This is a genomic window from Desulfomicrobium salsuginis, assembly GCF_054657795.1.
Genome location: NZ_BAAHYA010000002.1, coordinates 165,255 through 280,597 on the forward strand (window position 1 = coordinate 165,255; position 115,343 = coordinate 280,597).

General features: G+C 59.6%; 91 protein-coding genes, 3 tRNA genes, 1 pseudogene and 1 riboswitch. Of the genes and pseudogenes, 50 read left to right on the forward strand and 45 right to left on the reverse strand.

Annotated elements, in window-relative coordinates; translation table 11 throughout:
* Positions 1-55: 55 nt before the first annotated feature.
* The 3 genes from ACYQ3G_RS08035 to ribB all read right to left on the reverse strand — a co-directional run bounded on the left by ACYQ3G_RS08035 (position 56) and on the right by ribB (position 3,160).
* Complete coding sequence (locus tag ACYQ3G_RS08035; protein ID WP_459824568.1) at positions 56-1,654, reverse strand: nuclease-related domain-containing protein; 1,599 nt, start codon at positions 1,652-1,654, stop codon at positions 56-58.
* Positions 1,655-1,951: 297 nt separating this feature from the next.
* Complete coding sequence (ybaK, locus tag ACYQ3G_RS08040) at positions 1,952-2,416, reverse strand: Cys-tRNA(Pro) deacylase (RefSeq protein WP_459824571.1); 465 nt, start codon at positions 2,414-2,416, stop codon at positions 1,952-1,954.
* A gap of 87 nt (positions 2,417-2,503) precedes the next feature.
* Complete coding sequence (gene ribB / locus ACYQ3G_RS08045; protein ID WP_459824574.1) at positions 2,504-3,160, reverse strand: 3,4-dihydroxy-2-butanone-4-phosphate synthase; 657 nt, start codon at positions 3,158-3,160, stop codon at positions 2,504-2,506.
* A 73-nt stretch (positions 3,161-3,233) separates the two neighbouring features.
* A riboswitch (FMN riboswitch) is annotated at positions 3,234-3,382 on the reverse strand.
* 170 nt (positions 3,383-3,552) lie between these two features.
* On the opposite strand from ribB, the gene ACYQ3G_RS08050 reads away from it, so the two are divergent.
* From ACYQ3G_RS08050 to ACYQ3G_RS08115, 14 genes are all read left to right on the forward strand, one after another.
* Positions 3,553-4,050 (forward strand): hypothetical protein, encoded by a 498-nt coding sequence (locus tag ACYQ3G_RS08050; RefSeq protein ID WP_028577371.1) that lies wholly within the window; start codon positions 3,553-3,555, stop codon positions 4,048-4,050.
* A gap of 194 nt (positions 4,051-4,244) precedes the next feature.
* Positions 4,245-6,086, forward strand: a complete 1,842-nt coding sequence (gene typA, locus ACYQ3G_RS08055) for a translational GTPase TypA (protein ID WP_459824577.1) — start codon at positions 4,245-4,247, stop codon at positions 6,084-6,086.
* 2 nt (positions 6,087-6,088) lie between these two features.
* Positions 6,089-7,471, forward strand: coding sequence for an NAD(P)/FAD-dependent oxidoreductase (locus ACYQ3G_RS08060; RefSeq protein WP_459824579.1), 1,383 nt, complete (start codon positions 6,089-6,091; stop codon positions 7,469-7,471).
* A gap of 331 nt (positions 7,472-7,802) precedes the next feature.
* Positions 7,803-8,105, forward strand: coding sequence for an STAS domain-containing protein (locus ACYQ3G_RS08065; protein ID WP_028577368.1), 303 nt, complete (start codon positions 7,803-7,805; stop codon positions 8,103-8,105).
* 185 nt (positions 8,106-8,290) lie between these two features.
* Positions 8,291-11,449 carry a hybrid sensor histidine kinase/response regulator gene (locus ACYQ3G_RS08070; protein ID WP_459824583.1) on the forward strand — a complete coding sequence of 1,053 codons (3,159 nt, stop codon included), beginning with the start codon at positions 8,291-8,293 and terminating at the stop codon, positions 11,447-11,449.
* Between the two features lie 39 nt (positions 11,450-11,488).
* Entirely contained in the window at positions 11,489-13,564 is a 2,076-nt protein-coding gene (locus ACYQ3G_RS08075; protein ID WP_459824586.1) for a methyl-accepting chemotaxis protein, read from the forward strand.
* 21 nt (positions 13,565-13,585) lie between these two features.
* A complete protein-coding gene (locus tag ACYQ3G_RS08080; protein WP_028577366.1) occupies positions 13,586-14,038 on the forward strand; it encodes a chemotaxis protein CheW in 453 nt (150 codons plus the stop codon).
* Positions 14,039-14,056: 18 nt separating this feature from the next.
* Entirely contained in the window at positions 14,057-15,136 is a 1,080-nt protein-coding gene (locus tag ACYQ3G_RS08085) for a protein-glutamate methylesterase/protein-glutamine glutaminase (protein WP_459824590.1), read from the forward strand.
* A 28-nt stretch (positions 15,137-15,164) separates the two neighbouring features.
* Positions 15,165-16,424, forward strand: a complete 1,260-nt coding sequence (locus ACYQ3G_RS08090; RefSeq protein WP_459824593.1) for a CheR family methyltransferase — start codon at positions 15,165-15,167, stop codon at positions 16,422-16,424.
* Between the two features lie 15 nt (positions 16,425-16,439).
* Positions 16,440-17,270: a biotin--[acetyl-CoA-carboxylase] ligase gene (locus ACYQ3G_RS08095; RefSeq protein ID WP_459824596.1), complete on the forward strand. Its 831-nt coding sequence runs from the start codon at positions 16,440-16,442 to the stop codon at positions 17,268-17,270.
* A gap of 36 nt (positions 17,271-17,306) precedes the next feature.
* Entirely contained in the window at positions 17,307-20,996 is a 3,690-nt protein-coding gene (locus tag ACYQ3G_RS08100; RefSeq protein WP_459824599.1) for a pyruvate carboxylase, read from the forward strand.
* Between the two features lie 163 nt (positions 20,997-21,159).
* Positions 21,160-24,753, forward strand: a complete 3,594-nt coding sequence (locus ACYQ3G_RS08105) for a PEP/pyruvate-binding domain-containing protein (RefSeq protein WP_459824602.1) — start codon at positions 21,160-21,162, stop codon at positions 24,751-24,753.
* Positions 24,754-24,785: 32 nt separating this feature from the next.
* Positions 24,786-25,508 (forward strand): M48 family metallopeptidase, encoded by a 723-nt coding sequence (locus tag ACYQ3G_RS08110; RefSeq protein WP_459824604.1) that lies wholly within the window; start codon positions 24,786-24,788, stop codon positions 25,506-25,508.
* Positions 25,509-25,539: 31 nt separating this feature from the next.
* Positions 25,540-25,866 (forward strand): hypothetical protein, encoded by a 327-nt coding sequence (locus tag ACYQ3G_RS08115; RefSeq protein ID WP_028577362.1) that lies wholly within the window; start codon positions 25,540-25,542, stop codon positions 25,864-25,866.
* 411 nt (positions 25,867-26,277) lie between these two features.
* On the opposite strand, the gene ACYQ3G_RS08120 is transcribed toward ACYQ3G_RS08115, so the two are convergent.
* Together ACYQ3G_RS08120 and ACYQ3G_RS08125 are read right to left on the reverse strand one after the other, a co-directional pair.
* Positions 26,278-27,459: a M20 metallopeptidase family protein gene (locus ACYQ3G_RS08120; RefSeq protein WP_459824608.1), complete on the reverse strand. Its 1,182-nt coding sequence runs from the start codon at positions 27,457-27,459 to the stop codon at positions 26,278-26,280.
* Positions 27,456-27,893, reverse strand: a complete 438-nt coding sequence (locus ACYQ3G_RS08125; protein ID WP_459824611.1) for a GNAT family N-acetyltransferase — start codon at positions 27,891-27,893, stop codon at positions 27,456-27,458. Before ACYQ3G_RS08125 ends, ACYQ3G_RS08120 begins: the two co-directional genes overlap by 4 nt.
* A 199-nt stretch (positions 27,894-28,092) precedes the next feature.
* Between ACYQ3G_RS08125 and ACYQ3G_RS08130 the strand changes: the two genes are divergently transcribed.
* The 5 genes from ACYQ3G_RS08130 to ACYQ3G_RS08150 all read left to right on the forward strand — a co-directional run bounded on the left by ACYQ3G_RS08130 (position 28,093) and on the right by ACYQ3G_RS08150 (position 31,487).
* On the forward strand, positions 28,093-29,274 hold the full coding sequence (locus ACYQ3G_RS08130) for a phosphoglycerate kinase (RefSeq protein WP_459824614.1): 1,182 nt from the start codon (positions 28,093-28,095) through the stop codon (positions 29,272-29,274).
* Positions 29,271-30,026 (forward strand): triose-phosphate isomerase, encoded by a 756-nt coding sequence (tpiA, locus tag ACYQ3G_RS08135; protein WP_459824617.1) that lies wholly within the window; start codon positions 29,271-29,273, stop codon positions 30,024-30,026. Before ACYQ3G_RS08130 ends, tpiA begins: the two co-directional genes overlap by 4 nt.
* An 18-nt stretch (positions 30,027-30,044) precedes the next feature.
* Positions 30,045-30,359: a preprotein translocase subunit SecG gene (gene secG, locus ACYQ3G_RS08140; protein ID WP_459824619.1), complete on the forward strand. Its 315-nt coding sequence runs from the start codon at positions 30,045-30,047 to the stop codon at positions 30,357-30,359.
* Positions 30,360-30,447: 88 nt separating this feature from the next.
* Positions 30,448-30,532, forward strand: a tRNA-Leu gene (locus ACYQ3G_RS08145).
* 208 nt (positions 30,533-30,740) lie between these two features.
* On the forward strand, positions 30,741-31,487 hold the full coding sequence (locus tag ACYQ3G_RS08150) for a Fic family protein (RefSeq protein ID WP_459824621.1): 747 nt from the start codon (positions 30,741-30,743) through the stop codon (positions 31,485-31,487).
* 252 nt (positions 31,488-31,739) lie between these two features.
* Here the strand turns inward: ACYQ3G_RS08150 and ACYQ3G_RS08155 are convergent, their stop codons facing one another.
* Together ACYQ3G_RS08155 and ACYQ3G_RS08160 are read right to left on the reverse strand one after the other, a co-directional pair.
* Positions 31,740-32,648 (reverse strand): Tim44 domain-containing protein, encoded by a 909-nt coding sequence (locus ACYQ3G_RS08155; protein ID WP_459824623.1) that lies wholly within the window; start codon positions 32,646-32,648, stop codon positions 31,740-31,742.
* 378 nt (positions 32,649-33,026) lie between these two features.
* Positions 33,027-35,069: a sensor domain-containing diguanylate cyclase gene (locus ACYQ3G_RS08160; RefSeq protein WP_459824625.1), complete on the reverse strand. Its 2,043-nt coding sequence runs from the start codon at positions 35,067-35,069 to the stop codon at positions 33,027-33,029.
* A 285-nt stretch (positions 35,070-35,354) separates the two neighbouring features.
* On the opposite strand from ACYQ3G_RS08160, the gene ACYQ3G_RS08165 reads away from it, so the two are divergent.
* Positions 35,355-36,515, forward strand: coding sequence for a sensor domain-containing diguanylate cyclase (locus ACYQ3G_RS08165; protein ID WP_459824629.1), 1,161 nt, complete (start codon positions 35,355-35,357; stop codon positions 36,513-36,515).
* A gap of 411 nt (positions 36,516-36,926) precedes the next feature.
* Positions 36,927-37,901, forward strand: a complete 975-nt coding sequence (locus tag ACYQ3G_RS08170) for a calcium/sodium antiporter (protein WP_459824632.1) — start codon at positions 36,927-36,929, stop codon at positions 37,899-37,901.
* An 86-nt stretch (positions 37,902-37,987) separates the two neighbouring features.
* On the opposite strand, the gene lplA is transcribed toward ACYQ3G_RS08170, so the two are convergent.
* From lplA to ACYQ3G_RS08190, 4 genes are all read right to left on the reverse strand, one after another.
* Positions 37,988-38,965, reverse strand: a complete 978-nt coding sequence (gene lplA / locus ACYQ3G_RS08175; RefSeq protein ID WP_459824634.1) for a lipoate--protein ligase — start codon at positions 38,963-38,965, stop codon at positions 37,988-37,990.
* 216 nt (positions 38,966-39,181) lie between these two features.
* Positions 39,182-40,159 carry an alpha-ketoacid dehydrogenase subunit beta gene (locus tag ACYQ3G_RS08180; protein WP_459824637.1) on the reverse strand — a complete coding sequence of 326 codons (978 nt, stop codon included), beginning with the start codon at positions 40,157-40,159 and terminating at the stop codon, positions 39,182-39,184.
* A gap of 29 nt (positions 40,160-40,188) precedes the next feature.
* Positions 40,189-41,151: a thiamine pyrophosphate-dependent dehydrogenase E1 component subunit alpha gene (locus tag ACYQ3G_RS08185; RefSeq protein ID WP_459824640.1), complete on the reverse strand. Its 963-nt coding sequence runs from the start codon at positions 41,149-41,151 to the stop codon at positions 40,189-40,191.
* A gap of 94 nt (positions 41,152-41,245) precedes the next feature.
* Positions 41,246-41,560 carry a BON domain-containing protein gene (locus ACYQ3G_RS08190; RefSeq protein WP_028577351.1) on the reverse strand — a complete coding sequence of 105 codons (315 nt, stop codon included), beginning with the start codon at positions 41,558-41,560 and terminating at the stop codon, positions 41,246-41,248.
* A gap of 778 nt (positions 41,561-42,338) precedes the next feature.
* Here ACYQ3G_RS08190 and ACYQ3G_RS08195 point away from each other — a divergent pair.
* Genes ACYQ3G_RS08195 through ACYQ3G_RS08205 form a run of 3 tightly spaced genes read left to right on the forward strand, consistent with a single transcriptional unit; the run spans position 42,339 to position 44,092 of the window.
* On the forward strand, positions 42,339-42,584 hold the full coding sequence (locus ACYQ3G_RS08195) for an AAA family ATPase (protein ID WP_459824644.1): 246 nt from the start codon (positions 42,339-42,341) through the stop codon (positions 42,582-42,584).
* Between the two features lie 6 nt (positions 42,585-42,590).
* On the forward strand, positions 42,591-43,523 hold the full coding sequence (locus ACYQ3G_RS08200) for an AAA family ATPase (protein WP_459824646.1): 933 nt from the start codon (positions 42,591-42,593) through the stop codon (positions 43,521-43,523).
* Positions 43,520-44,092, forward strand: a complete 573-nt coding sequence (locus ACYQ3G_RS08205; RefSeq protein ID WP_459824648.1) for a DUF4276 family protein — start codon at positions 43,520-43,522, stop codon at positions 44,090-44,092. Before ACYQ3G_RS08200 ends, ACYQ3G_RS08205 begins: the two co-directional genes overlap by 4 nt.
* Positions 44,093-44,123: 31 nt before the next feature.
* On the opposite strand, the gene ACYQ3G_RS08210 is transcribed toward ACYQ3G_RS08205, so the two are convergent.
* The gene (locus ACYQ3G_RS08210) at positions 44,124-45,548 is read right to left on the reverse strand and encodes an SEC-C metal-binding domain-containing protein (protein ID WP_459824651.1); all 1,425 of its coding nucleotides are present in this window, start codon (positions 45,546-45,548) and stop codon (positions 44,124-44,126) included.
* 271 nt (positions 45,549-45,819) lie between these two features.
* On the opposite strand from ACYQ3G_RS08210, the gene ACYQ3G_RS08215 reads away from it, so the two are divergent.
* The 4 genes from ACYQ3G_RS08215 (at position 45,820) to ACYQ3G_RS08230 (ending at position 49,918) form a co-directional block, all read left to right on the forward strand.
* Positions 45,820-46,281 (forward strand): DUF3795 domain-containing protein, encoded by a 462-nt coding sequence (locus ACYQ3G_RS08215; RefSeq protein WP_459824653.1) that lies wholly within the window; start codon positions 45,820-45,822, stop codon positions 46,279-46,281.
* A 316-nt stretch (positions 46,282-46,597) separates the two neighbouring features.
* Positions 46,598-47,797, forward strand: coding sequence for an IS256 family transposase (locus ACYQ3G_RS08220; protein ID WP_459824655.1), 1,200 nt, complete (start codon positions 46,598-46,600; stop codon positions 47,795-47,797).
* Between the two features lie 263 nt (positions 47,798-48,060).
* Positions 48,061-48,693 carry a flavodoxin family protein gene (locus tag ACYQ3G_RS08225; protein WP_459824657.1) on the forward strand — a complete coding sequence of 211 codons (633 nt, stop codon included), beginning with the start codon at positions 48,061-48,063 and terminating at the stop codon, positions 48,691-48,693.
* Positions 48,694-48,784: 91 nt separating this feature from the next.
* A complete protein-coding gene (locus ACYQ3G_RS08230; protein ID WP_459824659.1) occupies positions 48,785-49,918 on the forward strand; it encodes a DUF362 domain-containing protein in 1,134 nt (377 codons plus the stop codon).
* 110 nt (positions 49,919-50,028) lie between these two features.
* Here ACYQ3G_RS08230 and ACYQ3G_RS08235 read toward each other — a convergent pair whose 3' ends face one another.
* From ACYQ3G_RS08235 to ACYQ3G_RS08270, 8 genes are all read right to left on the reverse strand, one after another.
* Complete coding sequence (locus ACYQ3G_RS08235; protein ID WP_459824661.1) at positions 50,029-50,448, reverse strand: arsenate reductase ArsC; 420 nt, start codon at positions 50,446-50,448, stop codon at positions 50,029-50,031.
* A complete protein-coding gene (locus tag ACYQ3G_RS08240) occupies positions 50,445-50,921 on the reverse strand; it encodes an arsenate reductase ArsC (protein WP_459824663.1) in 477 nt (158 codons plus the stop codon). The genes ACYQ3G_RS08235 and ACYQ3G_RS08240 overlap by 4 nt, the downstream gene beginning before the upstream one ends.
* A gap of 7 nt (positions 50,922-50,928) precedes the next feature.
* Entirely contained in the window at positions 50,929-52,026 is a 1,098-nt protein-coding gene (gene arsB / locus ACYQ3G_RS08245) for an ACR3 family arsenite efflux transporter (RefSeq protein WP_459824666.1), read from the reverse strand.
* Positions 52,027-52,046: 20 nt separating this feature from the next.
* On the reverse strand, positions 52,047-52,394 hold the full coding sequence (locus ACYQ3G_RS08250) for an ArsR/SmtB family transcription factor (protein ID WP_459824669.1): 348 nt from the start codon (positions 52,392-52,394) through the stop codon (positions 52,047-52,049).
* 86 nt (positions 52,395-52,480) lie between these two features.
* A complete protein-coding gene (locus ACYQ3G_RS08255; RefSeq protein WP_459824672.1) occupies positions 52,481-53,185 on the reverse strand; it encodes a cytochrome c biogenesis CcdA family protein in 705 nt (234 codons plus the stop codon).
* Positions 53,185-53,571, reverse strand: coding sequence for a thioredoxin family protein (locus tag ACYQ3G_RS08260; RefSeq protein ID WP_459824675.1), 387 nt, complete (start codon positions 53,569-53,571; stop codon positions 53,185-53,187). Before ACYQ3G_RS08260 ends, ACYQ3G_RS08255 begins: the two co-directional genes overlap by 1 nt.
* A 131-nt stretch (positions 53,572-53,702) precedes the next feature.
* Positions 53,703-53,939: a thioredoxin family protein gene (locus ACYQ3G_RS08265; protein ID WP_459824677.1), complete on the reverse strand. Its 237-nt coding sequence runs from the start codon at positions 53,937-53,939 to the stop codon at positions 53,703-53,705.
* A 48-nt stretch (positions 53,940-53,987) separates the two neighbouring features.
* Positions 53,988-54,302, reverse strand: a complete 315-nt coding sequence (locus ACYQ3G_RS08270; protein WP_459824680.1) for an ArsR/SmtB family transcription factor — start codon at positions 54,300-54,302, stop codon at positions 53,988-53,990.
* 171 nt (positions 54,303-54,473) lie between these two features.
* On the opposite strand from ACYQ3G_RS08270, the gene ACYQ3G_RS08275 reads away from it, so the two are divergent.
* The 4 genes from ACYQ3G_RS08275 to ACYQ3G_RS08290 are packed head-to-tail and all read left to right on the forward strand — an operon-like array spanning position 54,474 to position 56,792.
* Entirely contained in the window at positions 54,474-54,818 is a 345-nt protein-coding gene (locus ACYQ3G_RS08275; RefSeq protein ID WP_459824683.1) for an ArsR/SmtB family transcription factor, read from the forward strand.
* A gap of 9 nt (positions 54,819-54,827) precedes the next feature.
* Positions 54,828-56,129: a permease gene (locus ACYQ3G_RS08280; protein ID WP_459824686.1), complete on the forward strand. Its 1,302-nt coding sequence runs from the start codon at positions 54,828-54,830 to the stop codon at positions 56,127-56,129.
* Positions 56,130-56,158: 29 nt separating this feature from the next.
* Positions 56,159-56,398 (forward strand): thioredoxin family protein, encoded by a 240-nt coding sequence (locus ACYQ3G_RS08285; protein ID WP_459824688.1) that lies wholly within the window; start codon positions 56,159-56,161, stop codon positions 56,396-56,398.
* Between the two features lie 10 nt (positions 56,399-56,408).
* On the forward strand, positions 56,409-56,792 hold the full coding sequence (locus tag ACYQ3G_RS08290; protein ID WP_459824691.1) for a putative zinc-binding protein: 384 nt from the start codon (positions 56,409-56,411) through the stop codon (positions 56,790-56,792).
* A 59-nt stretch (positions 56,793-56,851) separates the two neighbouring features.
* On the opposite strand, the gene ACYQ3G_RS08295 is transcribed toward ACYQ3G_RS08290, so the two are convergent.
* The 3 genes from ACYQ3G_RS08295 to ACYQ3G_RS08305 form a co-directional block, all read right to left on the reverse strand.
* On the reverse strand, positions 56,852-57,766 hold the full coding sequence (locus ACYQ3G_RS08295; RefSeq protein ID WP_459824694.1) for a GGDEF domain-containing response regulator: 915 nt from the start codon (positions 57,764-57,766) through the stop codon (positions 56,852-56,854).
* Complete coding sequence (locus tag ACYQ3G_RS08300; protein WP_459824697.1) at positions 57,756-61,217, reverse strand: response regulator; 3,462 nt, start codon at positions 61,215-61,217, stop codon at positions 57,756-57,758. Before ACYQ3G_RS08300 ends, ACYQ3G_RS08295 begins: the two co-directional genes overlap by 11 nt.
* A gap of 154 nt (positions 61,218-61,371) precedes the next feature.
* On the reverse strand, positions 61,372-63,543 hold the full coding sequence (locus tag ACYQ3G_RS08305; protein ID WP_459824700.1) for a methyl-accepting chemotaxis protein: 2,172 nt from the start codon (positions 63,541-63,543) through the stop codon (positions 61,372-61,374).
* A gap of 755 nt (positions 63,544-64,298) precedes the next feature.
* Between ACYQ3G_RS08305 and ACYQ3G_RS08310 the strand changes: the two genes are divergently transcribed.
* On the forward strand, positions 64,299-66,800 hold the full coding sequence (locus ACYQ3G_RS08310) for a PAS domain S-box protein (protein WP_459824703.1): 2,502 nt from the start codon (positions 64,299-64,301) through the stop codon (positions 66,798-66,800).
* Between the two features lie 84 nt (positions 66,801-66,884).
* Here ACYQ3G_RS08310 and ACYQ3G_RS08315 read toward each other — a convergent pair whose 3' ends face one another.
* Positions 66,885-67,346, reverse strand: coding sequence for a hypothetical protein (locus ACYQ3G_RS08315; RefSeq protein ID WP_459824705.1), 462 nt, complete (start codon positions 67,344-67,346; stop codon positions 66,885-66,887).
* A gap of 958 nt (positions 67,347-68,304) precedes the next feature.
* Here ACYQ3G_RS08315 and ACYQ3G_RS08320 point away from each other — a divergent pair.
* From ACYQ3G_RS08320 to ACYQ3G_RS08330, 3 genes are all read left to right on the forward strand, one after another.
* On the forward strand, positions 68,305-68,538 hold the full coding sequence (locus ACYQ3G_RS08320; RefSeq protein ID WP_084435484.1) for a hypothetical protein: 234 nt from the start codon (positions 68,305-68,307) through the stop codon (positions 68,536-68,538).
* Positions 68,539-68,546: 8 nt separating this feature from the next.
* Complete coding sequence (locus tag ACYQ3G_RS08325; RefSeq protein ID WP_459824708.1) at positions 68,547-69,542, forward strand: DUF6976 family protein; 996 nt, start codon at positions 68,547-68,549, stop codon at positions 69,540-69,542.
* Positions 69,543-69,917: 375 nt separating this feature from the next.
* On the forward strand, positions 69,918-70,880 hold the full coding sequence (locus ACYQ3G_RS08330) for a radical SAM protein (protein ID WP_459824711.1): 963 nt from the start codon (positions 69,918-69,920) through the stop codon (positions 70,878-70,880).
* Between the two features lie 159 nt (positions 70,881-71,039).
* Here ACYQ3G_RS08330 and ACYQ3G_RS08335 read toward each other — a convergent pair whose 3' ends face one another.
* The 7 genes from ACYQ3G_RS08335 to ACYQ3G_RS08365 form a co-directional block, all read right to left on the reverse strand.
* Positions 71,040-72,722, reverse strand: a complete 1,683-nt coding sequence (locus ACYQ3G_RS08335) for a methyl-accepting chemotaxis protein (RefSeq protein WP_459824714.1) — start codon at positions 72,720-72,722, stop codon at positions 71,040-71,042.
* A 243-nt stretch (positions 72,723-72,965) separates the two neighbouring features.
* Positions 72,966-74,918 carry a methyl-accepting chemotaxis protein gene (locus ACYQ3G_RS08340; protein ID WP_459824717.1) on the reverse strand — a complete coding sequence of 651 codons (1,953 nt, stop codon included), beginning with the start codon at positions 74,916-74,918 and terminating at the stop codon, positions 72,966-72,968.
* Positions 74,919-75,288: 370 nt separating this feature from the next.
* A complete protein-coding gene (locus ACYQ3G_RS08345; protein WP_459824720.1) occupies positions 75,289-76,065 on the reverse strand; it encodes a dimethyl sulfoxide reductase anchor subunit family protein in 777 nt (258 codons plus the stop codon).
* 11 nt (positions 76,066-76,076) lie between these two features.
* Entirely contained in the window at positions 76,077-76,637 is a 561-nt protein-coding gene (locus ACYQ3G_RS08350; protein WP_459824722.1) for a 4Fe-4S dicluster domain-containing protein, read from the reverse strand.
* A 12-nt stretch (positions 76,638-76,649) separates the two neighbouring features.
* Complete coding sequence (locus tag ACYQ3G_RS08355; RefSeq protein ID WP_459824725.1) at positions 76,650-78,902, reverse strand: molybdopterin-dependent oxidoreductase; 2,253 nt, start codon at positions 78,900-78,902, stop codon at positions 76,650-76,652.
* A 26-nt stretch (positions 78,903-78,928) separates the two neighbouring features.
* Positions 78,929-79,501, reverse strand: a complete 573-nt coding sequence (locus ACYQ3G_RS08360) for a TorD/DmsD family molecular chaperone (RefSeq protein WP_459824728.1) — start codon at positions 79,499-79,501, stop codon at positions 78,929-78,931.
* Between the two features lie 105 nt (positions 79,502-79,606).
* Positions 79,607-80,947: a helix-turn-helix transcriptional regulator gene (locus tag ACYQ3G_RS08365; protein WP_459824731.1), complete on the reverse strand. Its 1,341-nt coding sequence runs from the start codon at positions 80,945-80,947 to the stop codon at positions 79,607-79,609.
* A gap of 108 nt (positions 80,948-81,055) precedes the next feature.
* Here ACYQ3G_RS08365 and ACYQ3G_RS08370 point away from each other — a divergent pair, with 108 nt between their 5' ends.
* A complete protein-coding gene (locus ACYQ3G_RS08370) occupies positions 81,056-81,448 on the forward strand; it encodes a hypothetical protein (protein ID WP_459824734.1) in 393 nt (130 codons plus the stop codon).
* 214 nt (positions 81,449-81,662) lie between these two features.
* Here the strand turns inward: ACYQ3G_RS08370 and ACYQ3G_RS08375 are convergent, their stop codons facing one another.
* Complete coding sequence (locus ACYQ3G_RS08375) at positions 81,663-82,010, reverse strand: helix-turn-helix transcriptional regulator (protein ID WP_459824737.1); 348 nt, start codon at positions 82,008-82,010, stop codon at positions 81,663-81,665.
* 66 nt (positions 82,011-82,076) lie between these two features.
* Positions 82,077-82,235, reverse strand: coding sequence for a hypothetical protein (locus ACYQ3G_RS08380; protein ID WP_459824740.1), 159 nt, complete (start codon positions 82,233-82,235; stop codon positions 82,077-82,079).
* A 399-nt stretch (positions 82,236-82,634) separates the two neighbouring features.
* Here ACYQ3G_RS08380 and ACYQ3G_RS08385 point away from each other — a divergent pair, with 399 nt between their 5' ends.
* From ACYQ3G_RS08385 to ACYQ3G_RS08410, 6 genes are all read left to right on the forward strand, one after another.
* A complete protein-coding gene (locus ACYQ3G_RS08385; protein ID WP_459824743.1) occupies positions 82,635-84,587 on the forward strand; it encodes a methyl-accepting chemotaxis protein in 1,953 nt (650 codons plus the stop codon).
* 833 nt (positions 84,588-85,420) lie between these two features.
* Positions 85,421-87,490 (forward strand): methyl-accepting chemotaxis protein, encoded by a 2,070-nt coding sequence (locus tag ACYQ3G_RS08390; RefSeq protein ID WP_459824745.1) that lies wholly within the window; start codon positions 85,421-85,423, stop codon positions 87,488-87,490.
* A gap of 329 nt (positions 87,491-87,819) precedes the next feature.
* On the forward strand, positions 87,820-89,211 hold the full coding sequence (locus ACYQ3G_RS08395; RefSeq protein WP_459824747.1) for an IS4 family transposase: 1,392 nt from the start codon (positions 87,820-87,822) through the stop codon (positions 89,209-89,211).
* A 245-nt stretch (positions 89,212-89,456) separates the two neighbouring features.
* Positions 89,457-89,774: a PilZ domain-containing protein gene (locus tag ACYQ3G_RS08400; protein WP_459824750.1), complete on the forward strand. Its 318-nt coding sequence runs from the start codon at positions 89,457-89,459 to the stop codon at positions 89,772-89,774.
* Between the two features lie 201 nt (positions 89,775-89,975).
* Positions 89,976-90,212, forward strand: a complete 237-nt coding sequence (tnpA, locus tag ACYQ3G_RS08405; RefSeq protein ID WP_459824752.1) for an IS66 family insertion sequence element accessory protein TnpA — start codon at positions 89,976-89,978, stop codon at positions 90,210-90,212.
* A 248-nt stretch (positions 90,213-90,460) separates the two neighbouring features.
* Positions 90,461-92,506, forward strand: coding sequence for a hypothetical protein (locus ACYQ3G_RS08410; protein ID WP_459824755.1), 2,046 nt, complete (start codon positions 90,461-90,463; stop codon positions 92,504-92,506).
* A gap of 158 nt (positions 92,507-92,664) precedes the next feature.
* On the opposite strand, the gene ACYQ3G_RS08415 is transcribed toward ACYQ3G_RS08410, so the two are convergent.
* Positions 92,665-92,904, reverse strand: a complete 240-nt coding sequence (locus ACYQ3G_RS08415) for a hypothetical protein (protein WP_459824758.1) — start codon at positions 92,902-92,904, stop codon at positions 92,665-92,667.
* Between the two features lie 415 nt (positions 92,905-93,319).
* Here ACYQ3G_RS08415 and ACYQ3G_RS08420 point away from each other — a divergent pair, with 415 nt between their 5' ends.
* From ACYQ3G_RS08420 to ACYQ3G_RS08430, 3 genes are all read left to right on the forward strand, one after another.
* Positions 93,320-98,200, forward strand: coding sequence for a response regulator (locus tag ACYQ3G_RS08420; RefSeq protein ID WP_459824760.1), 4,881 nt, complete (start codon positions 93,320-93,322; stop codon positions 98,198-98,200).
* A 4-nt stretch (positions 98,201-98,204) separates the two neighbouring features.
* Positions 98,205-99,275 (forward strand): response regulator, encoded by a 1,071-nt coding sequence (locus ACYQ3G_RS08425; RefSeq protein ID WP_459824763.1) that lies wholly within the window; start codon positions 98,205-98,207, stop codon positions 99,273-99,275.
* Between the two features lie 99 nt (positions 99,276-99,374).
* Complete coding sequence (locus ACYQ3G_RS08430) at positions 99,375-99,863, forward strand: hypothetical protein (protein ID WP_459824766.1); 489 nt, start codon at positions 99,375-99,377, stop codon at positions 99,861-99,863.
* A 537-nt stretch (positions 99,864-100,400) separates the two neighbouring features.
* On the opposite strand, the pseudogene ACYQ3G_RS08435 reads toward ACYQ3G_RS08430, so the two are convergent.
* Positions 100,401-101,512, reverse strand: a pseudogene (locus tag ACYQ3G_RS08435) (IS3 family transposase).
* Positions 101,513-102,669: 1,157 nt separating this feature from the next.
* Between ACYQ3G_RS08435 and ACYQ3G_RS08440 the strand changes: the two are divergent.
* Positions 102,670-104,253 (forward strand): sensor domain-containing diguanylate cyclase, encoded by a 1,584-nt coding sequence (locus ACYQ3G_RS08440; protein WP_459824768.1) that lies wholly within the window; start codon positions 102,670-102,672, stop codon positions 104,251-104,253.
* 418 nt (positions 104,254-104,671) lie between these two features.
* Here the strand turns inward: ACYQ3G_RS08440 and ACYQ3G_RS08445 are convergent.
* From ACYQ3G_RS08445 to ACYQ3G_RS08475, 7 genes are all read right to left on the reverse strand, one after another.
* Positions 104,672-104,747 (reverse strand) — tRNA-Ile (locus ACYQ3G_RS08445).
* Positions 104,748-104,784: 37 nt separating this feature from the next.
* Positions 104,785-105,693 carry an NAD(P)/FAD-dependent oxidoreductase gene (locus ACYQ3G_RS08450; RefSeq protein WP_459824770.1) on the reverse strand — a complete coding sequence of 303 codons (909 nt, stop codon included), beginning with the start codon at positions 105,691-105,693 and terminating at the stop codon, positions 104,785-104,787.
* Positions 105,694-105,762: 69 nt separating this feature from the next.
* Positions 105,763-107,388: a hybrid sensor histidine kinase/response regulator gene (locus ACYQ3G_RS08455; RefSeq protein WP_459824774.1), complete on the reverse strand. Its 1,626-nt coding sequence runs from the start codon at positions 107,386-107,388 to the stop codon at positions 105,763-105,765.
* Between the two features lies 1 nt (position 107,389).
* Positions 107,390-107,872 carry an adenosine-specific kinase gene (locus ACYQ3G_RS08460; protein ID WP_459824776.1) on the reverse strand — a complete coding sequence of 161 codons (483 nt, stop codon included), beginning with the start codon at positions 107,870-107,872 and terminating at the stop codon, positions 107,390-107,392.
* A 25-nt stretch (positions 107,873-107,897) separates the two neighbouring features.
* Entirely contained in the window at positions 107,898-108,368 is a 471-nt protein-coding gene (locus tag ACYQ3G_RS08465; protein WP_245578365.1) for an outer membrane lipoprotein, read from the reverse strand.
* Positions 108,369-108,497: 129 nt separating this feature from the next.
* Positions 108,498-109,436: a hypothetical protein gene (locus ACYQ3G_RS08470; protein ID WP_459824780.1), complete on the reverse strand. Its 939-nt coding sequence runs from the start codon at positions 109,434-109,436 to the stop codon at positions 108,498-108,500.
* A complete protein-coding gene (locus ACYQ3G_RS08475) occupies positions 109,433-110,647 on the reverse strand; it encodes an L-serine ammonia-lyase (RefSeq protein WP_459824782.1) in 1,215 nt (404 codons plus the stop codon). Before ACYQ3G_RS08475 ends, ACYQ3G_RS08470 begins: the two co-directional genes overlap by 4 nt.
* A 132-nt stretch (positions 110,648-110,779) precedes the next feature.
* On the opposite strand from ACYQ3G_RS08475, the gene ACYQ3G_RS08480 reads away from it, so the two are divergent.
* A complete protein-coding gene (locus ACYQ3G_RS08480) occupies positions 110,780-111,034 on the forward strand; it encodes an HP0495 family protein (RefSeq protein ID WP_459824785.1) in 255 nt (84 codons plus the stop codon).
* A 154-nt stretch (positions 111,035-111,188) separates the two neighbouring features.
* Positions 111,189-111,264, forward strand: a tRNA-Lys gene (locus tag ACYQ3G_RS08485).
* A gap of 126 nt (positions 111,265-111,390) precedes the next feature.
* On the opposite strand, the gene ACYQ3G_RS08490 is transcribed toward ACYQ3G_RS08485, so the two are convergent.
* Both ACYQ3G_RS08490 and ACYQ3G_RS08495 read right to left on the reverse strand, forming a co-directional pair.
* The gene (locus ACYQ3G_RS08490; protein ID WP_459824787.1) at positions 111,391-112,074 is read right to left on the reverse strand and encodes a PEP-CTERM sorting domain-containing protein; all 684 of its coding nucleotides are present in this window, start codon (positions 112,072-112,074) and stop codon (positions 111,391-111,393) included.
* A gap of 410 nt (positions 112,075-112,484) precedes the next feature.
* A complete protein-coding gene (locus ACYQ3G_RS08495) occupies positions 112,485-113,660 on the reverse strand; it encodes a multidrug effflux MFS transporter (protein ID WP_459824790.1) in 1,176 nt (391 codons plus the stop codon).
* 146 nt (positions 113,661-113,806) lie between these two features.
* Here ACYQ3G_RS08495 and ACYQ3G_RS08500 point away from each other — a divergent pair, with 146 nt between their 5' ends.
* Positions 113,807-114,277, forward strand: a complete 471-nt coding sequence (locus ACYQ3G_RS08500) for a hypothetical protein (protein WP_459824792.1) — start codon at positions 113,807-113,809, stop codon at positions 114,275-114,277.
* 18 nt (positions 114,278-114,295) lie between these two features.
* Here the strand turns inward: ACYQ3G_RS08500 and ACYQ3G_RS08505 are convergent, their stop codons facing one another.
* Positions 114,296-115,264: a bile acid:sodium symporter family protein gene (locus ACYQ3G_RS08505; RefSeq protein ID WP_459824795.1), complete on the reverse strand. Its 969-nt coding sequence runs from the start codon at positions 115,262-115,264 to the stop codon at positions 114,296-114,298.
* Between the last annotated feature and the right edge of the window lie 79 nt (positions 115,265-115,343).

A 115,343-nucleotide genomic window follows, 5' to 3' on the forward strand; every position in this document is an offset into this window, starting at 1 on the left:
GTGCGCACGGTGAGGACCCGGCGTATCTGGACAAGGTCGCGGCGATGCGGCCCTGCTAGAATTCGAGCCGGCCCGTGTCGCCGAGGAAGCTCACGGTGGTCTGCCTGCGCCGTCCGCTGTCCACGAGGACCACGGAGTAGCAGCCTTTGGGCAGGACGATGTCGAGGGCCTTGCGGGGTCTGGTTTCGTAGGGGCCGAAACGCTTCGAGGTCTGGTCGTTGGTCAGCACCAGGGTCGTGGGCCTGGCGGTGACGATGGTCAGAATTCCTTCGGCTGGGGTGAGGTTCTTTGGTTCGGCGGGCGCGGGCTGGGTTTGCGTCCCGGCTGTGGCGTTCACGTCGCCGACCGGGGCGTTGGCGGCGGATTCGCGGGCGGGTTCGGATGGCGATGGCGATGCGTGGGATTCCCGGTCATCGGCGTTGACGCTCTGCACGCTGTCGGATGCGTCCGGGGTCTGGTTTTCCGGTTCCAGGACGTCAGCTTCGGCGGGGCCGGCGGTTTTTTCTGCGACCTGCGTCGCTGACGATGGCCGCGTCGTCAGGGGGGGAGTCGCGGTCGGCGCGGCAGGGGCCAGGGCGACCTCAGCGGCCTGCTGTGAGGCGTTGTCCGCGTCCGCCGCGGCCTGGATGGTGACGGGACTGCCCTGGTCGAACAGGCCGGCCTGATAGGCCAGCAGGGCGGAGCCGGCGGCGACGATCAGGCAGGTGGCCGCCACGGCCGCGGTGGACGTGCGGGGCGACGCGAGGGCGGTCGGTTCCTCTGCGTGTCCGTGAGCGTACAGGCGGCCGCATCGTGGGCATTCGTTGGGGAACAGGTGGGCTTCCAGGTCGCTCGGCGTATGCCGGCATTTGCTGCAGGCCGGTCGCTGGGCCGTGGCGCCGAAGAGTCCGTCGTCCATGCCGCCGAGCGCGTCGCGGTGCGTGGCCTCGGGTTCCGTCGTCCCGTCGCGCACGAGGGGCGCGAGCTTGTCGGTGAGCTGCAGGACCTTTTCGCTCGACAACGGGCTTTCGTGTTCGAGGATCATGCGCACGAGGGTCGAGGCCTGGGCGACCATCACGCCGCGCACGAGACGTCCCGTCTCGACGCTTCCCCGGCTGAAGCACAGCACGGGGCAGACCTGCACGGCACCGGAATTCTCCAGGTCCAGACGGCGCAGCAGCGCGCGGGATTGGCGCCAGCTTCTGCCGATGAGGTCCCCCAGGAACGGCCATCCGTTCAGCCGCAGCGATTCGCGGGCCTCCGTGATCCTGCCGATGTTCGATTGGACCGCGATGAGGAAGAAGCCGCCCGGGCCGACAACGGCGTGGTCGATGCGCACGCCGTCGAACTCCAGGCCGTGGAAGACATGGTACCCTTCGGGCAGGAGGCGCAGCGTCCTGGCCACGATGCCGTTGGCGCGGGCCGCGGCGTCGGCTCCCGAGAGACGCAGGGCCAGCGTCAGGCCGAGTTCTTCGAAGCGAAGCAGCAGGAAAACGAAGAAAATAGCGAAGAGCGCCGTGATGACGTAGCCGCCATGCAGAAAGGCATGCAAGCCCGCCGACGCGAGGGCGAAAAGGAAAAGCAGGGGCAGGGCGATGCGCAGAAGGATATCCGTGCGCCCTGCACAGGGAGGGGCGATGCCGTCTCGTCCATGGCTACCGTAGATGTATGCCATCGCGTCCTGGGAAGTCGTGCGTGTTTATGAGTATGACTTGTTTGCTTAAGCATTGGTGGAGGAAAAAAGTCAAGGGAAATGCGTGTCAGACAATTCGCGCCGTTTCGTCATGCCGCATCGTGCATGGCGTGGCTCTGTCGGACATGATGATGGTGGAGTCCGTACGGGTGTGGCGGTTCGGCCGATCAGGCCTGATCGGCGTAATGCGGGCCGCGGCCGGTCCATGGCGGTGCGAGACGGCGCGGTTTCGCGCAAATTGGTGTGTGGTACGGCGCCGAAGGCTGAACGCCGTTGGGGTTACTGGCGCAGGTCGGCGAAGGTCCCGCCTGTCAGCCGCGTTAGGTCGGCCGGGGCGAGCTCGATCTCCAGGCCGCGGCGACCGGCGCTGACGTGCATGGTCGGGAGGGATTGGGCGGAGGCGTCGATGAAGGTGCGCAGGCGCTTCTTCTGGCCCAGTGGGCTGACGCCGCCCAGGACGTAGCCCGTGGTCCGCTCGACCAGGGCCTTGTCGGCCATGGCCGCCTTCTTGGACCCGGCGGCCTTGGCCAGGTTCTTGAGGCCGAGCATGGCTTCCACGGGGATGATTGCCACGACGAGTTCGCCGCCGAGGTCCGCGACCAGGGTCTTGAAGACCCGCGCGGGATCGATGTTCAGCTTTTCCGCGGCTTCCAGTCCGTAGGAGGCGCAGGCCGGGTCGTGCGTGTACTCGTGGACGGTGAAGGCGATTTTCGCTTTCTTGGCGGCGTTGATGGCGGGAGTCATGGCAGTTCGCGTACAGAGCGGCCGGTCAAAAGTCCAGGCCGGTCATGAGCGCCGCGGAGCGCCGGCGAGGGCTCCGCGGCGGTTGGGTCAGACGGCGGCCCGGGCCGCGTCCTGGATGTATTCCTTGAGATCGTCGATGGTCACCACCGGCAGGTCGTGACGCCGCCCGAACTCCCGGATCTGGGGCATGCGGGCCATGGTCCCGTCCTCGTTGGTCAGCTCGCACAGCACGCCGTAGGGCTTGAGGCCCGCCAGGCGCATGAGGTCCACCGTGGCTTCGGTGTGCCCCTCGCGCTCCAGCACTCCGCCCGGTCTGGCCCGCAACGGGAAGATGTGGCCTGGGCGGTTCAGGTCGCCCGGCCGGGCGTCGTCGGCGATGGCGGCCTGGACCGTGCGCAGGCGGTCGGCGGCGGACACGCCCGTGGTCACGCCCTCGGCGGCCTCGATGGAGACGGTGAAGGCCGTCTGGTACCGGCTGGAGTTGTGGCCGACCATGGGGGGCAGGTCCAGGGCCCGGACTTTTTCGTCGGGCAGGCAGAGGCAGACGATGCCGCTGCACTCGCGGATGAGCATGGCCATCTGGGAGGTGGTCAGGGACTCGGCCGCGAAGATGAGGTCGCCCTCGTTTTCGCGGTTCTCGTTGTCCGTGACCAGCACCCCCCGGCCTGCGCGCAGGGCCTGGAGGGCCCGCGCCACGCGGTCGCGGGAGGGGATGCCGTCGATAGTGGGGGAGGTCTGATTCACGTTGCTCTCCTTGGAAATTGGGCGTGAACCAGGGCGCGGCCGGAAAGAACCGCCCGCGCACGCGGACGGCGGCCGTCTTTCTCTTTCATCCGGACTGTAACCGTCGGCTCCGGCTTCTCACCGGATCTGCTGACCTCCCGGACCTCCGGGAGCGCTCGCGGGCTCCCCGCGCACGCGCGGGACACCGCCGGTGGGGACTTCCACCCCGCCCTGAGAAGCGCGCATCATGCGTGCGGACGGTCCCGCTGTCAACGCCCGGAAGCCCTCGGGAGGAAGGTCGAACTCAGGCGTTGCCTCCCGGAAGGGAAGGGGGTAGGGTCCTCGTACATGCTTTCGCCACAAGGTCATGCCTTGTGGCTTTTTTTTCCACACCGCATCTCAAAGGATATGTCATGAGCGAGAATCAGATACAGGCCGGGAGTTCCGTCGAATCACTCTGCAAGAAATGCAAGACCGTCACTGACCACCACGTGGTGGCCATGCTGGGCGACAAGATCGCCAAGGTCGAGTGCAAGGTTTGCCGCGCCCGCCATTCCTACACCTCCCCCAAGGCCGAGGCCAAGGCTCCCGCCGCGTCGCGGGTGCGGAGCGCCGCCACGGGGATCGTCAAGGAAACCCCCCAGGCGGCCGCGCCCAAGGCCGCGAGCCCGCGCAAGACCAGCGCTGCGGCAAGCCGGCAGGCCCAGGCCCAGGCCGAACAGTGGGAGAAGCTGGTGGGGTCGTGCCCCTCGCCCCTGGCCTACAGCATGGACCGCACCTTCCGCACCGGCGACGTCATCGACCATCCCGTTTTCGGGTCCGGCTACGTGCAGAAGTTGATGAAGCCAAACACCATTGAGGTCATGTTCAAGGATGCCGTGCGCAACCTGCGTTGCGGCAAGCTTTCGTAGGTCTTCGCGGAGTTTCCGCAGCCCGGCTCCCCCGGCCGCCAGTCGGTCCGGCCGAACCCGCCCTTGCCCGTTTTCCCATCTTGACGGCGCACGAAAACTGCGCGTAGTGGAAAAATAGTGTCGTGCGTCGTGTGCACGGCGCAGCATCGGCTTCGCTCAGGGAGCCGTTTTTTATGTCCCCAAGAGGAAAGAGAATGCCCAATACGCAGAAGAACGACCGCATCAGAAACATCGCCATCATCGCCCACGTCGACCATGGCAAGACCACCCTGGTGGACGCCATGTTCCGCCAGTCCGGAGTGTTCCGGGACAACCAGTCCGTTGACGATCGCGTCATGGACTCCATGGACCTCGAACGCGAGCGCGGCATCACCATCGCCGCCAAGAACTGCTCCGTGCGCTGGAAGGACGTGAAGATCAACATCGTCGACACTCCCGGCCACGCCGATTTCGGCGGGGAAGTGGAGCGGGCCCTGTCCATGGTCGATGGCGCGGTCCTGCTGGTGGACGCCTCCGAGGGGCCGCTGCCCCAGACCCGCTTCGTGCTGAAGAAGGCCCTGGACGCCAGCCTGCCGATCATCGTCGCGGTCAACAAGATCGACCGCGCCGACGCCCGGCCCCAGGAAGTGTTGGACGAGGTCTACGACCTGTTCATCGACCTCGGCGCCGACGAGGACCAGCTCGAATTTCCGGTGGTCTACGCCATCGGCCGCGACGGCGTGGCCTCCCCGGTTCTGGAGGAGCGCGGCGAGAACCTGCAGTGCCTCTTCGACCTGATCCTGGAACGCATCCCCGGGCCCAGCTTCGATCCGGCAGCGCCCTTCCAGATGCTCGTCTCCGATCTGGGCTACTCCGACTACCTGGGCCGACTGGTCATCGGCAAGATCAAGGCCGGCACCCTGGAGGAGAAGACGGACCTCCTGTGCATGACCGAAGCGAACCAGACCGCCTTCCGGCCTTCCAAGGTTCAGGCCTACGAGGGCTTGCAGCTGGCCGAACAGAAGTCCGTGGCGATGGGTGACATCGTGGTCCTGGCGGGTCTGGACAAGGTTTCCATCGGCGACACCATCTGTCTCAAGGATTCCCCCGTGCGCCTGAAGCGCATCGACGTGGACGAGCCCACGGTGTCCATGCGCTTCACCATTAATACCTCGCCCTTCGCCGGCCGCGAGGGCAAGATCGTGCAGTCCCGCAAGATCAAGGACCGCCTGGAGAAGGAGGCCCTGACCAACGTGGCCATCCAGGTCGAGGAGAGCGAGGACAAGGACTCCATGATCGTCAAGGGCCGCGGCGAGTTCCAGCTGGCCATCATCATCGAGACCATGCGCCGCGAGGGCTTCGAACTGGGCGTGGGCCGGCCCGAGGTCATCTACAAGAAGGACGGCGGCAAGCTCCTGGAGCCCCTGGAGCACGTCTACGTGGACTGTGACGAGGCCTTCATGGGCGTGGTCACGGAGAAGCTGTCCATCCGCCGCGGCAAGCTCCTGAACCTCGTCAACAACGGCAGCGGCCGCGTGCGCATGGAGTTCTCCGTGCCGTCGCGCGCGTTGATCGGCTACCGCGACGAGTTCCTGACCGACACCAAGGGCACGGGCATCATGAACTCCCTGTTCGACGGCTACGGCGAGTACCGCGGGGACTTCCCGACCCGCTTCTCGGGTTCCATCGTCTCGGACCGCCAGGGCCAGGCCGTGCCCTACGCCATCTTCAACCTCGAGCCGCGCGGCCGCATGTTCGTCCAGCCGGGCGACGCGGTCTACGAGGGCATGATCGTCGGCGAGCACAACAGGGACAACGACATCGACGTTAACCCCTGCAAGGAGAAGAAGCTGACCAACCTCCGCGCTTCGGGCAAGGACGAGGCCATCATCCTTACGCCGGTGCTGCCCATGACCCTGGAGAAGGCTTTGAACTTTATCCGCGACGACGAGATGGTCGAGGTCACGCCCCAGAACATCCGCCTGCGCAAGGTCGAGCTCTCGGCCCAGAAACGGCACTCCATGTCCGTGAAAAAGAAGAAGGTCGACGGGAAATAGCCATGAACAAAGTCCATGACGTCATCATAGTCGGCGGCGGCCCCGCCGGCCTGTTCGCCGCCTACCACCTGGCCGAGCATTCCGGCCTGGACGTGCTCCTCATCGAGAAGGGAAAGGCGTCCCTGAAGCGCAACTGCCCCCTGGTGGGCGAGCAGGACTGCATCCACTGCAAGCCCTGCAACATCCTTTCGGGCATGGGCGGGGCCGGGCTCTTCTCCGACGGCAAGCTCAACTTCATCCATAAGCTCGGCAAGACCGACCTGACCCAGTTCATGAGCGTGGGCAAGGCCACGGCGCTCATCGAGGAGACCGAAGCCATCTTCAACCGCTTCGGCATGGACGGCAAGGTCTACCCGACCAACATCGAGGAGGCCAGGTCCATCCGCAAGGAGGCCCGCAAGTTCGGCATCGACCTGCTGGTCATCAAGCAGAAGCACCTCGGCAGCGACAACCTGCCCGGCCACATCACCGGCATGGTCGAGTACATCCAGTCCAAGGGCGTGACCGTGCGCACCAGGGAGGAGGTCCGCGACATCCTGGTCGAGGACGGCCGCGTGCGCGGGGTGGTCACGGACAAGGGCGAGCACTTTGCTGAAAACGTGATCCTGGCCCCGGGCCGGGTGGGCGCCGAGTGGGTCGGCCAGCTCGTGCAGCGCCACGGCCTGGCCGTGACCCAGCGCGGCATCGAGGTCGGCGTGCGCGTCGAGGTCCACAACGAGATCATGCAGGACCTCTGCTCCATCATCTACGACCCGACCTTCTTCATCCGCACCTCCAAGTACGACGACCTGACCCGCACCTTCTGCACCAACTACGGGGGGTTCATCGCCCAGGAGAACTACCAGGACTTCGTGTGCGTCAATGGCCACGCCTACATGGACAAGAAGAGCGAGAACACGAACTTCGCCTTCCTGTCCAAGGTCGTCCTGAACGAGCCTGTGACCGACAACCAGGCCTACGGCGAGTCCATCGGCCGCCTGGCGACCCTCATCGGCGGCGGCAAGCCCATCCTGCAGCGCTTCGGAGACCTGAAGCGCGGCCGGCGCTCCACCTGGAACCGCATTCGCAACAGCTACATCGAGCCGACGCTCAAAAAGGTGGTCTGTGGCGACATCGCCATGGCCCTGCCCGAGCGCATCCTGACCAACCTGGTCGAGGGCCTGGAGAAGCTCAACCTCGTGGTGCCAGGCGTGGCCAACGACGAGACCCTTCTCTACGCCCCGGAGATCAAGTTCTTCGCCACCCAGGTCGACTGCGCCGAGAACCTGGAGACGGCCATCGCTGGGCTCTACGTGGCCGGCGACGGGCCGGGCGTGGCCGGGAACATCGTTTCGGCGGCGGCCACGGGGCTCATCCCCGCCAAGAGCATCCTGGCAGGGAAGTAGCGCTCCCGGCGGTACGGGCTGAAAATGGCGATGACGGGCGTTTCCGACGGCATGACGGGATCGCCCGTTTTTTTTCGATGGCGGAAGACGCCTGCTCCGCGGCCGAAAGGTGCAAACAAGATTTTGCTTTATTTCCGGACAATAAAGAGTGTAGGGTGGTATTGTCTGACAGCCACGTACGCATTCCAGCCGGCCCTGTTGTTCGCCGGATGTGGCATCTCTAGCGCAACACTCGCATTTTGTTGCAAAAATATGCCGCTCGTGTAAATTGATATCCTCGGCGGCTGCGTGTAGGACACAGAAAACTCGGATTTTTTCATCAGGAGAGGCCATGTCCACAATTACCCGTGAAGGAAGCACCGTGACGATCATCCCGGACCGGGACCTCGTGTCCACGATGGTGCCGGATTTCAAGCACGAACTGAGCACCGTGCTCGACGAGTCCCCCCAGGTTCTCCGGCTGGACCTGTCCGGCACGACCATGATGGATTCCATCGGCATCGGCGTGGTCATCGCCACGCACAATTCCATGAAGAAGAAGGGCGGCCGGCTCGTCATCAGCGGGGCTTCGGAAAATATCGTGAAGCTGTTCAAGTCCATGCGCCTTGACCAGCATCTCAATCTCGGCGCGTAGCCGACGGTTCCGCTTCCTCTCCCGGCGTTCAGGCCGCAGGGGGCGGAGGGTTTGTTCGGATGGGTTCTTCGGGCGGACGACGCCTGGGACGTCTGCATGGATGCATGAAGGTTGCCGCGGCGGAAGCCCCAACATGAAATCTACACGGAGTTCGCACGATGATGATGGATGACGAAACTCTACAAATGTACGTGGAAGAAGCCACCGAGCATCTCGGGGACATCGAGAACGATCTCCTGGCCATCGAGCAGTCCGGGGCCGACATCGATGTCGAACTGGTCAACAAGGTCTTCCGCGCAGCTCACTCCATCAAGGGTGGGGCCGGATTTCTGGGGCTGGTCAAGATCAAGGACCTGGGCCACAAGATCGAGAACGTGCTGGACATGGTGCGCAACCGCGAACTCGTGCCCGACCCGGAAGTGGTCAACATCGTCCTGCTGGCCTTCGACAAGCTCCGGGACATGATCGTCAACGTGGCCGAGAGCGAGGACGCATACATCGACGACCATATCGCGGCCCTGACGGCGGCCACCTCGGCCAACCTCAAGGGCGACGAGAAGGCCTCCGTCGACCGCCGGGTGGAGATCAGGGACGGCCGCGGCAGGGTCGTCTTCGAGGTTCCGGAGTTCGACCTGTTGCAGAACCGCAAGGGCGGGAAGAATCTCTACCTGCTGGAGTTCGACCTCATCCATGACGTGCAGCGCAAGGAAAAGACCATTTTCGACATCCTCAAGTGCATGGACTCCACGGGCGTCGTGCTGGACCTGAAGGTCGACTTCGAGGCCGTCGGGACCCTGGAGGACGACGGCTTCTCCAACCGCATTCCGCTTTTCGTCCTTTTCGGCTCCATCATCGAGGACGACATCATGCCGGCCCTGCTGGACCTGTCCAGCGAGTTCATCCTGCCTCTGAAGTTCGAGCCGGCACCGGCGCCCGAGGCCGATTTTGCCCGGGAGTTGCTGGAATCGACTCCGGCGGCGCCTGCAGAGGACAGGACCGACTCCCTGGTTTCCGAGATCTTCAACGGCGTGAACCTGGCCGAGGCCCTCGGCGGGGGCGGGCGCCCCGAAGCGCCGCCGGCACCGAAGGCCGCCCCGGCGTCGCCGCCGGAGCCGAAGCCCGAGCCGAAGCCGGAGCCGCGCCCCGCTCCCGAGGATGACCGCAAGGGCGACGCCAAGGCCTCCAAATCAGCCATCACCCAGCCCGACACCCTGCGCGTGCACGTGAGCCTCCTGGAGGACCTCATGAACCTGGCCGGCGAGCTGGTCCTGAGCCGCAACCAGCTCATGCAGGCCATCTCCTCGGCCGCCCTGCACCAGATCGAAGTGGCCGGACAGCGCATCGATCTGGTCACGTCCGAGCTGCAGGAAACCATCATGCTGACCCGCATGCAGACCGTGGGCAACATCTTCAACAAGTTTCCGCGCGTGGTCCGCGACCTGGCCCGCAACCTGGGCAAGGAGATCGACCTGCAGCTCGAAGGCAACGACGTCGAGTTGGACAAGACCATCATCGAGGGCCTGGGCGACCCCCTGACCCACCTGGTGCGAAACTCCGCGGACCACGGCATCGAGCCGCCGGACGAGCGCGTCCTGGCCGGCAAGCCGGCCATGGGCACCATCGTCCTCAAGGCCTACCACGAGGCCGGGCAGGTTATCATCGAGATCGTTGACGACGGCCGGGGCCTGAACACGGACAAGATCGTGGAAAAGGCCCTCTCACGCGGGCTCATCTCGCCCGACCAGGCCAAGTCCATGTCCGACAAGGACAAGGCCAACCTCATATTCCTGCCGGGCCTGTCCACGGCCGAGCAGGTCACGGACGTGTCGGGCCGAGGCGTGGGCATGGACGTGGTCAAGTCCAACCTCGACCAGCTCGGCGGCCAGGTGGACATCGAGACGGCCCGCGGCAAGGGCACGACCATCCGCATCAAGCTGCCCCTGACCCTGGCCATCATCCCGAGCCTGCTGGTGTCGGTGGGCCAGGAACGCTACGCCATCCCGCAGGTCAACGTGGACGAGCTGCTGCGCATCCCCGTGGACCAGATCACGGAGCGGATCGAGATGGTCGGCGACGCCGAGGTCCTGCTCCTGCGCGGCGAACTCATCCCGATGCTCTATCTTTCCAACGTGCTCGGGCTCGACGGTTCGGCCTGCACCACCTCGTCCATGGTCGGCGAACTCCTGCGCGGCGGGAAGAACGCCAGCCAGATGCAGGAATCGGGTTGCACCATGGCCGACGTGAATCTGGTCGTGGTCTCGGCCGGGCAGTTCCGCTACGGCCTGGTGGTGGACCAGCTCCACGACTCCGTGGAGATCGTGGTCAAGCCGCTGGGGCGGCATTTCAAGGAATGTCAGGGCTATGCCGGTGCGACCATCATGGGCGACGGCCATGTGGCCCTCATCCTCGACGTGGCGGGCCTGGGCCGCCTGGGCGACCTGAGCCTGACGAGCGTGCGCGAGCGCGGCGCCCTGGCCGCCAAGGAAGCCGAGACGGTGAAGACCCAGGACAAGCTGTCCCTCTTTGTCTTTCGCAACACGCCTGAGGAGTACTGCGCCGTGCCGCTCGATCTCGTGGCCCGCGTCGAACTCATCGACGCCGGCGAGATCGAGGAGGTCGGAGGCCGCAGGGTCATCAAGTACCGCGGCGGCACGCTGCCCGTCTTCTCCCTGGATCAGGCCACCACGGTCCAGCACCTCGATCTGACGGGCGAACTCATCGTCATCGTCTTCCTCATGGCCGGCCACGAGATCGGTCTCCTGGCCAAGCCGCCTGTGGACGCCATCGAGACCGAGGTGACCGTCGACACCTTCACCCTGAAGCAGCCCGGCATCAGCGGTTCCGCCGTCATCGGCGAGAACACGACGCTCATCGTCGACATCTACGAACTGATCCAGTCGGTCCAGCCCGATTGGTTCGCCGTGCGCGGCAGCATCGAGGTGGCCGACGACGCCGGGGAGGTGGGCGTGCCGCACCTGCTCCTGGTCGAGGATTCGGACTTCTTCCGCAACCAGGTCCGCAAGTTCATCGAGGACGACGGCTACACCGTGGACACGGCCGAGGACGGGCTGGTGGCCTGGAGCATGCTCGACGCCGAACCGCAGAAGTACGACCTGGTCGTGACGGACATCGAGATGCCCAACATGGACGGTTTCACCCTGGCCCAGACCATCCGCCAGGACAAGCGCTTCTCGCTTACGCCCATCATCGCCCTGACCTCCCTGGCCGGCGACGAGGACGTGGCCCGGGGCAAGGCCGTGGGCATCGACGACTACCAGGTCAAGCTCGACAAGGAGCGGCTCCTGCAGACAATCTACGAATGGCTGAAACGGTACGCTTCCTGATAACGAATTCCCATTGCGCATACGGACCGGAGTTTCGATTTGAAGAACATCAAGCTGAGCTACAAGCTGATCGGAGGGTTCGTCATCACGACGATCATCACCCTTGTCGTGGGTTTCCAGGACAGGGTGGCCCTCAATGCTCTTGAATTGGACCTGAAGCTGCTCGCCGACGAGGAGATGGCGGCAGTGCAGACCGTCCTCGAGATCGAGAACCTGCAGCAACGCATTCGCAGCAACATGAACCTGATGCTTGGCCAGGTCATGACGCCCGGTGAGCGGCAGGACGCCGCAGGCCGGATCGCCGCGCGCCAGGGCGAAGTGCGCGCCTCGCTGGCGAAGCTCAAGGACATTCCCGACCTCGGGGCGGAGATCCAGAAGGCTGACGAAATCCGCGGGACCATAGCTGACCTGGAAAAGGCCCTGGACGCCTGGAGCGCCGCCACGGGCAAAATACTCGCAATTTCCTCGGAGCTGGTGGACATGGACGTGGTCAGGCCGGACGCCCTGGTTGCGGACGTGCAGACCCTGACCGCCTGGCACCACGAACTGATGAACAAGGTTGCGGCCCTGGTCCTCTACGGCAAGGCATTCGAGGGCGGCGAGAGTGGGGATGCCTGCCCCCTGGGGCGCTGGCTGCAGACGTTCTCAACCCGGAACAAGGACGTGTCGGGGCTCATCGACCGGCTCAAGCCGGTGCATGACGAACTGCACAAATCCGTGGCGCAGATCAAGGAGTACGCCTCGTACGGCGACCTCCTCGAAGCCAGGAGGGAATACGACAGCCGGACCATTCCGAGGGCCCAGGAGCTCTTTGCCGTCTTTTCCGAATTGCTGAACGTTTCGGCCCGGGCCCAGAGCAACTTCCATGAGATGGAGAGGCTTTTCGAGAACGAGGAGGTTCAGGCCCGCGACGGCGTGCAGAAACACCTCGACGAGCTGATGTCCCTCGCAAAAACCAGCGCGGGCTCGCACGTGACTTCGGCCGAGGCGAACGCCGACGCGGTCAAGCTGCTTTCCCTGCTGATGGTCTGCGTCGGCGCGGCCCTTGGCCTGGGCATCGGCGTCATTCTGACCCGGTCCATCACCGGCCCCCTGTTCAAGGGCGTGGCCCTGGCCCGGGCCATGGCCGATGGCGACCTGACCCGGACCATGGACGTCAGGCAGAAGGACGAGATCGGCGTCCTGGCCGAGGCCCTGAACGAGATGGTTCAGCGTCTGCGGGCCATGCTGGGGGAGGTGTCCCAGGAGGTCACGTCCCTGTCCATGGCGTCGTCCTCCCTGTCCGGCGTATCCGACCAGATGGCGGGCGGGGCCACGCACACGGTGCAGCGCGCCCAGCAGGTGGCTGCGGCGGCCGAGGAGATGAGCGTCAACCAGAACTCCGTGGCCGCGGCCATGGGGCAGGCCGCGGCCAACGTCAACACCGTGGCGGCCGCCGCGGAGGAGATGAGCGCGACCATCGGCGAGATCGCCTCCAACTCGGCCAAGGCCAAGAGCATCACCGACCAGGCCGTGGTCCGCGCGGGCCAGGCCTCGGCCAAGGTGCAGGACCTGGGATCCGCGGCCCGCGAGATCGGGAAGGTCACCGAAACCATCACGGCCATTTCGTCCCAGACAAATCTTCTGGCCCTCAACGCGACCATCGAGGCGGCCAGGGCGGGCGAGGCCGGCCGGGGCTTCGCCGTGGTCGCCAACGAGATCAAGGAACTGGCGCAGCAGACGGCCCAGGCCACGGAGGAGATCCGGGAAAGGATTCTGGCCATCCAGGACGCCACGGGCAACACGGTCACGGAAATCGACGGCATTTCCTCAGTCATCGCCGACGTCGACCACATCGTGGCCACCATCGCCGCGGCGGTGGAGGAGCAGAGTTCCACGACCCGCGAGATCGCGGCCAACGTCGGGCAGGCCTCCCAGGGCATCGCCGAGGTCAACGCCAACGTGTCCCAGAGTTCCGTCGTGGCCGGAGAGATCGCCACGGACATCTCCGACGTTTCCGGCCAGGCCGACGACCTTCTGGCCTCAAGCGAGCAGGTCAGGAAAAGCGCCACCGGCCTGTCCGCCACGGCGGCGAAACTGCATAACCTTGTGTCCCGCTTCACCCTGAACGCCTAGGGCGTTCCAAAGGAGAATCGCATGAAACAGCAGGCCGAAAAGACGGGTCCCCTGCAGCTGTCCTGCTTCTACGTGGGCTCGGCCCTGTGCGGGATCGACATCAATCTCATCCAGGAAATGAACCGGCAGATGGAGATGACCAAGGTGCCCCAGGCGCCGTCCTATGTGCTCGGGATCATGAACCTGCGCGGCCGCATCGTGACCATCATCGACCTCGGCCGCAAGCTGGGCCTGGCGCCGTCGAAGATGACCGAAACCAGCCGCATCATCATCGTCAATTCCCGCGACGAGAACATCGGCCTGCTGGTGGACCGCATCACCGACGTGGTCACCGACAAGTGGGAGCATGTGGAGCCGACCCCCTCGAACATCAAGGGGCTCAAGGGCCGCTACTTCCAGGGCGTGCTCAAGACGGCCAGGGACCTCGTGGCGGTTTTGGATGTCGGAGAAGTGCTGGCCGACGATCAGGGCTGACATCTTTAAGGAGTATGGATGAATCTTCGTGTTCTGGTCGTCGATGACACGATCATGTACCGCAAGGTGGTGGGGGACATCCTGGCCGAGATGCCGGGAGTGGAGGTCGTGGGCACGGCCAACAACGGACGGATCGCCCTGACCCGCATTGCGTCCCTCAAGCCCGACCTCATCACTCTCGACGTGGAGATGCCGGTCATGGACGGCCTGGAGACCCTGCAGGAGATCCAGAAGAACCACCCGGACGTGGGCGCGATCATGCTCTCGTCCTGGACCAAGCGGGGCAGCGACATCACCATGAAGGCCCTGGAGCTGGGCGCCTTCGATTTCATCCCCAAGCCCGACGCCGAGGCCATGCAGGCCAACGTGCAACTGCTCAAAGGAGCGCTGCTGCCGCGCATCAAGGCCTTCGCCAAACGACTGGAACTGAAGCTCCTGCTCAAGCAGACGGTCCGGCCCTCGGGCGCCGCGTCGCCCGCCGCGCCGAAGCCCGTCGTGACCACGGCCGCGCCGTCCAGGCGCACGGGCAAGTCCAAGGCCGTGGCCATCGGCATCTCCACCGGCGGCCCCAACGCCCTGACCAAGATGCTGCCGCAGCTGCCAAGGCTCGGCGTGCCCATCTTCGTCGTCCAGCACATGCCGCCGGTCTTCACCAAGTCCCTGGCCGAGAGCCTGGACGCCAAGTGCCAGTACGAGGTGCGGGAGGCCGAGCACAACGAGACCGTCCGCCCCGACGTGATCTACATCGCCCCGGGCGGGAAGCACATGCGCGTGGCGGCGGGGCAGGGCGGGACCAAGGTCATCCAGATCACCGACGACCCGCCCGAGAACAACTGCAAGCCGGCCGTGGACTACATGTTCCGCTCCGTGGCCCGCGAGTACGGCGCCCTGTCCACGGGCGTGATCATGACCGGCATGGGCGGCGACGGGACGCTTGGCCTTCGGGTGCTGAAGAGCTTCGGCGCCGTGACCATCGGCCAGGACGAGGAGTCCTGCGTGGTCTACGGCATGCCCAAGATGGCGGCGGAAGCCGGGGTCGTGGACGTGGTCGCCCCCCTGCAGTCCATCGCCTCCGAGATCGTGCGCACCGTGCGCTAGAAGCGTGCATTTCAACCATGGCGGCAACATGAGTTCCATCACCGCAGAAGAATTCGGCCTGTTGGCCAAGTACATCCACTCCATCTGCGGCGTGGCCCTGGACTCGACCAAGACATACCTGATCGAGACGCGGCTCAAGTCCATGATGCAGCAGTACGCCTGCGCCTCCTTCATGGACCTCTACAACAAGGTGAAGGCCGACCGCAGCGGGAACATGGAGAAGGAGGTCGTCAACGCCATCACGACCAACGAGACCCTCTTCTTCCGCGACGCTTCGCCCTTCGAGCTGTTCAAACACAAGATCCTGCCCGACCTCATCGACGTCCGCTCCAAGGCCAACCCCGGCCGCCCCGTGCCCATCCGCATCTGGAGCGCGGCCTGCTCCACCGGACAGGAGGTTTACAGCATCGCCATCGCCCTGCGCGAGGCCCTGGGCAACCTGAACAACTTCCAGATCTCCATCCTCGGCACGGACATCTCCGACGAGGCCGTGACCCGCGCCAGCTACGGCAAGTACAACAAGTTCGAGATCGAGCGCGGCCTCCCGGCCCAGACCCTGAACCGCTATTTCACCCTCATGGGCGACGGCTGGAAGATCAAGGACGAGATCCGGGCCATGGCCGTGTTCAAGAAATTCAACCTGATGAAGCCCTTCACGGGCCTTGGCCGCTTCGACGTGGTCTTCTGCCGCAACGTGGCCATCTATTTCACGCCTATGGACAAGAAGCTGGTCTTCGAGAAGATCGCCGGGGTGCTGGAGCCCGACGGCTCCCTCGTCATCGGATCGACGGAGTCCCTGACGGGAGTGACCGAGGCTTTCGAGGCGAGACGCTACATGCGCGCCATCTTCTACCAGCCGGCCGGAGCCCCGGCGGGCAGGTTCATCGCGGGCGCCCAGCCGCCATCCCCGACCTTCGTGCCGCGTCCGGTTCCCACAACTCTTCCTGCGCCTCCCGCGGTTCCGGCCCGTCCCATGGGGCCGCCCAGGGCCGCGACAGTGGCGGCCCCCGTGGCCCCGCGGCCCGCGCCGACTCCCCCGACGCCGGCCATGGCGCCGCGCCCAGAACCGCCGCGTCCGCCTGCGCCCGCGGCGCATGTGGCGGTCGCGTCCGCGGCCATGACCGCGGAGACGTTTCTGGAACCCGAAACCGGGACCCTGGCGGAATCCGCCCCGGCCGCCCCGCGCCGCGCGCCGGTCCGCACCCAGCCCGTCCAGGTCTACCGGGCTGGGGACAAGTCCGACCTCAAACGTCTGCTCATGCAGAAAAAGCAGAAGGCCTCGTCCTAGGATTCCTGCGCGTCCATGCCCATCCTCTGGTCCCCCGAGATTCCCTGCGTGACGGAAGCGTTTTCCGCACGGCATCCTGATGCGCCCCAACTCCTCAGTCAGGGTGAGATTTCTTCGTCGCCGCCGGACGAACGATTCTGGCTCTGCGGGCCGTGCTCATCCGTGCTCGACGTGGCCATGCATCTGGCCCGCCGCGGCGAACTGGACGTCTGGGACTCGGTCCTGGCCTCGCGCCAGTGGTCGGGCCGCGGCCAGCTGCGCCGCAACTGGGTCTCGGAGCCGGGCAACCTCTTCGCGGCCTGGCGCCTGCCCGCCTCCCCGGAGCCGTGGCAGAACATGGTTTCCGTCCTCACGGGCTGGGTCCTGTGTCTGGGCCTGGCCGAACTCGGGGTGCCCGTGCTGCTCAAATGGCCGAACGATATTCTGCTGCACGGCCGCAAGGTCGGCGGCATCCTCATCGAGGAGCGGGGCGACGTGTTGCTGGCCGGGATCGGCCTCAATCTCGCCACGTGCCCGGACGACGGGGCCATGCGGCGCGACCGGGCCTGCGAGGCCGCCGTCCTGGGGAGCCTGACGGCGGGGATGTCCATTTTTGGGCTGTGGTTACGTCTTGTGAATTTTGGACGGGTTCGGTACAGTCGTGAACTTTCTGATTCGACTCCTCTGGAGTTTTCCCAGTCAGTTGAGAGGGTTCTGGCCTATCTCGGGGCCGTGGTGCACGTGTCCGACAATCGATCATCGGTTTGCGGCGTGTTCACGGGAGTGAGCCCGGATGGGGGCATTGTCCTCGACTCGCAGGAAGGGCGGCGGACGCTGCATTCTGGTTCGCTGCGGCCGCAGGAGTGATCAAAAAAAGCAAATTCCATGTGCACGGAGAAAGATATGTCTTTGCATCCCCGCAGTTTTGAAGCGATTGCCCGGGAGATCCGGGGCAAGAAGATCCTTGTGGCCAACCGCGGCATTCCGGCCCGGCGCATCGTCCGTTCCATCAAGGAAGTGTTCCAGGCCGTACCCATGATCACGGCCACGGACGTGGACAAGACCGCGCCCTTCACCGCCGGCGCCCAGGAGCTTCTGCATCTCGGGGAGAACCCGAGGGCCTATCTGGACATCGACAAGATCATCGCCATGGCCAAGGCCAGGGGCGTTGCGGCCATCCACCCCGGCTGGGGCTTCGCCTCCGAGGACGACTCCTTTCCGTCCAAGTGCGCCGAGGCGGGTGTCCTCTTCATCGGACCCACGTCCGAGGCCATGCGTCTGCTGGGCAACAAGGTGCAGGTCCGCACCCTGGCCCAGAAGCTGGGCATCCCGGTCGTGCCGGGCTCCGAAGGAGCCGTGTCCGTGGAGGAGGCCAAGAAGGTCGCCGGGCAGATCGGGCTGCCTGTCATGCTCAAGGCCGAGGGCGGCGGCGGCGGACGCGGCATCTACGAAGTCTTCAGCGAGGACCAGCTGGCCGACGCCTTCGTCAAGGCCTCGACCCTGGCCCAGGCGTCCTTCGGCAACCCGCGCCTCTATGTCGAGCGGTTGCTGACCTCCGTGCGCCACATCGAGATCCAGGTCATCGCCGACAAGTACGGCAACGTCTTCGCCTTCGACGAGCGCGACTGCACGGTGCAGCGCAACCACCAGAAGCTCGTCGAGATCACGCCTTCCCCGTGGACGGGCATGACCCAGGATCTGCGCGACCAGCTCAAGGCCTACTCGCGCCAGCTGGTGCAGGCCGTGGGCTACCACTCCCTGTGCACGGTGGAGTTCCTGGTGGACGCCAAGGGCGAGGCCTACCTCATCGAGGTCAACACCCGCCTGCAGGTCGAGCACGGCATCACCGAGTGCCGCTACGGCATCGACCTGGTCGAGGAACAGATCGCCGTGGCCTTCGGGGCCGAGCTGCGCCTGACCGACGAGAACTGCACCCCGAAAAGCCACGCCATCCAGGTTCGCGTGAACTGCGAGGACCCGCAGAACAATTTTTCGCCCAATGCAGGCCGCATCACGCGCTACATGTCGCCGGGCGGACCCGGCGTGCGCGTGGACTCCTGCGTGTGCGGCGGCTACGAGTTCCCGGCCCAGTACGACTCGGCCGCGTCCCTCCTGATCGCCTACGGCCCGCAGTGGAACAAGGTCCTGGGCATCATGGAGCGGGCCCTGGGCGAATACATCATCGGCGGCATCAAGACGACCATCCCGTTCCACCGCCAGATCATCGCCCACCCGCGCTTCCGCAGCGGCGACTACGACACCAAGTTCGTGGCCAGCGCGCCCGAACTCATGGTCTATCTGGACAAGGAGTCCGAGGCTGTGCGCCTGTCGCGGCTGGTGGCCGAGATCTCGGCCCACGGGTACAACCCGCACGTCAAGCTCGGCGAGTACCGCACGCGCGAGGGCAAGCGCATGGACCCCTTCAAGCCGTCCCTGCCGGCCATTGAGCCCGAATACTATGAGTACCCGTACCCGCGCGGCGACCGCGACGCGATACTGTCGTACATCCGCGATTCCGACCATGTGCACTTCACGGACACGACGACGCGCGACATCACGCAGTCCAACTCCGGCAACCGCTTCCGTCTGGCCGAGGACCGCATCATCGGGCCCTACCTCGACAACTGCGGGTTCTTCTCCCTGGAGAACGGCGGCGGCGCGCATTTCCACGTGGCCATGCTCGCGAACATGACCTACCCCTTCTCCGAGGCTCGCGAGTGGAACGAGTTCGCGCCCAAGACCCTGAAGCAGCTCCTCATCCGCTCGACCAACGTGCTGGGTTACAAGCCGGTGCCGCGCAACATCATGCGCCGCACGGGCGAGATGATCTGCGAGCACTACGACGTGGTGCGCTGCTTCGATTTTCTCAATCACATCGAGAACATGCGACCCTTCGCCGAAGTGGCGCTCAATTCCAAGGCCAATATCTGGGAACCGGCCATCTCCCTGTCCTGGGCCAAGGGCTTCGACGTTCCGCACTACCTGGGCGTGGTGCAGGAGATCGTCGACATGAACGCCCAGGTTCTGGGCTGCTCCAAGAAGCAGGTGGAGAAGAAGTTCATCCTGGGCCTCAAGGACATGGCCGGCGTGTGCCCGCCCATCTTCATGACCGAACTGGTCACGGCCATCCGCAAGGCCTACCCCGACCTGCTCGTCCACTACCATCGCCACTACACCGACGGTCTGTTCGTGCCGGCGGTGGCGGCGGCGGCCAAGGCCGGGGCGCACATCGTGGACACGGCCATAGGCGCGTCCGTGCGCTGGTACGGCCAGGGCGAGGTGCTGTCCACGGCGGCCTACATCGAGGAACTGGGACTGAAGACCAACCTGAACAAGGAAATGATCCGCACCACGGGCTTCGTGCTCAAGCAGATCATGCCCTACTACGACCGCTATACGGCCCCGCACTTCCAGGGCATCGACTACGACGTCATCGAGCACGGCATGCCCGGCGGCGCGACGTCGTCCTCGCAGGAAGGGGCCATGAAGCAGGGCTACATCCACCTGCTGCCGTACATGCTCAAGTTCCTGGCCGGCATCCGCAAGATCGTGCGCTACCACGACGTGACGCCGGGTTCGCAGATCACATGGAACACGGCCTTCCTGGCCGTGACCGGCGCCTACAAGCGCGGCGGACGCAGGGGGCTGCGCAAGCTCCTGTCCGTCCTGGACCAGGTCGTGACCATGCCCGAGGAGAGCCTGCCCGAGGATATCCGGGCCGAGCGCCTGAAGATCTACCAGGATGCCAACGACGCCTTCCGCGACCTGCTCCTGGGCAAGTTCGGCCGCCTGCCCCTGGGTTTCCCGCCGGACTGGGTCTACGAATCGGCCTTCGGCTCCGATTGGCAGGAAGCCATCGAGCGGCGCACCGAATGCTCCCCGCTGTCCACCCTGCTGGATGTCGATGTCGCCAAGGAGCAGCAGAGCCTGGCCGAGCACATCGGCCGCATGCCCACGGAAGAGGAACTGCTCATGTACCTGAGCCAGCCCGGCGACGCCCTGAACACCATCAAGTTCGTGGCCCGCTACGGGGACTGCAACCGGGTGCCCCTCAATGTCTGGTTCGAAGGCGTCCGCGCCGGCGAGGAGTTCATGTTCAAGGACTCCAGCGGCAAGCACCACGTCATGGCCATGCAGCACGTCTCCAGGCCCGATGATCACGGCATGAGCCTGGTCTCCTACACTCTCGACTCGGAATCCTTCAGCCAGCAGGTCAAGGTGGCCGAGGCGGTGGGGCAGGCCGAGACGGGTCTGGAGATGGCCGACCCGCGCGACCCGTACCAGGTGGGATCGCCGTCCAGCGGCGACCTCTGGGTGGTGCATGTCAAGCCCGGCGACATGGTCAAAAAGGGCGAGGAACTCTTCAACATCTCCATCATGAAGCAGGAGAAGTCCGTGCTGGCGCCGGTGGACGGCATGGTCGAGCGGGTGCTCAAGTTCGCCGACTACCAGGAAGACAAGAAGATGGTCCCGGTCAAGGAAGGGGAACTGCTGGTCAAGCTCGTGCCCGCCCCCCGCAAGTGCCCGACCTGCTCCGCGCCGGTCACCAGGGACGACTTCAAGTTCTGTCCGGGGTGTGGACAAAAGGTGTAAGACAGGCCTTCGGGCCTGTCCTTTTGCTGTCAAGAACTTTTGTATATCATTTTTTCGTGTCATGAGGGGTCGGCGTTGTTGACGAGCCGTCATGTCGGCTGTACCCCATGCCCAGTTTTTTGCGGGCTTGAATGTGATCGAATCGCGCACGAAGGAGGCGAAGATGGCTGAGAGCGAGAAGAAGGGTTCCAAGAAGAAAGCCGATGCGTCGGATACTGGCACGCCGACCGCGGAGCAGTTGGAGCTGATTCAGAAGCAGCTCATCCTGACCGGCAAGGACATCGTGACCATTGGCGAGGAGGCGGAGCTTCTGGTCGGCGGCAAGAACTACAACACCGCCATCATCAGCACCATCGAAGGTATCCGCGCCCCGCAGTTCAGGGCCGTTTCCTCCATCGCCTTCCATAAGCTCCTCGACGAGACCAAGGTCAACGCCGCCCTGGTTCGCAGCACCGTGGACAGGGCCTACGACACCACGGACTGGAGCGACGCCGAGATCAACAAGGACTCCGAGTTCCTCCAGAAGTTTGTCCGCAAGATCGCCCTCGACGTGAAGGAAGCCGCCAAGAAGCAGGAAGGCACCCTCATCCGCCTGCGCACCTTCATCAACAACGTCGTCGAAGGCTTCGCCGTTTCCCCCGAGGGCATCGACCAGCTGCGCAAGCGCTCGGTCCTCGTGCAGGTGGCCATCCTGTCCGTCGATCTGCCCAAGGACGTGGCCGACGCCGTGCGCGGTGCCTACCTCGACATCTGCAAGGAGGCGGGCCTGGAGAACGAGCCCGTGGCCGTGCGTTCCTCGGCCGCCGGCGAGGACAGCCGCAAGAAGGCCTTCGCCGGCCTGCAGGACACCTACCTCAATATCGTGGGCGAGAATTACGTGGTCCAGGCCTATCACTGGGACTGCGCCTCGGCCTACAACCTGCGCTCCATGACCTACCGCCGCGAGGCCATCCTCGACGCCGTGGCCAAGGCCGAGCAGACCGGCGACGACTCCATCGCCATCAAGGCCAAACAGGAATGGGCCATCGAGAACACGTCCCTGTCCGTGTGCATCATGCGCATGATCAACCCGGTCATCTCGGGCACGGCCTTCTCGGCCGACACGTCCACGGGCTGCCGCGGCACCTCCCGCAAGGATCTCGTGTCCATCGACGCCAGCTACGGCCTGGGCGAAGCCGTGGTCAGCGGCCTGGTCACCCCCGACAAATTCTATGTCTTCCAGCGTGAGGACGGTCAGGAGATCGTCATTCGCTACATGGGCTGCAAGGACAAGCGCATCGTCTACAAGGAGTCCGGACGCGGCACCAAGGTCGAGACCGTGCCCGAGGACATGGCCTACCGCTGGTCCCTGTCCCTGGCCCAGGCCGAATCCGTGGCCAAGGGCGTGCGCTGCATCAGCAAGGGCTACGGTGGCATGATCATGGACTCGGAGTTCTGCATCGACCAGTGGGACCGCCTGTGGTTCGTGCAGGCCCGCCCCGAGACCCGCTGGAACGAAGAGCTGGATCATCACCCGCACACGATTTTCATGCGCCGCAAGGAAGTGGACCCCGAGGCCGCCAAGTACGCAGAAGTGCTCCTTGAGGGCAACGGCGCGTCCCGCGGCGCCGGCCAGGGCCAGGTGCGCTACCTGCGCTCGGCCCTGGAACTGAACAAGATCAACAAGGGCAACGTCCTGGCGGCCGAGCGCACGGACCCGGACATGGTGCCGGGCATGCGCATCGCCTCGGCCATTATGGCCGACGCCGGCGGCGACACCAGCCACGCTGCCATCACCTCCCGCGAACTGGGCATCCCGGCCGTCATCGGCATCAAGCGTCTGGAGAAGCTGCGCACCCTGGACGGTCAGGACGTGACCGTGGACGGCTCCCGCGGCAAGGTCTACCGCGGTCTCTTGCCGCTGGTTGACGTGGGCGGCGAGATCGACGTCAGCGAACTGCCGGACACCAAGACCAAGGTCGGCCTCATCCTGGCCGACGTGGGGCAGTCGCTCTTCCTGTCGCGCCTGCGCGACGTCCCCGATTTTGAGGTGGGCCTGCTGCGCGCCGAGTTCATGCTCGGCAACATCGGCGTCCATCCCCTGGCCTTGGAGGCCTATGACCTGGGCACCCTGGAGACCGTGGTCACCGAGAAGCTCACGGTGCTCGAGAACGACCTGACCAAGATCGTGTCCGAGCAGATGGCCGCCGGCATCATTTCCCTGGACATCAAGCTGCGCAGCTACGTGGGCATCGTCACGGGCCTGGGCCGCAAGATGGAGGAGCTGACCGAGCGCGAAGGCGCCAAGGGCACCGACGAGGTTCTGGCCATCCACCGCCAGCTGCGCGAACTGGACAAGAAGCTCGACGAGCACCTGGAGTTCGCCACCCAGCGCTTTGAAGTCTTGAAGACCTCCCACAACCTGCGCGACCATGTGGCCGTCATCATGGGCTACGCCGACGAGCTGGAGAACCTTGGCGCCGACCCGCAGTCACAGCGCCGCCGCCACGAGCTCCAGGACGCCATTTCCCGTGACGTGGCCCGTATCGAGAAGGATCCGGTCATCGTCTCCATCCTGGAGAAGATCGCCGCCATGCGCGAGGACGTGGCCAAGAAGGTCGGGCTGCAGCAGGAAATGGACACGGTCCGCACCCTGCCGGAGAAGATCCGCGAAATCCTCAAGGCCCGCGGTTACCGCAGCGGCAAGGAGCTGTACATCCAGTCCCTGGCCCAGGGCCTGGCTCTCTTCGCCATGGCCTTCCACGGCAAGACCATCGTCTACCGCACCACGGACTACAAGACCAACGAATACCGCAACCTCCTGGGCGGCCTCCTGTTCGAAGGACACGAGGACAACCCCATGCTCGGCTACCGCGGCGTGTCGCGCAACATCCACGACTGGGAGCTGGAGTCCTTCAAGCTGGCCCGCGGCGCCTTTGGCGGCGTGAACCTGCACCTCATGCTGCCCTTCGTGCGCACCCTCGAAGAGGCCCGCTCCATGAAGCGCTACCTCCAGCAGGTGCACCACATCCAGTCTGGAGACTCGGGCCTGAAGATCATTCTCATGTCCGAGATCCCGAGCAACGCCGTGCTGGCCAAGGAATTCATCAAGGAGTTCGACGGGTTCTCCATCGGCTCCAACGACATGACCCAGCTGGTGCTCGGCACCGACCGCGACAACGCCCGCCTGCGCCACATCTACGACGAGGAGGACCCGGCGGTGGTCTGGGCCATCCTGACGACCATCTTCACGGGCCAGAAGTTCCGCAAGAAGGTCGGCTTCTGCGGCCAGGGCGTGTCCAACTCCAAGATCATCCGCGGCCTGGTGTGCATCGCCGGCATCGTTTCCGCCTCGGTTGTGCCGGACACCTACCAGCAGACCAAGTTCGACATCGCCGAGGTCGAGTCCGAGAACATCCCGCTCTCGGGCCTGGGCGACTGGCTCACGGAACAGCACCTGGAGCGCCTGCACATGCTCCTGGCCGAGAACCGCTACGAGCACATTCTCAAGAAGAACACCTCCGGACCGGACCTCATGGACTGGTACGAAGGCGAGTTGGCCCGCCTGCACGAGCAGCTGCAGTCCAACCTCGGCACAGCCAAGGAAGACTTCTACCGGCAGGAGCTGGCCTCCTTCCGCAGCATCTTCCACAAGCCGGTCATCTACGCCAACTGGGACTGGCAGACCACGGTCAGGGATGCGCTGCATCAGGCCGGGTTTGCAGATTTCGCGGAGCAGGAGATAGCTCTGGCGGAGCAGAGGACCAAAACCTGGTAAGCGAGGGCGGCGAAAGCCGCCCTTTTTCGTCCATGCAGTGGAATTCCATCCCCGTCACCGTGACCCGCAACCCCAGGGCGCGCAAAGTCTGGCTCAAGATGCGCTCCTGCCGGGGGATCGAGGTCGTCCTGCCGTACAGGGTTTCGACGTCCGAAGTTCCGTCCATCCTCGAACGGCACAAGTCCTGGCTCATGGAGCGCCTGGCCGACCTCGAAACCAGGGGCCAGGCGCCGGGGCAGAACCCTTTGCCGGATGCCGTCACTCTCGCGTTCCTGAACCGGGAATATTTCGTTGCCTACGGCGAGGCCGTCCGGCCTGAACTGCATGTCGCGGAAACGCAGCTTCGCGTGCTGCTGCCCGGCGGCGAGACCGGCGCCGGGGCGCTCTTGCTGCAGATGTGGCTGGCCGATCTGGGAAAGTGCCATCTCGTCCCGTTCTGCCGGGAGGTTGCGCAGCTGCACGGGGTGTCCATCTCGGGCGTCCGGGTGCGCAACCAGGCCGGCCGCTGGGGCAGCTGTTCGGCGCGGGGCGGCATCAGCCTCAACGCCAAGCTTCTTTTTCTGCCCCGGCCCCTGGCGCGCAACGTCGTGCTCCACGAGCTCTGCCACGTGGCGCACCGCAACCACGGGCCGGCCTTCAAGGCCGCCCTGCGGGAATTGGATCCGCTGACGGACGAACATGAGGCGCGGATCAGGACAGCCTGGGAGGAACTGCCGGCATGGACCAAATGGCGCAGGAAGGACGTGGGCGCGTGAACGCCCTGCAATGACCGGAAAGGGAGGGACTATGAGAAAGATGGTATTCGCTCTGTTACTGGCCGGCCTTTTCGGCTGCACGCAGGAAGCCCAGAACCAGCTGGGACGCTCCATCCAGAACTGGACCGGGACCAACGGCGTCCTGGAGGTGTTCTCCGGGGAAAAGCTCGTCCACCGCTTCATCAAGATCGACAAGTTGTCCACGGCCTACGGCACCGCGGATCGCCAGGCCCGGGGCTACCGCTTCGGCTACGGCGTGGCCGACACGGATTTTGACGGCAAGGTCGGACCGGGTGAGAAGAAGGTGTACTTCGAGGTCGCGGAGTTTGCGACGTACGTGTTTTACGAGCAGCCCTGACCGGGAGGTTCGGCTGTCCGGTTGAGCTTCCGGCGGTCTTCGTTAAGAAGGCAAGAGTGGGGAGCGTAGCGGGGCGGCCGCGTGCCGGACGGTCTGCGGTGAGGCCCGTCGAAACTCCCTCGCGGGCCTCGTAATGCTTCCCGGCCTTGATCGTCGGACAGAGGGCCGCGCGTTGTCCGGCCCGCGGCCGGAAAGCAAACGATGCCTGGCTCAGTCGGACAGTCGACGGCCCTCGCCGCAGACCGCCCGACACGCTTGAGATTGGGCTTTGAGCGGGAGAATGGAAAGGCAGGGAAAGTTTGCAGGCCTCTGGGTGCCCTCTCTTTTGTGGTTGGCCTTCAGTGGATTTCTGCCGCATTTTTTCGGCGTCATTCCCGCGAAGGCGGGAATCCATGATTTTCGAACTGTAGCCTAAGGGAAAACGCGCGGCTCCCGATCCAGGGCCAGGGCCGCCAGGGCCGCAACGCCCCAGGGCAGGCAGTCCTCGTCCAGGCAGAAGCACGAGCTGTGCAGCCCGCCCCGGCCGTCGGCGGCGCAGGGGCCGCAGCCCATGAAGACGAAGCAACCCGGCACCTTCTGCTGGTACTGCGAGAAATCTTCGCCGGCCATGACCGGATCGATGTTCCCCTCAACCATTTCTGATATCTCCCCGAGAACCCGTGCGGCTTTCGCCGCGGCGGCAGGGTCGTTGTCGACCACGGGGAAGCCCCGCAGGTAGTCGAATTCAGCCTGCACGCCCATGCCGGCGGCCACGGCGTCCGTCATGGCGCGCATGGCCCCTTCGATCATGTCGCCCGTCGACGCCGAGAGCGTGCGCACCGTGCCCTGCAGGAAGGCCGTGTCCGGTATGATGTTGTAGCCCGTGCCGGCGTCGAGACGCGTCACGCTGAGCACGGCCCGTTCGCCCGGGGGCACCCGGCGCGAGACGATGGTGTTGAGTTGGGTCACCAGATGGCAGGCGGCCAGGACAGGGTCGACGCACTGGTGCGGGGCCGAGGCGTGTCCGCCCTTGCCCCGCAGGGTCACTCCAAAGACGTCGGGCCGGGCCATGAGGGGGCCGGGGCGGGTGCCGAACCAGCCTGTGGGTCTGCCCGGCCAGACGTGCAGGCCGTAGACCTCGCGCACGCCGTCGAGGCACCCGGCCTCGACCATGAATTTCGCACCGCCGGGCTGGTTCTCCTCGTTGGGCTGGAAAAGGAAGCGCACGCCCGTCGACAGCCTGTCCCGCAGGTCCGTAAGCAGGGCGGCCGCGCCCAGGAGCATGGCCGTGTGCGCGTCGTGGCCGCAGACGTGGGCCTGCCCAGGGATCTGCGAGGCAAACTCGAGGCCCGTCTCCTCCTGCACGGGCAGGGCGTCCATGTCGGCCCGCAGGGCGACCATGCCGTCCGAGCCGCCGGCCGGTCCGTGCAGGTCGGCCACGATGCCGCCGCCGACGTTGTCCCGGACGTCCAGGCCGAGCCCGTTCAGTTCGCGCAGGACCAGGGCTCTGGTTCGGGGAAGGTCCGTGCCGATCTCGGGATGCCGGTGCAGTTCGCGCCGGATGGCGCGCACGTGGTCGAGGCGCTGCCTGCTCTGGTTCAGTATGCTCTTCATCGCCCGCCTCCCGCTGTCATCCGGGACACGACCCCGATGTCCGTGCGCCAGTTCCACCCGATCCGCTCCCAGAATTTTCGTCCGTCCTCGTTGTCCGTGAAGAGGAAGGCGTGGGCCTTGTCCAGCCCTGCTTCGGCCAGGGCGCCCAGGGCGCTGTCTATCAGCATGCGGCCGATGCTTCGGCGCCTGTAGCCTTCGTGCACGCACAGATGATGCAGGTAGCCACGCCGGCCGTCGTGTCCGGCCAGGACCGTGCCTGTCAGGACTTCGCCGGACCAGGCGCACTGGCTCAGGCCCGGATTGCGCAGCAGGTAGTCGCGCATGCACTCGGGCCCGTCTGCAGCGGACAGGCCGATGCCCGGCGTGCCCTGCCACAGGGCCAGGGCGGCGGGGTAGTCGTTCATGGTCATTGGGGCGATGCGCGGTGCGGTCATGCTGCGATCCTTGGGATGACGTTGCAAAAAATCGGGACCATGGCATTGTGCGTGCTTTGCGTTCCGGGATCAAGGGGGGCGGGCCGGATTCCTCGTCGATGGGGGCGGGGCATTGTCATTCCCGCGCCATTCCAGTAGATAAGCGGATGTTTGTACACGCCTTTGACAACCAACTCCGCAGCCCATGGAGGCAGATCATATGCGATTTCTGGACGAACTGAACGTCAGCGGCAAGCGCGTTCTCATGCGCGTCGATTACAACGTGCCCCTGAAGGGCGAGACCATCACCGACGACAACCGCATTAGGCAGAGCCTGCCGACCCTGCAGATGGCCCTGGACGGCGGCGCCTCCCTGGTGATTTGCTCCCATTTGGGCCGGCCCAAGGGCGCCCCGGACGCCCAGTTCTCCCTCAAGCCCGTGGCCGCCCGCCTGGCCGAGCTGCTGGGGCGCGAGGTGAAGATGGCTCCGGACTGCATCGGGCCCGAGGTCAGGGCCATGGCCGACGCCCTGAAGCCCGGAGAAGTCCTGCTGCTTGAAAACCTGCGCTTCCATCCCGGCGAGACCAAGAACGACCCCGAATTCAGCCGCGAGCTGGCCGCTCTCGGCCAAGTCTACGTCAACGACGCCTTCGGCGCGTCCCACCGCGCCCACGCCTCGGTGGTCGGCGTGACGGAATTCATCGCCGACTGCTGCGGTGGCCTGCTCCTGAAGAAGGAATGGCAGTACCTGGGCGAGGCCCTGAAAGACCCCAAGCGCCCCTTCGTGGCCATCATCGGCGGGGCCAAGGTCTCCTCCAAGCTCGGCATCCTGAAGGCCCTCATGGGTCAGGTCGATTCCATGATCGTCGGCGGCGCCATGGCCAACACTTTTCGCAAGGCCCAGGGCTTCGAGGTCGGCATCTCCCTGGTCGAGGACGATCTGCTCGAGGATGCCATGGCCATCATGGTCGAGGCCCGCGAGAAGGGCGTCAAGTTCTACCTGCCCGTGGACTTCATCCTCGGCACCGACCCCAAGGGCGGCATCGCCTCTGGCGTGAGGACCTACCAGGACATCCCCCAGGATGAGATGATCCTCGACACGGGCCCGGCCTCCCACACCCTGTTCGCCGAGGTCATCAAGGACGCCGGGACCGTCATCTGGAACGGCCCCATGGGCGCCTTCGAGAATCCGGCCTTTGCCCAGGGTTCCATCAACCTCTGCCGGGTGGTGGCCGCCATCCCCGCCATGACCATCCTCGGCGGCGGCGACACCAACGTCATCGTGGAGCAGACCAGGCTGACCGAGAAGTTCTCCTTCATCTCGACCGGCGGCGGCTCGTTCCTGGAATTCCTCGAAGGCAAGGAACTGCCGGCCTTCACCGCCCTGGAGAAAAAGTCATGAAGAAGCTCATGGCCGCCAACTGGAAGATGTACAAAACCGTGGCCGAAGGCGCGGCCACGGCCGCGGAACTGGTCGGGCTGCTGGACGGGCGTCTGCCCGCGGACCGCGAGGTCCTGGTCTGTCCGTCCTTCACCATGCTTTCGGCCGTGGCTCCCATCCTTTCCAAGACCCCGGGCTGCAGCGCAGGCGCCCAGAACTTCTACCCTGCCGGGCAGGGAGCCTTCACGGGCGAGGTCGCCCCTGAGCAGCTGCTGGAACTGGGCTGCGCCTACGCTCTGGCTGGACACTCCGAGCGTAGGCACGTCCTGGGAGAGGGTGACGAGCTTGTCGGGCGGAAGGTGACCTTCGGCCTGGGCGCGGGCCTGCGGATGATCCTGTGCGTCGGTGAGACTATCGAGGAGCGCAGGGCCGGGCAGGTCGAGGCTGTGCTGGCGCGGCAGCTGGAAAAGGGCCTGGAGGGCGTGCTCGGCTCCGCCACGGCCGAGAGCCTGGCAGTGGCCTATGAGCCGGTCTGGGCCATCGGCACGGGCGAGGTTGCCGGACCGGCCGAGATTTTGGCCGCCCATGCCTTTGTGCGCGAAAAACTCGTGGCCCTGCTGCCGACCGAGGGCGCATCCGTGCGCATCCTTTACGGCGGTTCCGTCAAGCCCGACAACGCCGGAACTATCATCCGCCTTGACAATGTGGACGGTGTACTGGTAGGCGGCGCAAGTCTCAAAGCCGACAGCTTCAGCCAGATCGTTCTGGCTTAAATATTAGGAGGAAACCCCTTGAACGCCCTGATAATCACCATTCACGTCATTGCCTGTGTCACCCTTGTCGTCCTCGTCCTGCTGCAGTCCGGCAAAGAGGGCATGGGAGTCATCTTCGGCGGTGGCGGCGGGTCCCTGTTCGGGGCCACGGGCGCGGGAGGCCTGCTCGGCAAATTGACCGCCGGCGCAGCGACCGTGTTCTTCCTGACTTCCATGGTCTTCACGTATATCAGCACCCAGCAGCACGTGGCTCCCAAGGAGTCCATCGTCATCGACATGCCCGTGACCCAGACCCCGGCCGAGCAGCCTGCCGCTCCGGAGCAGAAACAGTAAAAAAAGTACTGGACAAACCGTAGAGGCATGGCTAAAGACTGCTTCTCCGGTTTGCGGGATGAAGTTTCGCAAATCTGATAGGTTAGATGTCGAAGTGGTGGAATTGGTAGACACGCTATCTTGAGGGGGTAGTGGGGTATCCCGTGGGGGTTCGAGTCCCCCCTTCGACACCAGAAATTCAAGGGCCTTGCAGTCAACACGCTGCAAGGCCCTTTTCTGTTGCTTTCTGCGCTGTCATGGAGATGTTTCTTCCTGGCGCGACAATTCTTATTTGTGGATAATTTGGCTGGATTGGATTGTCGGATCTGGCCCCAGGCTGGCGCGCTGGACATGAGTGTGCAACGCGTTTACCAAATCCAAAAGCCAAAAAGGACACCTTCCATGCACCATGACGCCTTCGCCATTCTGGACGCCTTGAAGTCCAAGCTGGACGCCCATCGCCCCCTCGCACCGGAACTTGTCCGGAACCTGCGTGAGGACATGGTGCTCAAGTACACCTACCACTCCAACGCCATCGAGGGGAACACGCTGACCCTCATGGAGACCAAGGTGGTGCTGGAGGAGGGGCTGACCATCGGCGGCAAACCGCTGCGGCACCACCTCGAAGCCATCAACCACGCCGACGCGATCACCTACCTGGAAGGCCTGGTGCAGGAGAACGTCCCGCTTGACGAGCGCATATTGAAGGAATTGCATCAGCTTGTCCTGCGGGGGATCGACAGCGAAGCTGGACGCTATCGGGGCTGCAACGTCATGATCTCCGGCGCGGGACATGCTCCGCCTGACCACCTTCACGTCGGCGAGCGCATGCAGCGCTTCTTCGATTGGTACCGTGGTGAGGCCAGGAGTCTTCATCCGGTGGAAAGGGCGGCCAGGGTGCATGCCGACCTGGTCATCATCCATCCCTTCCGGGACGGAAACGGAAGAACCTCAAGGCTCGTCATGAACCTGGAGCTCATGCGGGCAGGGTTTCCGACCGTCATCATCCCGGTGGAGGATCGGGCCGCCTATTACGAGAATCTGGACAAGGCGGGGAAGGACATGGACTACGGCCCATTTGTTCAGCAGCTTGGCCAACTGGTCGAACGAAGTTTCGAGCCATATTGGTATCTGCTCGGCATAGCCTAGCCGTTAAACACAACAACGAACGAAAAGCCCTGGAGTCACAAGCTCCGGGGCTTTTCGCATTTGGGGGTACTGATGATCGACACGCGGGCCGTGATACTTCCCCTGTTGTTGTTGGTCGACATCCTCGGCCGAAACGCGAAATGTCTCTTGATCTCTTTATCGAGTCCACCTGCCTTGCCGTCGGATAATGCAGACGGCACACGCCCGGGGCATTGGCCATGCCAATGCCCCGGGCGTGTGCCGGGCAGGGCGCTACACCGTCAGTTGCTGGATGCCCTCCAGGGTCCACTGGGGGGACTGGTCGCTTTCGTCGCGCCGGATGTGCCAGACTTCCCTGACCTGTTCCGCAGGGGCTCCTTCGCCGTCCTCGCGCAGCATGGCGTCGAAGAGCACGCTGATGACGGTTTCGGTCCCTGCGTTGCGGGCCTCCAGCACGCGCGCCTCGACCATGAGGATTTCCGTGCGTCCGGGCGCAGGGTCGAGCGCTGCCTGGCGTGCGATCTCGCCGTGCACTTCCGGGCTCGTGAACTGGCGGATGTCGTCGATGTCCCGACGGTCCCAGGACGCCTGCAGGCGGGTGTAGAGGGCTTTCGCCCCGGCCAGGAATTCCTGCTCGTCCAGGCCGTGGGGCATGACGGGGCGCGGCGGCGCCTGCGCCTCGAAGCGCTGCTGGCCCCATCCGCCGTGCGAGCCGGGGTTTCGGGCTTCTTCATGTCCGGCGTAGGCATAAGGCGCCGAATTTGCAGTGGCCGCCCGGCGGGATTTCAGGAACTTGAACAGCAGAAACCCGCCCATGGCCAGGAGAAGCATGTCGAGCATGCCCGGGCCTGCGAATCCGCCGCCGAAAAGCATGGAGCCGATGAGGCCGCCCATGAGCAGGCCGCCGAACATGCCGCCGAGGCCGCCGAAGCGGGACGGGCTGTTTGGCGCAGCCTGCTTGGCCATGGCCGGGGAGTCCTTGGAAGGGGAAGCCTGCTTGTTGTAGCCGCTGCTGTACGACGGTTTGCTGCCGAAGGACCCGCCGCCGCCCATGCGTTTTGCGTCGGCCAGGTCCGGCCAGGCGAAAAGGAGAAAGGCCAGGGCGATAAGGGGGAAAAAGAGATAGGCTTTTCTTGTATGCGCGACGGCCGCGCAAGATGGAGAAAGAGAATCGGTCTTCATGGAACCTCCTGATTTGGCTGGAGGTCATCCAAAAAAAAGACCTCCAGCATGGTTGATCATGCTGAAGGTCTGGCTCATCGGTTGGTTCCGACGGCAAGGCCAAGCGCTTTCGCGCCAGTATTGTTGACCTTGCCACTGGGAGCTACTCCCCTTCAAAACCATAAGTATTGTGCATGGAGGCACATTGTCAAGAATAATTCCGATCGTAGCGCTCCGGAATCGGGGCGAAAGCCCGTCAAACAGACTGCGCGGAAGGATGTATCCAGTCACGCTCTTTCATCGCCATATTCCATGCCGGACAGGCGATGGCCGTCTCCGTTTGTCACAGGCCGTCTTCCGGCGACCGCAATGGCCGGGCTGACCACGTGCCGCGCGGCGTCACTGCCGGCTTACGGCTTCATCCGGCCGGGGGCTGTCGCAGGCCCGGACCACGGTGCGGTTCCGTCCCAGCGCCTTGGCCTGGTAGCAGGCTGCGTCGGCGATGGAGAAGAATTCGTCGACGCTGATCTTGGCGCCTTGCAGGGCGGCGATGCCGATGCTTACGGTGAAGGCCAGTTCCTTGTCGCCATAGGTGAAGCGTCCTTGCGCGATGACGGTCCGGATCTTTTCGAGCACCGCACGGGCAGTCTCCTGGCCCGTGTTGGGCAGCAGGATCGCGAATTCCTCTCCGCCGATCCGTCCGACGGTGTCCGAGGAGCGCAGGCGCGAGGTCAGCGTGTTTGCCAGGTATTTCAGGGCGGCGTCCCCGGCCGCGTGGCCGTAGGTGTCGTTGATGCGCTTGAAGTGGTCCGCGTCCAGGAGCACCAGGCACAAGGGTTGGCGCAGGCGCATCGCCTCGGCGATTTCCGCCTCGGCCCGACCCATGAAGCAGCGCCGGTTCCAAAGGCCCGTCAATTCGTCCGTGGCGGCCAGCAACCGGAGCTTTTCTTCGGCCATGATCTTGATGGTCACGTCCTTGAAACTCCACAGCCAGCCCGTGACGCTGCCGTCCTCGAGCAGCGGCCTGGCGCTTTGTTCGAGGATGATCCCCGTTTTAAGGTGGATCAGCTGGCTGTCCCGGTCCTTGTGGCGCGTTTCGAGCACGCTGTCGGCGGACTCGGGCAGGACGGCCCCTCTGACGTGCTCGATGACGAGGGCGCTCAGTCCCTCCCCGACATGCTCGTCCCGGAGGTTCCACAGTTCGAGGAAGCGCTGGTTGTAGTGCGTGATCCTGTCCTGGTCGTCCAGGACCAGCAGACCGTCGCTGGTCGTCTCCAGGATGAGCCGCAGCTCCGCGGCCTTGCGCCGGAGAGAGGACTGGGTCATCCCTTCGATGCTGTCCGCGATGGAGGCCAGTTCGGCGTTGGAAATGGACGGCGGCTTTTTGCCCGCCTCCCTGCCCGCCGTGATGTCGGCTATGCGCCGTTTGAGGGTCATGAACGGCTCGACGAAGCGCCACTCGTACGCCTTGAGCTGCAGAAGCCCCAGCAGCAGCGTGACCAGGGCCGTCGCCGACACGGTCAGCGCGATCCTGCCCCTGATCGGGGCCATGACCTCGTCCCGGTCCACGGCGGACACGATGATCCAGTCGTTGATGTTGAGCCGGGTGAAATACGCCATCCGGATCCCGGTTCCGGGCAGATCGTATTCGATATAGCCGGTAGCGCCCTTCAGCAGCTCCATGGCCCCGGGGACAATGTCCCCGATTTTGTGGTCGAGGTACCCGCTGTCGTTGTTGTGGATGAGAATCTGCCCGTCGGCATTGACGACGAAGTTCGACTGGCTGCGGAACGATTTGATGTTGTTGAGCATCCCGTCCATGCTGGACAGGGTGCTGTCGACGGAGACGACGCCGCGCAGGCCGTTGGCGTCGAAAAAGGCCGATGATATGGCGACGAGCCACTCCTGGTCGACGATGTCCCGATAGGGCAGGCCGATGGTCATTTTGGGCCAGCTTTCGACCGCGGCGACGTACCAGGGCCGGACCCTCGGATCGTAGCCCTCGGGCGGGGTGTAGCCGTTGATCAGCAGTTCCCCGCCTGCATAGCCTGCATACGAGTACTTCACGTTCGGATTGGACAGCTCGACGAAGCGGAAGTAGGTCCGGGCGCGTTCCCTGGATTCCTCGCCGCTTGTGTCGCCATGCACGACATCGGGGGTGGCGGCCATGATCCGTACCGCGGCCGCCAGGCCTTCGAGGTGGGCCTCGACGTAGGACGAAATCTGCCTGTTCGCGCCGGTGATCCGTTCGCGCGCGCTGTCCATGCCCGCGCGGTAGATGCCCATGGACTGCATGGAAACGACGACGACGGCTATCGCCGCCAGGCAGAACAGGCCGATGAGGAACATTTCCCTGCGAATCGTCTGCCTGCCGCTGTACGTGGAGTCCGGGGTCGGGGCGGTGGAGCGCCGTGATAGAAGTTGCTTCAGATGGGTGATCATGTTTGGGATGGTCCGGACGTGCGGGGTCGGGCCTTGCGGCAGCCGTGTCCGCTTTGTCGTAGTTGCCGGGGATATCAGCAAGAGTTCATTCTTACAAGGCGCGATTCGATGTTCTGTCGATGCCGTGCGGACGGGCCTCCCGGTGGCGTGCGGGCATTGATGGGTGAGGGAAGGATGGGTTTCGGCTTTACCTGTACTGTCAGTCCGTATATTTTACGCACTTGGTGATCAGAAACGCTTTCGGCAGCCGGACAACCGGCGTTTTCGGAGTTTCGAGGTGAGGATATGAGTACGCAGAGCTCGGACTGGCGGCTGGCCGCGGAGAAGGAATCCCAGATGAGGAAGAAGGCCGAGGACGCCCTGGTGGAGATGCGGCGCTTTCTCTTCGACTATTTCTATCTGCTCGGACCCGATCCCATCAGGAACATCGACGTCGTCGTCACGACGCTGGGAAAGGTCCTCGGTTCAGACGTGGCGCTCTACAACCGGCTCGAAGGCGGTGTGCTCAGGACGTGGTCCATCGACCACGAACCTCCGGGCTTCAAGCGGGAAGATGCCCCGGAGGGCCATATCTGTTACGACATGACCATCTCGCACCGCGGCCCGTCCAACATGAAAGCCGTTGTCCTCAACGACCTGGAGGGCACGGAATGGGCAACGCTGGACGCCAACGTCAGGCAGTACGGCCTGAAATCCTACCTGGGCTTCCCTGTCCAGTTGGAAGGCAGGGTGGTCGGGTCGCTGTGCGTCGTCGACACCCGCAAGCGCGAATACACGGAGATCGAGCAGTACATCATCGAGGCCTTTTCATCCGCCATCCGCCTGGAGGAGGAACGTCTCCTGACCCAGAACCGCCTCGCCTTGGCCAACGCGGCCCTTGAGGAGAAAAACCGCAAGATCGAGGAGATGGCGCTGACGGACTTCCTGACCGGGCTGCCGAATCGCCGTGCCATCATCGACTGCCTGGACACGGAGATCGCCGCGCTGAACCGCAGAAGGCACGCCGCGCAGGTCCGCGCCGTCTTTCCCGGTTTTTCTCTTGTCATGTGCGATGTCGACAATTTCAAGGACATAAACGACACCTTTGGCCATGTCTGCGGCGACGAGGTCCTCAAGGTCATTTCGACGCTTCTGACGAACAGCCTGCGCGCCCAGGACAGGGTCGCGCGCTGGGGCGGGGAGGAGTTCGTCATGCTGCTCAAGGATACGGATGCCCCAGGGGCCGCCGTGATCGCCGAGCGTATCCGCAAGGCCATTGCGGACACCCCCTTTTCGTGCGGCGGCGAGTCCTTCCGGGTCACCGCGACCTTCGGCGTCAGCGCCTGCGAGAATCCGTGCATGACCATCAACGATTGCGTCCATGTCGCCGACAAGGCGTTGTACGTGGGCAAGGACAAGGGGCGAAATCAAGTCGTCGTGTTGCCCTTGGAGACTTCGTGCGGGTGACGGTTCGCTTTTCTGGGTGTCGGCGCGTCTCTTTTTGCCATGATTTTCGCATGTGGGATGGATTGCCCGCAATGCGGGGGGCGGATGCCGGGCCTTGACGGGGAAGTGGGGCGGATGTAATCTTGTTTTTTTCGAAGGGGAGTAGCTCCTCCAGGCAAGGTCAACAACACCGGCGCTTCCGCGCTTGGCCTTGCCGTCGGATCACACCGATGAGCAAGACCTTCAGCACCGAACCGTGCTGGAGGTCTTTTTTTTGGACCTTCGGCCAAGACCCGGAGGTCTCATGAAAAAGAACCGTTTCCTGCCGTCTTCGCCATTCCCGAGGGGTGGACTCATCCCGAATTCAGACGTCCATACCGGGCGTTGTCCCATCGTGAGCGGGGGCTCCACGCACCCCGGGAGGGACTGCGCATGATCACCCCGATTCTCGCCGTCGTGTTCGGCCTCGCCCTGCTGGTCTGGAGCGCCGAGCGCTTTGTGGACGGGGCGGCCTCCGCGGCCAGCCGCCTCGGCATGCCTTCGCTGCTCATAGGCATGGTCATCGTCGGCTTCGGCACGTCCGCGCCGGAGATGGTCGTCTCGGCGCTGTCGGCGAGCCAGGGCAACCCCGGCATCGCCTTGGGCAACGCCTTTGGCTCGAACATCACCAACATCGCCCTCATCCTCGGCCTGACCGCCGTCATTCGGCCCGTGATGGTTCATTCACGCGTGCTGCGCACGGAATTGCCGATCCTGACGGCCGTGACCGTCTTCGCCGCGTGGCAGCTCATGGACGGGGAGGTCTCGCGTGGCGATGCCGCGACGCTCCTGGCCGTCTTCGGCGGGCTCATGGCCTGGACCGTTTGGCAGGGACTGCGCCGGCAGACCGATGCCCTGGGGCTGGAGGTGGAGCAGGAGATGAGGCGCCCCATGCCCCTGCGCCGCGCCCTGACCTGGCTGGCGGTCGGGCTTGTCCTGCTCGTGGCCAGTTCGCGCATCCTGGTCTGGGGAGCGGTGGAACTGGCCCGCGGGTTCGGGGTCAGCGACATGATCATCGGCCTGACCATCGTCGCCGTGGGCACGTCCCTGCCCGAACTGGCCTCGTCCATCGTCGCCGCGCGCAAGGGCGAGGACGACATCGCCCTGGGCAACATCCTCGGCTCGAATCTCTTCAACACCCTGGCCGTGGTCGGCATCGCCGGGTCCATCTCCCCCCTGCGCGTCGGTCCGGAGGTCTTCTCCCGCGACATTCTGGCCATGGCCGGCCTGACCTTTTCCCTCTTCGTCATGGGCTACGGTTTTCGCGGCCCGGGCCAGGGGCGCATCAACCGTTTCGAGGGCACGATCCTGCTGGCCTGCTACGTCGGCTACGTGTCCGTGCTGATCCGCAGCGTGCTGCTGGCCTGACGTCCCTGCCTGCCTGCTGCGCGACACCCAAACGGTCGCGTAGCGGGCAGGGCCTTGAATTTCCGCTCCCCGCGCTCCGGTCGATTTCAGAACAGGCTGTCGACAAACGTCCCCGTGTCCACGTCGCGGATGAATTCCCCCACGCTCACCCCCGCCAGGGCGGCCTCGATGTCCGCGCGCTCGTGCCGGCAGCCGGCCAGGAGGGCCTCCAGTTCGGCCACCGGGCGCACGCCGAAGAAGTCCCCGAAGATGCGGGCGCTGCGGATGCGGCCCTGGTGCACGTCCAGATGGACCTCCACCAGCCCGCCCGGAGTCTTGCGGCACTGGGCGATGCCGTAGTCCGGCGAGGCCCCGAAGTTCCAGTCCCAGGTGCCGTATTTGGTGCGCACCAGTTCGCGGATTCCCGCCTCCTCGTCGGGGCGCAGGCCCAGGGCGTGGCCGGGCGCGCCGTCCGAGACGTGGTCCATGACGCTGGCGATGAAGGTCTCGACGTCCATGGGTGCGGGCAGGTGGCTCGAAATGTTCGTGACCCGCTTCTTGACGCTCTTGACCGCCTTGTCCTCGAACTTGAGCGGATTGGCCTTGAGGGCGCCGGACAGGTCGGCCATCTGGGCCGAGAAGAGCAGGGTGCCGTGGTGCAGGACGCGGTCCTTCTCGATGAGCTGGGCGTTGCCCGAGAACTTGAGGCCGTCGATGGTCAGATCGTTTCGCCCCTCGAACCGGCAGTCCACGCCCATGGCCCGCAGGGCTTCGAGGATGGGGGCCGTGAAGCGGTGGAAGTCCAGGTGCCGGCTCTGGCTGCCGAGCTGGATGAAGGAGAAGTTGACGTTGCCCAGGTCGTGGAACACGGCCCCGCCGCCGGTCATGCGGCGGATGACCGTGATGTCGTGCTCGCGCACGTAGGCCTCGTCGATCTCGGCGGCGGTGTTCTGGTTGCGCCCGACGATGACCGCCCTGTGGTTGCGCCAGAGCATGAAGATGTCCTGGTCCGTGTTGCGCAGCAGCCATTCCTCGGCGGCGAGGTTGAAGGCCGGGTCGGTGTGGGGGTGGTGGATGTAACGCATGGGTGCTCCTTGTTTCGCAGGGGCCCATCAAAAGCGATGCCAGGCGGGTTTGTCCAGCCCGATGTTTCCCATTCGCCCATGCTCGTGGAAAAATTCCGTCAGGCGCGGACCGAGGCCATGCCGGAAGAGGCGATGGGCTTGCACGCGCAAAGGCCGACGCTGCGCTTTGTCGCGTTGCCGGCCTTTGTCTGTTTCATCGTTGCGATCCTCGGAGCTTCAGACGATCTCCTTCACCGCCGCGATCAGCTGCCCTTGGTCCGGGATGTAGAAGCGCTCAAGGGGCGGGCTGGCCGGGACCGGGATGTCCGGGCCGGTCACGCGCCGCAGGGGTGCCTTCAGGCTGGCGAAGGCCTGCTCCATGACCACCGCCGCCACCTCCCCGGCGAAGCCGCCCGTGCGGCAGGCCTCGTGCAGGACGACCAGGCGGCCGGTCTTGCGCACCGAGGCGAGGATGGTCTCCGTGTCCAGGGGGGACAGGGTGCGCAGGTCCACGACTTCGGCCTCGATCCCCTCGGCGGCCAGGGTCTCGGCCGCCCCCAGGGCCACGGCGAGCATCTTGGACCAGGTGACCACGGTCACGTCCCGTCCCGGCCGTTTGACGTCGGCCTTACCGATGGGGATCAGGTACTCCCCTTCGGGAACCGGCCCCGGTGCGAAGTAGAGCATCATGTCCTCGATGAAGACCACGGGGTTGGGGTCCCGGATGGCGGACTTGAGCAGCCCCTTGGCGTCGGCCGGCGTCGCGGGCATGACCACTTTCAGGCCGGGGCAGTGGGCGACCCAGGCCTCCAGGTTGTGGGAGTGCTGGCACCCGGCGCCGAAGCCCGCCCCGGATTTCATGCGCACCACAAGCGGGAAGGACGACTTGCCGCCCGAAAGATAGCGCAGCTTGGCGGCGTGGTTGACGATCATGTCCGAGGCCAGGGTGAAGAACGGATTGAACATGATCTCAACGACCGGCCTGAGCCCGGCTTCCGCCGCGCCCACTGCCAGCCCCGCGATGGCCGCTTCCGAAACGGGCGTGTCCTTGACGCGCGTCGGCCCGAACTCCGCCAGCAGCCCGTGCGTGGGGAGCATGGGGCTGTCGTGGATGCTCACGCCGACCCCCTCGCCGGCGATGAAGACGCCCGAGTCCCGGATCATTTCCTCGCGCAGGGCCTGATTCACGGCCTGCCCCATTCCTAAGTGCTGCATTGCGGCTCCTTGTGTGCGTTCCGGTTGCTTCAGGCGAAGACGTCTTCGAGGGCCTCGTGGGGCTCGGGGTAGGGGCTGTCCTCGGCGAAGCGGATGGCCTCCTGCACGGCGGCCTCGGCCTGTGCCTCCATTTCCTTCACCTCTTCCACCGAAACAAGCCCTTCGGCGAGCATGTCGGCGCGCAGCCTGGGAATGGGGCATGCGGCCTGCCAGCGGGCGATCTCGTCCTTGGGCTGGTAGAGCTGCATGTCGTTTTCGCCGTGGCCCCGCCAGCGGTAGGTCTTGTATTCGATCAGAGTCGGGCCCTCTCCGGCCAGGGCCCGCTCGCGGGCCTCCTTGACCGAATCGTGGACCGCCAGGGCGTCGTTGCCGTCGACCACCACGCCGGGCATGGCGTACCCGGCCGCGCGGTCGGCGATGTTGGCGGCCCTGGTGTGCTCCTCGTAACGCTGGGCGCCGGCGTAGACGTTGTTTTCGCAGACGAAGACGACCGGCAGGCGCCACACGCTGGCCAGGTTCATGGCCTCGTGCACGGAGCCCTCGTTGGCCGCGCCGTCGCCGATGAAGCAGACGGTCACGCGCTTTTCGCCCCGGTACTGCTGGGCAAAGGCCCGGCCCACGGCGATGGGCGGGCCCCCGCCGACCACGGTGGTGGTGCAGGGCGCGTTGACCTCGGGCACGGCCAGGTGCAGCGTGCCGCTCTTGCCCTTGTTGCACCCCGTCCTCTTGCAGAAGATTTCGGCCATCAGCAGCTTCGGGTCCGCGCCCTTGGCCAGCAGGTGACTGTGGCTGCGGTGGTTGGTGATGATGACGTCCTCGGCCGCCAGGGCGGCGCACACCCCGGCGCCGACGGCTTCCTGGCCCGTGCACAGGATCATCATCCCCGGGATCTTGTTCTTGATCGTGCACAGCTCCGTCAGCGCTTCCTCGAATTTTCGGGCCAGGAGCATGGAACGGAGCATTTCCAGCTTTTTCTCTTTGGATGCCGGCATGTGTTCTCCTCTTTTCGCGCGGAAACCGGCAACGGCCCTGCAGCCACATCGCGTGCTGCCGGGCAGCCCGGCGTATGGGGGCCACAGCCGGAGGTCATTTGACCACGAGGTCATTCTTGACCGACTTCACCCCCTCGACGCCGCGGGCGACCTTGCCCGCCTTGGTGACGCTGGCAGCGGAGTCGACGAAACCGCTCAACTGCACGACGCCCTTGAACGTGACCACCGTGATCTGCAGCGTCTTCAGGGATTCTTCGGCGAATATGGCGGCTTTGACCTTGGTCGTGATGGCGGAATCGTCAATGTACTGCCCCGTGCTTTCGCGCGTTTTTGTTCCGGCGCAGCCCACGAAAGACGCGACCAGCAGCATGCACAGCATGATTTTCATGATCTTCAGACAATTTTTCATGGTGGTACCTCCGTTATGCCAGTGTGGCGTTGCATACCCTCATTGTCACCGCATCCGTACAGCGAAGCCCGAAACGAATCCCATGGTGATCGGGTCCTGGGGATTCCGGGCCGTCGCCTCGTGCATGATCTCGTACCCGGCACGATCCATCGGAAACAGGCAGGGCCTGCCCCGTGAAAAAGACTTGAGATCAACACTACGCAATTCTCCACACCATATCAACATATGCCGAAAACCGTCGGCCAGGCCGCGTAGGTCGGGTGATTGACGAGGACGCACGCCGTCGCGGCACTTTTCGAGCTATGATTTGTTCAGAGCAGCAAAGAGAGGATGCGCGAGATCGCGCGAGGGCGGGGACGACCTGTCGGGAAACTTCGAGCCACTGGGTTCCCGAGGGTTTCCCGGCGGTTCAGGTTTTCTCCGTGCTGTCGGCGGAAGTGTTCGGGCGTCACGATGTTCAGGCGTGAATGCGGGCGAACGGAGCTTGACTGTCGCCTCCATTCCTCGATCAGACCCCGATCCTCGGCCCGGGCAGGGAATCCGTCACCGCGAACAGAAGGAACAGTTTGACCAGAGGCCACCCTCAGGCCTGTTTGTCCGCCTGTTCGATGATGGCGCGGCCGAGGCGGCGAGAAGAAGCAGGACAGGCAGGGCCGAAAGCAGGCGTTGGAGGCGGTGGCGCATGGGGTTTCTTGGGACTAGCGATGGTATTGCGTAACCAGCCAAAATCGGAGAGGAATCGGAGAAACAATCGGGCAGACGCTACCGGGGAATCTCCATGAAGATCGAATCCATCCGACTCAAGAATTTCAAAGTATTCCGTGACGTGGAACTGAAGGACATTCCCTCTTTCCTCGTGCTCGTCGGCGCCAACGGCTCCGGCAAGTCCACGCTTTTCGATGTCTTCGGCTTTCTGCACGACTGCCTGCGAGGCACGGTCCGGCAGGCCCTGGACAAGCGAGGGCGCTTCAAGGAGGTGCTCAGCCGCGATGCGGACGGGGATTCCATCCTAATTGAAATTTAGTACCGGATGCATATCACCGAAGCCAACCGCCTTGTGACCTATTCCTTGGAGATAGCCGAAGAGCATGGGATGGCCTTTGTCCGGAAGGAAGTTTTGCAGTACAAGCGCGGCCGCTACGGCAGTCCGTACCAGTTTCTGAAGTTCGAAGGAGGTGAGGGCTACGCGGTGACCAACGAGGAGGACTTCGATAAAACTGACGAGGAGTTGAAGCGCGAGTACCAGAAAGTCGCTCCGGACACCTTGGCTCTGAAGGCCCTGGGTCAATTGGACCGTTTCAAGGCCGCCAACGCTTTCCGGCAGCTCATTGAGTCATGGCACGTGTCCGATTTTCATATCAGCGCCGCTCGCGGCCGCAAGGAAGCGACTGGTGAATCCGAGCATCTCTCCGAATCAGGTGATAATCTGCCCCTGGTCGCCCGCTATCTGCACGACTACCACCCGGAAACTTTTCAACGCATTCTCAGCGTGATGGCCAGGCGAGTGCCAGGCGTGGCGGGCATTGAGCCCAAGCTCATGGACGACGGCTATCTGACCCTACGTTTTCGGGACGGTTCGTTCAAAACGCCTTTTCTGGATCGCTACGTGTCCGACGGCACCATCAAGATGTTCGCTTATCTCGTACTTCTCTACGATCCCAAGCCCCATCCGCTGCTGTGCGTCGAGGAACCGGAGAACCAGCTTTACCCGACCCTCATGGACGAGCTGGCAGAGGAATTTCGCCTGTACGCAAACCGGGGCCAGGTGCTCGTTTCCACCCATTCGCCGGATTTTCTGAACGCGGCCAGGCTTGAGGAGGTCTGCTGGCTGGTGAAAAAGGACGGTTTCACGGAAATCCGCCGCGCAAAAGACGATCTCCAGATCACGCGATATATGGAAGAGGGCGACAAGCTGGGCTGGCTCTGGAAGCAGGGTTTTTTCGAGGGGGCTGACCCGAGATGAAGGAGATCGTCTTTCTGCTGGAGGAAGCCTCGGCCAGAGCCATGCTGGAAACACTTTTGCCCAGGATGCTCGCGGACGGCATCAGATTCCGCTGCATCGTCTTTGAAGGCAAGCAGGATCTCATGAACCAGATGGCCCGGCGCATACGTGGCTATCTGAACCCCGAGGCCCGCTTTATCGTTCTCCGTGACCAGGACAGCGCTCCTGACTGCCGCGTGGTCAAGGAGGAACTGGTGCGTCGAGTCCGGGAAAGCGGCAGGGCGGAACATGCCGCGGTGCGAATCGCCTGCAGGGAATTGGAAGCGTTCTATCTGGCGGACCTTGCCGCCGTGGGACAGGCCCTTGGCCTTCCCGGACTGGCCGGCAAGCAGAACAAGCAGAAATTCCGGGCGCCGGATTATCTCGGAAGTCCCGGGAGGGAACTGCATCTGCTGACGAAAGGCCGCTATCAGAAGGTTGGAAGTTCAAGGCAAATCGCTCGACATCTGGACCTCGACAACGAACGTTCGGCCAGCTTCAGGAATTTTATCCGGGCTATCCGCCGAATGGTGTCCATCCTGTTGGCGTAGTGAACAGACCGGTTACCGGTCCGCCCACCCATTACAATCCCAACTCCCTCCTTGCCAGTTCGATCCCTTTACGCTGTAGCTCCATATCAGGGTTGCGGTTCAGCTCCGCGTTGCGGATCAGGGTTACGACCTTTTCCCGGCCCGCGGGAGTGGTTATGGCTTGCCGCGGTGTTTCCCCGTCCAGGGCCGGGAGGGGGGCATCGACCCATTTCTCCCAGTGTTCGAGGAAACGCCGCTCCAAGTGCTCGCGGACCACGGGGTCCTGCATGAGCGTGTCGTGGACATCCTGCCGGTCTTCATCCTCGTACTCATCCCCTGTATCCTCCAAGGGGGCGAAGCTGGCCGTCCGAAACTGCGCCCCGGCACCCAGGGCCTGCTCGATGACCTCACGGATCGCCGCGGCGCGATTTTCCGAATTCACTTCGACGATCATGGTTGTTTCATCGATGTCGATGTGGGCGAGGATGGTGTTGGACATGGGCGTGACCCCGGCGGTTTCGTCCCGGACCCATGGGAAGCTCACGGACAGCAGGGCGCCGGTCTCGGAACGGGTGGCGTCCTTGAGGATGTCTTCCTGAGATTCCGTCACGCACAGGTGCTTCAGGGCGTCAAAGGCTTCCTGCGGGTCGGAGATGGCGTAGTACAGCGTCTGCGGGACGAGCGGCTCCCCATCCGTGTTTGTCAGCGCTGGCGGTCTGGTGGCCCGGGCGTAGAGCGCCAGGAAGACGTCGCGGATTTCCCCGTCGTATTCGAAGAGGTCCTCTCGCGTCAGGATGGGCCTGTTCTTCTGCATGAACTCGCGCAGGTCGATGACGTCCGTTTTCCAGGCCAGGGGGAAGGTGACGGGGCTCACGGCGGCCAGAAGCTCCAGGTCGTCGATGCGGGCGATGGCGCAGAAGAGGATGGCGCCCTCGGCGAGCTGTTCCGCTGTGGTGCGCTCCGAGACGCTGTGCGACTGCCCGGTGAGGATGTCGGTGCATTCGAACCCGCTGCCCGGGACGACGGCGGTCACTTCATGGAAGGAGAAGACGAGGCGCCCGACGGATTCCAGGATGTGCCGTTCGAGGCTGTCGATTTTGGCGGCTTTCTTCCGGAGATAGAGTTCGGCGACGCTGGTGTCTGGCGGCAGGGCGATCTCGAAGTCCAGTTCCTCGATGTCCGCGGGCGTGAGGTCCCAGGCGTACACGGCCCACGGCACCATGAGCGGTGCGAGGTCATCGATGGTGTCCGCGTCGTCGAGCTCCTCTTCCCAGAGCAGGAAGTTGTCGATGGCCTCGTCCATACCGTCGGGGCCGAGGAGGCCTTCGGCGAAGGTGAAGAGCTTGCCGGTCAAGGACTGGAAGGCCTGGCTGATCCGACCATAGGCGAAGTCCTGGGCTTCGACCTTTGGCAGGCAGCATTTCTTGTACTTCTGGCCGCTGCCGCAGGGGCAGGGGGCGTTGCGGGATGTTTTCATACTCTCGGGGCTCCTGTGTGGGTAAGTGCCTGCCTTGTTCGCTTCCGGCCGGTGATACGTTGTCTGGTCTCGTCCCACAACCTGTCACGCTGCGGCGGTTTATGGGGGGAAGGTCTCTGTGCGCAGTCACGAGGATTCCGAAAAGAGAGAGTCCGCTCCCGCCAGCTTCAGGCCGGATGATGGCCGTCGCGGCAGCTGCCGGGCATTGCTATCCGGCCCGAAAAGTACGAACAGGCCATTGATTTGCAACGAACAGCAGCGAGACCCCATCATGACCGACAACCAAAATGAATTCATCAAGGAACGCCTCGCGCCCTGCGGGCTGCATTGCGGCAAATGCTTTGCCTTTGCCGGGGGGCGGATTCATGAACTGAGCAGGGAACTCCAGGCCGCCCTGGGCAATTTCGGAGCGTACGCCGAACGTTTCGTCACCTTGCTGAACGATCCCGTGTATGCCTCCTACCCGGAATTCACCAAGTTTCTCGACCATCTGGCCGAGGGCGGCTGCGGGGGGTGCCGCCGGGAGGAATGCAGGCTGTTCGCGTCCTGCGGCGTTCGCCCTTGCGCCCGGGAGAGGAACGTGGATTTCTGCTTCCAGTGCGCCGAGTTTCCCTGCGACAGAACGGGGTTCGACGAGAACCTGCGCCGCAGGCATGTGGCCATCAATGAACGGATGAGAGAGATCGGCGTCGAACGATACTACGAGGCGATCAGGGACCTGCCGAGATATTAGCGGAGTTGATCTGCAACGGGCGTGTTCCGCGAAGGGCGCGGCAATGGTGGGACAAGGGGCCGAGCCCTGACGCGGCGTCCGGTCCTCGGTAAGGCGATGCCTGTCTGGACAACGTCCGATGCCGCGCCTGAGTTTTGAGGGGTGAACCACCGGCCTCGGGAATTGCAGGCGGGCGGCCCGGTTCATTAACGTTCGCGCTGTATACGGCGGACTGCGCTCCGCGTTTTTGCGGTAGTGTGCGGGATCTTCAGCAAAAAGAAAGACCATGGCATGTGTGGGTTGTACCACCAATCCACAACTCCGGGAGGAGTCTGCCATGGTCAGGAAGAATTCTATCGTATCGGCGTCTGAACTGAAAGGGCTTCTTGAAGGCGAACAGGATGTTTTGAAGGAACTCGTCCGTACGGTCGTCCAGCAAACGTTGGAAGCCGAGATGGACGCTGCCCTTGGCGCAACCAAGGGGGAACGCACAGAGGGCCGAGTGGGTTACCGTAGCGGCTATTATGGCCGGACGCTGATCACCCGCGTCGGCAAGCTCGAACTCCGTGTTCCGCAGGACCGCCAGGGACAGTTCTCCACCCAGGTTTTCGAACGCTACCAGCGAAGCGAGAAGGCGTTGGTCTCGGCATTGGCGGAGATGTACATCCAAGGCGTGTCCACACGGAAGGTGAGACAGGTCACCGAGGAACTCTGTGGTCACTCCTTCTCTGCCAGTTCCATCAGCGCCATCGTGAAGCGTTTAGACGAGCAACTGGCCCAGTTCGCCAGCCGGACTCTGGAGGAAGCCTATCCCTATCTGATTCTTGATGCCCGCTACGAGAAGGTCCGTGATTGCGGAGCGATACGCAGCCGGGCGGTGATGATCGCCATCGGGATCGACTGGGAAGGCCGCCGGCAGATTTTGGCCGTGGAACTGGCCAACCGTGAAAGCACAAGCTCCTGGAAGGATTTTATCTTGGGCCTCAAGCAGCGAGGACTCAAAGGGGTGGAAGTGGCGGTCAGCGACGACCACGCCGGGTTGAAGAAGGCGCTACGGGAAGCCCTACCCGAGGCGGTCTGGCAGCGCTGTTACGTCCACTTCCTGCGCAATGCCCTCGATCACTTGCCGCGAAAGGCAGATGATGACTGTCTGCGGGAGCTGCGCTGGATCTACGACCGGCGGGACCTTGCCGAGGCCCGCAAGGACATGGTCGCCTGGCTTTTGAGGTGGCAGGAGAAATACCCCAAGCTGTGCTCATGGGTGGAAGACAATATCGAGGAAACCCTGTCTTTCTACAGACTTCCTTTCGGGCATCATAAGCATCTGAAGTCGACCAACATGCTGGAAAGACTCAATGAAGAGATCAAACGGCGGACCCAGGTCGTCAGGATATTCCCGAACGAGGAAAGCTGCCTACGCCTCATCAGAGCCCTTGCGGTCGAGACGCATGAGAACTGGATCGAGGCGAACAGGTACTTGGATATGAGCCTGCTGACTGAGATGAAGAAGAAGGCTTTGATGGAACTGGTTGCTTAATGGAAAACGCATCTGGCGATCTCCGACGAGCTTTGGGTAGGCCCATTCTCGGTCGCCAGATGCTTGAGGTTACCCATCATGCCGTGGAGAATTTGCTGAACTTGACGCACACAACTGTTTTTGCCCTGGAAATCGCACCCGAAGCAGAGTAACGGATTCCATTGCACCGCTTGTTTCCACGACGCGGACTTGTGGGCATATCCGGGCCCGGACCGCCCGTTTGGGACATCAGCCTTCCATGCAAGAATCTCAGGAGAAAAACCATGCATGTCATACTGGTCAACGGCAGCCCCCATCCCCACGGCTGCACCTTCACGGCCCTCGAAACCGTGGCAGCCGCCCTCGATGAATGGGGCGTGACGACGGAGATCTTCCAGGTCGGAACCAAGCCCCTGTCCGGGTGCATCGCCTGCCGCAAGTGCGCCAAACTCGGCCGCTGCGTCTTCGACGACAGGGTCAACGAGTTCGTGGACCTGGCCGAGAAGGCCGACGGCTTTGTCTTCGGCTCCCCCGTGCACTACGCCGCGGCCGGCGGGGCCATGACCTGCTTCATGGACCGCGCCTTCTATTCCAGCTCCGGCGCCGGGCGCCCGGTCTTCCGCCTCAAGCCGGCGGCCGCCGTGGCCTCCGCCCGTCGGGCCGGGACCACCGCCACTCTGGACCAGCTCAACAAGTACATGACCCTGGCCGAGATGCCCATTGTCTCCTCGCGCTACTGGAACATGGTCCACGGCAACACGCCCGACGAGGTGCGCCAGGATCTGGAGGGCATGCAGATCATGCGCGTCCTGGGGCGCAACATGGCCTGGTTGCTCCGGTGCAAGGAGGCCGCGCTCAAGGCGGGCATCCCCATGCCGGAAGCGGAGCAGAAGGTCGTGACCAATTTCATACGCTAGGGCGGTCCCGGCGCTTCCCTGACCGGGGACGCGCCAAGAACCGGGAACCGCTCTCAGTCGCCGCTGCAACATGAATCAAGGGTGGGAGGACATGGAAAAAGCGAAGGTGTATTTCACGGATTTCCGCACGGTGGCCTTTGGTGACGGACTGCCGACCAAGCTCAAGAAGATGATCAGGAAGGCCGGGATCGGGGAGATCGACATGGACGGGAAGTTCGTGGCCATCAAGCTGCATTTCGGCGAACTGGGCAACATCAGCTACCTTCGTCCCAACTACGCCAAGGCCGTGGCCGACGTGGTCAAGGAACTGGGCGGCAAGCCGTTTCTGACGGACTGCAACACCATGTACCCGGGCAAGCGCAAGAACGCCCTGGAGCACCTGGAGTGCGCATGGGAAAACGGGTTCACGCCGCTCTCCGTCGGCTGTCCCATCCTCATCGGCGACGGGCTGAAGGGGACGGACGATATCGCGGTGCCGGTGGCAGGCGGGGAGTACGTGAAGGAGGCCAAGATCGGGCGGGCCGTCATGGACGCCGACGTGTTCATCAGCCTGACGCACTTCAAGGGCCACGAGATGACCGGGTTCGGCGGCACCATCAAGAACATCGGCATGGGCTGCGGTTCCCGGGCCGGCAAGACCGAGCAGCACAGCGGCGGCAAGGCGTCCATCGACGAGGCCAAGTGCCGGGGCTGCATGGCCTGTCTGAAGGAATGCGCCAACGACGGGCTCTTTTTCGACGCCGAGGCCAAAAAGATGCGCGTCAACGAGGACAACTGCGTCGGCTGCGGCCGCTGCCTCGGGGCGTGTAATTTCGACGCCATCGCCTTCACGAACTTCGCGGCCAACGAACTCCTGAACCGGCGCATGGCGGAATACACCAAGGCGGTGGTGGACGGCCGCCCGTGCTTCCACATTTCCCTGATCGTCGACGTTTCGCCCTTCTGCGATTGTCACGGGGAAAACGACGTGCCCATCCTGCCCAACCTGGGTATGTTCGCCTCCTTCGATCCGCTGGCCCTGGACCAGGCCTGCGTGGACGCCTGTATGAAGGCCAAGCCGCTCCCGGGGAGCCATCTCTTCGAGAACATGTCGAGGCCCGACTTCCTTGACCATCACGATCACTTCAAAAACTCCACGCCCCAATCGGAATGGCGCTCCTGCCTGGAGCATGCCGAGAAGATCGGGCTGGGCACCCGGGAGTACGAGCTGATCGTCGTCAAATGAACTGAGCGAAATGGATGCGGGGCGCCCATGCTTTTGCCTGGGCGCCCCGCTATTTTGGGCCTGCACGCATCCCTGCCGCCTGCGGCGTCGCGGGGTGCTTTCTCTGCGGATCAATCCAGAGAGCCGGGCAACCCGCTCACGAACTCCCGGATCTCATCGCGCACCCGGCGGTAGACGGACAGGATCTCCTCCTCGTCCGTCATGTCGGCGCACAGGCTCGGCGGGTCGTCGAAGCCGCGATGCACCCGGCGGACCTGTCCCGGAAAGAACGGGCACGTTTCGCTAGCGTGCCCGCACAGCGTGACCACCGTGTCGAACTCCAGGCCCGTCAGGTCGTCCAGGGTCTTGGACAAATGGCCGGACATGTCCACTCCCGCCTCCTCCATCACGCGCACGGCGTAAGGGTTCAGGCCGTGGCGCACGATGCCGGCCGAGCTGGCCTCGATCACGCCCTTTTTCAGATGCCTGGCCCACCCTTCGGCCATCTGGCTGCGGCAGGAGTTGCCGGTACAGAGAAAAAGTATGTTCATGCGCCCACCCTTGTGGCCTTGACATGCCAAGAATCTCCGAGCGGCTTCTTGTCGCGCACCCACGAGATGAACTCCTCGATGGCCTGCTTTATACTGTTGCGGATAACCCTGGCCTGACGCAGTTGCTCTTCTCGGTCACCCGTCAAGGTTCCCGGGTCAGGGAAGGGCAGATGCAGCCGGTGGGTCATGCCGGGGTAGATGGGGCATTTGCTTTCCTGCGAATCGTCGCAGACCGTGATGACGTGTGTGAAGACTCGCCCTTTCTTGAACAGGTCGAACACGGACTGGGTTCCCTTGCGGGCCAGGTCAATGCCTTCCTCAAACATGACTTCGACAACCAGCGGATTGATGGCCGTAGGCTCGAAGCCCGCGCTTTCGACTTCGAAGTCCGAGCCGCCGAGTTTCTTGAGGAATGCCTCGGCCATTTGGCTGCGGGCACTGTTGTGGATGCAGACGAAGAGAACTTTGTGCATGTGGTGCTCAGTTGTTGGGTTTGACCCGCACATGGCAGACACCCTGCAAGGTGCTTACGGCGTGCGGGAAGTACTTTTCCTTGAAGCGCAGGGCCACGCCGACCAGGCCGATGAGCACCGGCACTTCGACCAGGGGCCCGATGACTGCGGCGAAGGCCTGTCCCGAGTTGATGCCGAAAACGGCGATGGCCACGGCGATGGCCAGTTCGAAGTTGTTGGATGCCGCCGTGAAGCTCAAGGTCGTGGACTGTTCGTAGGTCGCCCCGGCCTTGGCCGAGAGGTAGAAGGACACCAGGAACATGACCAGGAAGTAGATCGTAAGCGGGATGGCCACCCGCACCACGTCCATGGGCAGCTGCACGATGTACTCGCCCTTGAGGGAGAACATGACCAGAATGGTGAACAGCAGGAAAATGAGCGTGAAGGGGCTGATCCTCGGGATGAAGACCTTCTCGTACCAGTCCTTGCCCTTGGTCCTCAGGCCCACGAAACGGGTGATCATGCCGCCGAGGAAGGGTATGCCCAGGTAGATGAAGACGCTCTCGGCGATCTGGCCCATGGAGATGTCCACCTCCATGCCGGTCAGGCCGAACCAGCCGGGCAGGACCGTGATGAAGACCCATGCGTAGACCGAGAAAAAGAGAACCTGAAAGATGGAGTTGAAGGCCACCAATCCTGCGCAGTACTCCGTGTCGCCCTTGGCCAGGTCGTTCCAGACGATGACCATGGCGATGCAGCGGGCCAGGCCGATGAGGATGAGGCCGACCATGTATTCCGGGTAGCCGGACAGCAAACCGATGGCCAGCAGGAACATGAGGACGGGCCCGATGATCCAGTTCTGGACCAGGGACAGGGCCAGGACGCGGCCGTTGCGGAAGACGTGGCCGAGCTCTTCGTATTTCACCTTGGCCAGGGGCGGGTACATCATGAGGATGAGGCCGATGGCAATGGGAATGTTGGTGGTTCCGATCTGGAAGGCATTGATGACATCCTTCACGCCGGGCGTCAGATAGCCCAGCCCCACGCCGATGAACATGACCAGGAAGATCCACATGGTCAGGTAGCGGTCCAGGAAGGACAGTTTGCGGATGACGGATTCGGTCATGAGAGCCTCTCTATGAGTTATCAGTCACAGGATTGCGACGGTTTGACGGCGAGATAGGCAAAGTATCGCCGGTCGTCCTCTTGGCATACGTCGATAAGCGGGAGTTCCTCCTTGAGGATTTCCGCCATGCGCGCCTGGAGCGGCGGAATTTCCTCCAGCAGGAGGTAGTGCATCCACTTCCCGCTGCGGCGTGCCTTGACCCAGCCCGCGTTCTTCAGGCTGGCCAGATGCCTGGACACGGTGGATTGAGGGATCTGCAGGGCTTCCTTCAGGTCGCAGACGCACAGCTCGCCGTGGCGGAGCAATGAGACGATGCGCAGACGGGTGGGGTCGGACAGGGCTTTGAGTGTTTCGGCGGTTCGTTCCATGGATATGTTCATATCCGCATAGGCGGATAAGTCAATGGGTTCATGTCCTTCGGCAAGGTTGCATGGCATCGGGCAAGCGGAAGACGTTAGGCGGAAATGAACGGTCTGGCCATGAAATAGACACCCATGAGTCCGATGAGGATTCCGGCCAGGCGGCGGAAGGCCGTGCCTCCGCGCTGCCAGGAGGCGTTGGCCATGAGGCGGCGGACCAGTGCGGTGGAACTGCCGGCAATGACGATGGGGATGCAGTGCCCTAGGCCGAAAAGGACAATGAGCAGGATGCCGGTCATGACCTTTTCCTGCACCGTGATGACGGCCAGGATGGGGGCGATGAAGCCGAAGGTGCAGGAGCCCGACAGGATGCCGTAAGCCAGACCGAGAACGAAGGCTCCGCCCATGCCGCGCAGCTTGAAGCGACCCAAGAGGCTGCCGCCCATGGAGCACTTGGCCACGCCGAGCATGTCCATGGCCACCCATATGAGGATCAGCCCAACAACGATGGTCCAATATGGGCCCACGTCACCGAGCATCCGGCCAAGCCACGCGCAGATCACGCCGATGGCCGCGATGGTCAGGAACAACCCGGTCGTGAAGAGGCCGGCGTAGAGGGCGGCCTGCCGCCCTTCCACCAGCTTGTCCTGACCCGCCACGTAGCCGACGATGAGGGGAATGGAGGCCAGGTGGCAGGGGCTGAAGAGGACGCTGACCACGCCCCACAGGAAGCAGCCCACGGCCGCCAGCCCTGCCCCGGACCCCATCCATTCGTGGATGAGGATCAGGAACTGATCCATTATTGTACCTCGAGCTTGGTCAGAACCTTGATGATCTCTTCTTTGGAAAAGAAGCCTTCGTGGCGCATGACCTCCTTGCCGTCCTTGTCATAGAAGACCTGGGTCGGGATGGCGCGGATGCCGAATTTCTCGGCCTCGTTCGGGTTCTTCCAGACGTCGATGAACACGATGCCGGCCCGTCCTTCGTACTCTGCGGACAGGGCTTCGATGACCGGGATCATCATCTTGCACGGGATGCACGCCTTGGCGCCGATGTCCACCATGGTGACCATGCCCTTGAGGGGCACTTCCTGGGGATCACCGGAGATGAGCGGAGACGAGGTGGCAAGCGCTTGGCTTGCGGAAGCGAGGAAGAGGACGGCGAGGAGAAGACGAAGGAATTTCATGGCAACCTCGGTTACAGGTTCGTTTTGCGAAGGAATTGCGGATTCAAAGCAACATTCGTTCCTGTGCGCGGCCCGTGGCGATGCGGCTCCCTGGGCCGGTGCGCTGGGGAGTGCATTGCCACGGGGGTGCGTCATGCCTTCAGCCAGGCGACCACCTCGGCCTTCTTTGGCACCTTTCCCATGACCTTGACCGTGCCGTCCACGGCCACGGCCGGGGTGGTGAACACGCCAAACTTGGCGATCTCGGTGAAGTCGCTGACCTTCTCCAGGCTGGCCTCCACACCGGATTCGGCGATGGCCGCCTCGACGATCTTGAATGTTTCCGTGCACTTGGGGCAACCAGGGCCCATGACGTGAACTTTTTTCATGACAGCTCCGTAAAAGGTTGAAGTTTTGATTGGCCTGAAGGCCAAGAATCAGCCCAACCGGTCACGGGCTGTGAGCACCGAGTCCAGGCAGTGAAAGAAATTCAGCACGCAGGGCACGCGCAGGCGGTAGTAGACCTGCTTGCCGCGCTTTTCATCCTCGACGATGCCGGAGTCTTTGAGCAGCGCGAGGTGCTTGGAGACAGTGGACAGGTCGCATTCCGCCAGATCGCGCAGATCGCGGACACAGCGCTCGCCGCGCGAAAGTTCCTCGATCATCATGAGCCGGGTCGGATGGGCCAGGGCCTTCATGACCCGGGCACGGGCCTCGAAGTCTTCCTTGGTGGGGCGAATATGCATGAGCATGGTTGTCCTCAGATTTTCGCTTGGCGATATTGCCAAGCGTTTTCCGAGTCAATTCTTTTTCGTCTCCTTTCGTCAGAAATTGAAAAGGAAAATTTCGTCCAACCAAAATTTTTCATTGACGAGGAAAGTACGTATGCATATTTGGTCATTTGTGAAAATGAAGGAGCGAACATGAAAGCTGAAGACAAGAAATTTTATGAGGCCAAGGCTGCTGTCCTCAAAGCTTTGGCGCATCCGACTAGATTGTGGATGGTCGAGCAGTTGGAGTCTGGGGAGAAGTGCGTCTGTGAATTCGTCGAACTCATCGACGCAGACTTCTCCACGGTTTCCAAGCACCTGACAGTGCTCAAGCAGGCCGGCATCGTCCAGGACGAAAAACGGGGCAAGCAGGTGTATTACAGCCTCAAAGTCCCGTGCGTGTTGAATTTTATGCATTGCGTGGAGGCCGTGCTGTCCGCACGCGCCTTGGAACATCTTTCAATGACCGGCCTCTCGGACCGGCCGCAAATCAAGTAGGGGTTTGCCATGAACTGGAAGGAAGAGTGGAAGCCGTTGGCCATCATCGTGACTGTATTCCTGGCCTGTTTTTATCTGCCCGTCGGCACGCAGCGCTTTGACAACGCCATCCTCGAAGCGTTTCACCTCGTCAAATGGTACGCTCAGGAGCACGTGCTCCTTTGTCTGATCCCCGCCTTCTTCATAGCAGGCGCCATATCGGTCTTCGTCAGCCAGGGCTCGGTCATGAAGTACCTGGGGGCCAAGGCCAACAAGGTTCTGGCCTACGGAGTGGCCGCAGTCTCCGGCACCATTCTAGCAGTATGCTCCTGCACGGTGCTGCCGCTATTCGCCGGCATCTATCGCATGGGCGCGGGCCTTGGCCCGGCCTGCGCGTTCCTCTACTCCGGCCCGGCCATCAACGTGCTGGCCATTGTCATGACCGCACGGGTGCTCGGCACTGAAATGGGTATCGCAAGAGCAGTGGGGGCCATATCGTTCAGCGTGATCATTGGCGTGCTCATGCATGTCTTCTTTCACAAGGAAGAAGCTCAGCGGCAAGTTCTCCAAATGGCTCAAATCGAGGAGGAAGTTAAGCGTCCCCTGTGGCAGAACGCGCTCTATTTCGCCTCCATGGTCGCCATCCTTGTTTTCGCCAATTGGGCTCGGCCTCAGGAAGAAACTGGGCTTTGGGCCGCCATTTTCAGTGCAAAATGGATCCTGACATCTCTCTTTGCTGTATCATTGGGACTCATGCTCGTGGCATGGTTTGAGATCAAAGCGTGGAAAGTAGCCGTCGCAGCTGTGCCTGTGGTGCTTCTGGCTTTCTTTTTTCCGGATCAACCGCTGATCGCGTTCACGGCCGGCGTTATTGGTTTGTCCGCATTTACGAGCACGAACGAAGGCGAGGCCGGAGACTGGTTTTCGGCATCCTGGGGATTTGCAAAGCAGATTCTGCCGCTCCTTCTTTTCGGCGTGCTCATTGCCGGCGCGCTTCTGGGCCGCGTCGGGTATGAAGGCCTCATTCCCTCGGAGTGGGTGGCCAAGGCCGTGGGCGGCAATTCATTTATGGCCAACTTCTTCGCCTCCTTCGCCGGAGCGTTCATGTACTTTGCCACCCTGACCGAGGTGCCCATCCTGCAGGGACTCATCGGCGCGGGTATGGGCAAGGGCCCGGCCCTGGCCCTGCTTCTGGCCGGGCCAGCGCTCAGCCTGCCGAACATGCTGGTCATCAACAGCATCATGGGCGTGAAGAAGACCGTGGTTTTTGTCAGTCTGGTCATTGTCATGGCCACGTTCTCGGGTCTTTTTTACGGCTCGATCTGGGGTTGATGCCCCAATTTCTGAAATCAGGAGGATGTATGAAGATTCAGATTCAGATTCTGGGCACGGGGTGTCCCAAGTGCGTCAAGTTGACTGAAGCCGTAAAGACGGCGGCCGACGCTCTGGGGTTGGCGTATGAGATCGAAAAGGTTTCGGACGTGAATCAAATCATGGCGTTCGGGGTGATGATGACTCCGGGCCTGGTGGTGGATGGAGACGTCAAATTTGTCGGCAAGGTGCCGACCGTGGATGAACTGAAAAAAATTCTGGTCAAATAGGAGAGTCGTTATGTCCGAAAAGAATTCCTGTTCCTGTGCGTGCGGAGGAGCCCCGAAACTCATTTTTGCCTGTTCGGGTGGGGCCGACGTGGGCGCCTTGGCTGACCAGGCCGCGCGCAAGCTCACCAGGGATGGTGTGGGCCGCATGTTCTGCTTGGCCGGGATCGGCGGGCGCGTCAGCGGCATCGTTAAATCCACCGAGGCCGCGGCCAGTGTTCTGGTCATCGATGGTTGCCCGTTGAACTGCGCCAAGAAGACGCTCGAAGAGGCGGGGTTCAGTGGTTTCGTCCATCTGAATCTCATGGAGGTCGGATTTCAGAAAGGCGAAAGCCCGGCCAACGAGGAGAACATCGAGAACGTGGCCAAGGTGGCGGCTGCCAGGATGATCATGTAAACAATTGCGAAGGGGCGACGGAGGCCGGCCGCCTGGGCTGCCGCTGACCGCGCACGCCGTCAGCTTTCCTGGAAAAAGCTCCACACGGCCCGGTTGCGCGCTTCCTTCGCCTGATAGAGCATCGTGTCGACGTGTTTGGTGAACGCTCCGAGGTGCTGGTTGCGGGCGGGCAGGGTGGTGGCGCCGCCGATGCTGATGGTGATGACGTCCGCAGCGGTGGATGCCTTGTGCTCCAAACCCATGCCGTGCACTTCCAGACAGGCTTGGGTCGCGAAGGCCTGGGCGTTCTGGAAGGAGATGCTCGGCAGAATGAAGGCGAATTCCTCGCCGCCGTAGCGGGCGACAAAGTCGGATGTGCGCTTCAGCACGGAGTTCAGGGTCTGGGCGACTTTCTTGAGGGCAAGATCGCCGGCGGCGTGGCCGTAGGTGTCGTTGAACTGCTTGAAGTAATCGATGTCCACGAAGGCCAGGGAAAATGGCTCGCCGCTTCGGCAGGCCCGGTGCCATTCGTGCTGCAGGCGTTCGTCGTAGGCTCTGCGGTTGGGTACGCCCGTCAGCCCGTCGATGAGGGCGATCTTTTCCAGGAGCTTGCGGTGCTGGACCAGTTCCAGGATGTTGTTGACCCGCGCCTTGACGATGGCGGGGTGGAAGGGCTTGCTGATGTAATCCAGCGCACCCAGGGAGAGCCCTTTTTCCTCGTCCCGGGCGTTGTCCAGGCCGGTCAGGAAGATCACCGGAATGTGGCGGGTCTTGCGGTTGGCTTTCAGGGCCTGAATGACCTCGTAGCCGTCCATCCCCGGCATGACCACGTCCAGGATGACGAGGTCAGGCAGGAGGGACTGCGCGAGCTGCAGGGCTTTCGGCCCGTCCTTGGCCGTGCTGACATGATGGTCGGTGATGAGCAGTTCGGTCAGGAACTGCAGGTTGAAGACTTCATCGTCGACGATCAGGATGCGCGGTTTTTCAGTGTTCATCATCGACGTTTTTCCTGGCCTGCAGCCATGCTTCGACGCGATTGAGGGGTTCCAGGGCTTGCTCGAAGTCGAAGTTTCCGATGTGCGCCTTCAGCTGCGCCCAGTCGTCGGCAAGTTCCGGCCAGGCGTTCACCGCGCCGAACTCCGGCAGTACCGCCGCTGCTTCGGCGTCGTTCTTTTCCAGGCACGACCGCAAGCGCTCCAAAAGATTCCGGCTCGTGTTCCCGTCACCGGCGAACACGCAGGGGGCGGCCGCCGGCGCTCCGCTTTCCGCCTGGCGGAGGATGGGGTCGAGATCGCGCATGACCGCCTCCAGGGCCTGCCGGAAGGACAGGAGCAGCCGGTTGTCCGGGGTGGCGTCCTTTGCCCCGAGGGCCTGTTCCAGGTCGTCGGCCGCGGCCTGGAGTTTCCGCGCCCCGATGGAACCGGCCGGTCCTTTGATGGCGTGGGCCAGATGGCGGATCTGTTCGCATTCGCCGCGCGTCCCGTGCTCTTCGCACTGCCTGGCGAAGCGCGAGTATTCCTGGTGGAAGAGGCGCAGGAGCCTGAGGTAGGACTCGGTGTTCCCGAGGCAGCGCCCAAGCCCCGCCTGATGGTCGATTTCCGCGAAACGGAAGACGGTGTCCGGCTCCCCGGACATTCCGGGCCCGATCTGCGGAGCAGGGGCCGGGGCGTGCGCGCCGCGTTCCGGGTTTCCCCATTTGACCACCTGGGCCAGCAGCTCTTCGGGGTCGATGGGTTTGGTGATGTGGTCGTTCATGCCCGCGGCCAGGCTTTTGGCGCGGTCCTCGGCCAGGGCATGGGCGGTCATGGCCACGATGGGCAGGTGCGCGGCTTCGTGCATCTGACGGATGCGCCTGGTGACCTCCAGCCCGTCGAGATCGGGCATCTGGATATCCATGAAAATGAGGTCGTAGTCGTTTGCTGCGGCCATTTCCAGGGCGGAAAAGCCGTTCGAGGCGATCTCTACCACCATGCCGGCCTGCTCGAGAAGCTCCCCCGCCACCTGCTGGTTGAACAGGTTGTCGTCGACCAGGAGAATGCGCGTGCCGCGGACCCGATCGAGCTTGCCCATGCTGACGACGATGTGCGAACCCTTGCCCGGCTCGGTTTTACGGCCGCAGAGGGTGGCCACGGTGTCGAAGATGTCCGAAGGGCAGGCCGGCTTGGCCAGAAACGCGTCCACCCCGGCCAACTGCGCGCTGGGGCGGGCCGTTTCCAGTTCGTAGCCGTTGGCCATCAAGACAAGGGAGGTCGAACTGCCGGTTTCCTGTATCCTGTCTTTGATCAGGCGGGCGGTTTCGATGCCGTCCTTGCCGGGCATCCTCCAATCCACGAAGATCAGGTCGTAGGGGATGCCCGTTGCGTCCGGAGCCAGGAGCGTGTCCAGGGCTTCGTCCGCGGACGTGGCCGTGACGGGCGGCGTGGCGAAGAGGGCTTTCAGCATGTCGGCGAAGCTGCTTCTGGCCGTGCTGTTGTCGTCGATGACGAGGGTTTTCAGGCATCTGAGGTCCAGGGGCAGGAACAGCTGCGTCGGCTGGTCCGGGGCGAGGCCGAGCCTGGCGGTGAAATGGAAGGTGCTGCCCTTGTCCGGCTGGCTCTCTACCCAGATGCTTCCGTCCATGGCCTCCACCAGGCTCTTGCTGATGGCCAGTCCCAGGCCGGTTCCGCCGAACCTGCGGGTGATGGTGCCGTCGGCCTGGGTGAAGGGTTGGAACAGGCCTTGAATCTGCTCGGCCGTCAGGCCGATGCCGCTGTCGGTCACGGAAAAGTGGAGCTGCACCGCATGTTCGCTCCGCTCCATCACCCCGACGTTGACGAGAATTTCTCCGCCGGGGGTGAACTTGACGGCGTTGCCGGCCAGATTGATGAGCACCTGGCCCAGACGCAGGGCATCCCCGACCAGCCATTGCGGGGTGTCGTCGGAAACGGCGAAGATGACCTCCAGCTGTTTTTCCTGGGCCTTGACGAGGATGACGTCGGCCAGGGACTTGAACACGTCGTCCAGGCGGAAGGGGAGGTCCTCGAGCTGCATCCGGTCCGCCTCGATCTTGGAGTAGTCCAGGATGTCGTTGATGATGCCCATGAGCACCCGGGCTGAGGAGAGGATCTTGGACAGGTAGTCCTTCTGCGCGTCGTTGACCTCGGTGCGCAGGATGAGATGGGTCATGCCGATGATGGCGTTCATGGGCGTGCGGATTTCATGGCTCATGCGGGCCAGGAAATCGCTCTTGGCCCGGTTGGCCGCTTCGGCGTCGTATTTGGCCCGGATCAGCGCGTTTCGCATCTCATATTCGTCCGTGATGTCGAACACGATGCCGCTTTCCCCGGAATAACCCAGGCCGGAGGGGTGGGGCAGCAGCTTGAAGAGGCTGCGCTTCCAGCGCCACTGCCGGTCGTCCCCGGTCGCGGATCGGCATCTGAACTCCCGGTGGTTGGTGGCCGTGTCGGAGCCGGCCTGCTCGATCCAGCTTCGCACCAATCGGGAGTCTTTTTTCAGCAGCCTTTTGCCGTCGACCTCAATGAAATCGTCCTGGAGCAGGCCAACGAATTCATCCCAACCGCCGATATTTTCCACTGGAATCTCGCCCAGGACCTTGCCGCGGTCGTCCGGATGGATTTGGCGCGCGTACTCGACGAAATTGGAGACGGCATCCCCCCGCAGGCCCAGCACCTTCTCGACCTCTCCGACGAACGTGAGGGCGCCGCTGTCGAACGCGATATGACGCGAGACGGCGCCGGCCGCTTCGAGGCTGTTCAGCAGGTCGGTCCGCAGCTTCTGCAGCAGCTGCTCCTTGGCGTTGTGCTCGGCGATTTCGTCCCTGGTCCAGATGACGCCCATATACCCCGCCCAGATCAGGATGAGGATGACGACGCAGGCCAGGACGATGGAGGCCCTCGTGTTGGCGGACATGTCGGCGAAGAAGCTGGCGCGGTTCTTCTCGGCCAGGGCCTTGGAGTACTCGACCAGGTTCGTGATGGCGGTGATCAGGCGGTTGGCATGGGTCTTGGTGTCGAGGTCGTTGAGGACCTGGATGATGCCCGGGCCGAAGACGCCCTTCCGGAAGGATTGTCCCAGGATCAGGATGTCGCCCGCGTAGATGTCCAGGGCTTCCCTGGTTTCGGCCAGCAGACGCCTGTTCTCCGGGTCCCGCGCGGTCTTGGCGTATTCGTCCAGGGCCGAGCGGACCCTGGGGATGTTCTCCTCCATGGCCGTGACCCACTTCATGTCGCCGCTGTTGGCCCTGTAGAAGTTGATGATCAGGTTGTGCAGGTGAAAATTGGCTTTTTCGCCCCAGACGATGCCCTGTGTGCCTTCCTCGGCCAGGACCTTGACCTGTTCTCCGCTCTCGATGAAGCGGAGGATGAGATAGGCGGACAGGCCGGCCGTCAGGACCGCGATGAGGCTCATGACCAGGATCAGACGGGCCGAAATGCTTATTTTTTTCATGAGGGCATGCGCTTCCTTCTGGATCGGGATGGCGAATACAATAATTATTCCGCGACCAGAGCGGAAGCGTTAATCAGGCTGTTTCCGTATTTCTTGAACGTGCGTCGCGGACACTGCCGGCCGCCGGCAGTGTCCGCGACGCGAGAGCTCATTCTCAGATCTTGAAGCGTCCCACGAGTTCCTGCAGCTTGCCGGACAGGCCGGACAGTTCCCCGGCGCTGTCGTTGACTCGGCCGATGGAAACGGACGCCTCCTGCACGGACTCGTTCACGTTGTTGATCTCGGTGGTTATCGAGCGCACCACCCCGGAACCCTGGCTGACGCTCAGGTTGACCTCCTGGATGCCGGCCGATGTCTGCGTGATGTTGTCGGCGATCTCCTGCGTGGTCGCGGCCTGACCTTCGACGTCATGGGCGATGGAGGCGACGTTTTCGCTGACGTTCTTGAATATCCCCAGAATCTGGGCCACTTCGGACACCGTCTCGTCGGTGGAGACCTGGATCTTGCTGATCTGGCTCTGGACCAGTTGCGTGGCGTCGGCCGTCTGCTTGGCCAGTTCCTTCACTTCGGACGCGACCACGGCGAAGCCCCGGCCCGCGTCGCCGGCCCGGGCCGCCTCGATGGTGGCGTTCAGGGCCAGCAGGTTGATCTGCGAGGAGATGGCCGAAATGACGTCCGTGACCTTGCTGATCTCCAGGGCGCTCTGTCCCAGGTTGCCCAGCTTGTCCGAGACCTCGCCGGCCTTGAGCACCGCCGACTCGGAGATGGTCCGCGACTCTTCGGTTTTCTTGGCGATCTCCCGGACGGTCAGGTTCATGCCGTCGGTCGCCGTGGCCACCATGTTGACGCTGATGGCCGCCTGCTCGCAGGCCGCAGCGACCCCGACCATGGTCCCGTCCATCTCCTCTGCGCCGGTGGCCACGGTACGGGACCGTTCGGCCATGGATTCGGCCCCTTCCTTCATCTGCCTGGCGATGTCGGACAGGGACGCGGAGGCGGTATTGAGCGAACCGGCGTCGTCCACGATCTGGCCGATCAGTTCGCGCAGTTTTTCCATGAACTGGTTGAACCAGCTGGCCATTTCGCCGACTTCGTCGTTGGCCTTGATCTCCAGGCGTTTGGTCAGGTCTCCCTCGCCCTCGGCGATATCCTTGAGAACTTCGACCGTACTGCGGATGGGGCGGACGATGCCGCCTGCCGCGTACCAGAGCAGCGCGATGGCCAGGATCGTGGTGCCGGCCCCGGTGCCCACCAGCATGGCCACGTTTTTTCGTCCCGCGGCGCCAAGTTCCGTGTCCAGGTCGATGGCGTCGGCCAGCACGGTCGCCAGGTCGACGCGGATCATGACCGACCATGGTTTGCCGGTTCGCCCCAGGGGGATCGGGGCGAAGACCACGAACTGCCCCTTGGCCTGGTCGATGGTCGCGGCGCTTTTCCCGGCCTGAATTTCGGCGAGGTCCTTTTCCCACCCTTCCGCGAGGATGTTCTGCATGGAGGAACCGATCAGTTCAGGCTTCTCGCTATCGGCGACGACGAGGCCCTGGTAGCTGACGATGGTCACCGCGCCCCGGCCGTCGAACAGTTCCTTGTCGACATTCTTCGCCATTTCCTGGACGAAATTGAGGTTGTAGTCCGTGCCGGCCACGCCGAGGAACGCGCCGTCGACCAGGATCGGGACCGAGAGCGTGGTCAGCCAGACCTGCTTGCCCTGTACGATGTAGGGGAAGGGGTCGAGCACGCTTTCGGTGTGGTTCTCGCGCGGGCCGATGTACCAGCCGCCCTTGAGCACGCCGTTGGGATGGCGGTCCATGGTGTCGTATTCGACCAGGGGCTGGACCGCGATGTTTCCGTTCTCGTCACGGTTCCAGTACGGGGTGAAGCGGCCCGTAACCTTGTTGTTGCCGTCCCGGCCCGTTGCGAACTCGGCATCCCGTCCATCAAGGGCGTCGGGTTCCCAGCAGGAATAGGAGCCGTTGAAGTTGGGGTTGTTTTTCAGGACCTTGAGGAGAATGCCGTTGATCTGGTCCCGGCCGAGGACCAGGCCGGCACTGTCCTTGTCCTTGGAGAGCATGAATGTGTCGGCCATGGTGCGCGCCGCGTCCAGGGCCACGTCGAATTCCGACTGGATCTTGCCTGCGTAGTTTCCGGCCAGGTTTTTCAGTCCGTCCAGCGAACGGCTCTCGATCAGCCTGGAAACGCGGGTGTTGACCAGTTCCTGGTTGGCGCGCGCCGAATACACGCTGTACCCGACCAGGACCGCCGAGGAAACGAACAGGCAGATGCCGGCAATACCGGCGATTTTAGTGCGAACAGACACGAATTTCATGTTTCTCTCCGTTGAATGGAAGCGACGCTAATTTTTGCAATGGGTTGGATTGATCCCTTTTGGGGAGTTTAGTCTGAATAAAGTCTACTACATCTTTGTCTTTTGAAAAAATGAATATGATGCAACGCACTCCTTTATTTCTGTACCCGATATGTTTCCACAAATGAAATACGTTATTCTGTTATATTGATGTGTTGTGGTGCGGTGTGGCGTGGTTTGGCGTGTAAGCATGATTTGTGCCATTTTTTGAGAAAAATATGGTTTTAATCGCTAATTGTCTGACATTCTATGTGGTACGGATACTTTTCGAATCACGTCCGCTTGAAGAAACGAATGACCCAACTATATAGAATTATTTCGACAATTGAAGGAGGGTTTCGGCGGGATCGAAAGATGGCTGTGTATCGATTTGATACGTGCTGTGTCGAAACAGCCCATCGGTTTGTCGCGCACGATGATGGAACATTCCGACAGCTGTTGCGACATGCAGCCGAATGTTTCGTGTAATTTGCCCGGCATGACGCTTTCGCATGCATCCCTTTGTTTGCGGGCATGGTGTTTGCTGAAGGCCGTGGCTGACTATGATTCCCCGAATTCTGTCCATCCGCTCGCCAGCCATGTCGCCATCATGTCGAATATTGCGCCGACAGTTTTTCGTATTCAGGTCCCGCAGGGTCGACGAACCTCGGAATAGTTTGCTAGGGAGTCATATCGGCTCATGCGCTCATGAACAGCGATCCGCCCGGCGAGGAATTATGACGTCTTGCTTCACTCAGAGAATCTCGCTCTTCGACCTTTTCCAGGCGGAGGAAATTCAGCGCGTGCAGGACGCCTTTGCCCTCGCCTCGAATGTGGCCTCCGTCATCTCGGCTCCCGATGGCAAGCCTTTGACCAGTCCCGGCAATTTGAGCGAGCCGTTCACGACGCTCGTCCACGGCAGAAACGCCGTCGAGGCGGGCCACGTCTTTCCGGCCACCGCGCTCCGGCCTTCCGCTGCGGACGGCCTTGCCGTCCACGTCTGCCCGCTGACCGGCCTCCTGTATGCGGCCATGCCCATCATCGTCGGCGAGCGCCATGTCGCGAACTGGGTCATCGGCCAGGTCCGCGACGAGGACACGGGCAGGGCGCAGGCCCTCGCCCTTGCCGGGCAAATCGGGGCCGACCCCGAGGCCGTCGTCGCCGCCCTGGAGCAGGTGCCGCGGATGAGCAGGTCGCGCTTCACCGCTGTGGCCGACTCCATGGCGCTGATCGCCGGGCATGTCTTTCACCAGGCCTACCGGACACGGTGCCTTTGCATGGGCGAAGGTGCGGAGGCGGAACTGGCCTTGCGAGAGAGCGAGGCCCGCTACCGGTCGGTCATCGAGAACATCCAGGACACCTTTTACCGCACCGACGCAGGCGGGGCCCTGATCATGCTCAGTCCGTCGGGCGCGAGCCTCCTGGGCTACGAGACCGTGGAGGAACTGCTCGGGACGCCGATGGAAAAACTGTGGAAGTCTCCGGAGGCGTTTCAGAAGTATGTCGAGATCCTGTCCGAACAGGGTGTGGTCCGGGAGTTGGAGGCCACTCTCCTGCGCCGGGATGGCAGTGAAGTGGTCGTGGAGGCCACCAGCAACATCTACAGTGACGAATCCGGCTTCATGCTCGGCCTCGAAGGCATCCTCAGGGATATCGGCAGGCGCAAGGAGGCCGAGCAGGAAGCTGCGCGGGAGCGCATGTTCACCGACGCCGTCATGGAGAGCGTGCCCGGCCTTCTCTACATTTACGACAGCCAGGAACGCATGGTCCGTTGGAACAGGAACTACGAGACCATGACGGGGTATTCGCCCGAAGAACTCCTCGGCAGCGATGCCGCGGCCTGGTTCGGGGGCAGGGAACCGGATACGTCGACCATCCTGGCCAGCTTTCGGCAGGCCATGGTCCAGGGGCGGTCCGAGGCGGAAGCGCTCCTGGTCACGAAGGCAGGACGCAGTGTTCCCTGCCTCTTCACCGTGGCGCGACACACCATCGACGGGCGAGCATATCTCGTCGGCATGGGCATGGACATCACCGAACGGAAGAAATCCGAAGAGTTGCTGCTCCAATCCGAGAAGAAGTTTGCCCATCTTTTCCGGAATTCCCCGGACGCCATCCTGCTGGCCGACATCGAGACCGGGATCGTCTCCGACATCAACGACACCTTCGTGGCCATGACGGGGTACGCCCGCGACGAGGTCATCGGCAGGACCACCGGCAGCCTCAACTTCTATGTCGATTCCGCGTTGTGGGACCGCCTGTACGGCTTGCTCAGACGTGACGGCCAACTGGCAAACCAGGAACTCATGGTCCGGACCCGGGACGGGCATGCGCTCGTCTGCGCGTTGTCGTCGCATGTCCTGCAGATCGGCGAGCAACGTGTTGTCATGTCCGTTTATCGGAACGTCACCGAATTGAAGAAAATGCAGGAAATGATGATTCAGACGGAGAAGATGGTGTCCGTCGGGGGGATCGCCGCAGGCATCGCCCATGAGATCAACAATCCCCTAGGCATCATCATGCAGTCGGCCCAGTTGCTGGAACAGCGGACCCTGCCGGACTTTCCGCGGAACGTCGCCGTGGCTGAGGGCATGGGGCTCGATTTGCGGCTGCTGGATCGTTACATGCGCGAACGCAACATCCTGGGGTATGTCCGGGATATTCGCGAAGCCGCGAAACGGGCCGCCGACATCATCCGGCATATGCTGGATTTCAGCCGGCGCAGCGATTCAGGACACAAGTTCTGCTGCGTGAACGACATCATCGACCGGGCCATCGTTCTGGCCGGTAGCGACTACGATCTGCGTAAGAGTTTCGATTTCAGGCGCATCCAGATTGTCCGTGACTTCGAGGAACGGATGCCGGGCATCCGGTGCTCTGAAACCGAGATAGAGCAGGTCATCCTCAATCTGCTGCGCAACGCCGCGCAGGCCCTGGCCGGCGGGTCCGTGGCCGAACCGGCCATCACCGTGCGCACAAGGTGCCAGGGGGAGAATGTCGTGATCGAGGTCGAGGACAACGGGCCCGGCATTCCGCCGGAGACGGCCCGCAGGATCTTCGAGCCGTTCTTCACGACCAAGCCTCCGGGCCAGGGCACCGGGCTCGGGCTGTCGGTTTCGTACTTCATCGTGACCCAGACCCATGGCGGAAGCATCCAGGTCCGGTCCGCGCCGGAGCAGGGCGCCTGCTTTCATATCGAAATCCCTCGGGCTTCTCCGGCGGGAAAGGACGGGAGATCCTGAGTTCTTTCCCTTTTTGGCGGCTGTGTCATTGTGCGCCACGTCCGTTGCGCGGATGGGCCGGGCTGGGGGGAGAGCCTGAATGGGCTATTCGTCGAGGGTGGTCGTCTGCATGGCGTATTCCCTGAATCTGTCGGCATGTCGGATTGTTTTTCCGCAATTCGACAGGTTTGAGAGCGCTCGTGTGATCAGTTCATATGCAGCTGCTTTCGTGTTTATGTATATTTCGCTATTTTCTTCCCTGTAGTGTTTGAGCCAGTCAGTATATTTGTACAATATCCATTCAAGTGCAATTTCTTCGCTGTCGAGCTTCTTGAGTTCAAGTATGGCGCAGATTTGATTTCGGGAAAAGTTCAATACCAGGTCGCGCATCCTCTCTTCGCGGACCGGCAATTTTCCTGCGTTCAGCGCAATCCTGCCTGATATTTCTTCGCTCGATCCTGCCAGCGTTGCGGCGGAGTAGTAGTCCTGCTCGTCAAGAAAAAGCCGAATCGCTTGTTCCAGTTGAACAATCGCGACATGTTCTTGTTTGTGCCATGATGCAGGCATGTTGCGTCCTTGCGGCAATGCGAAGCCGGCAGCGTATGATGTCAGTCAGGGTATCACGATAGCAGATGGTTGAGGAATTTTGCAAGCGCGATGGGAACAGGGCGCGCATTGCGCGGGAAGCCGGGCCGTATCCAAGGCCGCCGGCCTTTCAGGGATGGTTGCCCTGCGCGGTGCGTCAGTCTTCCCCGCCTCAGGCCGGTTTGCTTTGCGGACCGTATGCGGTTCGACGCGCATCCGATTCCCGAATGGCGTCGTACGGTGCGCACCGCGACCAATATGTTTTGTTTCAGTAGGTTGTGAAACGGACGATGAAAGCGTGTTTTGCAGGTGGCGATTGACTCTATTTTTCTTTTATGGCTATGATGAAAAATCTCACCCTCGCGCCCTGATTGCTCGGGCGTCTCTTTCAATCGCGCTCGGTTATTGCTGCGAGAATGCCAGTGTGGCGTTTTCGCGCTGCCGGGCCGCTTTATGAATCAGCGAGATGCATGAACGGGCGCGGCATGTATCCGTCAGGCGCGGCGAGGTTCGGTGGCGTCACGATCGGGACGGTGAAGATCCCCAGCAGTGTGTCGTTTTGACGTCTTTCGCTGTATCATTTTGATTCAGTGTGTTTGAGTGATATGTGGGGTTGCTGCTGTAACTGTCTTGAATTGCTGTATTCAATTGTTTTTGTCGTGGAAGATGGGCATGGAGAGTAGTGCATGTACTACAAATCATGTCAGACAATTAGCTCCAAAATTACCACCATTCTGCGAGTTGGCATGGAAGGTGCTTAGTGTGGTTGGTCTTTGCAACGCAACTGGCCTTGGTTTCGACAAGAGATCATGTTTTCGTGTTCAAATAAAATGTATTCGAAATGTACATTCATTTTATCTTGATAATAAATTTCTCAATATGATGCATTAGATTATGTAATGATATATCTCAAGCGTAAACATTATCAGGAGGGGGCATCATGAGCATTCCGGCAAAGAATCACCCAAAATGGGTTGAGGTCGTCACGGGAAAAAAGACATTCGATTTGAAATTTCTCGCTGTGAAAATTATGCTTGGACGTGTCATTCGCAGCTTGAGTGCTGATCCATCACCAGCGAATATTCAAGGTGCTATCGATCATTTGCATTCAATTTACGAAAAAAATGAAAGTAATCCTGCTGTCAAAGAAGATTTGAAAACCATTTTCGGTTAGGAGGCACCATGCTGCAGCATATCATGACACTGGCTGATGTTGAACAATTGATTCAGAAAGGAAAAACTCTTTTGCTCGCAGGCGAGGAAGATCTTCTCCGCAAATTGCCCAAAGGAAAGTGGATTGGCGGTACGATTCCGTATTTCATCACGCCCGACAAAGGCGGCATGGTTTCGCAGGACAATATTTTCGTCACCGATATCAGCGATGTTGCCGCGTCCATAGACGTCAAGGTGTATGACGACAATACGTTAGGCAAGGTTTATACGGACTCCGGACACGCAGGCTTCAGCTTCATCATCATTCCGGCCATGAGTCCCGTTCATTCGAGTTTTGCGCTCAATGGGCCGAACTACAAGGATTTCGGCTGCCAGCCGCTCATCGGTTGGATTTCCGGAGTGCACCTGGACAACCTGGGCAAGAGTTCGCCGAAAGTGTTTGACGGCGTCAGCGGCACCGCCCACGAACGGGAAGCCGTGGTCATGCACGTGCGCGTGCCGCAGGGCAAAACCGTGGATGTGGGGATCGTGAACATTTTCGAGCAGGGCGGCGGCGATACCCTGACCTTCGCGTCCGACGGCTTCTCCTGCACCGACGTCATGGTCAACGGCGTGAAGGAGAACTTCGCCGACTACATCACGCGGAACAAGCTCGACACCAAGCTGCCCCTCGTCGCGGACTACTACGGCGCCTTGGTCAACATCAGTTTCCAGAGCGTGGAACCGGGCGCCGACGTGAAATTCTACGCCCCCGTCTTCGCCGGAATCCGCTACAAACACGCCAAGCCCATCAGCGATTACGCCACGCTGTTTGACGCCCAGTTGAAGAAGAACGAGGTGGGTGGGGAAAACATCGTCTTTTCCTGCAACTGCATCCTGAACTACCTCTATTCAGGCCTTGAAGGCCACAAGACGGAACCGTTTGTCGGTCCGATCACCTTCGGCGAGGTGGCCTACCAGCTGCTGAACCAGACCCTCGTTTATCTGCAAGTCCACGATCTGTAGGACGTTTTTCCTCCTTCCGTAACAAAGGGAAGACCGGGTCAGCCGGTCTTCCCTTTGTTCATTGGCGTGGAGCGCACGCGGCTTTGCGATCGACCTTGATCGCATACGACGGCAAGATTGCCTGCCCCGATCCCATGCCCTTCGATGCGGTATCTGCGATTCAACTCACGTGCCGGATTCGAGCGCGCCAACCTCGGGCTGTTCGGGCCGGGACGTCGGCCCGCTTCATGGCGGCTGTTGCCGAAGCGCCCTTTTTGGGTAACCATGGCGCCAAAACAGGAAATGTTCAAAGCCTCCCGGATTATGGAATGCACCCGGCCACGGTGGCTCCTGACGCATCCCGTCATCTGGTCGTATTGAAAACAGGAGGGCCCCATGTTTGTAAGTCTGTTCGGTCCCGTCCCTTCGCGCAGGCTGGGCATGTCCCTGGGCGTCGATCTGGTGCCCAGGAAGGTGTGCTCCCTGGACTGCGTCTATTGCGAGGTCGGACGGACCACGTTGCTGACCGACGAGCGCAGGGAGTACGTCGAGTTCGAGTTGGTGGCGCGTGAACTGCGCGAGTTTTTCGCCCAGGGTCCGGCGCCCGACTACGTGACCTTCTCGGGTTCGGGAGAACCGACCTTGAACAGCCGCATCGGCGACCTGGTGGATTTCATCAAGCGGGAGAAGGCCGGCCTTCCCGTGGCTGTGCTGACCAACGGGACGTTGCTGCGCGACCCGTCGGTGCGGCGGGAGCTGCTTGGGGCCGATGTGGTCCTGCCGTCGCTCGATGCGGCCACCGCCGACGTCTTCAGGCGGATCAACAGGCCGCACGGCTCCCTGGATATCGAGGAATGCATCGAGGGGCTGGTCGCGTTCCGCAGGGAGTTCGCTGGCGCGCTGTGGCTTGAAGTGTTCATCCTGCCCAGCTACAACGACGCTCCGGAGGAAATTGCGGCCATCAGGAAGGCTGTGCTGGACATCCGGCCGGACCGCGTCCAGCTGAACACGCTGGACAGGCCCGGAACCCTGGAGGACCTGCGCGCCGCCACGCCGCAGGAACTCCGGGCTGTGGCGGACATGCTGGCCCTGGACAACGTGGAGATCATCGCCGCGCCGCCGCAGCGCAAAAACCTGGGCGGATACCGCAGCGACACGGAAACGGCCATTCTGGAGACCATCGCCCGCCGACCCTGCACCGTGGACGATCTGTCAACGATCCTGGGGCTGGGCGCTGCGGAAATCAACAAATACGTCGGGGTGTTGGAGGGCGAAGGGCGGGTCGTGCCCGTGCGGCGGGAGCGGGGCGTGTTCTATGCGCGTAAGCACGGGGGGCCGTCCCGAGGTTCTGTGTCCTGATTGCGGCGCGTCCGTCGATCACGCAGGCGTCCTGCTTGCGAGCGTAAGAGTTCAAACTGTGGCGGGACGGGCGGGTCGTCCAGAGTGACCGGCGGGGAGGGAGCCAAGGGCTTTCCCTCCCCGTTTTTGCGTCACGCCATGCCGCCCGGGGCGAAGCCCCTAGATTTTGAAGCGGCTGACCATGGTGTCGAGATTGCCGGCCAGGCCGGCCAGGGTCTCGGAGTTTTCGTGCATGGACCGCGCTGTGGTGGACACCTCGCCGGCCGAGGCGCTGACCGCGGCCACGTCACGGGCGATGCCGCGAATGACCGTGTCCGCCTGGGCCACGTTCTCGTTGACCTGCTGGACGCCCGTGGAGGCCTGCCCGACATTTTCGGCGATGTCGTGGGTGGTCACGGACTGCTCTTCCACCGCGGCAGCGATGCTGCCGACGATGGCATCCACGTCGCCGATGACGTTGCTGATCTGTCCGATCTCGAGCACTGTCTGGCTGGTGGTGTGCTGGATGCCCTGGATCTTGCCCCGGATCTCCTCGGTGGCCTGGGCGGTCTGCTGGGCCAGTTCCTTGATCTCGTTGGCCACGACCGCGAAGCCCTTGCCCGCTTCCCCGGCCCGGGCCGCCTCGATGGTGGCGTTCAGGGCCAGGAGGTTGGTCTGGGAGGAGATGGCCGAGATGGCCTCGGTCACCTTGCCGATGTCCTGGGCCGCGGCGCCGAGCTGGCTGACCTGCGACGTGGCCTTGCCCGCTGCCGCGACGGCCTGCCCGGTGATCTCCTTGGCCTTGCCGGTGCTGGCCGAGATTTCGGCGATGGTCGCGCTCATCTCCTCGGAACTCGTGGCCACGGTGCCGATGTTCACGGTGAACTGCTCCATGGAGGCCGCGACGTTGTTCATGTTGGCGCTCATCTCCTCGGCCGAGGCCGCGACGGTGTTCGAGGTCTGCGTCATGGTCTGGGACGAGCTGTTCAGGCTCCCGGCCAGGGCCAGCAGGTTTTTGGACGCGCCCGTGACCTGGCTGGAATTGTGGGCCACGTCCTTGATGATGCTGTGGACCCGGCTGACGAACTGGTTGAACCATTCGGCCAGTTCCTGGGTTTCCGTGCCCGAGCGGTCCTCGATCCGTCTGGTCAGGTCTCCTTCGCCTTCGGCGATGTCCTTGAGCATGACGATCATCCGGCGCAGAGGCGTGGTGATCCCTCCCGCTATGATGACGGTCAGCGCCCCGCCAATGAGGATGCTGCCGAAGGTGATGGCGGCGAGGATGATCTTCAGGCGCGAAAAGGCGGCCTCGGCCTCCTTGCCGGCCGTGGCGGCGTCGTTTCCGACGATCTCCGTCAGCTTGTTGATGTGTTCGCGCATGGTGTCGAACTTTTCGGCGCCCTCGGTCATGGCCAGGGCGACCGCTTCCGGGCTGCCCTCCTGACCGGCCTGGTTGCGCAGGGCGAGTATCTTTTTGGACACCTCCTCCCAGACCGCCCGGTCCGCGCGGTACTTGTCCACCAGGGCCTTCTTCTCCGGGGAGAACGAGATCTCGATGAACTTGCCCAGCCGCGTGTCGGCCTGCTGCATGTTCTCGGTGTAGGATTTCATGTGCTTTTCGTACTCAGGCGTGCCCGGTGCGCTCAGTAGCATGCCGTTCTCGGCCAGGAGCATCTGGTGCAGGTCGCGGTCCGCCTCCAGGAGCACGCTCGCCCCCGGCAAATCGCGCTGAAGCACCAGACTGAGTTTGCCGTTGATGGAGGTGGCCATGAAGAAGGCCACCAACCCCATGACGGCGATGAGGGCGACGTTGATGCCGAGAATGACGAACAGTCGCGCGCGAATGCGGAACCTTCCTAACATGTGAGTCTCCTGTGGCCTGTGATTGAGATACGGAACACGCAACATCCTTTGCAACCCAGTTCGCGACACTACCCAACAATCAAGGCGGATTCAAATGGATTTGTCTGACCCGGCGCAAGGTCCGTTGATGGGCGGCTCATGGCCGATGGGACAACCTTGGCCGGTCCGCCTGAACGCCGCCGTCCCATTTGCCGTATCGGCACGGGGCCCGCGTTTTTCTTCGTGGCGGGCCCTTTGCTGCATCTATACCTTGAACTGGCTCACGAGCCCCTTGAGCTGTTCGGCCAGCCTGGACAGCTCCTCGGCGCTGGCCTGGACCTGGTCGCCGCCCCCGCGGATGTCGCCGGTGATGGCGTCCACGGACGTGATGTCGCGCGTGATGTCCCTGGACACCGTCGACATCTCCGAGGAGCGCCTGTTGGCGTCCTGCACGTCATGCGTGGCATGGGAGATGTTTTCGGCCACCTCGCGGGTCACGGCGGACTGCTCTTCGATAGCCGCGGCGATGGCCGTGACGATGGTGTTGACCTCGCCGATGACATGCACGATCTGCCCGATGTCGCTCACGGCGCTGCCCGTGGCGGACTGAATCCCGCCGATGCGATCGCGGATGTCCTTGGTGGCCTCGGCCGTTTTCTGGGCCAGTTCCTTGATCTCGTTGGCCACCACGGCGAAGCCGCGGCCCGCCTCGCCGGCCCTGGCCGCCTCGATGGTCGCGTTGAGGGCCAGGAGGTTGGTCTGGGAGGAGATGGCGGCGATGGTTTCCGTGACCTTGCCGATCTCCTGGGCCGCCGCGCCGAGGTCCCGCAGCACGCCCGCAAAGCTGTCCACCTGCTGCGCCGCGTTGTCCGTGGTGCCGCGGGCGCGTTCGGTGTTGCCGGCGATCTCGCCGATGGTCGAGGTCATCTCCTCCGTTGCCGCGGCGACGGAGGAGAGGTTGGCCGAGGTCTCCTCCATGCCGGAGGCGACCGAGGCGATGTTGGCGCTCATCTCCTCGGCGGCCGTGGCCACCGTGGACGTCTTGGCCGACAGGGAGCGCACGTTCTGGGTGGTCTGGCCGCTCACGGCCGAAAGCTCCGTGGCCGAGGAGGCCACGGTCTGGGCGTTGCCCGCGATCTCGGAAATGATGCGCTGCAGCTTTTCGACGAAGGTGTTGAAGTATTGCGCCAGTTGCCCGATTTCATCCCGGGTCTCGACGGGCAGGCGCTTGGTCAGGTCGCCTTCGCCTTCGGAGATGTCTTTGAGCAGATGCACGCAGCTCCTGACCGGGAGCAGGACCATGCGGCTGATGATCAGGGCAATGACGATGCCGATGGCGAAGAAAACCAGGGACGCCAGGGCGATCATCCAGCGCATCTGGTAGATCGCGGCCAGCACGTCGTCCTGCATGGCTCCCACGGCGATGGACCAGCCGGTTCCCTGGATGGGCGAGAAGCCGAAGAAGCGGTCCTTGCCCATGAACGGGTACTGTTCGAAACCGGACTCGCCCTTGACCATGCGCTGGAACATGGCCGACAGGGTCGCGTATTCGGGGTTGGTCTTGCCTTCTTCGAGGAAGTTCTTCTGATCCAGGACGAACTGCCGGTTGGTGTGGGCGATGAGGACGCCCTTCTCGTCGATGATGTAGGAGTAGCCGGTCTGGCCGTACTTGATGCCGTCCGTGATTTCGCTCAGCATGGTCGCGTCGAGCCTGGCGATGAGCACGGCGCGGGCCTTGCCGTCGTCACCCTTGATCGGGGTGGCCAGGACGATGACCGGCGAGTTGGTCACCTTGCTGATGATGACGCTGGAGAAAAGCGATTCGCCGGCCATGGCCTGCTTGAAATACGCCCTGTCACCCAGGTTGGCGGTGGAACCGTCCGGATACATGGCCTGGCCGTCGGCGGAGACGACGCCCATGCCGAGGTATTTCATCCGGGCCGTTTCGTTTTCCAGGGCCGGCCGCTGCTGCTCCCAGTCCATGGATTTGACGACGTGGCGGTTGGCGATGCCCTGTATGACGGCGAGATGATAGTCCAGGCGGCTGCGGACCAGATTTGCGCCGTTTTTGGCCGTCAGGACGATGTTCTCCTCCACCTGGCCCCGGGCCGCATGCATGGCCCGGTTATAGGCGATATACCCCAGGCCTGCGCACACCAGCGCCAGCAGGGCCAGAATCCCGCCGATCAGTTTCACGCGAATGGGGATGCTCTTCATTGCCGCCTCCGAATGGTGGATGGTTCAGATTACCCGTTCATGCCGCTCAGTCCCCAGAACCCGGAGCGTTCGCCCTCGCGAGAACCCGCCCCCGGGCGATCCCCCCTGGGCGTGCGACAGCGGCATAGGCGGGGACTACTTAGACTGTATGACAAAGATACAGAAAATTACTGATGAGAGAAAGAGGTAGATGGCATGAAAACTCCGATTTAACCGAGTTCCCGGTCCGGACAGGCCGGATGCATGCCCAAGAGATGCATCGCGCAGCGCGGAGAATGCACCGAACTGGTGATTTCAATCTGCTGGATCAGGATGGCGGGGACGTTCAGAAGACCGGGGCGGGGCCGGTGTCCCCCCCGCCCCGGTCGGATCAGTACGGATTCCCGATGTTCACGGCCGTGTGAACCGTCTCGGCGAAGAAGGCCGCGCGGCCGGCCAGTTCGCCCAGCAGGGCCAGGATGGGGAGCCAGACAGGGATGGTCCGGTTCTTCCAGAGTACGCCCAGGCAGGCCGCCATGACGGCGATGCTTGCCCAGTAGAGCGGTGAGCCGAGCCAGGCCAGGCCGCTCAGGCGCATGACCTCGCCCCCCGAGAGCCAGACGCAGGGCACGGCCAGGCGCACGACCAGTCCCGTCACCAGGGCGGTCGTGAAGATGCGCGCCAGCAGCGCCTGACTGCCGGGGCCTGCGAACCAGCTGGCGAAGCCCGCACCCAGGACAACGGCCGAAATCAGGAAGAAGACCGTGGGCAGGGCGTTGTTCAGGGCCGGAAACGCGGGCGGAGCGTACGTCATGCCGGATGCCAGAACTGTGGCCAGGCCGGCCGCGACCGCCCCCCAGAGCAGGGCGCCCCTGCCGCCGCCCGCGGCTGCCGCCCCGGCCGCCAGAGCCAGGAAGGCCCCCGCCGCGAGCACCTCGCGGCTGAGCCACGCCTTTTCCAGGTGCGCCAGCGCGCGGTACGCTTCCAGCGGGTGGCCGAGGTGGAAGAGGGACGCGGCGATGCCGAGCCCTATGAGGCCGGCGACGAGCATCCACTCGTTGCGGGCGCTCCCGGAGCCGTGGCCGGCGACGCCGCGCACGGCGCTCATGAGGACCATGCCGACGGCCGCCTGTGAAAGCACCGTGAACAGAACAAGTGGCAATTCCATGGATTGCATCGCTACCTCCTTACCAGAGTCGGCACTTTGGGCATGATGAAGCGGGTGGAAGGGTTCACCTTTTCGTTTTTGGGGAACCCGGCCGGGAATTGAATCTCGTTTCCAGGCTCCATTGTCGCCAGGTCCACGAGCTTCAGCGCGCCGGTAGGGCAGCTCTGCACGCAGGCCGGCAGGAGGCCTGCGTCGAGGCGTTCGTGGCAGAAGCTGCATTTTTCCGCGCGTTTCTCCACGGGGTTGTAAACGGGCGCGCCGTAGGGGCACGAGCGGATGCAGTTGCCGCAGCCGATGCACTTCTCCTGGTGATGGACCACGACCCCGTCCTCTTCGCGCTTGGTGTAGGCCTCGACGGGGCACACGTTCAGGCAGGCCGGGTTTTCGCAATGGTTGCAGGCCAGGGAGAAGAAGGCCCTTTCCCGGTGCGGGTAGATGGCCTCGCCCAGGGGATAGACCTGCCGCCAGACCACGCCCTCGACCTGATGGTAGTAATTCCGGCAGGCCATGGCGCAGGTGAAGCAGCCGATGCACTTCTCCGAATCGACCAGAAATGCGTAGTGTTTTTTCATCGCAATCACTCCTTAGACCCTTTCGACATTGGCGAACTGTCCGTGAATGGCCACGCCGGGCGCGCCGGTCTTGTAGGCGCCCATGTCCGCGGCCTCGTCGTCCACGAGGTTCTGGACGTTGAAGTCGTTGCCGCGTCCGAACCAGGCCTCGTAGATGACGAGGCTCTTCGGGGCGACGTTGCGGGTCAGCTTGGCCTTGATGCGCAGCTCCCCGACCTTGTTGAAGACGCGGACCGTGTCCAGATCCTTGATGTTCTTGGCTCGCGCATCGTCCGGGTGCATGTAGAGGAAGGGTTCCTTGTTGTATTCGTGCATCCAGTCGAGGTTGATGAACTGCGAATGGATGCCGAACTTGCTGTGCGGGGTCAGCAGGCGGAACTCGTCGTACGGCTTGCGGCCTTCCTTGTACTTGGGCAGGGCTTCATGGCCGTGCTCGGCGCAGAGGTCCGAACGGAATTCGTATTTGCCCGATGGGGTCCCGAACTTCATGTCGTGCCAGGAGGCGGTGGAGGCGAGTTTGGCCTTGACGGGCCCGTTCCTCAGGTCCGTCCAGTGCTTGATGCCGAAGTAGTCGTAGATGCCCTGGTTGAACTCCTTCTCCATCCATTCCCTGGTGTCGATGTCCTGCGGGAAGGTGCAGGAGCCGGGGGCGAGCTGGTTCATCTTTTTCGAGAGCAGGGACGCGATCTCGATGTTCGACTTCGTCTCGTACATGGGCGTGATGGCCTGCTCGTTGATGCCCAGCCAGTAGTGCCAGTAGGACACGTTGACGGTCCATTCCTCGAAGAGGGTCGTCACCGGCAGGACGATGTCGGAGTTGGCCACGGTCTCGTTGAAGAACTGGTCTACGGTCACGACCAGCTCCAGCGTGTCGAAGGCCTTCTCCAGCTTGGGCCGGTCGAAGTCCTGGGCGAAGGGGTTCTTGCACGACACCCACAGCATCCTGATGGCTGGGTCCTTGGCGTCGAGGATGCCCTGGGCAGTCTTGTTGATGTTGAAGGTGCGGTCCGTGTAGCTGGCCGCCTCGCCCTTGGTGAAGTCGAACTCGCCCTTGGGGCCGCCCGCGCCGACGAAGCCCACGGAGCCCTCGGGCTGCTTCTGGAGGAGGGCGTGGTAGTTGAAGCCCCAGGTCCGCAGATGGCCGTAGCGCGCTCCGCCGCCTTCCTTGCCGACGTTGCCGGTCATGGCCACAAGGGCGTCGATGGCCCGCACCGAGGCGCCGCCGTTGGTGTGGCGCTGCATGCCGTAGCCGATCCAGATGGTCGCCGGGTCACCCGTGGCGAACTCCTCGGCCACCTCGCGGATCTGCTCGGCCGGGATGCCGCTCAGGCCCGCGGCCCACTCCACGGTCACGTTATCGCGCAGGTAGGCGGCGAATTCTTCGAACCCGAGGGCGTTTTCAGTCACGAAGCCCTTGTCCACCAACCCCTTGTCGAGGATGTGCCGGGCCATGCCCAGGGCCAGGGCGCCGTCGCTGGATGTCTCGGGCTGCCAGAAGACGTCGGCCTTGGCCGCGGTCTGGGTGAAGACCGGGTCGATGACCACGACCTTGGCGCCGCGCCGCTTGGCCTCCATGATGTATTTCATGGAATGCACCGAGCACCAGGCGGGGTTGGCGCCCCAGACGATCACGTACCTGGCCTTGACCATATCCTCCGGGTCGTTGCACCACATGTCGCCCAGGTCGTAGTTCTGGGCGTCGATGCCCGCCGGCCAGCAGGGGGTACCCACGAAGCGGGTGGTGTAGCCCAGGGACGACATCATGCCTTCGACGCCGTAGTTGGTGATGCCGAAGTTGCCGGAATATTTGGTCAGGCCCAGGCCCAGAAGGCTCCCGTCCTTTTCCTGGATCTCGAGGATCTTCTTCGCGATGCGGTCCATGGCTTCGTCCCAGGATACGCGCCGCCAGTTGCCCGAACGGCGGCCGTCCTGGACCATGGGGTACTTGATGCGATCGGGGCTGTAGACGCGCCGGGGGTAGGCATAGCCTTTGACGCACAGTCCACCGGCCGTGAAGGTCGACTCCTGCGCCCCCTCGATGAACTGCACGACCCCGTCCTTGACGTACGTCTTGATGGAGCAGGTGTCGTAGCAGTTGCGGGGGCAGGCGTTGCGGAAGATCTGAAAATCCTTGGCGTTGAATGCCGTGGCAGCCTGGGCGGTGTACGGCATCAGCAGGCGCAGGGGCAGGAGCGAGGCCGCCCCGGCCATGGTCAGCCCCTTCAGGAACTGCCGCCTGCTCAATCCACTCGGTGTGTGCGACATGTCACTCCTCCTCGACCGCGCGGGCTTCAGCCCCGGCGCGGCGCTGCTGTTGAATTGCGTTCGCTTTCGAACCACGAGTCCAGCGCGTCCGCGGCCAGGGCGATGACACCGCCTCTGGTCGCGTGTTCCCGGACCGTTCGGACGAAATGTGGAATCCACCGCGCCAGATGCTCCCCGACGAACCATGCGTGCAGGTCCGCGATCTCCGCGTCCGGCGCGCCTGTCTGAGCGGCGAGCACGGCCTTCATGGCCAGCACGGCTTCGAGTTCGTAGGCCAGATGGTCGTCGGGGATGACGCCCTCTCCGGGCACGGCCAGGCCGAGGCGGTGGTACGCCTCTCGCGCCTCCATGGTCGCGCGGCCCATGAGGGCGCGGTCGGTTTCGGACCAGGCTGAGGCGAAGGGTGGGGCCGGTACTGCGGCCGGCCCGACGAAGAGGCGGTTGAACTCGTACTCGGCCGCCGCCCAGTCCGTATCGGCAGGGATTTCGATCCCGGCGTGCCGGGCGATGCGGGCGGCCGCGTCCTTCAGGCCGTCCGCGTCGGATGCGGCGAAGAAGTCGCGCAGGGCTTCGATGATGGGAAATGCAAATGCGGACATGCTGACGTACCTTGGTTACAAGTAGAGGTACAGAGTACCCGTATCACAGGTACGTCAGCGATGCCATGTCCGACAGGCGGGATTCAGGGTAAATATTGGGTAGTTTCAACTACCCATCGATTCGTCCAGCCCCATGGTGTTGAGATGGGCATAGAGGCTGATGTTGCGGCCATGCAGGCCGAGTTTGCGGCGGATGCTCTTGCGGTGGGTCTGGATGGTCTCCACGGAGAGGTTCAGGAGGTCGGCGATGTCCTTGTTGGAATGGCCGGACTGGATGAACTGGCAGACCTTCATCTCCATCTGCGTGAGCTTGAGGAGCAGGGGCATGCCTCCGGAGTCGCGGGGCAAAAGGCGCGTCAGCTGGTCCTTGACGACGGTGACGTACCCCTTGCGGATGGACGGGTCGTTCTCGGACTCGATGCGCTCCAGGGCAGGCAGCACGAGGGTGTTGACCTTGGCGGCCAGATTGCTGGCGTGCTCCTCGTGCTCCCGGCCGACGCTCTTGAGGACATTGCGCAGGGTGATGTTCATCTCTTCGAGCTGCGCCTTTTCCCTGCGCAGGGCCTCGGTCTTTTCGTCGACGATGCGCTCCAGCTTCTCGCGCTGCAGGGCCTGGGTGGTCATGTTCGTCAGCACGAAGATGTACTGGTCGCTGGCCATGCTTACGGACTTCAGGGGGTTGACCTGCATCTTGTAGATGGCGCTCTCCCCGAAGGGCGCAAGCTCACAGGTGATGCCGACGGGGTAGTACCGGAGCAGTTCCTCGACGCTGTCGCCCTCCAGGGACAGGACTTCCCAGATGGGCCGATGCAGCACGCGCGCCTCGTCCATGACGGCCTTGACCGCGGCGTTGATGTTCACCACCTGCCCGGTGGCGTCCACCACGAGGATGAGGTCCGAGGTGGCGTTCAGGATGTTTTCGAAGCGGCATTTCTCCAGGGTCAGGAGCCGGTTCATGTCGTCGAGCCTGCCGTCCGAGAAATCGGGGAAGATGCGGATCCAGTCCTGCAGGTAGAGCACTTCGAGGGCGTCGCCGTAGAGCCGGATCAGCCTGCGCGCCTCCACCTTGCGGGCGTATTCGGCATCCATGGCCTCGATGACGTCGAGGAGGCTGTGGATGAAGGTCTTGAAGCACCCGAGGAACATGTCGAAGGTGATGCCGCGCGCCCGGTGGCGGCGGGACGATTCGATCAGGAAACGTTCCCAGCCGCTGTCGCGGCGGAGCAGTTCCGGGAAATCCGATGGAATGCCGCCCGTTTCGAGGTCGGCGAGGATCGGGTGCAGGAATTCCTGCAGGGCGACCATGCAGTCCACGCGCTTGGCCGTGGTGTGCTGCAGGTATCCTGCGGCCTCCATGCGGATGGTCCATCTTTCGAGGAAAGAGTCCTGGTCTGACTCGATCAGCCGCAACAGGCCCTCGTGGCCGTTCGTGACGGGCGTCGTCATGGCGTTCTTCTCCGGCAAGGCGTTCTACCCATTATCTACCCACCGGATTGTCTTATTTCTTTTTGGGCGTATCAGCAAGGCAGGTGAATCCGAGCTTCGGGAGGAAAAATGCGACGTATCTGCGTGCTCATAACTGTCTTGTGCCTCGGCGTGACCGGTCTCGCCGTCGCGGGCGGCAACCGGACCGCCGGGGCGGAGGCCGGCCGACTCGTCCTGCAAGGTTCGCGAAGCGTGGGCGCTGACATGACCGCGTCCTTCGACATGGGTGGCTACACCCCGCCGTCGGGGCAGTCCGTGGCCATCAACGTGGACATCCTCGAAAGCCCCGACGGCCCCAAGCCGAGAATCATACCCGGATACCCGGTGACCAGCCTGGTCTTCGAGACGCCCGGGAAATACGTACTGAATTTCAGGCTCAACCAGATCTGCAAGACAAGCTGCGGCGGAGTTGCGGCCAGGCCGCTGATGGAGAGGGAGGAGACCATCGAGATCGCCCCGTGACGCGGCAGGGGCATTTCCCTGTTGCCGCCGGGATCAGTCAGGTTCATTGGGGCTGACGTTCAAGACGGCCGCTGCTTCGGAGCAGATGTCCGGGACGGAGACGTTCGGCGGAGGCTTGGACGCTTCGGGCCTGGCCCTGCATGGGCAAAGCCCTGAGGAAATTTTCGCGGACAAAATGAGTTATTACGGAGAGATGGTGAGTAGGGTCTTCTGGTCAGGCCTTGTAGTCTTCAGCTGTCTCGCAGGCGGATGCGCTTGTTCCGGGCTCGTGCAGAGCCCCCATCGCGCGAAGCCTGATCTCCAGCTCGCAGCCGACGGCGCGGGCGTATTTCCTGAGTGTGGAAACGGACGGAGAATGCCTTCCGGCGCTTTCGAGCCGTGACACGGCGCTCTTGGTGGTGCCCATGCGCGTGGCGACGACTTCCTGGGTCAGGCCTGCCCGGATTCTCGCCGCGATCAGTTCGCGAATGACCGCGTATTCCCCTTCCAGCCTCTCGTAAGCATCCTCGAATCCTTTTCGGCGGCGTGCCCGTTGCAGAAATTCCTCGTGGTCGTGGTTCACGGGTTCGTATTTCAGTTCCGGCAGTTCATGGTCTCCTTCATTCTCTCACGTGCCAGGCGCATGTGGCTATGACCATTCGCCAAGGCACAGGTTGGTGGTGATCAACGCCGACATCTGTTCGTAGAGCGTCGACGCGCTAACAGTTTTGGTCGTCGTAAATAGAGGCGACCAAAACTGCCATTCATGCATGATCTTGCGCATCGTTTCCATGGCCGCAATCTTCATTCTTTTCTTCTTAGTCCTCAATTGTACGAAGACGAGGACCTTTCAGGGTCAATCATTGTTTCATGAATGCCAGATTTAATGGGATTCAACCCAAATCGTTTGATTGCTCATTTTGAGCATCCAAGACGTTGACATTAGTGTCGCAAACAAGTTTCTATTTATAGAATAATAATGACGAATTTTTCTGGTATGATTATTTTATCATAGCTTAATGATTTTGTATTTTAAATGATTAAACTAGAATATATTCATATATAAATTTTAATTGATACATTTTTTCTCATATAATTTTATTAATAATTCAAAATGTTCAATTTAAAATTGAACAAAAAATTTAATCATCACAAGCATTAATTTATATCGCAAGCAAAAAAGTCAGATAATGCGGAGATATTGGCCATGGAAAAAGTCACGATTCGTACAAAGTTGATTGGCGGTATGCTGTTATTAGTGTGCATGATGTGTAGTGGGCTCAGCTACATCGCGTATGGTCGCGCCAAACAGGCCGCACTCATTCAAGTTGACGAAAACATCATCGCGGTGGCCAGATACGGTGGTGATCTCGCTAGAAAACGCCTAGATTACCATGTAGCCGTCTTGCAGGGTATTGCCAATCGCAATGCGATCCGCTCCATGGATTGGAATCAGCAGCGCCCGGCTCTGGAGAACGAGATCGCCAGAATGAAATATTTGGGTATGGGCATCGTTGATCCAGACGGGTTGGCCCGATACTCCGATGAAAGCTCCGCGAACTTAAATGACAGAGAGTACTTCCGGCAGGCCCTTGTCGGCAGGACAACCTTCTCCAGTGTCATAATCAGCAAGGTGACGAGCAAGCCGGTCATCATGGTGGCGACACCAATCATGGACAATGCCTCGGTGATTCGGGGGGTTCTCATTGCGCGCCTGGATGCGAATCTGCTCAGCGATATCACTGATGGGATCAAATTCGGCCAAAACGGCTACTCATACATCGTCGATGGCAACGGTGCTCTTATTGCACATGCCAATCGTCAGTTTGTCCTGGATCAACGAAACTTTATCGAGGAAGGCAAAACCAATTCTGATTTCGCGGATGTAGCTAAAATGCTTCACCGCATGACCAAGGGCGAAGCCGGATTTGAGCAGTATCCGTTCATGGGCAAGGACCGCTTCTTTGGATTCGCGCCAATCGAAAGCACAGGGTGGTCCATCGCGGTTGGCGGCTATGCGGAGGAGATCCTGGCGCCGATTCACGAAATGCGTTGGATGATTGGGCTGGCCTCCCTGGTCTTTTTTGTAGTCGGAATCGGAGTGGCGTTGCTCATCGCCAGGGTTGTTTTGAGTCCGGTCACGGCATGTGCCAACTTGCTTAAGGAAATCTCTGAGGGCGATGGCGATTTGGCCAAACGCCTGCCTGTCGAGACAAACGATGAAATCGGCCAGTTGTGCCGGCACTTCAATAAGTTTGTCACCAAGCTCCAGATCATCATCGCCGGCATCGCCGACAATGCAAGGTTCGTGGCTTCATCGGCCAAAGAACTGTCGGCCGTGAGCAGTCAGACGACTCAGAGCGTTCGTTCGCTGTCTTCCAAGACATCCACTGTGGCAGCAGCCTCCGAAGAGATGAGTTCCAATATTGCGTCTGTGGCAGCAGGTATGGAGCAGGCCACTTTGAACCTGTCTTCGGTTGCGGCTGCCACCGAGGAAATGACAGCGACCATAGGCGAAATCGCAGGTAGCACGGAACGCGCGAGCATCACGACCGAAGGTGCGGCCCAGGAGATGGACAGCTTCGCCTCAGTATTGCGGCAGCTTGGTGAGGCCGCGCAAGAAATCGGCAAGGTTACGCAAACCATCTCTGCCATATCCTCGCAAACCAATCTGCTGGCTTTGAACGCCACGATAGAGGCGGCCAGAGCGGGAGTGGCAGGTCGTGGTTTCGCTGTGGTGGCCAACGAAATCAAAGAATTAGCCTTAAAGACAGCCGAAGCGACCAGCGAGATTGGGGGGCGTATCGAGGGAATCCAGTCAGCAACAGGCTCCGCAGTCAGCGACATTGACCGCATCGTGAAGATTATCGGCGAGGTGAATTCCATAGTGGCAAATATTGCTGCCGCCATCGAAGAGCAGTCCGTTGTCACCCGTGAGGTGGCGAACAACGTCGCCCAGGCCACCCTAGATGTGAAAGACGCCAATACGCGCTCCATGGAGATGTCTACAGTGTCCCGGGACGTCGCCAAAGATATCAATTCAGTTGATGTCATTACCAACGATATCCGTTCCGGTGGAGAGCAGGTCCAAGCAAGCGCGGAAAAACTCTCCAGACTCGCCGAAAACTTGAACGTCCTCGTGGGGCAATTCAAGATCTAGTGATATGGCAAAGTATTGCGCTTTTAATTTGCATGCATCTAAGAAAATTGAGTGCAAATTAATGCTACACTTTCACAAAAATTTAATATTTTTGGAAAAATATTGTATTGAAGAAATATTATAAATATTTTATTCTTTATATTTTTATAACCATACAGTTTTAATTTAATTTTTAATTATGTATAAATGCAAATAATTTAATTATGAGTAAATAATTTGAATTTATATGTAAATCGTTAGTTTATTCTTAATTTACTACTTTATTATGATCGTTATATTTATTTACTACATTTTTTTATTTAATAGTATTAATAAGATATTAGATTGATATTATATAAATAATTGGTGTTGTTTGGAATACTAATTGTCCATTTCCATTAGTTGTATTGCAGTTGTTGGCAGGGAGTTCATTTAAAGTTTCTAACTGGTTGAATTCCGAAGAGGCCATGGGAAGTCAACGCCTCTTGCTGTCAACTGGCGAGTCCCTCAAAGATTGTTCGGGTCTTCACCTCATTGGCTCTATGGCAATTAGATTTAAGCGCGAAAGTTGGGGTGCTCATTATGGGCGGGCTGGTCGTTTACTCAACTGAAAATTTATTGATAATGATAATCAGCAAGTCGATATCAAGGTTGTGCTCAAACCAATTCCTTTGATGTCACTGCCAGCGATATTCGTTCCGGTGGAGAGAGGGTCCAAACAAGCGCGGAAATACTCTCTAAGTTCACTGAAGACATGATTTGCCTTGTAGAGCAATTCAATGTCTAATGACAAGGCGAAGTGTGACGCTATTTATTTACATACATCTATGTTAATATAAAGAATGGAGATTGATATGAAGAATATAAAAATCATGCATAAGCTAGTCGGTGGTTTTTCACTCGCTGCAATTATCGCAATTTTTATCGGAATACAGGACCGTTTTGCGATTGAAGAATTGCAAGAAGATATGCGGTTGCTCGTTGAAGAAAAGATGGATGCAGTTGAGGCTGTTTTAAGAATTGAGGTCGAGGAGCAGCGTATTCGCAGCAATATAAGCCTCATTCTCGGTCAGATTCTTTCTGCTGAAGAACGTAAGGAAGTCGCGGCAAGAATAACCGAGCGTCAAAACGTTGCGATCGACTTGGTATCAGGGCTTAAAATGAATTCAGGCCTCAATGAAGAGACCAAGGGCGTTATTGGCGATTTAGAAAAGGCATTGGAAGTATGGAAGGTTAAGGTTGATGAGATTCTAGCCATATCTTCTTCTTTGGTAAGACATGATGTGCTCAAGCCTGACAGGCTGGCCAATGATCTGCAAAAAATTGCTTCCGCACACCACGAACTCATGGCAAAGACATCATTGATTGTCTTTACTGGAAACATTATTAACACGGACGCAGATGCTGATTTGTGTCCACTTGGGCAATGGCTGCGAAATTTTTCCAGTAATAATAAGAGTATTACAGAGATTATTGATAGGCTTAAGCCAATCCATTACGATCTTCACAGTTCTGTGTCTATGATTAGAGAACTTACTTTGTCAGAAAATACAATTGAAGCTAGGCATGAATATGAAATTCGTGCCATGTCAAAAGCGCAAGAAGTTTTTGGGATATTTGAAGAACTCCTCGATATATCAGCAAATGCACAGGCGAGTTTCATGGAAATGGAAAATATATACACTACACAGGAGATTACAGCACGCGCTGAGGTTCAGAAGCAGCTTGATCGGTTGGTTGAATTGATAAATTCCAGCGCAGTATCGCACATTCAACAATCGCAGCATAACGCCCAGGCGGTCGAATTGCGCTCCCTGCTTGTTGTTTGCTTCGGGTCTGTTCTAACCTTGGCTATCGGTATAGTTCTGGCCCGGGCAATCACCGGGGGAATATCAAAAGGCGTCGCCTTAGCTCAAGCTATGGCTGACGGCGACCTGACCTATACCATTGATGTTAAGCAGAAAGATGAAATCGGGACCTTGGCCAATGCCTTGAATTCAATGGTGCTCCGACTTCGTGATATGCTCGGGGATGTGGCATCGGAGGTTAAAGAGCTGTCTGCTGCCTCATATACGCTTACCGGGGTGTCTGTGCAGATGGCTGATGGAGCGTCTTCCACTGTTGAGCGTGCTCAGCAGGTTGCTACGGCAGCCGAGGAAATGAGTGCCAATCAGATTTCTGTGGCGGCAGCGATGGAGCAGGCCTCTACCAATGTCAACACAGTGGCGGCTGCAGCCGAGGAAATGAGTGCTACCATTGAAGAAATTGCGTCTAACTCCGCAAAAGCAAAATCCATCACTGATCAGGCTGTCGTCAGGGCGGGCCATGCGTCCACCCGTATTCAGCAGCTTGGTGCAGCTGCTCAGGAGATCGGGAAGGTCACCAAGACCATAGCAGCCATTTCGTCCCAGACTAACCTTTTAGCCCTCAATGCGACCATTGAGGCGTCCAGGGCGGGAACAGCGGGGCGCGGGTTCGCGGTTGTCGCCAACGAAATAAAAGAATTGGCCCAGCAGACGGCTCGGGCAACCGAGGATATTCGCGTCAGGATTCAGGACATCCAGAATGCCACAGGCAACACGGTCATGGAAATTGATGGTATTTCCGAGATCATCGTGGATATTGACCACATCGTTTCGACTATTGCCGTGGCGGTGGAGGAACAGACTGCAACCACTCGTGAAATTGCGAATAACGTCGGTCAAGCGTCTCAGGGTATTGCCGATGTTAACTTTAACGTGTCCCAGAGTTCTGTTGTTTCCGGGGAAATCGCCACGGATATTGCCGATGTGTCAGGCCACGCTGATCAACTTCTCGCAGCGAGTGAACAAGTCAAGCAAAGCGCGACACGTTTGCACAGTTCCGCATCCAACTTGAATGGTCATGTTTCCCGTTTTACTCTTGTTACGGAAGGTCATGCGTAAACTTATTACATTATCATACAATTAATTGGGCTCTGGTTTTCAGGTAGTTAAGCTAGGTTGCGCATTCCCTCCGCGATTCGTATTCGTGTAGAATCGCGGAGGGAATGTCCGTAATTATGAAATCTCATTCACTCACGATATTGTCGGAGGGTTCGCTATGATGACGCTATTAACGATCATGTGTTAATAACTCGACTTTCGGGGTTGTTAGTAAAGTCGCTGAAAAAGAAATCTATCGAGAATAATTGAATATTTTGATTGAGGGGATCCTCCTTCTGTAGTAGTTCTTTTGTTACCACACAACAGAACACAAAAAAAGGAATCCCCGCATGCAAACTACAAATAATGCCATCGATTTGCAACTCATTAAAAACGAGTGTGAGAGCAGAATCGATTCGTTTTTCAGTCAGTTCGGAATTGCGACCATTGCGCGAAATTCAAGTATCAAGAAAGCAAGAGGATATTCTGCTTTGACTATTCATCTGAACATTTTTGTTCTTCCGTTCATTGGAAAGAATATCTATCGAAGCATCGTCATCAATCCTAAAAGCGATGTCGGAAAAGATTCCATCTATGAGTTTATGCGCTCAAGCAATTTCGGTTGGAGAAGATTCTTGCTCAAACTGGCCTTTGGCGTTCATGAATTTATAGACGGGTTGACCAGCAAAGATCGCGAATCCGTGCTTATTCTTGATGATTCCACCATTGAGCGTCCCAGATCGAAGAAGGTTGAACTGTTGGCCAAAGTTCATGACCATACGACTGGGCGATTCCTCAAGGGTTTCAAATTGCTCACCTTGGCATGGTCCGATGGATTAACCCTTTTACCTATGGACTTTGCGCTGCGCTCTTCTGCGAACAAAAAGCAACGATACCAAGAAGTTTCCAAAGACCTTGATAAAAGATCATGCGGTGCGCGGCGGCGTCAGGAGGCTGTGACCAAATCGACAGAACTGGTTGAGCCCATGATTGTGCGTGCGCTGAAGGCCGGCATCAAGGCCAAGTACCTCCTCATGGACAGTTGGTTCGCCATGCCCACCCTGATCTCCGATGTGTGCAAGCACATCCCCGTCATCTGCATGGTCAAACGCACGCCCAAGATCCACTACATCTTCGAAGGACAGAAGATGGACGTGACGCAGATTTACAGCCAGATCCGCAAACGCAGAGGCAGAGCCAAGATCCTGGCCAACGCCCAAATTGAGTTCAAGGATGGCCTCAAGGCCAAACTCGTCTTCGTGCGAAACAAGCACAAGAAAGACTGGCTGGCCGTGCTTACCACTGACCTCACCATTGCCGATGAAGACGTTGTCCGCATTTACGGCAAGCGTTGGGACATCGAAGTATTCTTCCGCACGGCCAAGCAGCATCTGGAACTGGAGAAAGGCTGCCAAAGCCGGGACTTCGATGCCCTCATCGCCCACACGACCATCGTGATGACCAGATACATTTTTCTGAGCATCGAGAAGCGCAGGACGGAAGATCCAAGAACCCTCGGTCTGCTGTTCTATCGTTGTTGCGAAGAGGCAGAGGACTGCAATCTCGTCAAGGCACTGTGCCAAATCCTAGGCATCACCCTGGAAAACCTAAAGAAACTTGGCGAAGCTCAGAGCCAGACAGAACGCATACTGCTTGAGGCTTTCCAACAAGGAATGCGTAGTTTGGGGCACAATTTCGATTATATTTTCAATGAACAAAGGTTGTTAGCTGCTAATTGCTAACCCCGAAAGTCGAGTTAATAATATTTATGAATTTTTTAGACGAATTATTTTTCAAATCTATTGTTGATACTATAGTAGGGCTATGATCTGTTATATATAACTAATAATGCTTTTATAATGTATAATAAATTTAAGATCGTAATGAATTATATTGTAATTAAAGATGCTGATAAATAGAAATTATCGTATTATTATATATATTTATAACAATATTTTTAAAGATAAATAAAAAACTCAATTAATATATGAATAATAGAAGATCTTTGCGAAGAGTGTCGCTAACAAACTGTGTTGTGAAGAAGTGTCATGCCCAAAGCGTAGAGATTTTATCGCGATCAATTAACTATAATGCTACAGGCTGTATGCTTGAAATGGATCATCCTTTCGATCCAGGGGATGTCATCAAAATTCAATTTGCCAATGACACTGACGAAGTCCGCATTTTCGGCAAAGACTGCTGCCTGGGAATGGTTCGCTGGTGTCGGTTACAGGTTGGAATCTGCGGCGGTTTTTACGCAGTTGGTGTGGAACTGATGAATCAATCTCCACGACGTTATGTTTAGATCATCTGATTGTTGATATTATGCTATTTGACCACATGGGTCACCTCACTGGTTGATTTTCCGCAGAATGCCTCGCATCTGGCTTTTCAAACACTGGGAAATGGTCTTTTTCATCAGGTTGCTTCGTAAGCGCTCAGCGAAGCCCATCTTCCAATAATTTCAAGCTATGAGATAAAGGACCTTCAATCCAAGGAGGTTCTTATGAAATCTCACATCCGCCAGAACCGCGCTGCCCGATGGCTCGCTCATGTTGAGCATTGGCGGCACAGCGGCATGAGCAAGGCCGCGTATTGCACGGCCCACGGCCTGAATTTCAGCTCATTCCGGTACTGGCTGCGTAAATCGCGCGCAGCATCAGTGGACGTGTCCGCCTTGCCGCCCGCAATCGTCCCTCTCGCAGTTGAGGGGAAAATTCATCTCAAGTTTCAAACTGTCTGAAGTCTAAAGAGTTCAGGGCGGATCGACATCTCTCGCTATCAACTGGGAAGTCCCTTCACCAAAGATTGTTCGATTTTTCATCCTTTTAGGTCTCTGGAGATTTGAATTTTGCACGAAAACCCGGGGTGCTCACTATGAGCATATTGGTTGTTTACTCAACTATGTAGTTATTGATAACAATATCCAATAGCTTATTGTTGTTTTGTAAAGACAGCAAGGACAATTAATAATTAAATATGGAGTCAGTTATGGTCAGTATTTCAAATTGTTATAGTGATAAATGTAACCAGATGACATCGTTGAATAAATTTAAAGCTTTATCGCTTATTATTAGTTTTTTATATTATTGTCCATTATATTCGGCAGACATTGGCATGAAATATCTTTATGAGCAAAATTTGATTGAATCTGATGCTAGAGCGATTTCATCTGATGGTTTAAATATTGTTGGTTTTGAAATATTTAAATCTGGATATAAGAATATTGCATATAAATATTCTGATGGTAGTATTATTAATCTAGGAACATTAGGTGGTGATGCGTCTCGTGCATTAGGTATTTCAAGTAACGGCAAAATTATTGTGGGAGATTCTACCACTTCAACAGGAAAAACACGAGCGTTCAGGTATACAGATATCGATGGAATGAAAGACATCGGAACGTTAGGCGGTGACATGTCTTCGGCTGTAGGTATATCTGGAGACGGTCGCGTAATTGTCGGGGTAAGTTCTGTTATGAGTGGCGAGCGTCAGGCGTTCAAGCATGGTGTTAACGGAATGATAAATCTTGGAACATTGGGGGGGCGCGAATCTCATTCGTTCGCGGCATCGTTTGACGGTGCCGTTGTAACCGGGTGGGCTGAAACCGACAAAGGAGAAAGGCATGCGTTCAAACACGCCGATGCGAGCATGCGAGACCTTGGGACACTCGGTGGTATCGAGTCTTTTGGATATGGAATTTCTGCTGACGGTAGCATCATTGTTGGTTCGTCTACGACAAAATCCGGCAACTCTCATGCCTTTAAGCATACTGAGAGTGGTGGGATGGTAGATCTTGGCACACTTGGCGGGGATATTTCCGCTGCCTATGGAGTTTCTGCAAACGGAGACACTGTCGTTGGCATGGCGCAGATCTCAGATGGCCAACTTCGTGCTTTTCGATATACAGGTGAGCTTGGGATGGTGAATTTAGGCACACTTGGTGGTATATTGTCAATTGCACGTGCAGTAAATGCTGATGGAACTGTCGTAGTAGGACTGAGTACAGACAGTGAGGGTCTGTACAAATCTTTTGTGTGGCGTGCTTCGCAAATATCTGATGGTACAGTAAAAGATCCAGACGGTCCATTTGAGGAACCAAGCGATCCGTCTGGGGGTACAATGGTTGATGTTGAAAATACCAGAAAATCAATGAACAGCTTGGCTAAAAAAACATATCACTTGATTGATATGCATGCTGCTCAACTATTTCATCTTGTAAAATTAGATGCTGACTCTTCAGTTGGTGATTTTTCCTTTGCAGTTAACGAGTCTGTTGCATTTGGAAATAATGAGAATGAAGAATTGCAGACGATTCTTGTTGGGTATCGTTTCGCAGACAAGATTCGTGCAGGAATTTTGTACGGAGCAAACATAGCGAGCATTTCTGAAGGAAACATCTCAAAGCCGAGCGATGCGCAGGCGTTTGGCGCTTATATTGCGTATGACAAGTATCAGGATCGGACTGGACTTGGTGCTCGTGTGTCTTTAGCCATAAGTGACAACCAGGCAACTTTTGAGAGGGAAAAGCTGGCTTTTACGGAAGCTAGTGAAAGCACCAGCGACATTCATGGGACGGCAATCATCGCAGAAGTATTTTACGGATTTGATTTTGGACGAACAACTATAATTCCTAATGTATGGATGAATAAGCTTAATGTTTCCAGAGATGCGTATGACGAGGATTCAAGCCTGGCATTTCCGGCTTCCATGGATACAATCAAATCAAATTATACAAAGGCAGGCCTTGGATTAACTGTTGAACATGAACTCACCTCGCGCCTCAAGTACGCGCTGTCAAGCGGTGTCTCTCAAATTCTTGATTCTGATAATTCGGAATTTAGAGGCTCGATTGACTACATCGGCGTGAATAGAATTGAGTCGCCACATAGGCGCGATACAATGCTTCGGGCAGGAGCAAAAACAATAATATCTATTACAGATTATGTTACATCAACTTTTGGTGTAGATTGGTCACAGCAATATTATGGTGATGACATAGTTAACGTAAATATGGGTATCCAGTTCAATTTTTGACATTTTTTGTACTGCCGCAAATCAAGCGTATTGGATTGTGTAGATTTCCTCTCAAGGCTCTTATGTTTATGCGAGAGCCTTGAGAGGAAATATGGGATATTGCAGTGTGTACACATTAAATAAGACAAATTCGAATTTTATTGTGTGAAAAATTTTGTCTAACAGATTTTGTTCGTCGTAAGAGCACAAAATTTATTGATGTTCATTTTTCTCACGACTCGGTTAATAATTAGTTCGGTCCAGTCAGCTGTCATCAGCTCGTAGTCCGACAGTGTTGAAATAGTACTTCCAGCGGTATTTCCGGCAGTCGCCGCAAGCAGTGACTGAGTGATTGGGTCAATGTCAACGTCGCCTGCCCTTAGTTTCTGGGTTTCAGATTGAAGTTCAAGATTCTGCACGTGTCAACCATCCTTCAGCGCTTTGCCGCTCATCCTGGGCACGGTATCAGATGATTTAGACGAATCCGAGGTGAACACTAACTGATAATTCGTTGCAACATCATTGACGAAGCTCGCGCTCTGTGAAGATATTTGGCGAACATTCTCCAATTGGATAATTTCGATGAAGTCCGGGTGTCGAAGTGGCGAGTCGTCATTGTCTCATTTTGAAATTTTTGTCATGGACTTTACTTCTAAATATCCATCTCGTTATCTTGAAAAATGTTTAGATGACCATTATTAAAGCCTCTATTGTCTCTGTCTCTGAGTATGCGCTATCTTTTGTCGCTGACGCTGAAGCGGGCCTTGAGTTCACTTGTCGCTCTTTCCCAAGGCAATATTTTGTCTACGACCTCTGACGTCTCAATGGGTGAACATGGCAAAGTCTTTTACACGACACCTCCGCTCCGAATGGCTCATCACGACCATTGCGCTTTCGGCAATTTTTTTCTTGACCACGATGCCAGTGGCTTATTCCGAGACATCGGTCGAAACCGGTGAGGGCTTAACATCCCGGATTATCGTTGAGTTAACCGAAGCCGAGAGAGACTGGTTGTCGGGGAATAAGCGCATTCGTGTCGGCGTGCTAGACTCCTGGCCTCCCCTAAACGCAGTTGATGAAACAGGAGTTCCCCGCGGCATCGGTATCGACATTCTTAAATTGTTGGGCAATCGCCTTGGCGTCATCCTGGAGCCTGTTCCCGGCTCCCTTTCGACGAGTCTCGACGCTGTCCGCCACGGATCTCTGGATGCCCTCATGGACGTAACGCCCAATTCAGAGCGCGTTGCATTCCTCAACTTCACCCAACCTTATTTGGTTGTTCCTCATGTCATCGTGGCGAGAGTCGGTGGAGCTTTTTTCAACAATGAAGAAGATTTGCGGGGAAGTACACTGGCTTTGGAGCGTGGTTTCGGGAATATCGGTTATTTCAGGGAGAACTACCCGGAAGTCGTAATTGCAGAGTATCCCGACACCGAATCTTGTCTCGTTGCGGTGTCCACCGGGGTGGTTGACGCATACGCGGGCAACAGAGCCGTGGCGACCTATCTCATCACCAAAGAATTGCTCCCGAATCTTCAGATTCAGGGCAGGTTGCGCAAGGATGGCTCCGTGCTGTCCATTGGCATTCGTAAGGATATGCCGGAACTGGCCTCGGCCTTGGACAAAGCGCTGGCCTCCCTGTCCGAACGGGAAAAAAGCAAGCTCCTCGCACATTGGGTCGGGATGAACCGGCAATTCGCTTCCTCTGCAGAATTGACATCGACCGAAGGGAATACCGAGACGACGCTCCCATTTGTCTTGCCACCGCTTGAATACCTCGTGCCTCTTGCGATGGTCCTTTTCTTCGCGCTTTCCGTTGGCGGCGTCCTGTTTGTCAGAAAGATAGATGCCGACACGCTGGCTGCAAATTTCGGATCTGTCCGTTTTCGGATTATCGTTTTTGCCGGTATTACAGCGCTCGTGCTGATCGTCTGCGGTCTAGCCTTGACCTCAATTTCGGCAACAAAAAGTAGGGTCATGCAGGACATCGAGCGGAGACTGCATTCCAATCTCCATATTGCCAACAACTCATTGGAACTATGGGTAAACCAGAGAAAGGCCCAGGCCGCGCGGCTGGGACTCATGCCTGAACTTGTTGGCACAGCACAGCGCCTGGCCCTCGTTGAGCCAAGACGTGACATGCTCTTGGCGTCGGCCGCGCAGAAACAAGCAATAGACTTGATTGCCGAAGCACAACTGTTTCCCAACAGTGGCTTCGCAATCGTCAGTCTCGACTCGGTGGTTCTCGCCTCCAGCAATCCGGATGAAGTGGGGACAAGACCCTCTTTTCTTGCCGAGGCTTCGAAAGTCTTGAGCAGAGTTCAAGCTGGTCAAACTTTGTTCATACTCCCCAAAACACCAGAGAACGGCGCTGGCCTGGCCAGTGCGCCGGAGATCATTTTTGCCAGTCCGATCGTTAGGCTTGATGGCAGGATTCTCGCAACTGTTTTTATTCGCGTGAACTCATCTGCTGGTACCATGGACTTGTTGTTCGACAGGATGGATAAGACGACACTGGAAGCATACGCATTCAACGCTCAAGGGCTTCTTCTCACCAGTAGTAGTTTCGAAAAAGAACTGCAAGGAATGGGCTTGCTTAAAGATGGGCAAAAGAGTGCCTTGACATTGATGCTGCGTGATCCTGGCAGGACGTTCATTTCGAATTCAACAGTGCGAGTGCAAAATGCAAGACTCACTAAATCTGTTGGCCAAGCAATTCGACTTGGAAAGGAATTTTTCGTAACGATCGATGATAATGCGGAATCTGTCGTTGAATCAGATCTTGTCGGCTATATTGATTATCGAGGAGCACAAGTTTTTGGAGCATGGCTCTGGAACCACAGACTCAACCTTGGGATAGTCGTCGAAATCCAAGTGAAAGATGCTCTGCATAACTACAATTTCGTACGCGCTTCGACCATTGGTGTCTTGGGCATTACACTTTTTCTTACAGTGGGTATAACTTTGCTGGTTTTGTCCATGGGTGAACGAACCAGCAAAGTTTTGGCTGCAACGAGAGATGGTCTGGAAGAGAAAGTCATGGAGCGAACGGCGACACTGGAGGCCAACCAAAACCGTTTACGGAGTATTGTGGACAACCTGCCTAGCGTCGTTATTCTGAAGGACCCTGAAGGTCGTCATCTTATGGTCAACGCCTCTTTCGAACAGGCCACTGGTCTCTCGGCAGATAAGGTTCTTGGCTACAGGGATGACGAATTCATGGCGCAAGAGGTTGCTGAAGAAATCATGACTTTGGACCGTAGTGTTTTGGAATCGGGAACTCATTTGGAATTCGAGGAATTGGTTCCCCATCCCGATGGCACCATGCATACTTACCTGACCACAAAGTTACCCCTGCTTGACTCACATAACCATCCCTACGCCCTGCTTGCCCTGGCTACGGATATTACCACGCGAAAAAGGCTTGAAAAGGAGATCCAAGAAGCCAAAGAGCGGGCTGAAGAAGCCACCAGGGCCAAGTCGGACTTCCTTGCCAACATGAGTCACGAAATTCGTACGCCGATGAACGCCATCATAGGCATGAGTCACTTGGCTCTGCAAATGGACCCTCCACCCAAATTGCGTGACTATCTTTCCAAAATTGACGCTTCCTCGAAAGCCTTGCTCCGCATCATCAATGATATCCTCGACTTTTCAAAGATCGAAGCAGACAAGCTTGAGATCGAAAGCAACGAGTTCAATTTGAATGAGGTGGTCAGCCACGTTGCCTCTCTATTGGTCGCAAACGTCGAAGAGAAAGACCTTGAGCTTCTCTTTCGCATTGATCCCGAGATTCCGCTCAATCTTTTGGGTGATTCCATCCGTCTTGGGCAGGTGTTGTTAAATCTTGCAAGCAATGCCGTCAAATTCACCGATCATGGTGAAGTCGTCATCTCGGCGCAGCTTATGGAAAAAAGCGACCATGACGTTCGTATCCGCTTCAGCGTGAAGGATTCTGGTATCGGCCTGTCACCGGAACAACAGGGGAAGCTGTTCCAATCTTTTACTCAGGCTGACAGTTCCACTACTCGCAAATTCGGAGGTACGGGCCTGGGCCTGGCCATCAGCAAACGACTGGTCAACCTTATGGAAGGCGATATCGGAGTGGAAAGCACGCTGGGGCAGGGAAGCACGTTCTGGTTTGATGTCAGAATTGGTCTCCACGACGAGCAGAAAGCTCCTGCATGGCGGCTGCCCATAGACTTCAAGGGTATGCGTGTCCTCATTGTCGACGACAACAGAACTTCACGCGAAATATTGTCAGAGGCCCTTGAAAGCATGGGGTGCGCTCCCGAGAGCGCATCGTCGGGCGAGGAGGCGTTCAACAAAGTTGCCGAAGCCTCGCAGGTCAAACCCTATGAACTCGTGCTTATGGACTGGAAGATGCCCGGATGGGACGGCATCGAAACAGCCAAGCGCATCAAAAATGATCTGTCTGTGGCTAAGCTGCCTACAATTATCATGGTTACCGCCTACGACCGGGAAGAGATCATGCACAAGGCAGAGAAGGTCGGTATTGAAGGATTTCTCATCAAGCCAGTGAGCCAGGGGGTGCTCCTTGACACGATCATGAGGGTCTTTGGACGCGTGCTTGATGCTGGTGGTCGCCAACCGCGGGGGGCGTGTTCGGTTCCTGGACTGGAGAAAATTCGGGGTGCGCGCATTCTGCTGGTCGAGGATAACGTCATCAACCAACAGGTCGCCACTGAAATTCTCAAAAGTGCGGGTTTCCAGGTCGTCATCGCTGACAACGGCCAAACGGCTTTGCGTATTGCCAGCGAACAGCGCTTCGACGTGATTCTCATGGACATCCATATGCCCGTGATGGACGGGTTCGAGGCCACGGCCAGACTGCGCGCCATGCCAGAGTATAAGAGCCTGCCGATTTTGGCCATGACCGCACTGGCAATGGCCGGAGACAGACAGAAGAGTTTGGACATGGGCATGAACGATCACCTGACCAAGCCTTTCGATTCCATGGAGCTTTTCTCGGTCCTGACGCGCTGGATCAATCCCGATCAGTCAGAGTTGCTAACAGGTGCGGCGGTCGCTGAGAATTCGGACACACTTGAAGATGTTGAGAACCTGGCTCAGTCGCGTAAGATCCTCCTTCCCGAAATACTTGAAGGTATCGACATATCTGACGGCCTCGCTCGTATGAATGGCAATGAAGATCTTTACGCCAGTCTCCTCTCCAAATTTTATGGAGACTACCATGATGCCAATGCTCGACTCTTGGATCTGATCGAGCACAATGCTTTGGGCGAAGCCCGAATCCTGACCCATAACCTGAAAAGCGTAACTGGGAACTTGGGAGCGTCTTCTCTACATCATGCAGTTGCGGTACTTGATGAGTTATTCGCAGCAGGGAAGGTTCCAGACTCCCTTCTATTAGACAATTTTAAGATACAGCTTGAATTATGTTGTCATTCCTTGAAGTCGCTAGCGGTCATGAAAAAAAATACTAATCTGGCTGGAGGTAATAAATTAAAGTCAAGCATACCTGCTTTCAAAGATGTTCTGGAGCGTCTTATACCTCAGCTGAAAGCTCGCAAGCCAATATTATGTGAGCCGATATTAGACGAAATCGTTTCAATGGGTTGGCCAGACGTGGCTGCTGAGTTGGTTGAAAATTTGTTCATCTTGGTTAAAAAGTTTAAGTTCAATGATGCTCTTGAAGTTTCAGAAAATATATTAAAAAAAATACAGGAATAAAGAGATGAGAACAAAATCGAAAAAACCTCTTGTGCTCATTGTGGATGATACAGATTCAAATATAGATCTTTTGGTGAATGTGTTGAGGGATGAATATGAACTGAGTGTCGCCCTGAACGGACAGGAGGCCCTAGATGTTGTGCGAGAAAATCCGCCTGATCTTATATTGCTCGATGTGATGATGACGCCTGGACTGAATGGCTATGATGTTTGTCGTAGATTAAAAGCAGAAAAGGCATGGGAAAAAATTCCAGTTATCTTTATCACCGCCATGACCGACGTTCGTGATGAATCAATGGGTTTTGAAGTTGGCGCAGTCGACTACATAATGAAGCCTGTTTCACCGCCCATAGTTCGAGCACGGGTGAAGAATCATCTGGATCTGGCCGACCTGCAACGAGCTTGTGAGAAAACAGTGGAAATTCAGGTTGAGGCGATTCGTCAAGGGCAAAAAGATGCGATCTTTATGCTTGGGCAAGCCGGACACTACAACGATGACAACACTGGCGTACACATCTGGCGCATGGCGTCATATGCCAAGGCTCTGGCCAAGGCGGCAGGTTGGACTGTGGACATGCAGGATCAGATATTATTGGCAGCTCCCATGCACGACACTGGAAAAATAGGTACTCCCGATGCCATCCTGAAGAAACCGGGAAAGCTGACGGAAGAAGAGTGGGTCATTATGAAGGAGCATACAACTGTCGGTCATAAAATTCTATCGGTCAGCAACACGCCCATCTTTCGGTTGGCCGCACAGATTGCCCTGTCGCATCATGAACGTTGGGCGGGCGGAGGGTATCCGCAAAATCTGAAGGGGGAAGCCATTTCAGAAGCTGCACGAATAACAGCAGTTGCGGATGTTTTTGACGCCCTGACAATGGTGCGTCCCTATAAGGAAGCTTGGAGTGTGGAGAGAGCTATGGATCAGATTTTGCAAAGTGGCGGTCATTTTGAGCCACGTTTGGCAAGTCTATTTGTTTCCATTCGAGATGAAATTATTGATATCATGGATTATTGGAATAAACAAGAAAAGAAAAATCTATTTGCTGCATCCACAAGCGTGCCATTTTGAATGTATGTTTTTATTGCATTTTTTAATATTTTCGTGCAAATATGTGTGCTGAAGTTGTCGTAATGATTTAAGTTTGTCATTCTTGATGGAGATGCGCTTGTGAATCAATTAGTATTTACAGAAGAAGACTATAATGAAAATTCGTTATTCATTCAAATGGAGCTAAATGAGCTTTATATAAATCATACAATTAGAGTTTATAAACAATTTGATGGGGATGTTATTTTAGCAATAATATTAGGCGCAATTGCTCATCATACAATTGCAAATATTGCTAAGATTTGTAATTATGATGGAGAGAAAGTCATTGAGTATATGAAGAGTGATGACTCTAATCTTTTGCTTTTAACAAATGCGCATTCGATTAGTGAATATACAGGGATTCCGCGTGAAACAGTTCGTCGTAAAATTGAAATTCTTAAAAAGAAGGGGTGGGTTGGGCAAGATGAAAGGGCTGCAATTTTTTTAGACCCTTCAATACATAATGTTTTCAGGGATATCTCATACAATTATGCGCGAAATTTTATTGAAGTTGCTAACGTAGTCATGAAAAAAATCAATGTTTCAAAGTGCGAATATGATATTTAATCGACAGTAAATAGTATTAAATATTTTGATGAATTATATTCGTGCATTTTTTTCACATATAAATGATTTCATGATTGTATCGCGTGGCTTAATTGACATGATAGATTTTTTTTAATTATTTGTTTTTGTATGATTGCTGATTGTATTATTTTAACTCGGTGTAAAAAAGTGCGATCTCATAGTTTGTAAATATTATTTTTGCAATTTTAATTTTGTATAAATATTGTTTACATTATCTGTGTATTTGATGTTGTGCAAGTTGTTGTAAGATATAAATTTTCTTATAAATCATATATTGCAAATAATAATATATTATAAATTTTGCATGCCATGTTAAACTTGGTAATCATCTAAATTTGTCCTCAAATATACCTGTCAAATCTTGAAACGTTGCAGATAAGAATGGATATTGCTACGATTGTAGTCATTTTTAAGTGTCTGTTTCGCGTTGAATGTGGCATGTAAATAAACTTGAGCAAGTTTTTTGGCAACCTTCATATTCCTGCTGGACTGACCTGCCGGGAAACTTCGGACCACTCAATTCTTGAGGGTTTCCCCACGGTTCATGTTTTTTCCATACTGCCGACAGAAGTGTTCGGGCGTCATGTTGTTCAAGCTTGAATGCGGGCGAACGGAGTTGTAGTGCCGCCTCCATTCCTCGATCACAACCCACGCCTCGGCCCGACACCGAAACCATTCCATCGACAGACACTCGTCGCGAAATTTGCCGTTAAAACTCTCGTTCAAACCGTTTTGCCATGGCTTGCCAGGCTCAATCAGCGCCAAATCCAGAGACTCCCGAGCCGCCCATTTGAGCAGCGCCTTCGACACCAACTCCGGACCGTTGTCAGAACGCAGGCTCAGAGGGGCTCCACGTTCATTGATCAGGCGGGACAGCACCTCGATCACCCGGCCCGACCTGATGCTGCCAGCAACATCTATAGCCAGGCACTCACGCGTGTATTCGTCCACTACGGTCCAGCATTTGATCTGCTGACCGTTTGCGCAGGCGTCGTAGACAAAGTCGTACGCCCACAGTTCGTTTGCTCCCATCGGCAGTTGCGGACGCGGACGGGATGCAGCTACTCGTTTCCGAGGCCGCTTCCTGGGCACCTGCAACCCGGCCTTGGACCACAGCCGGAACGCCTTGTCGGCACCCATGACATGCCCCAGACGTTCCATGAACACGTTGATCCGGCGGTATCCGAAGCGCGGATACGACGCAGCCAGGCCCGCCATGGCCGCCATCAGCGGCTTGTCCCGAGCCTCCAGTCGTGACTCGTAGTGGAGCGACGACCGGGAAGTGGATAACAGCGCACACGCCCTGCGTTGTGAAAGCCCGCGACTCCTGGCGTACGCCACCTGGAGCCGTCGGGCGGGTGCGCCTACTACTTTTTTGCGGCGATCTCCTTCATGACCTCGATTTCAAGGTCCCGTTCCGCAAGAATCTTCTTCAATCGCGTGTTCTCTTGTTCCAGCAGGCGCAGCCGCTTCACGTCATCGGCGGACATGCCTGCAAACCGCTGGCGTCATGTGTAGATCGTCTACTCGCTGATTCCATGCTTCTTGGCCACCTGGGCCACCGGGCTGCGGTCAGCTTCGCGTAGGATGCCCACCATCTGCTCTTCGGAAAATCGTCCCTTTTTCATCAGTTCCCTCGTGGTTGAGGGGGAAACCTATCTTAAGTTTCGATTGGTCTGAAAAGAGCCGGGCAGGTCAGGACAAGTCTTTCGATGTCAAACATGCCCATTTTGAGCGATAAAAGCATTGACACAGATGGCGCTTAATATCTTATAGTCAAATATTAAAATAAATATAAAATTTTGCAATTAAAGATTGTAATTTTTTAATTTTTGCGTCTTATATAAATTTAAAAAATATTTGTGCATCGAATATGAAGTATTGAATTTATTTCTTATAAAGTGTTAACTTTGCATTTTTTTATAATTTAATCATTGTTTAACATATTTGACTAATGCATAGTTATGTTTGAAATGGTCTTTATTATGCATTTTATATTTGGCGATTATGTGCGATTATTATATTGTTTTTTTAAAATGAATTATTGGTTAGATTCGCTGCCGCAGGGTGATATATTTGTATGGTGTAAAGACAATTAATTGTTGAATTTGATGTATCTGTATATTTAAGTTTGGACCAAAGTGTGAGCAACAGACCTTGGGGGGGGGGTAAAAACAATTATTCGGGAGTTTAACTCGTTTTTTTTTTTTTTTTCTGCCTTTTTTTTTGTTTGGGATCTCTGTCTGTGTCGACTAGGTGTGCTTGCCTATTATCAACGCGATGCTAATTTGCAGTATTAAGTATTTTTTAGTATCGCTTAAATTTTCGCGAAATTTTATAGCAAAACTTATATTTTTTTATTTAGATGGCCTATTTAAGCAGATAGTAGAGGGCGAAAATGTGATATTCTAAAAATAAATATACATCAGATTTATGAAAAAAATATAACAATATATTTAATGTATATTATTTATTTCAAGCTGTATTGTATAGATTGAGTGGTAAAATATAAATACTTTAAATCATTAATAGCTGTGTGCAATTGATTTCGTGTTTCTTAGTTGACCGATTGTGAAGTCTTGTGAGCCTGATAGTTGTTGTTATTTTTTGTTTATAGATGCTAATTTCAGATATTAAATCGATATTTTATGTTATACTTTTTTTGATTAGGTTGTATCTAAGTGATTCATTAATAAACATTAATCATATTGCCATTCAATGGCATAATTTTGTTGGTCTTTCTTATGTTGATTGAAATCCATGCAAAATTTTTTGTGAATAATTTATGAAACATATGTTCGAAAGACACATTTACTATAATGTTTTTTTTAAATTATCTTCTTCATGTTTGAATTGTCCCGTCATTGAAGAGTTTCGAGCGGGGAACAGTGTTCGGAAATACTATCGCGATCTCCAAAACCTAAAAATTCTGGCTCTCTCCTTCGATCCATATTGTATTCACAACACGGATAAATTTGTCGATTCGATAAAGGATGTTAGCGATGCCTCCTGCCTGCTTGAAGACGCCGAATCCGCCAGAGATCACGAGCGCGCGATGCTCATGCTCGACTCGTTGCCAATCTGCTGCGGTTTGTTCAACAATCGCCTTGAGATGGTTGATTGCAATCGCGCGACGGTAAATTTCTTTCAATGTTCAGGGAAAATCGAGACATGTGAGCGGATTTTCGAAATGTTTCCCGAGAGGCAGCCTGACGGAAGGCTTTCTTCCGATGCGGCTTTTCTTGAATTGAACAAAGCTTTTGAAACTGGCTACAACCAAGTGGAGTGGACTTTTCTTCTTCCGGACGGATCTTTGGTTCCGGCTGAGGTAATCATCGTAAAGATTTCCTGTGGTGACAGCGATATGCTCGCAACCTACACTCGAGACCTGCGCCATGAAAAGGCACTCCGTGCAGCCCACGATGAAGCAAATGAGTTAATCCGCCTTATGTTTGAGGCGATCCCCATCTGTTGCAATCTTTGGGATGATCAGTACAACAATATCGAATGCAACATGGAGGCGGTGAAACTTTTCGACCTGTCTTCTAAAAGCGAATATCTTGTGCGCTTTTTCGAGTTGTCTCCGGAAAAGCAACCCTGTGGTGAGCCTTCCGTCTCAAAAGCGTTTCGCCATATTCGGCAAGCATTTATGAGCGGTTATAACCGCTTCGAGTGGATGCACAAAAAGCTGGATGGTGAACTTATTCCCGCGGAGGTCACCCTGGTCAGAATTAATAGAGGCGATCGATATATTGTCGCCGGCTATACCCGTGATCTGCGTAAAGAAAAATTATTGAAGGAGGCGAAAGAAGCTGCGCTACAGGCAGCTCAAAGAGATCCTTTGACACGCCTTTATAACAAGACCACGACGCAGATGATGATCGAGGACACTCTTGTCGGTCCTGATTCGGTCGGTCGGCATGCGATTGTTTGTATCGATCTCGACAACTTCAAGGCTGTCAACGATAAATTCGGTCATCTATTTGGTGACCAGATTTTGGTTGAAATATCAGGCATAATAAAAAGTGCTTTTCGTTCAGACGACATCATAGGGCGTTTTGGTGGAGATGAATTCATTGTGTTTATTAGAGATGTTCTAGACTCGGATGTGGTGAAAGCAAAGCTCGATTTGCTTTGTTCAAAAATAAATAAAATCTATAAATTAGGCGATATGGAACAGACTGTTTCAGCGAGCATAGGTGTGGCATTTTATCCAGATGATGGAAAACGATATGTAGATCTTTATCGTAATGCAGATTTTGCGTCATATTATGCAAAAAAAATAGGTAAAAATAGATATGTTTTTTGGAAAGAGTGCATGAATAAATTTACAACAAAGAATGATGATGACTACGGAAAAATTATTTAATTATCTATAATGATTTAATAAATTTATATATAGATTTTATTTTTAATGAGTATACTAATGGATTTGCCCATATTAAACCGGACACTCTGCAGTTGCTGAGAGGCGGATGAATTCGGCAACGTCTATCGCAAGGCATTCACGCGTGTATACGAAGAGGAAGAGCCCGTCGGCATCGTAAAGTTTATAAGCTTTGTCGGTCAGCTTCGCCGCGCGAACTTTTGCGTCTTTAAGCATAAGATACCCCACGTTTTAAACCAGAAATACCCCACCTGGGGTACGATACCCCAAAATCGTACCCCAAATTTTACACACATTGCAGAGAAATGAAGGGATCTGACGAATAATGAGAGTGACGATACGGAATTATTGACGGATAGCCGCAAAAAAGCCCGCATTACGCGGGCTTATTTTGTGTGAATGGTGGGCCAACCAGGGGTCGAACCTGGGACCATCCGGTTATGAGCCGGGGGCTCTACCAACTGAGCTATTGGCCCGCCTGTGACGGTTTGGAGTTGTTATGTTTCCGCGGCCTTATTTGTCAAGGTTGGCGCGGCGGCTTTCCTTGACGTGGCTGATGGCCGCGCGTCCGGCCAGGGCGCCTTCGCCCACGGCCACGCTGATCTGCAGGAAGCGGCCCACGCAGTCGCCGGCGGCGAAGACTCCGGGGATGTTGGTGCGCTGTTCGCGGTCCGTGTCGATGAACTGGCCGTTGCGCACGAGGCCCAGGCTGTACGCGAAGTCGTTGGACGAGGCCTGTCCCATGGCGATGAAGAGCCCCTGGGCGTCGATCTGCTCCCCGCCGTCCATGACCACCTGCTCCAGGCCGCCGTTTCCGGCCAGGCTCGTGATCTTCGACTGCAGCACGGGTATGCCGCTTTCACGCAGGCGCCAGAGGAATTCCTCGCTCATTTCCGGGGCCTTGCCCTGGGTGCAGACCTGTACGCTCGGCGTGTACTGCAGCAGTTCGAGGGCCTGGTTGGCCGCGAAATTGGCTTCGCCGATGACCATGACCGGCTTGCCGCGCATGAAGTATCCGTCGCAGCTCACGCAGTAGGACACGCCCTTGCCCTCGTAGTCGCCGAGATTGGCGATGCCCGGCCGGACCCTGGACACGCCCGTGGCCAGCACGAGGGCCGTGGCCTCGATTTGGCCCTCCTCGGTCTTGGCCACAAACTTCTGGTCCCCGTTCTGGTGCATGGCAAGCACACGGTCGCAGCGCATCTCCACGCCGAACTTGGCGGCCTGGGCGCGTCCCCGCTCGATGAGTTCCTTGCCCGTGATGGTCTCGGTGAAGCCGAAGTAGTTGTCGATCTCGTAGTCGCCCGCCACCTTGGGGGCGCAGCCGACGATCAGGGTGCGCATGCCGGCCCGGGCCGTGTAGATGGCGGCGGAAAGTCCCGCAGGACCCTGTCCGATGATGAGGATGTCGGTCTTTTCCATATGAAACGCTCCTGTCGAAGGGTTTGGCGAACTGATAAGACGGGGGAGCCGCCAAGGCAATGCGTGGCGTCAGATTTTGCGGGGTGGGCGGGACAGGCAGTGGCGCAGAGCCCGGCCCAGGGACCCCAAATCCACGGGCTTGGAAATGACCCGGCAGACCCGCGCGGGACGAACGGTCAGTCCGAGAGTGGGGGAGGCCGAAACCAGCACCACCGGGGCCTGGGACCCGGCCGCGCTCAGGGCCGCGCACAGATCCTCGGTCTGTCCGGCGGTGACGTCTTCGGTCAGCACGAGGTCCAGGCGACCGGGCTCCGCGGCGACGGTTTCGACTCCCCGCCCGGGGCTGTCGGCCGGGATGGGCTCGTAGCCGAGTCTGGACAGGCAGGCGCAGGTCGCGGCCCGGACTTCGGGGTCCGACTCGACGACCAGGATGCGCTCGCCGCAGCCCATGATTTCGGGAGGCGCCGCAGCCTCGGCGCTTTCCGTGGGCGCATGGGGGCTGGCCGGCAGGCAGACCTGCACAGTCAGGCCGCCGGATTCGTTGCGGGAGAAACGCAGCTTGCCGCGCAGGGTCTTGACGATCTTCTGGGTCACGAAGAGCCCCAGGCCCGTGCCCTCGTCCTTGGGCTTGGTGGTGAAGAAGGGTTCGCACAGCCGCGGCAGGTCCTCGTCGGGGATGCCGGGTCCGTTGTCGGACACGGTGATGACCGTCAGCACGCTATCGGGATCGGTGACGAGAAGCTTCGGTTCCTGGTCCGAGTGTCGGCGGACCGTGATCACGATGCGCGGGCCCAGTGATCCGGCCAGGGCGTGCACGGCGTTGTTGGTCAGGTTCATGAGGATCTGCTGCAGGTGCACGGGATCGCCGAAGAGGGCGCCCGGCTCGGGGTCGAGACTCGCTTCGATGGCGATGTGCTGGGGCGTCGTGCCGCGGATGATCTCCAGGGCCTCGAGCATGGCGTCGCGGATGGGGAAGCGCGTGAACTCCTCATGCATCTTGCCCGTGAAGTGCAGGACGCTGCGGATGAGGGACGTGCCGCGCTGGCAGACGCGCAGGATGCGCTCCAGGTCCTCCTGGTCCGGGGCCTCGCCGGCTTCGATGGTCCCGCGGACAAGCTCGGCCGAGAAGACGACGGAGGACAGGATGTTGTTGAAGTCGTGAGCCATGCCGCCGGCGATGGTGCCGATGATGCCCAGCTTCTGCTGTTTGAGGAACTGATGCTCCAGTTCTAGGTTGGCCTTCTGCAGTTCCAGGGTGCGCTGCTGGACCTGGCGCTCCAGGCCAAGGCGGTATTCTTCGTTCTCGCGGATGAGCGCCGCCCGCTCCAGGGCCTTGTCCACGGCATGGTTCAGGACCGTGGGCGAGACGATGGGCTTGACGAGATAGTCCCAGGCCCCCAGGCGCAGGGCCTTGACGGCCTCGTCCAGGCCGCCCTCGCCGGAGATGACCAGGACCGGCACGCGATCGATGACGTCGGACAGGTGCGAGAGAAGGTCCAGGCCGTTCATGACCGGCATCTTCAGATCGACGATGAGCAGGTCCGGCCGGCGGGCCCGGAAAAGGTCGAGGCCCTCCAGGCCGTTGCCGGCCTGCAGGACCTCGAATCCGCGTGACTTGAGCACCGTGCCGGTGGTGGCGCGGACGAACGCGTCGTCGTCCACCACCAGAACGGTCGTGGGGCGTGTCTCGGGCATCCTAGAACTTGTAGCCGATCATGCGCAGGAGCTTGGCGCGTTTGGCCTTGTCCTCGTCGGTCTCCACGCCCTTGGAGGCGAAGCCGTCGACCACGCCGATGATGCCGCGCCCCTGGTCCGTCTGGGCCACGATGGCCTGGACCGGGTTGGCCGAGGCGCAGAAGAGGCGCACGACCTCGGGCACGTTCTGGATCGTGTTGACGACGTTGATGGGGTACATGTCGCGCATGAAGAGGATGAAGCTGTGCCCGCATGACAGGGCCTGGGCGTTTTCGGTGGCCAGCTGGACCAGTTCCGGGTCCGTGCCGGAGGTGCGGATCAGGCAGGCGTCGGAGGCCTCGCAGAAGGCCAGGCCGAACTTAGCTCCGGGCACGGTGTTGACCATGGCCTCGTGCACGTCCTCCACGGTCTTGATGAAGTGTGACATGCCGAGAATCATGTTCAGGGACTGGGGGTTCTTGATCGGGACGATGGTCAGCTCCATCGGATGCTCCTTGGTGTGGAATTGGCTACTTCTGGACCCTGGACGACCCGTCGCTGGAGCGCAGCACGCGCACCCGTTCGCCGGGCGAGAACTGGACATCTGCTTCCTGCACGATGGACAGGACCTGCCCGGTGTCGAGTTCGACCATGATTTCGAGGCCGTTGCGCCTGGTCAGGCCTTCCTCGGACACGGCGCCCACGGCCGCGCCGCCCAGGGCGCCAATCACGCCGCCAACGACCCGTCCTGCTCCGCCGCCGACCTGGCTGCCGAGGACGCCACCGGCCACGCCGCCGGCCACAGTCCCGAGGCCGCTCTGGGTGCCCTCGATCTGGACGCTGCGGACTTCACGCACCGTTCCGTAGTTGACCGTCATTTCCTGCCGCGCCTGGTCGCGGGAATAGACCTGCCCGGACCGGCTGGATGCGCAGGATGCCAGAAACCCTGTTCCGACAAGCAGAACGAGGGCGATGATGCACGTCATGTTGCGTTTCAGCATTGTTCGCTCCTTGGTTTTGGTGATCGGAAATGTCCGGCGTTCATGCGCTGCACGGCCGAAACGAACCATACTCCATAAGTATAGGCGCTTGGCGAGGCGGGTCAAGGCAAGCCCCTGCTGCCGGGAGGCTCACTGGCCGGGCATGGCAGGCTGCGCGGACTGGCCGACCCTGTCGCTTGGCCGCAGCGCGTCGTGGAGCACGTTCTCGGGGTCGGCGATGTTCTTGGCCCGCAGCACCTTGAGGAGCTTTTCATAGAGCGTGTCGAGGTCCACGTACTGGGCCACGGACTTGTACTCCGGCAGGGTCAGCACCGAGGAGTAGACGGGCAGATTGTCCGCATCGTGGCCGTTCAGGATGACGAAGGAGAACGCGCGTTCGCCCTGTTCGAAATCCAGCTTGAACTCCTTGATGTCGGTGTTGGTGATGGTGCTCAGGTTGGAGATGGACTTGGCCCGGGCGAAGATGCCGGTCAGGATGCGCAGGCTGTCCTTCTTGACTTGGGCCAGGGCTTCGCGTTCGGACAGCTCGATGAGCAGGATGGACTTGTTCAGTTCGTAGTAGAGGTCCTCGAAGATGTCGTGCTGCTTGAGCTCGTCGTAGAGGGTCTCGAACTCCGTGTGGTTGATCTTGCGGAAGTGGGCCATGTCCGGGCGCTCGTTCTCGACGGCCTCGAAATCCTCGCACACGTAGGGCACGATGGACGTGGTCTCGTAGAGGTAGAATTCCAGACCGATGGACCCTTCCTCGTCAAGCATGGCGGACACGGACAGGTCAGCCAGCAGGATGCCGCCGTCGATGTCCAGGCCGTAGCCCTCGTAAGCCTTGCGCAGTCTGGCGTCGGAGGCGTCGATGACGTAGTTGTAGATGGGGTAGGCCAGGCCGTCCTGGTCGTGGATGGCCAGCTCCTTCCAGGTTGAAAAGCGCGTGGCGACCATGTGCTGAAAAACCTTCTTGATGAATTTTTTCAGGCACATGGTAAAGAGCTTCAGTTCCTTGGCCCGGGAATTGGGCTCGTCGGATTCCTTGCCGGACGGCAGCTCGTCGAAATCTTCCTCTTCTGGCTTCATGCGTTTCCTCGTTTTCGTTCGCCGTAGGCCTTGGCCAGGCCCCCGTGGGATGTCTCCCGGTACAGGCTCGGCAGGTCGTGCCCTGTCTCTTTCATGACTCGCACCACTTCGTCAAAGGGGATGCGGTGGGAACCGTCGGACAGGAGCACCATCTGCGCGATGCTCATGGCCTTGGTCGCGGCCATTGCGTTGCGCTCGATGCAGGGGATCTGGACCAGCCCGCCCACGGGGTCGCAGGTCAGGCCCAGGTGGTGCTCCAGCCCCATCTCGGCGGCGTACTCGATCTGGCGGATGGTGCCGCCCATGAGCTGGGCCGCGGCCGCCGCGGCCATGGCGCAGGCCGAGCCGACCTCGCCCTGGCAGCCGACCTCGGCCCCCGAGATGGACGCGTTGTTCTTGATGACCAGGCCGATGAGCCCGGCCGTGGCCAGGGCCTGGAGGATGGCCCTCGGGCGCGATTCCATGGTTTCCTTCAGGTAGCGCAGCACCGCGGGCAGGACGCCGCTGGCCCCGCAGGTCGGGGCCGTGACCACGGTGCCGCCGGCGGCGTTCTCCTCGGACACGGCCAGGGCGTAGGCGGCCAGCAGTCCCGTGCGGCGCAGTTCGGCCCCGCCCAGGATGGCCTTCTGCTGGTACGAGCAGGCCTTGCGCGCCAGGCCCAGGCCGCCGGGCAGCACGCCCTCGGTGGTCAGGCCGCGCTCGATGCAGTCCTGCATGGTGCCCCAGACGGTCTGCAGGAAGTCCCAGACTTCCTCGCCCTCGTGTCGGGCCACGAACTCCCAGTAGGTCATGCCTTCCTCGGCGCACAGGTCCATGATTTCGGCCAGGGTGTGCAGGGGGTAGACTTCGGGCGGGCGGCTCGACACGTCGTCGTCGCGCAGGGCGCCGCCGCCGATGCTGAAGACGGTCCAGGAATCGATGACGTTGCCGTCGCCGTCCAGGGCCATGAAGTCCATGGCGTTGGGGTGTTCGGGGCGCCGCAGGCCCGGGGACCAGACGATCTCCACGGGCAGGGGGGCCAGGGCCTGGGTCACGGCCTTGTCCGTGAGGTGTCCCTTGCCCGTGGCGGCCAGGCTCTCGTAGAGCACGACGCGGAAACCCGCGGCCTGGGGCACGCGGGCCCGGAAACGCTCGGCCGCCAGCTTGGGGCCCATGGTATGGCTGCTGGAGGGGCCGGCCCCGATGCGATACAATTCCCGGATGGATTCCATCCGCACCTCGCAAAAAATTGTGGTTGACCGGTCGAAAAAACCTGGGCCATGGAGTGCGTCACGGGCCGAAGTGCCGCGGGCGCTGGCCCTTGGACTAGCCGTACCGCACAAATCCGTCAACAAGGAGCCGAAATGAAACGACCGGAACTCGAGTTCCCGCTCCACTGGGAATACAAGATCATCGCCGTGCGCACCGAGGTGGCCTTCGCCGCCATCTGCGAGGTCATCCGCAGCCATGGCTTCGAAGAAAGGCCCGCGGCCAGCAATGTCTCGCGCAACGGGTCCTACGTGACCTACACCGTGCGCATGCGTCTCGAAACCCGCGAGGTCCTGGACAGCCTGAGCCAGGCCCTGGCGGCGTGCGAGGGCGTGAAGTATTTGCTGTAGAAAATCGCGGGAGAGGGGAAAAACGGTAATGTGACAAAAGGTCTTTTTTTCCGCTTGACGAGCAACGGGGAAAACCGTAGAAGCCTCTTCGTTGTCGGCGCGAAACAAGTTTGTATAGCTAATATATTGACATGCTTCGCCTATTCCGACCTGTGGGCCAATAGCTCAATTGGTAGAGCATCTGACTCTTAATCAGCAGGTTCAAGGTTCGATTCCTTGTTGGCCCACCAGCTGCAAAAACAAGCCCCGCCGAGGAAACACTTCGGCGGGGTCTTTTGTTTGGTCTGCGTCTTGCCGTCGGGGCGTGGAAAACGGCAGTCCCGGAATTGCCGTTATTGCCTGGCCAGATTCATGGGTCAGCCCAGCTTCCGCCTCATCCCGGCAACGGCCAGCAAGCCCAGGCCGAGGAGGAGCATGGTGGAGGGTTCAGGTACGGTTGGCGGTTGCTCGCCTGCGCCTACAACGCCGACTGTGAAGCCATGCCAACCTTCCGAGGTGTGAGTGAATGAGATGGCGCTGTATGTGCCCGGCAATCTGATCACTCCGTGAACTTCGCTGTCCCCGAAAAAACCGTCCTCGTCGACATTGAGAATGGGCGTCCCGCTGCCCCAGTAACCCTGGCCGTAGCTAAGAATCTCTATCGGCACTCCGAAATCGACGGTGTTGCCGTTCCAGCTCACCAGTGCGATCAGGGGGTCAAGTACCGCCTCGGAAAATGTGATGTTGACGGTTCCCCCCGTACCCAAGGCGATGATGTCAGAGGCCGGTGGCGCGTTGCCGACGACCGCTGAGATATACGGAGTCGATGGATTCCAGTAATTTGTATCCCCTATCCCTCCTGTCTGCGCAAAGCTGTAGACGCCGGAAAACGCGACGTTGATCGCTCCCGACCCTGGGTCAAGGGTGCCGAGCACGCCGGGATCTCCCGTTGTTACGCTTGTCCAATCCGTCCAGTAGACGGTACCCGCGAAGGCGAGAGATGTTGAGAGAAGTATTGCGCAACTCATTAAAATGCTTTGAAATATTGACTTTTTATTCATGGCTCACACCTCCTTGCCGGTGTCATGATAGGAATGTGATGCATCCGGCATACCACTGCGGTAACCTGCTTATTCGATTCATCTCTTCGATTTTAATTATTTTTTTCGTCTGACAAGGTGTAAGCAATCTCGACACTAGAGTCGTCGCCGCGAAGGTGATTCAAAAAATAGGATGCTATTTCGAGATGATGAATTCGGGGGTGGGTGTAAAAAATGCAGACATAGCCAGCCATGCAGAAGAGACGCCTGTCGATGACCGAATGTCGTCCAGAGAGAGTCGGGGGGACGTTTCGGAATGGTCCGTCGTCCCCCATCGTCTTGAAGGCCGCCGAAGCATTGTACGTAAAGGAGGGGACGTGGCGTGGCGGGTGCGGCACCGTGGCCGGTTTGCTTGAAGGGTGACGGGAGGGCTACTTTTCCCGCGTCCGTCCCAGCCTCGGCAGCAGCGCCAAAACCAGGGCGCTGGTGGCCACGCCGACCAGGGCCAGGGTCAGGATCTTGTTGTCCCAGGGCAGGGCGATGAACCACATGGCCGTGGCGCCGCCCACGAAGTAGGTGAACATGATCAGCGACGCGGCCGAGCCCGCGTCCTGCCGGACCTGTTCGAGCAGGAAGTTGCTGCTCGGCGGACGCGTCATACCCAGGCTCATGGTCAGGGTCGCCATGGGCACGGCCATGCCCCAGGGGCCCAGATTCGAGCAGAAGGCCAGGGCCACGGCTCCGGCCAGGATGCCGCAGTAGCCCATGATGATGATCTTGAATCCGGGCACGTGCCGCTTGAGCAGGCGGCCGCAGATCCAGAAGCCGAGCATGAGCGCCGCGGAGTTGAAGGCGAAGAAGTAGCTGTAGACCTGTTCGCTCAGGCCGAAGTGGTCGATGAAGATGAATGCGGACCCGCCGATGAAGCAGAAGAGCGGGGTCATGCCGAGGGCGATGAGGGTGCACAGCGTCATGAAGCGCAGGTTCGAGATGAGCTTCACATACGCCTTCAGTACCTGCCCGAGGCTGCGCCCCGTAGCCGGCGCGGGCTCCTTCAGTCGCCACACGCCCCACATGGACACGACGCCCAGCACGACCTGGGTGTAGAAAATGACCGGCCAGCCCGCGACGTTCAGGATGAGCCCGCCGAGCACCGGGGCCAGCATGGGCGCCAGGGACACGATGACGGCCATGTGGGCCATGACGCGCTCGCGCTCGGCCCCCTCGAAGCAGTCCTTGGTCATGGCCAGGGACAGGGTCGCGGCCGAGGCGGCGCCCATGCCCTGCAGGACGCGGCCGGCCACGAGCATCCACGGGCTGTCGGCCGCGGCGCAGACCAGGCAGGCCAGAATGTAGATGGATATGCCGGCCATGAGTACGGGCTTGCGGCCGTAGCGGTCCGAGATGGGGCCGTAGAAGAGCAGGGACAGGCTGAAGCTGACGAAGAAGGCCACCAGAGTCAGGTTGATGGTCGCCTCGGTGGTGTTCCACAGGGCCGTCAGGGATGGCAGGGCCGGTAGATACATGTCCGTGGACAGGGGCGGAAAGGCGGCCAGTAGGGCCAGGATGAGCAGGGCTCGGATTTTGGTCGGGGCTGATGTTGTCATGGTCGTAGTGTGGTGAAAGGGTGAGGGGCTGCCCTACTCCGCAGCCCGCTGGCAGGCAAGAAAAAAGCCTTTGCGCTGCATTCCGGCCTTCTGGAACGCGGCCTGCAAGAGACGGGACGCAAGGAACTTTTTTCCGGAGGCATCCCATGACCATCGCGCCCCTGGCCGTTCTCGGCATCGCCAACGCGGCATTCTCTCTCATCGGCTCCCTGGCCGACGCAGTCAGCCGTCCCGACCCAAGGCCTTCACAAGCCACGCAGCAGGCGTATCCCCAGGCCCAGGAATCCGTCTGGCACCAACTCGGCAAGGGCATCGACGTCCGCGCCCTGACGCGGGACGAACTGGCCGCCGTGTCGCAGCAGCTCTACCGCAGCGGGGCCATCGGTCTGAACGACCACGCCGCCATGAGCCTCGACCCGAGCTTCGCGGGCACCGCCGAACTGCTGACCTCGCCCGACGGCAGCGGCCGGGTGGACTGGGTGGCTGAATTCCAGGCCCGCCTGGCCCGCCATCTGGAGCAGGGCGACGAAGGCTCCGCCGCCCAGGACCGGCGCGTTCTCGACATCCTGGGCCGCCTGCAGGCCGGCGGCAAGGGCGTCACGTCCATCAGAGTCTGAAACGGCAAAGTTTGCCCGTCACCGCTCAAGCCCGGGCGCCTTGCCGCCTGACGGCTCTCCCTCGTCACCGCTCCCGTCCCTTGTCCATATCCGCGCCAGGGTCATCCCGGCCAGGTTCTGCCACAGACTGAAGATCGCCCCGGCTAAAGCCGCGCCCGGTCCGAAAAACGTTCCGGCCAGGGCCACGGCGAGCCCCGAATTCTGTATCCCGACCTCGATGGCGATGGTCCTGGCGGCTTGCCGCGTGCCGCCCATGGCCTTGGTGCCCCAGTAGCCGCAGAGGAAACCGAGCCCGTTATGCACGACTACGGCCAGCATGACCAGGGCCGGAAACTGCAGGATGGTCTTCTGGTTCAGGGCCATGACGCAGGCGATGACGGCGGAGATCGTCAGCACGGAGATCGATGGGAAGATGCCGATGACCCCGCTCAGCCGATTGCGCAGAAGCCTGCGCAGCACGAGTCCGTCCAGGAGGGGGAAGAGCACGATCCAGAAGACGGACCGCACCATGGCCCAGAAGTCGACCTCGACCCGCGCGCCGGCCAGCAGTTCCACCAGTGCCGGCGTAAGCAGCGGGGCCAGCAGCGTCGAGGCCAGCGTCATGACCACGGACAGGGGTACATCGGCGCGGGCGAAGTAGGCGACGACGTTGGAGGCCGTGCCCGAAGGGCAGCAGCCCACCAGAATGACGCCCAGGGCCGCTTCGGTCGGGAGGCCCAGCGCCAGGCACACCGTCCAGGCGATGGCGGGCATGAGCACATACTGAAGCGTCACGCCCAGGCCCGCCGTGCGCCACTGCGTGCCCACGCGGACGAAATCCGAGAACTCCAGGGTCAGGCCCATGCCGAACATGATGATGCCCAGGCCCAGGGAGATGTGCGGCCTGATCCAGGCGAAAAGCGGGGGATGCAGAAGGGCCAGGGCGGAAAAGCCGACGGCCAGGGTCAGGAAGTGCCGTTCGACCCATCGGGCCAGGTTGCCAGGCATGGGAACTCCGGTGTCTTTTGGTTTCGGTCCCGGATGTGGCCCGGAACGGCGGGGCGCGTCAATGTCCGCGCAGGAAAAG

What these genes read in the sequence shown, in the direction of transcription:
- ACYQ3G_RS08095 (WP_459824596.1), top strand. Translation starts at nt 16,440, where the DNA reads ATGCCCATCCTCTGGTCCCCCGAGATTCCCTGCGTGACGGAAGCGTTT.
- ACYQ3G_RS08390 (WP_459824745.1), top strand. Translation starts at nt 85,421, where the DNA reads ATGAAGAATATAAAAATCATGCATAAGCTAGTCGGTGGTTTTTCACTC.
- ACYQ3G_RS08290 (WP_459824691.1), top strand. Translation starts at nt 56,409, where the DNA reads ATGTCCGAAAAGAATTCCTGTTCCTGTGCGTGCGGAGGAGCCCCGAAA.
- ACYQ3G_RS08265 (WP_459824677.1), bottom strand. Translation starts at nt 53,939, where the DNA reads ATGAAAAAAGTTCACGTCATGGGCCCTGGTTGCCCCAAGTGCACGGAA.
- tnpA (WP_459824752.1), top strand. Translation starts at nt 89,976, where the DNA reads ATGAAATCTCACATCCGCCAGAACCGCGCTGCCCGATGGCTCGCTCAT.
- ACYQ3G_RS08155 (WP_459824623.1), bottom strand. Translation starts at nt 32,648, where the DNA reads ATGAAGACCGATTCTCTTTCTCCATCTTGCGCGGCCGTCGCGCATACA.
- ACYQ3G_RS08325 (WP_459824708.1), top strand. Translation starts at nt 68,547, where the DNA reads ATGCTGCAGCATATCATGACACTGGCTGATGTTGAACAATTGATTCAG.
- ACYQ3G_RS08370 (WP_459824734.1), top strand. Translation starts at nt 81,056, where the DNA reads ATGCGACGTATCTGCGTGCTCATAACTGTCTTGTGCCTCGGCGTGACC.
- ACYQ3G_RS08400 (WP_459824750.1), top strand. Translation starts at nt 89,457, where the DNA reads ATGAATAATAGAAGATCTTTGCGAAGAGTGTCGCTAACAAACTGTGTT.
- ACYQ3G_RS08090 (WP_459824593.1), top strand. Translation starts at nt 15,165, where the DNA reads ATGAGTTCCATCACCGCAGAAGAATTCGGCCTGTTGGCCAAGTACATC.
- ACYQ3G_RS08440 (WP_459824768.1), top strand. Translation starts at nt 102,670, where the DNA reads ATGAAACATATGTTCGAAAGACACATTTACTATAATGTTTTTTTTAAA.
- ACYQ3G_RS08130 (WP_459824614.1), top strand. Translation starts at nt 28,093, where the DNA reads ATGCGATTTCTGGACGAACTGAACGTCAGCGGCAAGCGCGTTCTCATG.
- ACYQ3G_RS08255 (WP_459824672.1), bottom strand. Translation starts at nt 53,185, where the DNA reads ATGGATCAGTTCCTGATCCTCATCCACGAATGGATGGGGTCCGGGGCA.
- ACYQ3G_RS08120 (WP_459824608.1), bottom strand. Translation starts at nt 27,459, where the DNA reads ATGAAGAGCATACTGAACCAGAGCAGGCAGCGCCTCGACCACGTGCGC.
- typA (WP_459824577.1), top strand. Translation starts at nt 4,245, where the DNA reads ATGCCCAATACGCAGAAGAACGACCGCATCAGAAACATCGCCATCATC.
- ACYQ3G_RS08310 (WP_459824703.1), top strand. Translation starts at nt 64,299, where the DNA reads ATGACGTCTTGCTTCACTCAGAGAATCTCGCTCTTCGACCTTTTCCAG.
- ACYQ3G_RS08230 (WP_459824659.1), top strand. Translation starts at nt 48,785, where the DNA reads ATGGAAAAAGCGAAGGTGTATTTCACGGATTTCCGCACGGTGGCCTTT.
- ACYQ3G_RS08210 (WP_459824651.1), bottom strand. Translation starts at nt 45,548, where the DNA reads ATGAAAACATCCCGCAACGCCCCCTGCCCCTGCGGCAGCGGCCAGAAG.
- ACYQ3G_RS08205 (WP_459824648.1), top strand. Translation starts at nt 43,520, where the DNA reads ATGAAGGAGATCGTCTTTCTGCTGGAGGAAGCCTCGGCCAGAGCCATG.
- ACYQ3G_RS08420 (WP_459824760.1), top strand. Translation starts at nt 93,320, where the DNA reads ATGGCAAAGTCTTTTACACGACACCTCCGCTCCGAATGGCTCATCACG.
- ACYQ3G_RS08450 (WP_459824770.1), bottom strand. Translation starts at nt 105,693, where the DNA reads ATGGAAAAGACCGACATCCTCATCATCGGACAGGGTCCTGCGGGACTT.
- ACYQ3G_RS08300 (WP_459824697.1), bottom strand. Translation starts at nt 61,217, where the DNA reads ATGAAAAAAATAAGCATTTCGGCCCGTCTGATCCTGGTCATGAGCCTC.
- ACYQ3G_RS08235 (WP_459824661.1), bottom strand. Translation starts at nt 50,448, where the DNA reads ATGAACATACTTTTTCTCTGTACCGGCAACTCCTGCCGCAGCCAGATG.
- ACYQ3G_RS08305 (WP_459824700.1), bottom strand. Translation starts at nt 63,543, where the DNA reads ATGAAATTCGTGTCTGTTCGCACTAAAATCGCCGGTATTGCCGGCATC.
- ACYQ3G_RS08225 (WP_459824657.1), top strand. Translation starts at nt 48,061, where the DNA reads ATGCATGTCATACTGGTCAACGGCAGCCCCCATCCCCACGGCTGCACC.
- ACYQ3G_RS08495 (WP_459824790.1), bottom strand. Translation starts at nt 113,660, where the DNA reads ATGACAACATCAGCCCCGACCAAAATCCGAGCCCTGCTCATCCTGGCC.
- ACYQ3G_RS08385 (WP_459824743.1), top strand. Translation starts at nt 82,635, where the DNA reads ATGGAAAAAGTCACGATTCGTACAAAGTTGATTGGCGGTATGCTGTTA.
- lplA (WP_459824634.1), bottom strand. Translation starts at nt 38,965, where the DNA reads ATGCGTTACATCCACCACCCCCACACCGACCCGGCCTTCAACCTCGCC.
- ACYQ3G_RS08295 (WP_459824694.1), bottom strand. Translation starts at nt 57,766, where the DNA reads ATGAACACTGAAAAACCGCGCATCCTGATCGTCGACGATGAAGTCTTC.
- ACYQ3G_RS08475 (WP_459824782.1), bottom strand. Translation starts at nt 110,647, where the DNA reads ATGGAATCCATCCGGGAATTGTATCGCATCGGGGCCGGCCCCTCCAGC.
- arsB (WP_459824666.1), bottom strand. Translation starts at nt 52,026, where the DNA reads ATGACCGAATCCGTCATCCGCAAACTGTCCTTCCTGGACCGCTACCTG.
- ACYQ3G_RS08360 (WP_459824728.1), bottom strand. Translation starts at nt 79,501, where the DNA reads ATGTCCGCATTTGCATTTCCCATCATCGAAGCCCTGCGCGACTTCTTC.
- ACYQ3G_RS08330 (WP_459824711.1), top strand. Translation starts at nt 69,918, where the DNA reads ATGTTTGTAAGTCTGTTCGGTCCCGTCCCTTCGCGCAGGCTGGGCATG.
- ACYQ3G_RS08125 (WP_459824611.1), bottom strand. Translation starts at nt 27,893, where the DNA reads ATGACCGCACCGCGCATCGCCCCAATGACCATGAACGACTACCCCGCC.
- ACYQ3G_RS08080 (WP_028577366.1), top strand. Translation starts at nt 13,586, where the DNA reads ATGAAACAGCAGGCCGAAAAGACGGGTCCCCTGCAGCTGTCCTGCTTC.
- ACYQ3G_RS08505 (WP_459824795.1), bottom strand. Translation starts at nt 115,264, where the DNA reads ATGCCTGGCAACCTGGCCCGATGGGTCGAACGGCACTTCCTGACCCTG.
- ACYQ3G_RS08065 (WP_028577368.1), top strand. Translation starts at nt 7,803, where the DNA reads ATGTCCACAATTACCCGTGAAGGAAGCACCGTGACGATCATCCCGGAC.
- ACYQ3G_RS08470 (WP_459824780.1), bottom strand. Translation starts at nt 109,436, where the DNA reads ATGAAGCCAGAAGAGGAAGATTTCGACGAGCTGCCGTCCGGCAAGGAA.
- ACYQ3G_RS08270 (WP_459824680.1), bottom strand. Translation starts at nt 54,302, where the DNA reads ATGCTCATGCATATTCGCCCCACCAAGGAAGACTTCGAGGCCCGTGCC.
- ACYQ3G_RS08190 (WP_028577351.1), bottom strand. Translation starts at nt 41,560, where the DNA reads ATGAAAAATTGTCTGAAGATCATGAAAATCATGCTGTGCATGCTGCTG.
- ACYQ3G_RS08410 (WP_459824755.1), top strand. Translation starts at nt 90,461, where the DNA reads ATGGTCAGTATTTCAAATTGTTATAGTGATAAATGTAACCAGATGACA.
- ACYQ3G_RS08035 (WP_459824568.1), bottom strand. Translation starts at nt 1,654, where the DNA reads ATGGCATACATCTACGGTAGCCATGGACGAGACGGCATCGCCCCTCCC.
- ACYQ3G_RS08250 (WP_459824669.1), bottom strand. Translation starts at nt 52,394, where the DNA reads ATGGAACGAACCGCCGAAACACTCAAAGCCCTGTCCGACCCCACCCGT.
- ACYQ3G_RS08220 (WP_459824655.1), top strand. Translation starts at nt 46,598, where the DNA reads ATGGTCAGGAAGAATTCTATCGTATCGGCGTCTGAACTGAAAGGGCTT.
- ACYQ3G_RS08165 (WP_459824629.1), top strand. Translation starts at nt 35,355, where the DNA reads ATGAGTACGCAGAGCTCGGACTGGCGGCTGGCCGCGGAGAAGGAATCC.
- ACYQ3G_RS08280 (WP_459824686.1), top strand. Translation starts at nt 54,828, where the DNA reads ATGAACTGGAAGGAAGAGTGGAAGCCGTTGGCCATCATCGTGACTGTA.
- ACYQ3G_RS08115 (WP_028577362.1), top strand. Translation starts at nt 25,540, where the DNA reads ATGAGAAAGATGGTATTCGCTCTGTTACTGGCCGGCCTTTTCGGCTGC.
- ACYQ3G_RS08395 (WP_459824747.1), top strand. Translation starts at nt 87,820, where the DNA reads ATGCAAACTACAAATAATGCCATCGATTTGCAACTCATTAAAAACGAG.
- ACYQ3G_RS08105 (WP_459824602.1), top strand. Translation starts at nt 21,160, where the DNA reads ATGGCTGAGAGCGAGAAGAAGGGTTCCAAGAAGAAAGCCGATGCGTCG.
- ACYQ3G_RS08425 (WP_459824763.1), top strand. Translation starts at nt 98,205, where the DNA reads ATGAGAACAAAATCGAAAAAACCTCTTGTGCTCATTGTGGATGATACA.
- ACYQ3G_RS08335 (WP_459824714.1), bottom strand. Translation starts at nt 72,722, where the DNA reads ATGTTAGGAAGGTTCCGCATTCGCGCGCGACTGTTCGTCATTCTCGGC.
- ACYQ3G_RS08465 (WP_245578365.1), bottom strand. Translation starts at nt 108,368, where the DNA reads ATGCTGAAACGCAACATGACGTGCATCATCGCCCTCGTTCTGCTTGTC.
- ACYQ3G_RS08480 (WP_459824785.1), top strand. Translation starts at nt 110,780, where the DNA reads ATGAAACGACCGGAACTCGAGTTCCCGCTCCACTGGGAATACAAGATC.
- ACYQ3G_RS08200 (WP_459824646.1), top strand. Translation starts at nt 42,591, where the DNA reads ATGCATATCACCGAAGCCAACCGCCTTGTGACCTATTCCTTGGAGATA.
- ACYQ3G_RS08240 (WP_459824663.1), bottom strand. Translation starts at nt 50,921, where the DNA reads ATGCACAAAGTTCTCTTCGTCTGCATCCACAACAGTGCCCGCAGCCAA.
- tpiA (WP_459824617.1), top strand. Translation starts at nt 29,271, where the DNA reads ATGAAGAAGCTCATGGCCGCCAACTGGAAGATGTACAAAACCGTGGCC.
- ACYQ3G_RS08170 (WP_459824632.1), top strand. Translation starts at nt 36,927, where the DNA reads ATGATCACCCCGATTCTCGCCGTCGTGTTCGGCCTCGCCCTGCTGGTC.
- ACYQ3G_RS08345 (WP_459824720.1), bottom strand. Translation starts at nt 76,065, where the DNA reads ATGGAATTGCCACTTGTTCTGTTCACGGTGCTTTCACAGGCGGCCGTC.
- ACYQ3G_RS08355 (WP_459824725.1), bottom strand. Translation starts at nt 78,902, where the DNA reads ATGTCGCACACACCGAGTGGATTGAGCAGGCGGCAGTTCCTGAAGGGG.
- ACYQ3G_RS08110 (WP_459824604.1), top strand. Translation starts at nt 24,786, where the DNA reads ATGCAGTGGAATTCCATCCCCGTCACCGTGACCCGCAACCCCAGGGCG.
- ACYQ3G_RS08490 (WP_459824787.1), bottom strand. Translation starts at nt 112,074, where the DNA reads ATGAATAAAAAGTCAATATTTCAAAGCATTTTAATGAGTTGCGCAATA.
- ACYQ3G_RS08340 (WP_459824717.1), bottom strand. Translation starts at nt 74,918, where the DNA reads ATGAAGAGCATCCCCATTCGCGTGAAACTGATCGGCGGGATTCTGGCC.
- ybaK (WP_459824571.1), bottom strand. Translation starts at nt 2,416, where the DNA reads ATGACTCCCGCCATCAACGCCGCCAAGAAAGCGAAAATCGCCTTCACC.
- ACYQ3G_RS08460 (WP_459824776.1), bottom strand. Translation starts at nt 107,872, where the DNA reads ATGGAGCTGACCATCGTCCCGATCAAGAACCCCCAGTCCCTGAACATG.
- ACYQ3G_RS08100 (WP_459824599.1), top strand. Translation starts at nt 17,307, where the DNA reads ATGTCTTTGCATCCCCGCAGTTTTGAAGCGATTGCCCGGGAGATCCGG.
- ACYQ3G_RS08050 (WP_028577371.1), top strand. Translation starts at nt 3,553, where the DNA reads ATGAGCGAGAATCAGATACAGGCCGGGAGTTCCGTCGAATCACTCTGC.
- ACYQ3G_RS08380 (WP_459824740.1), bottom strand. Translation starts at nt 82,235, where the DNA reads ATGAAGATTGCGGCCATGGAAACGATGCGCAAGATCATGCATGAATGG.
- ACYQ3G_RS08320 (WP_084435484.1), top strand. Translation starts at nt 68,305, where the DNA reads ATGAGCATTCCGGCAAAGAATCACCCAAAATGGGTTGAGGTCGTCACG.
- ACYQ3G_RS08315 (WP_459824705.1), bottom strand. Translation starts at nt 67,346, where the DNA reads ATGCCTGCATCATGGCACAAACAAGAACATGTCGCGATTGTTCAACTG.
- ACYQ3G_RS08060 (WP_459824579.1), top strand. Translation starts at nt 6,089, where the DNA reads ATGAACAAAGTCCATGACGTCATCATAGTCGGCGGCGGCCCCGCCGGC.
- ACYQ3G_RS08070 (WP_459824583.1), top strand. Translation starts at nt 8,291, where the DNA reads ATGTACGTGGAAGAAGCCACCGAGCATCTCGGGGACATCGAGAACGAT.
- ACYQ3G_RS08365 (WP_459824731.1), bottom strand. Translation starts at nt 80,947, where the DNA reads ATGACGACGCCCGTCACGAACGGCCACGAGGGCCTGTTGCGGCTGATC.
- ACYQ3G_RS08195 (WP_459824644.1), top strand. Translation starts at nt 42,339, where the DNA reads ATGAAGATCGAATCCATCCGACTCAAGAATTTCAAAGTATTCCGTGAC.
- ACYQ3G_RS08185 (WP_459824640.1), bottom strand. Translation starts at nt 41,151, where the DNA reads ATGCCGGCATCCAAAGAGAAAAAGCTGGAAATGCTCCGTTCCATGCTC.
- ACYQ3G_RS08455 (WP_459824774.1), bottom strand. Translation starts at nt 107,388, where the DNA reads ATGCCCGAGACACGCCCCACGACCGTTCTGGTGGTGGACGACGACGCG.
- ACYQ3G_RS08215 (WP_459824653.1), top strand. Translation starts at nt 45,820, where the DNA reads ATGACCGACAACCAAAATGAATTCATCAAGGAACGCCTCGCGCCCTGC.
- ACYQ3G_RS08160 (WP_459824625.1), bottom strand. Translation starts at nt 35,069, where the DNA reads ATGATCACCCATCTGAAGCAACTTCTATCACGGCGCTCCACCGCCCCG.
- ACYQ3G_RS08500 (WP_459824792.1), top strand. Translation starts at nt 113,807, where the DNA reads ATGACCATCGCGCCCCTGGCCGTTCTCGGCATCGCCAACGCGGCATTC.
- ACYQ3G_RS08260 (WP_459824675.1), bottom strand. Translation starts at nt 53,571, where the DNA reads ATGAAATTCCTTCGTCTTCTCCTCGCCGTCCTCTTCCTCGCTTCCGCA.
- ACYQ3G_RS08085 (WP_459824590.1), top strand. Translation starts at nt 14,057, where the DNA reads ATGAATCTTCGTGTTCTGGTCGTCGATGACACGATCATGTACCGCAAG.
- ACYQ3G_RS08150 (WP_459824621.1), top strand. Translation starts at nt 30,741, where the DNA reads ATGCACCATGACGCCTTCGCCATTCTGGACGCCTTGAAGTCCAAGCTG.
- ACYQ3G_RS08285 (WP_459824688.1), top strand. Translation starts at nt 56,159, where the DNA reads ATGAAGATTCAGATTCAGATTCTGGGCACGGGGTGTCCCAAGTGCGTC.
- ACYQ3G_RS08180 (WP_459824637.1), bottom strand. Translation starts at nt 40,159, where the DNA reads ATGCAGCACTTAGGAATGGGGCAGGCCGTGAATCAGGCCCTGCGCGAG.
- ACYQ3G_RS08350 (WP_459824722.1), bottom strand. Translation starts at nt 76,637, where the DNA reads ATGAAAAAACACTACGCATTTCTGGTCGATTCGGAGAAGTGCATCGGC.
- ACYQ3G_RS08275 (WP_459824683.1), top strand. Translation starts at nt 54,474, where the DNA reads ATGAAAGCTGAAGACAAGAAATTTTATGAGGCCAAGGCTGCTGTCCTC.